We start from the raw sequence: 115,343 nt of genomic DNA on the forward strand, positions 1-115,343 counted from the left end.
GGCGATGCGCGCCTTGCCGATGATGACCTTGCCGGCAACAAAATCACGACTTGCCTCGACGTCGCCCTGGACGCCGTTGACGACGACTTGCTGGGGCGCGGCGGTAACCGGTGGTTCGGCCCTGGCCACGGCCGTCAGGCAGACAGCAAAACAAGTGAGTGCAAAACGCATCCGGTGACATTCGTGTGACAACCGAAGAAGCTTAGCAGCCCAGTCACGCCGAATTATCAAACAATGTCACGATTGCAAAAATCTCGAAGCACCGCATTGACAAGGTCCATGAACGCGTCTACTGTATTAACCAACTAATACACTAATACGCAATGACCACTTCACTGTTTTCGATCATCCCCGGCTCTTCCGATCCGATCTACCGGCAACTGGTCGATCAGGTGCGGCGCCTGGTTGCCGGTGGCCAGCTGGCGCCCGGCGCGGCGTTGCCCTCGGTGCGTGACGTGGCCCAGCAGTTGACGGTCAATCCGATGACGGTCTCCAAGGCGTATGGCCTGCTCGAACTCGAAGGCGTGCTCGATCGCCGGCGCGGTGTCGGCATGGTCGTGGCCGATCGCGCAGCCGGTGCCGGCGCTGGCGCTGCTGTCGCTGCCGCCGATCGCGCCGCGCTGCTGCGGCCCACGCTGGAACGCGCCGCGCGTGAAGCGCGCGAACTCGAACTCGATCCGGCCACCGTGCTCGCTCTTTTCACACTCATCCTCAAGGAATCACCGTGACACCATCCCCGATCCAGATGTGCGGCGTGGCCAAGCATTTCGGCAGCAAGGCCATTCTCGATAACCTCGACTGGGAAGTGCGGCCCGGCCAGGTGGTCGGCCTGCTCGGGCGCAATGGCGCCGGCAAGTCGACGTTGATGGAATGCCTGCTGGGCCTGCGCGAGACCGATGGCGGCAGCGTCCTGCTGTTCGGCGAACCGCTGCATGCGTTGACGGACGCGACGCGCGCCCGCATCGGCTACGTGCCGCAGAAATCGGATCTGTTCGAGTGGATGACGGCGCTGCAGATGCTGGATTACTTCAAGGCCATGTACCCGCGCTGGAACGACGCGAAAGTCGCGTCGCTGCTCGAACGCTGGGGCTTCGATGGCCTCATGCGCAACAAGCCGATCCGCAGGCTCTCGGGCGGCGAGCAGCAGCGCCTGTCGATCATCCGCGCACTGGCGCATGATCCCGACCTGCTGGTGCTCGACGAGCCCGCATCGGCGCTCGACCCGGCGGGCCGGCGCAGCTTCTTGTCCGAACTGGTCGATGGCGTGATCGAGCAGGGCACCACGGTGGTGTTCTCGACCCATATCCTGACCGATCTCGAGCGGGTGGCGCCCGATGTGGCGTTTCTCAAGAATGGTCGCATCGCGCTGCAGGGCGAACTCGACACCCTGCTCGATGGCGCACGCCGTGTGATCGGCCCGGCCAGCATGCTGGGCGCTGCCTTGCCGGGCGAGCTGCGCCGCAGCCAGGCGGGCGACGGGTCCGTCTGCGTCATCGTGCAGGGTGGGGCGCCGCTGGCCGACACGCCAGGCGTGCGCGTCGAGCCGCTCGGTCTGGAAGACCTGTTCATCGAGGTCACGCGGTGAGCGCGCGTCTGCGACAGTACCGCATGCTGTGGCAAGCCGCGCATGCGCACATCCATCCCCGTGCGCAAACGGTTTTATGGTCAGCCATCGTCATCCTGACCGTGGCCGTGGCGGCGCTCATGGGGACGGTGTATGGCGTATTGGCCGGGCTCGGCTGGGCCTTGTGCACCCCGGCGGGTCTGCTGCTGTTTGACTGGACCTTTGCCTTTGTTCCAGGCGCGCTCGGCGTGAACACGCCCGTCAATGCCCAGCTGGTGCCGGCCATGCGTGCTCGTCTGGTCGAACTGGTGCTGCTGGTCTGGTTGGCCGCAGTCGGCCTGCTGGCCGCAGGGCTGCAGTTGATCCCGGAGGCGCCGTACCTGCTGCTGCCATTTGCCATGGCCGGCACACTGGGCGCGGTGATGCTGGTTGCCGGTATCGGCGCTGGTGTGGTCCTGGTGCTGCCATTCTTCTTTTCATTCCTGAGCGACGAATGGCAGGGATGGCTGCACGACGCTGCCTTGCAACCCGGCGTCGTGCCACTGCTGGTAGCGGCCATGATCCTGCTCGCCGCCCGGGTGGTGTGGGCCCTGTTTCCTCGTGGCGGCGAGCGCCATTGGGCCATGCGCGAGCATTTGGCCCTCTTGTCAGGCGGCAGTGGCAGCAGCGCCTTGTGGGAAGGCACGCGCCGGTACTCGGTGCGCCGTTTCCTTGAGCAACATGGGACAGGGCTGCGTACGCCGGGTGCGCTGGTGCTGCGTGCACTTGGCCCGAACCTGTTCTACCTGATGGCGTCGACAACCCTGGGTGTGGCATTCGCCTTCGCTGCCATCACCTGGCATTTGCGCGGCACGCCAATCGCTCACGAGACTGTGCCCACGATGCTGATGATCGGCGGCGCCATGCTGTGCTTTCTGTTTCCTGCTGCTGCCGTGCCATTTTTGCTGGCGCGCACCCGCGGTGAGCAGGCACTGGTACGGCTGGCGCCGGTGTCGCCCATCGATCCGGCCCGCTTCAACGCGCTGCTGGCCCGGGCCATGCTGCGTCAGGGTCTGGCGATCTGGGCCTGGTGCTCGGCGGTTTCGCTGTTGCTGGCCCTTGCCAGCGGCGCGGGCGGGATCGAACTGGTGTGGCAGGCGTGCCTGTGCTGCGTTACCTTGCCGGCACTGGCACTCATGCTGCGCGATCATGCGCGTGCGCCGCGCTGGGGGATGGTGTTCTACGGACTGGCAGCGTTGGGGCTCAGTTTTATCAGCCCGATCGTGGCCGTATTCGGCGCCAGGTGGCTGGGCTGGCCAGTCTGGTCCATCGCAACGCCCATTGCGCTTGTCCTGACCGCCATGCTCGTACAGCGGCGTTGGGGGCGGATGTGTGGCGCACCAATGGCATTTCCGGTCGGTCGCCTCGACTGACAATCGGGCATGCAGCGATTCGGCGTGGCCTTCTCGCCAAGCTTGCCAACAAGATTGATCAGCAGACCACCCTTTGTTGCCAAGTGACAACTGCTCATTGGTATATTGAACGCCAGACTCTATTTTTTGACGAGAAGTAGTCACTTCCGGGATATCGTCTTTCTGTTCCGGAATTTACTCCGCGCAAGAAAACTTACCCAGGGTCTCTATGCTTTCCAAATTAACATTGCGCTTTCGACTGATCGCCACCTTGGCGGTCCTCGGCCTTCTCATTGCTGCTATTGGTGTGCTTGGCATCTACGGCATGCGTTCGAATCATGCTGCGCTCGAACAGGTGTACAGCAATCAGCTCGCTTCGAGCATCGCGATCAACAATTCCAAGAATTTCCTGAACCGCGCCCGCTTCGGCCTGGACCGAGGCGTGTTCCATCCGGATGCGCCCGACGTCGCCAAGACGATCGCGCGCGCCAAAGGCTTCATTGACGACGCCAACAAATCGTGGCAAACCTATCTGAGCATGCCGCGCAATGGTGAAGAGGCGGAACTGGCCAAGACGCTGGAAACCGAACGCACACGCTACATCAACGACGGCATGCTGGCACTGGCCACCGCCCTCGAGCAGGGTAATAGCGAGCGCATTGAAGCGCTGTCGATGAAAGAGATGACGGCGCTGTACGGTGTCTTCGACAAGGCGTCGGTGGCGCTGGATGACTACCAGTTGACCACCGCCCGTCATGGCTTCGAGGCCAGCCTGGCGCTGTTTACCACGTTGATGTGGGCGGCGGGCCTGAGCGTGGTCTTCGGCCTCGTGCTGGCGGTCGTGTCTTCGGTGCTGCTGCTGCGCGCAATCATGCGCCCGCTCGAACAGGCGATCAGCCACTTTGATGCGATGGCCCACGGGGATTTGTCGACGACGGTCGTCATCGATCGCCAGGATGAAATGGGCGCGCTGCTCAGAGGCCTGGCGACGATGCAGGAGCAGTTGTCCGGCACCGTGCGCAGCGTGCGTGACAGCAGCATGTCGATCGCCACCGCCAGCGCTGAAATCGCAGCAGGCAATATGAACCTGTCAGGCCGCACCGAGCAGCAGGCCAGCAGCCTGGAAGAAACCGCATCCTCGCTCGAAGAACTGACCAGTACCGTGCAGCACAATGCCGACAACGTCCGCCAGGCCAATAATGTGGCGCGCTCGGCGTCCGAAGTGGCGATCCGTGGCGGCAAGCTGGTAGGGGACGTGGTCGAGACCATGAGCGCCATTAACGCGTCTTCGAAGCGCATTGTCGACATCATTTCCGTCATTGACGGCATTGCATTCCAGACCAATATCCTGGCGCTCAACGCGGCCGTCGAAGCAGCGCGCGCCGGTGAGCAGGGCCGCGGCTTTGCGGTCGTGGCCAGCGAAGTGCGCAATCTGGCGCAGCGTTCGGCGGCGGCAGCGAAAGAAATCAAGGAACTGATCGGCACGTCGGTGACCAATGTCGAGGCGGGTACGGTCCTGGTCGACAGCACCGGCACCACGATGAACGAGATCGTCGCGAGCGTGAAGCGGGTCTCGGACATCATGGCCGAGATTCTGGCTGCCGGCGAAGAGCAGACGTCGGGCATCGGCCAGATCAATGAAGCAGTCAGCCTGATGGACCAGGCGACCCAGCAGAACGCGGCCCTGGTCGAAGAAGCAGCGGCCGCCACCGGTGCGCTGCAAGAGCAGGCCCAGGCGCTGCAGCAGATGGTGAGCGTGTTCAAGGTCGACGCGCAGCCAGCCGGGCAACCGCACGGGCGCGCGCTCGGGAGCAAGGCGCAGCAGCGCATCGCCATCGCAGCCTAGCGCAAGCGGGCGCACGGCCCATGCCATAATGCCGGGATCATGAGCGTGCGCACCCCATTCCCGCTGACAGCCGGCCCCGCAGCCTGTCGATCCCATGCGTGATCCAAACGCCTTTCCCATCGACGGCGGGGCGCTCGGCGCCGCGATTCGCGAGCATGACTGGGCCGCCACCCCGCTGGGGCCAATCGCCGGCTGGCCGGCAACGCTGCGCACTGGCGTGAGCATCGTGCTCGGTTCGGCGTTCCCCAGTTTTCTGGTCTGGGGCGCCGGGCAAACCCTTCTGTACAACGATTCCTACGCCGAGATCCTGTGCGACAAGCACCCGCGCGCACTGGGCGGCAGCTTCCAGGCCGCCTGGCCCGAAATCTGGGACGTGCTCGCGCCGCTGGTCGACCGCACGCTTGTGGGTGGCGAGTCGTACAAGATGCACGACCTGCCGCTCGTCATGCAGCGCAATGGCTATGCCGAGCACACCTGGTTCACGTTTTCGTACGGCCCGGTACGCGGCGACGATGGCGAGATTCTCGGCCTGTTATGCACCTGCATCGAAACCACCGACACCATTCTCACGCGGCGCCGCCAGGTGGCCGATGAGGCCGTGCTGCGCGAGCACGAAAGCAATTCGCGCATCGATGCCGAGCGGGTGCAGCTGGCGCTGTCCGCCGGCGCCATCATCGGTACCTGGTTCTGGGATTTGCCGACCGACCGGTTCACGGTCGACGAAGCTTTCGCGCGCGCCTTCGGCCTCGACCCGGCGCTCGGGCGCGTCGGCCTGAGCCTGGCCCAGATCGTTGCCACGGTCCACCCCGACGACCAGGCCGGCCTGGCGCAGGCGATCAACACGGTCATCGCACGCGGCGGCCACTACGCCCACCAGTACCGCGTCAAGCGCACCGACGGGCGCTACTACTGGATCGAGGCCAACGGCCGGGTCGACCTGGCACCGGACGGCACCGGGCTGCTGTTCCCGGGCGTGCTGATCGACGTCGAGGGCCGGCGCGCGGTCGAGGCCGAACGCGACCAGGCAATCCTGAAGCTGCGCGCCCTCAACGAGCAGCTCGAGCAGAAAGTCATTGCGCAGGCGCTGGCGCGTGGCCGCACCTGGCAGGTCAGCCCCGATATCCTGGGCGTGCTCAATGCCGACGGCGTTGTCGAGACGTCGAACCCTGCCTGGCAAACCACGCTGGGCTGGACCGAGGAGGAAATCGCCAGCACGTACTTCATGGAGTTCGTCCATCCGGACGACCGGGCGCTGACCCATGCCGTGTGGCGTGATGCACTCGAGCGCAACATTCCGGCGCTGCGATTCGAAAACCGCCACCGCCACAAGGCCGGCGGCTGGCGCTGGCTATCGTGGGTGGCGGTCCCGGACGACGGCAAGGTGTATTGCTCGGCGCGTGACGTGACCCTTGAAAAAGAAGCCCAGGCCGAGCGCGACCGCATGTGGGACACGTCGCCCGACCTGTTGCTTACCATTGATGCCAATGGCGTGTTCCGGCGCGTCAATCCGGCGTGGACCCATTTGCTCGGTTACACGCCCGACGAGCTCGTGGGCCATCACGCCACCGAATTCGTCGTGGCCGAGGACCACGCCCCGACAGTCGATGCCAACATCGCCGCGGCCGAAGGCGGGCAGCCGCGCCTGGTCAACCGCTATCGCCACAAGGATGGCTCGATACGCTGGATTTCGTGGGTCGCAGCGCCGGCGGGCAGCGTGACGTATGCGACCGGCCGCGACATCACGGTCGAACGCGAGCGCCAGGCCGAGCTCGAGCGCGCTCAGGAGCAGTTGCGCCACTCGCAGAAAATGGAAGCGGTCGGCCAGCTCACCGGCGGCCTGGCGCATGACTTCAACAATCTTCTGGCGGGCATCGCGGGCAGCCTGGACCTGGTCAAGATCCGCATCGCGCAAGACCGCGTGGGCGATGTCGACCGCTACCTCGGCGTGGCGCAGGGCGCGACCCGGCGCGCCGCAGCGCTGACCCATCGCCTGCTGGCATTCTCGCGCCGCCAGACGCTCGCGCCCACGGCCATCTGCGTCAACGCCATGATCGATGGCATGCTCGACATGATCCGGCGCACGGTCGGCCCCGGCGTGCAGGTGGAGCCGCGCGCCGAGCGCGCGCTGTGGGCGGCGCTGGTGGACCAGTCGCAGCTAGAAAATGCGTTGCTGAACCTGTGCATCAACGCGCGCGACGCCATGCCGGCCGGCGGCACCATCACCATCGAAACAGCGAATCGCCAGATCGACCCCGTTGCCGCCCGCGCGCTCGAACTGCCACCTGGCGACTACCTGACGCTGTCGGTGTTCGACGCCGGCACCGGCATGGCGCCGGACGTGGTGGCCAAGGCGTTCGACCCGTTCTTCACGACCAAGCCGATCGGGCAGGGCACGGGGCTGGGCCTGTCGATGATCTACGGCTTCGCCAAGCAGTCCGGCGGCCAGGTGCACATCGATTCGGCGGTAGGGCGGGGCACCACGGTAGGCATCTACCTGCCGCGCCACCGTGGCCAGGCCGAGGGCGTCGATGCCGCGCCACCCGTGGCGCTGGCGTCGCCGGACGGTCGTGGCGAGACGATCCTGGTGGTCGACGACGAGCCGAGCGTGCGCATGCTGGTAGTCGATCTGCTCGACGACTTGGGGTATCACGTGCTGGACGCCGAAGATGGCGCCAGCGGCTTGAAGGTGCTGCAATCGGCCGCGCGCATCGATCTCTTGATCACCGATGTCGGCTTGCCCGGCATGATGAACGGGCGGCAGATGGCCGATGCCGCGCGCGTGGCGCGGCCCGAACTGAAAGTGCTGTTCATCACCGGCTACGCCGAAACCGCCTTGCTCGACAACGGGCAACTGGGTCCCGACATGGCGATACTGACCAAACCGTTTTCAATCGACACCATGGCGCAGCGGGTGCGGGACATGGTGGCACGGCACGGATGATGGCCTTCACCACAGCCGGCGCCGAACAACAGCCGGGGTCACAGCCGGGGTCAGGTCTGACATTCGGACACGGCCTCTACATTCGCACAGCCAGCACAGCCGGGGTCAGGTCTGACATTCGGACACGGCCTCTACATTAGTCCGCCACTTCCCTCGCGCCGCATGTCACGGCTGTCTTCCGCACCATGGTTACTGCTGTGATCGTGTCCAAATGTCAGACCTGACCCCGGCTTTTGCTGATGTGATCGTGTCCGAATGTCAGACCTGACCCCGGCTTTTGCCTTAGTGCCCGCGCTGCTGCACCAGCGCTGTGCCTGCGCCATGGCGCTTGCTTTCGCTGACTGCGGTCACGGTGCCATCGGCATTGAATACCAGCGCGTTGGCGGCGCCGATTTCTTCTGGGGGTGATTCCCAGCGCTGGCCGAAGCGCGCCAGCGCCGTGGCCTGCGCGCTGCCTCCAAAGCCTGGCTCGACCGATGTATCGGGCGCGTTGCGCTGGCTGATGCGCGGGGCATCCACCGCCTGGTGCATCGGCATGCCGAAGTCGACGTAGTTGACGATCGTTTGAAGGACGGTCGTGATGATCGTCGCGCCGCCCGGGCTGCCTACTGAAAACGCTGGCTTGCCATTTTTTAGCGCAATCGTTGGTGCCATGCTCGAACGAGGGCGCTTGCCGGCTTCGGGCACGTTGGGGTGCGGGCCGGCGAAGTCGAAGTCGGTCATCTCGTTATTGAGCAGGAAGCCATAGCCTGGAACGACGATGCCGCTGCCGCCCCACGATTCGATCGTGAACGTGTACGCAACCACGTTGCCTTCTTTGTCTGACACCGTCAGATGTGTCGTGTGCAGGCTTTCCGGCGGAGGGCGGATGCTGGCACGCACCGGTGGCAGCAGCGGAACGCTGGGATCGTTCTGGAATGCATACGGATTGCCGGCCGCCACCGTGCCTGGCGCAGCCTGTTGCAGCGAGATCAGTGCGCGGCGCGTGGCGGCGAAGTCCTTCGACAGGAAGCCCGCCAGCGGCGCATCGATGTATTCGGGATCGGCCAGATACGCGTTGCGGTCGGCGAACGCGAAGCGGCTCGCTTCGATATACAGGTGCTCGGCCTGCGCGCGCGGCAGGGCTTTCAGGTCGTAGCCTTCGAGGATGTTGAGGGCATGCGCGACCGTCGCGCCGCCACTGCTGGGCAGCGGCATGCCATACAGCTCGTAGCCCCGGTAGGTGCTGCGCAGGGCAGGGCGGATGCGGGCTTCGTAGTTGGCCAGGTCGGCCAGCGTCATCGTACCGGCGCGGACCTGCACACCCTTGGTCATCGGCGGGCGGTTGACGGTGTCGACGATCGCGCGCGCCATCGGGCCTTCATAGAATGCCTTGACGCCGCCCGAGGCGATGGCGCGGTAGGCCCGCGCCATATCGGGATTGCGCAGCAGTGTGCCGGTGGGGATGGCCTTGCCGTCGTGCAGGTACAGCGCGCTGGTCGGCGTGAACTGGCGAAACTTGGCCAGGTTCTGGTCGACCAGGCCATTGAACGTGGCGTTGACCCGGAAGCCCGTGTCGGCCACCGCGATGGCCGGCGCCAGCACCTGCGCGAAGCGCATGCTGCCATAGCGTTCGAGCGCCTCGTGCCAGCCGCGCACCGTGCCCGGCACGCCCACTGCCGCACCGCTGGCCACCGCCGTCTCGAAGTCGACCGGCTTGCCATCGCGCTCGAACAGCGTGGGGCCGGCCTTGGCTGGCGCCGTCTCGCGATGGTCAATCGTGATCACCCGTTTGTCCCTGGCCAGGTAGATGACCATGAAGCCGCCGCCGCCAATGCCGCAGCTGAACGGATCGGTCACGCCCAGCGTGGCGGCTGCGGCGACGGCCGCATCGACTGCATTGCCGCCGTTGTTCAGGATGGTCAACGCCGCTTGTGATGCCTGCGCGCTGATGGTGGCAACGGCGCCGCCGTGACCCGTCGCAACGGGCGCGCCGGTGGCGGGCGCCATGACGATCGACAGGACCAGGCCGCAGGCCAGTGCGGCGGTGACCGGCGAGCGGGCCGGCACGATTATGTACCGTACATATTGAGCACCACCGGATACGACGCCGGCCTCGCCTCGATCATGCCGCGCGCCGGCGGCTCGAACGACCGGTCGAGCTCGACGCGCGCGCCGCGCAGCGCCGGCGATGTGAAGCCCGGTTTGCCCGGCACCAGCCAGAACGCCTGCGCCACGTTCTGGATGCGCAGCGTGAAGCGGTAAGCGACATGCCCGGCCACGATGCAGCGGGCATTGTCCGGGCAACGGGTGTCGTCGGCGCCTTCGTAGGTCAGGCTCAGGCGCTGCTCGGGCGCCAGCAGCAGGCTCTGGCTCTCGCTGAGATTGTATTGCGCGTCCGGCAGGCGCTCGGGCGCGGCGCAGCCGGACAACAGGCCAGCGCCGAGGCAGACGGCAGCGGTGCAGAAGACGCGGGCCGGACGGAAGATCGAGGGGCGCATGGTGTCATCCAGTGTTTGGCAGGGAAAACCTATGATAGCAAAAGCGCAAGCGCAGCGGCGCGGCATGATGCGCCCGGGCGTCATGAACGCGGCGATTGTGAAGTCATAAACAGGTCATATTCGCAGGCTATTCTTTGTCCCGTAGTGCAAAACATATCCCTCAACTAAGGAATAACAATGTTCAAAAAGATCCTCGCCGGCGCCGCTGCCGCACTCGTGATGACGACCTCGTTTGCCGCCGACATGACCGGTGCAGGCGCTACCTTCCCGTACCCGATCTACGCCAAGTGGGCCGAGGGTTACAAGGCAGCGACCGGCAATGGCCTGAACTACCAGTCGGTGGGTTCGGGCGCCGGTATCAAGCAGATCAAGGCCAAGACCGTCGACTTCGGCGCGTCGGACATGCCACTCAAGGCAGATGAGCTGGACAAGGAAGGCCTGATGCAGTTCCCGGCCATCATGGGCGGCGTGGTTGCCGTGGTCAACGTCGAGGGCGTGACCCCAGGCCAGCTGAAGATGACCGGTCCGGTCCTGGCCGACATCTACATGGGCAAGATCACCAAGTGGAATGCTGCACCGATCGCCGCGCTGAACCCGGGCGTCAAGCTGCCGGATACCGACATCACCGTCGTGCACCGCGCCGACAGCTCGGGCACCTCGTTCCTGTGGACCGACTTCCTGGCGAAAACCAGCCCGGCCTGGAAAGAGAGCATCGGCTCGGGCACCACCGTGAAGTGGGCCGTGGGCGTGGGCGGCAAGGGCAACGAAGGCGTCGCCGCCAACGTGCAGCGTATCAAGGGTTCGATCGGCTACGTCGAGTGGGCTTACGCGAAAAAGAACAAGCTGTCGCATACCCAGCTGCGCAATAAAGAAGGCGTCGACCTGCAGCCAAGCGACGACGTGTTCAAGGCAGCTGCCGCGAACGCCGAGTGGAACAAGACCCCAGGCTTCGGCGTGGTCCTGACCGACGGCGCCGGCAAGCAGAGCTGGCCGATCACCGGCGTGTCGTACATCCTGATGCACAAGGCACAGGCTGACGCCGAAAAGGGCAAGGAAGTCGTCAAGTTCTTCGACTGGGCCTTCAAGAACGGTGCACCAGCAGCGGCTGAACTGGACTACGTCCCGATGCCAGCAAGCGTCGTCAAGCAAGTGCAGGATGCCTGGAAAGCCAACCTGAAAGACGCTTCAGGCAAAGCGATCATGTAATCAGGCAGGTGAAGTAACGATCCGGCAGCGCGACTGCCGGATTTTTTTATCAGCACATCCAACCTCGGCATCTCACAGACTGGGTATCCCATGACAATGGCGAACACGATCGTCCTGGTGATTGACGACAAGCCGGCCATCGCCGAACTGCTCAAATTTTCACTGCACGAGGACGAGTGGGTCTGGCACAACGTGCCGAGCCTGGCGCAAGCCTGGGACTTCATCGGGCGCGAACGGCCCGAACTCCTGCTGCAGGAATCGATGCTGCGCAACGAAGGCGGCATGCGCCTGCTGGCCCGCCTGCGCGGCGACCGGCGCCTGCGCGAACAACCTGTGATCCTGCTGGCAGCCGAATGTGCCGAAGGCGAGCGTCCGCTGGCGTTGCCGGCGCCGGTCGCGCATCCCGAATTCATCCCGCAGGCGCCGATCGGCGAGGCGCGCGAACTGTCGCCCGAATCGCGCGTGCTGCGCTCGGGCCGCCTGGTGCTCGATCCGCTCAGCTGCAGCGTCAAGGTCGGCAACAGCCGCGTCGAAGTACGCCACGCCGAATATCGCCTGCTGCGTTTTTTGCTGTGCCATCCGGGCCAGGTCTTCTCGCGCTCACAATTACTTGAACAGCTCTGGGACGCGCACCAGTCGCTCGACCAGCGCACCGTCGACGTCCACGTGCTGCGCCTGCGCAAGGCGCTGGGCCGCGCCAAATCGCTGATCAAGACCGTGCGTGGCGCCGGTTACATGCTGGCACCGACCTGACATGCAGCGTTCGCTGGCAGCATGAGCCACCACCCCCGTATTGCCCCTTCCGTCACGCCTCACCGCAGCAAGCGCTACCTGGTGCTTGCATGGCCGCTGCTTGCGCTGCTGGCCTGCATCGCGCTGTGGGGCGCGACCCTGGTACGGGTGGACGCCGAACAGGAGCGCGTTGCCGGCCAGATCCGCAAGGACGCTGCCGCCTACGCCGAAGCCTACGAGCAGTACATCACGCGCTCGGTTGCGCAGATGGACCAGATCACGATGCAGCTCAAGTTCAGCTGGGAGAACTCGCGCAAGCCGGAACTTTTGCCTGACATGCGGCGTGACGGCATGTTCACGGACAGCGCTTTCCACGTGGTCGCCGTGCTCGATCGCCGTGGCATCGTGCGTTCCAGCACGCGGCCTGGCCTGATTGGCACCGACCTGGCGGACGGTCCGTATTTTTCCCGCCACCGCGACAACAATTCGACGGCGCTGCGGCTGGGCACCACGCCGGTGCAGTTCGGCGCGGCCGACGACGTCGTGCTGTTTACGCGCCGTCTCGACGACCGCGAAGACGAGTTCGACGGCGTGATCATGATGGCGGTCGATGCGCGCTACTTCACGTCGTTCGTCAGCCCGGCCACGCTCGGCGCAGGCGGCATCGTGGCGCTGGCCGGCAGCGAAGGACGCCTGCGTGTCGAACAGCGCAGCGACGGCGCCGCGTTCTTCGACACGGCCACGCTGCCGCGCCGCGGCGCTGCCTGGTCGGGCGAACAGGGCGTGCGCGAGCTCGATGGGGCCAATGGCTTTGCCGACGGCCAGTCGCGCGTGCTGGGCTGGCGCCAGTCGCCGGTCTATCCGCTGGTCGCGCTGGTCGGCCTGCCTCGCGCCGATACGCTGGCCGCAACCAATACCTACTGGACCGACAGCCGCGACCGCGCCATCGCCGTCACGCTGTGCCTGATGCTGCTCGGTGCGGTCGGCGCCGTGCTGGCGCAGCGCGCGCTGCAGCGCGGCACAGAACAGGACGATGTGCGGCGCGCCTACCGCACCGCCACCGAAAGCGGCAACGATGGCTTCTACATGGCGGCGGCCGTGCGCGGGCGCGATGGGCAGATCGTCGACTTTCGCATCGTCGACTGCAACGAACGGGGTGCCTTCTTCTACGGCATGACCCGCGACGACCTGGTCGGCGCGAGCCTGACCGAGATCGACGCCGGCCTGTTCGGCGAAGACTTGCTGGCCACCTACCGCAAGGCGATGGAGGCGGGCTTCCATGAAGACGACCGCAGAATGCCGAGCGACAATCGCCTGAACATCAGCTGGGGCCGGCGTCGCCTGGTGCGGGTCGGTCACGGCCTGGCCGTCACGCTGCAGGACATCAGCGAGCGCAAGGCCCACGAGTCGCAGCTCGAGCGCCTGGCCAACGTGGACTCGCTGACCGGCCTGGCCACCCGGCATGCGTTTTTGGAACGCATGCCGGCGATGCTGGCGCAGGCGCACAACACCGACATGGGGGCGGCGCTGCTGTTCATCGACCTGGACGAATTCAAGCACATTAACGATTCGCACGGGCACGCCACCGGCGACGGCGTGCTCAAGTGTGCGGCCCAGCGCCTGCTGTCGCTGCTGCGCCCGTCAGACCAGGTGGCCCGCTTTGGCGGTGACGAATTTGTTGTCCTGCTCACGCCCTGCGATGGTGAGCGCCAGGCAGCGTCGGTCGCGGCGCGCATCGTCGATGCGTTCGGGGTGCCGTTCCTGCTGGGTGACGAACTGCACGCGGTGGGCGCATCGATCGGCATTAGCATGTACCCGCGCGACGGCGCCGATGCCGAGACGCTGGTGCGCCACAGCGATATCGCCATGTATGTCGGCAAGAACGACGGCAAGGGCCAGTACCGCTTCTTCGATCCGTCGCTGTCGACGACGCTCAATTCGCGCGCGCGCCTCAAGCAGCACATCCTCGAGGCGCTCGAGGGCGACCAGTTCGTGCTGCACTACCAGCCACGCGTCGATGCCCGCAGCGGCGAGTTGCTGAGCATGGAGGCGCTGGTGCGCTGGCACCATCCGATGCTGGGCATCGTGGCGCCGGGCGACTTCATTCCGCTGGCCGAATCGACCGGCCTGATCGTGCGCATCGGCGAAGTCGTGATCGACAAGGCGTGCGCGCAACTGGCCGCCTGGCGCGAGGCCGGCGTGGCGCTGGTGCCCGTGTCGATCAATGTCTCGCCCAAGCAGTTCCTGCGCGGCGGCGTGCAGCGGCAGTTGCGCGCGGCGATGGTGCGCCACTGCGTGCCGGCCAGCCTGATCGAGGTGGAAATCACCGAGTCGGCGATGATGGGCGACCAGGACGACATCCTGGCCGAACTGGCGGCGCTGCGTGCGCTGGGCGTGAAGCTGCACGTGGACGACTTTGGCACGGGCTACTCGTCGCTGTCGCAGTTGCAGCGCCTGAAGATGGACGTGCTGAAGGTCGACCGCGCGTTCACGAACGAGCTGGCCAGGTCGAAAGAGGGCAAGGTCTTCTTCCAGGCGATCGTCTCGATGGCGCACGCGCTGGGCATGTCGGTCGTGGCCGAGGGCGTGGAAACCGCTGAACAACTGGCGATCCTGCGCGGCCTGGAATGCAATGAAGTGCAGGGTTACTTCATCGCGCGCCCGATGCCGGCGCACGAGATGGCGGTGCTGATGACGCAGCGCTACCTGCTCGAGGTCACGGCGTCGGCGTCGTGAGCGGGGCCTGGCAGCGAAGTTCCGTGGTGACGATTGAGCGGCATTGGTCCGGCGATGCAAGGTGGGGCCTAGAGTAGCTGCACCGGACATGCCCGGTGTGAAAGGATCCCATGCCGAACCTTCAGGATGTCGCCGACCAGATCAACGCGCGACTCGACCAGATCTCGACCAACACCTCGGCCACGGCGGACAACACGGCCGATGTCCGCAACGAACTGGTGCAGACCAACAGCCGCCTGGCGCAGATCGACGCCACGCTGACGACGGGTTTCGCCAACCTGTCACAGGGGGTGTTTGCGCTGATTCAGGTGCAGATCATTGCCGCCGGCCTGCTCGACCATAACCGCAAGCAGAACGACACCATCATCTGCGAGCTGGCCAACAGCAATACGCTGCTGTGTAATATCCTGCGCAAGCTGGCGCTGCAACTACGCATTGACGAGGCATTGCAAGCATCACTGGCACGCATCGAAGGCATCAGCGAGCGCGTCCATGCGCTCGAAGCCGGTGATGTCGACCGCCATCGCGAACTCCTCGGGCAGGTGCAGGCCTGCTGCCCACCCGATCCCCCGCCGCAAGAGCCCTGTCCCGCCGTATGCCCGCCACCGGTGTACCGCGAGCGCCAGCCGACGGGCCAGGACTGGAAGCCTTTGCCACCGCCGCAACGGCCGATCGGATAGCCGCCATGGCCACGTTCATCCTGCAGGATGCGACCGGCATCGGGTCGGACGACCTCGATCCGGCACAAGGCTTCATCGACATGTCGATCATCGCCAACGATACGGGGCTGGGCATTGCCGATCCGGCCGCCGGCAAGCAGCGCATGACCTACACCCGCACCGGCAACGGCCCGCCCCGGCTGCGTCTCGACGCCATGATCAACACGGCGTTTTCGCCAAATTATGGCAGCGGTGCGAACAACGTCGACACGATCGTCGTCGCCGGCCTCAGGTCGCTGGTGCTCGGCGATGGCTCGTTGATGGCCAACAATGCCACCGTCCTGGCCCCCAGGTCGAGCGGCTTGCCCGGCGCCAGCCTCAATCCCACCGAGCAATGCCTCATCATCTACGATACAAAGCTGACCGTTTGCGTGGCCAGAGCCGGCTCGGGCGGCTCGCTCGATTTGCCGGTATCCCCGCCTGTCGCGCTGTACCACGAGTTTTCCCATGCCTTTCGCGTCGTTACCAACAGCCTGCTGGCCGTGACCGGCATCTGCGACCCGTCGTCGCCGGAAGAACGCGCCGCGATCATCGACGAGAACGATCTGCGCACCGATCTGGCCAGCCGGCAGGGCGCCAGCGCAACGCTGCGCGACCCCGGTAACCATTGCGGCAAAACTGATTCGGACTGCGAAAGCTGCTGCATCATTGCCACGCTCGTGTCCAGGTCGCCCGGGTCACGGCAAGTGCAGATGCTACGCTGCGCGCGTGACCATTTCGTGCGCGGCACCGACGTCGGTCATGCGTTCTTCGAGCAGTTCTTTCACGACTATTATGCGTTTTCACCGCAAGCCTGCACGCTCATGGCGGGCGACCAGTCGCTGCGACGTCAGCTGCTCGAAGGCTTCGTCGACCCCTTGCTCGACTTCTGGAACGTCATGGTCGAGCGGGGTCACCGCTTGATGAGCAGCACGCAACTGGGCGCCGCCTTCATCGCGCTGCACCCCGATCGTCTTCATGCCGAAGGTCGCCACGCCGCCTTGCTCCGTACCAGCGCCTATTGGGACAGCGGGGCAGGGCAGTCCACCGGCGCGCCAGCACAGTTGCTGGCATTGCTGCGCGACCGTGCCTGGCCCAGCCCCTACATGCAGTGGGCGCTCGTCGCGCCAGTCAGGCTGATGCACGCGCTGCTGACCCGGTATCTGGCCGGCGCCGACGCCCCGGCGATCGGCCGTGCCTTCACCGAGGCGCTCGACGCATGGGCGCCCGAGGTACCGATCAGCACCTTGTGGGCGGCGTTGCCGGCCGCGCAGGTGCGGCGCGAGCTGGGGTTTTGCGAACGGGCGCTGCTGCAGACGACAAAGAGCAAAACCCGCTTCCGGCAACGATTGGGCGAGCGTTTTCCCGATATCACGGCCGTGGCTCGCGTGCTGGGCCGAGTGCAGGCATTGGACGAGGGGGATACATGGCGAGCGACGACAGCAAACCCGACGACCTGACCGCAGCCATCCAGTCGGTGGCGCCGGTGGACACGCATCTTCAGGTCGTCGTGCGGTTGCAAAACAAGGCAGCACGGGCGCTGCATTATGTGGCCGAAGTGCGCGCGACGCGCTACGACCCGGCCACGCGCACCCTGACACTGGCCCTGTCCGACGAAGGCCGCGAAGTCATCCCGGGCCTGGCGGGCAAACTGCCCGTGTTCCGGCATATCGATTCGGGCAGTCAGGCCGAGATCCACCTGAGCGTGCCCGACAAGATCGTCAAGCTGTCGCGCGCTGTTGGGTCTGGCGGGTCTGGCGAGCTGGCGTTCGAGACGCAGCAACTGTCTGATGTCCGCGAAGTCGTGGTCGAAGTGGCGTGGGCCGATGTGCCGTACTACCAGGACACGCGCACCAGCGCGCAGCAAGATGCGCGTCTGCCTGCTGCACGCTGGGAGCAGCACAAGGCGCGCGCGACGAAGCGTCAGGACAAGAAGCGCACGCCCAGATCATGAGGCAGGGCGTGTACGGTGGCTGAGCATGCAGCGGAGCATGCCCAGGGAAGGGCAGGGAGGTCAGTCGAGGTCGGCAGCGCTGTGGCGTTCCAGCACCTGGTCTTCCGCCGGTCCGAACGAGCGGTTGACCTTGCGTCCACGCACCACGGCGGGCCGCGCCGCGATCGCATCGGCCCAGCGTTTGACGTGCTTGTATTCGTGCACCGCCAAGAATGTGGCCGCGTCGTACAACTGACCGAGCACCATGCCGCCATACCATGGCCAGATGGCCATGTCGGCGATCGTGTAGTCGTCGCCGGCCATGTAGCGGTTGTCGGCCAGATGGCGGTCGAGCACGTCGAGCTGGCGCTTGGTTTCCATCGCGTAGCGGTCAATCGGGTATTGCAGCTTTTCCGGCGCATACGCATAGAAGTGGCCGAAGCCGCCGCCCATGAATGGCGCCGAACCCATCTGCCAGAACAGCCAGTTCATCGTTTCGGTGCGCGCCACGCCATCTTTCGGCAGGAACGCGCCGAACTTCTCGGCCAGGTACACGAGGATCGCACCCGATTCGAACACACGCACGGGCTCGGCGCCACTGCGGTCGACCAGAGCAGGAATCTTCGAATTCGGGTTGGCGTCGACAAAGCCGCTCGAGAACTGCATGCCTTCGTTAATGCGGATCAGCCAGGCATCGTACTCGGCACCGGCATGGCCGGCGGCCAGCAGTTCTTCGAGCATGATCGAGACCTTCACGCCATTGGGCGTGGCCAGCGAATACAGTTGCAGCGGATGCTCGCCCACCGGCAGCGCCTGGTCGTGCGTCGGTCCTGCGACCGGGCGATTGATATTGGCAAAGGCGCCGCCCGGGGTGGCGGGCGGGGTCCAGACGGCTGGTGGGACATACGGCGTTGAATCAGGCATGGCTTTTCCTTGAGCTGACGTGTCAGAAGAACCATTCTAGCCAATGGGCGGCAAACGTGTCGGCGGCGGCTACACGTGTTCAAGTTACCCCGGTCTTGTGGCGGCCACGTTTTGTTGAACGCGTGGACGGGAAACCCGTCCACCCTACAGAAAAAATACCGTAGGGTGGGCGGCTATGCCGCCCACGCGTTCAACGCAACAAAAATCTGCCGAGGCGACGTCGGAGAAAGCAAAGCCGCATAAGAAAAAACCCCGCCGAAGCGGGGTTTGGGAGATGGCAGGGCGGCTCAGACAAACGCCGTCAGCGCACCCTTCATCTTTTTGAGTGCAGCCGACTCGATCTGGCGAATACGCTCGGCCGACACGCTGAATTCTTCCGCCAGCGTGTGCAGCGTGGCGCCCGAACCGTCGTCGTTGGCCAGCCAGCGCGCTTCGATGATGCGGCGCGAACGCGGGTCCAGCTTGCCGAGCGCCGATTCCAGGCCTTCGGACTGCAGGCGCGTGACCTGCTGCGCTTCGATGACCTTGGTCGGCTCCTGCTGCTCCGACGACAGGTAGGCGATCGGCGAGAACTTGTCGTCTTCATCGTCGGTTGGCGACTCGAGCGCGATATCGCGACCCGACAGACGGGTTTCCATCTCGATCACTTCTTCGCGCTTCACGCCCAGCAGCTTGGCCAGATCATCGACCTGACCCGGCGACATCGCATCCAGGCCGGTCTTGTTGCTGCGCAGGTTGAAGAACAGCTTGCGCTGCGCCTTCGTCGTTGCGACTTTGACCAGACGCCAGTTTTTGAGAATGTACTCATGCATCTCGGCCTTGATCCAGTGCATCGCGTACGACACCAGGCGCACGCCCTGGTTCGGGTCGAAACGCTTGACTGCCTTCATCAGGCCGATATTGCCTTCCTGGATCAGGTCGGCGTGTGGCAGGCCGTAGCCCAGATAGCCACGCGCGATCGACACCACCAGGCGCAGGTGCGACAACACCATCTTTTGCGCTGCGTCGAGATCGTTATCGTCGCGCAGCCGCTTTGCCAGCGACATCTCTTCTTCGTGCGTCAGCATTGGCAGGCGGTTCACTGCCGAAATGTACGCATCGATATTGCCGAGATTGCCGGTGAAACCTAGTCCCAGAGCACGATTGCCGGTCGGGACCAATGCGGATTGTGCGGACATGTTTATTTCCCTTTTAATAATCTTGCTGCATCCTGACAGGCCTCGGCCTCATGCCGGTGACGCCATCCTGAAGCGAATATCGCTTCGTCATGCGGATACTTTTGCTTGAAATTTGATTGCCTTGGACCATATATTAGCACTCCCCCAGAGAGAGTGCCAGAACGTGGCCGGAACTTAAGACTGTCCAAAGTATTGCCTATAGGAATTAAATCCACAGGCAAACTTACTGTAGAACAGCACTTGAATATTCGTTTGATTCAGCTCAAAACTGAGCCGATAAACACTGGAAATCGCGTACAGGTTCAGAGTAAGGCGCAACAGGCAAGCTTTCTGTTGAATAGCGCACGTACGACTGGGGAGGCCTGTAGGAGTTCTACGCAAGACAGCGTAGGGAAGTGCGACGTGACCGTAGGAGTATGTGCGCACTGCGGCGCATTCCGACAGCCAGGTAATTGGGGAGGCAGCACAACAGCCGCCTCGCCCTGCTCTGGAAGTGGTGGCACTTCCGGCATTTTCAACACCCTGAATCAATCTTTTTTATTCAGCAATATTGTAGGAGTGCCGCTGCCGGCACCCCTGTGCCCGTCAGCGTCCCCGCGCCAGGTGACGCCGTACCGACAGCATGGCGCCGATCAGGCCCAGTCCGGCACTGACGGCCAGCAAGCCGGTAATTTCCAGCCCGCCCAGCGGCGCCAACTGGAATTGCGAACCGTACAGCCGTGCAAATTCAGCGATGGCGCCATTCAGCGGGTGCAAGGCCAATGCGACCACGCCAAGGGCTACGCCGCCGGCGCACAGGCCGAGCAGGGCGCCCGTGTAGAAGAATGGGCGGTGAATGAAGTCATTGGTCGCGCCGAGCAGTTGCGAGACAGAGATTTCTTCTTTCTGCGTCAGCACCTGCAGGCGGATGGTGTTGAATACCACAGCGATGACGACGATGCCGAGCGTACCGGCCAGCAGCAAGAGGGCCAGGCGCAGGATGCCGAGCAGCGCGGCCAGGCGCTTGACCCAGGCCGAGTCGACCTGCACCGTCTCGACGCCCGGCAGTGCCCGCAGGCGCTCGGTGATGGCGTCGACCTGCGCGGCGGCGCCGGCACTGGCAAAGCCGCCCAGCTTCATCACGTAACTGTCCGGCAGCGGGTTCTCGCCCAGCGTTTCCAGCACGCCGCCCAGGCTGCTGCGTGCCTTGAGCGATTCCAGGGCTTCCTCGCGCGGCACGAACATAACTTCGCCCTTGCCCTGCGCGACGATCTGGCGAATCTGCGGCAGCAAGGCCTGTGCATCGGGCCGGCTGACATCCTCGCGCATGAACAGGCTGATTTCGGGGTCGACCGACAATTGCTCGGACAGCGGCCGTACATTGTCGAGCAGGGTCAGGCCGGCGAACGGCAGCGTGAGCGCCAGCGCTACGACGAGCACGTTGAACAGGAAGCTGCCGGGCGACTTGCGCACGGTCGACAGCGCGGCCACCAGGGCGAAGCGGTGCTGGCGCAACCACGGGCTCATGCTGCACCTCCGACCAGTTGGCCATTTTCCAGGCGGATGACGCGCTCGGCGCGCTCCAGCACGTAATCGTCGTGGGTCGAGATGACGCACGTGACGCCCACCGCATGGAACGAGCGCAGCGCATCGAGCACCTTGTCGGCCGCGACGCGGTCGAGGTTGGCCGTGGGTTCGTCGGCCAGGATGATCTGCGGCCGGTTGACGATCGCACGGGCCACGGCCACGCGCTGCTGTTCGCCGCCGGACAGTTCCAGCGGCATCGCGCGGGCGCGGTCGAGCAGGCCGACCTTGTCGAGCGCCGCGCGGGCGCGCTGCTCGGCTTCGGCCGTGCGCGCACCGGTCACCAGCATCGGCAGCATCGTATTGGCCAGGATATTGCGGTCGTTGAGCAGGCGCTGCTGCTGGAAGATGATGCCGATATTGCGGCGCAGGAACGGGATCCCGGCTGGCTTGATGCGCCCGACGTCATGCCCGCTGACGATCACCTTGCCGCTGGTGGGCCGCTCGACGCCGGCGACCATTTTCATCAGGGTCGACTTGCCCGCGCCCGACGGGCCGGCCAGGTAGACCAGCTCGCCCTTGCCGATGGCGAGCGTGACGTCGTGCAGCGCGTAGCTGCCCTGCGCGTCGCCGTGCGTGTACTGCTTCGATACTGACTGGAATGCAATCATGGTGTCCTTGTTCGATCAGCCGCTCAGCCGAGCAGCGCGTCGACGAATTCTTCGGCATTGAATGGCTGCAGGTCTTCCAGCTTTTCGCCCACGCCGATGAAGTACACGGGAATCGGGCGGTTCTGGGCGATCGCGGCCAGCACGCCACCCTTGGCGGTACCGTCGAGCTTGGTAACGACCAGGCCCGTCAGGCCCAGTGCATCGTCAAACGCCTTGACCTGCGCCAGCGCGTTCTGGCCCGTGTTGCCATCGATGACGAGCAGGATTTCATGGGGTGCACCCGCCATGCCCTTGCCGATCACGCGCTTGATCTTCTTCAGTTCTTCCATCAGGTGCAGCTGGGTCGGCAGGCGGCCGGCCGTGTCGATCATGACGACGTCGGTACCGCGCGCCTTGCCCGACTGGACCGCATCAAACGCGACGGCGGCCGGATCGCCCGACTGCTGCGAAATCACGGTGACGTTATTGCGCTGGCCCCAGACCATCAATTGCTCGCGCGCGGCGGCGCGGAACGTGTCGCCCGCAGCCAGCAGCACCGACTGGTCGAAGCTTTGCATGTGCTTGGCCAGCTTGCCGATGGTGGTGGTCTTGCCGGCGCCATTGACGCCCGCGATCATCATCACCAACGGGTCGTGGCGGCCCAGTTCGAGCGGCTTTTGCAATGGCAGCAGCATCTCGATCATCAGGCTCTTGAGCGCCGTCTTGACGGCGGGTGCGTCGAGCAGCTTGTCTTCCTTGACCTTGCGGCGCAGTTCGGTAAGCAGATGTTCGGTGGCGCCGATGCCGGCGTCGGACATCAACAGCGCCGCTTCGAGTTCGTCGTACAGGTCTTCGTCGATGCGCGCACCGACGAACAGCAGCGACAGGTTGCTCGAGGTCTTGGACAGGCCGGCCTTCAGGCGCGCCATCCACGATTGCTTCTTTTCCAGCTCGGTGGTGGGGCGCTCGGCGGTTTCCGGGAACAGGTTGCCGCCTTCGTGCAGCACGCTGACCTCGGTCTTGACCTCGGGCTTGGCGTCCTTCTTGATGTCGGGCTTGGCCACGGCTGGCGCAGGTGGCGCCGGCCTGGTGACAGGCGCCGCGGGTGCAGCAGGTACAACAGGTTCCGGCGCCGGGGTATCGGGCGCTTTCTTTCTTTTGAAGAAGCTGAACATAGTGTCTGGTGGGGGACTTCGTGCGAACGCCGGCGGGGCCGGCGATGAAAAAACGTGCGAATATTTTACCAGAGCAGCAATACGTTCCCGCTTTGCGCGTTAGCGTGCTCCTTTTGCGGCCTCGGCCTGCGCACGCATCATCTCGAGCGTGGCGTTCGGCGTGATCAGATTGCCGTCGTAGCGCAGCTCGATCACGGCGGGCAGCCGTTCCTGCGCCGTGTAGGCCAGCGCGCGCGCCAGCGCCGGTGCAAAGTCGGCGGTCTGGTCGACCACCTCACCATGGCCGCCATAGGCGCGCGCCAGCGCCGCGAAATCCGGATTGTGCAGGTTGGTGCCCGACACGCGGCCCGGATAGGTGCGCTCTTGGTGCATGCGGATCGTGCCGAACATATTGTTGTTGAAGACCAGGATCACGACGCCGGCGCCGTACTGCACGGCGGTGGCCAGTTCCTGGCCCGTCATCATGAATTCACCGTCGCCGGCAAAGGTCACCACGGCGCGCTCGGGATGCACGATCTTGGCCGCGACGCCGCTTGGCACCGCATACCCCATCGCGCCATTGGTCGGGGCCAGTTGCGTGCGCATGCCGCCATACCGGTAGAAGCGGTGCGCCCACGAGGCGTAGTTGCCGGCCCCGTTGGTGATGATCGCGTCTGGTGGCAGCGCATCCTGCAGATCCTGCACCACTTGCCACAGGTCGAGCGGGACGCCTTCGCGCAGCAGGGCAGGCTGCGCCTGCCACGCAGCCAGATCGCCCCTGGCCTGCGTCACATTGGCCTGCCAGCTTGCGTCGACCGGGTCCATCGCGGCGAGCATGGCGCACGCCTGCGGCATGCCGGCCGCGATCATCAGTTCGCCCTGGTACACGCTACCCAGTTCTTCGGGATCGGGGTGGATGTGCACCAGGCGCTGGGCCGGCACGGGTGCAGAAAGCAAGGTGTAGCCGCCGGTCGTCATTTCACCCAGGCGCGGGCCGATGGCGATGACCAGGTCAGCGTCTTTCACGCGTGCGGCCAGCTTCGGATTGATGCCGATGCCCACGTCGCCAATGTAGTTCGGATGCGCGTTGTCGAGCAGGTCCTGGAAGCGGAACGTGCAGCCCACCGGCAGGTGATTGCGTTCGGCGAACTGCGCCAGGTCGGCGCAGGCCTGCGCGGTCCAGGTGCCGCCGCCCAGCAGCACGACCGGACGCTCGGCCTCGGCCAGCATCGTGCGCAGTTGCGCGATCTGCTCGGCGGATGGCGCCCCGTGCGCTGGCGTATAGGCGCGCGTGTCGGCGACCTCCGCCAGCGACACCAGCATGTCTTCGGGCAGCGCCAGCACCACCGGGCCCGGGCGGCCGCTGGTGGCGACCTGGAACGCGCGCGCCAGGTATTCGGGGATGCGGTCGGCGCGGTCGATCTGGGCCACCCACTTGGCCATCTGGCCGTACATGCGGCGGTAGTCGATTTCCTGGAACGCCTCGCGGTCGACGAAGTCGTTGCCTACCTGGCCGATGAACAGGATCATCGGCGTGGAATCCTGGTACGCCGTGTGCACGCCGATCGACGCATTGGTGGCGCCCGGCCCACGCGTGACAAAGCAGATGCCCGGCTTGCCGGTGAGTTTGCCATAGGCCTCGGCCATGAACGCCGCGCCCCCCTCCTGACGGTTGATCACGAACCGGATGTTCGAATCGTGCAGCGCGTCGAGCACGTCCAGGTAGCTTTCACCCGGGACACCGAAGGCGGTATCGACGCCGTGAATGGAGAGGGCATCGACCAGAATCTGGCCTCCGGTGCGGGAAGGGTGCGTCATGGGGGGATCATCCTTGATGTTTTGGCTTAGGTATTTTATGTGAGCGGTTGACACGCGGCTTTTGAAATGGCGACACGAATTATCAGAAAAGACAGGTGTGCCGGTTGTCCGCTGTCGGCATGTACGACGTCGGCGTGACCAACAGTGCAGATAATCGGTGCTCCGTAAAGTCATTGACATAGCCGATGTTGAGCGATAACCTTCCCATAAGGGCTGGAGACGCCCCGCTGGATCGTCGGCGCCGCCAACGCCGAGAGCAAGTCTCACGTATCGAAACATCGAACGACAATCATTGCGACACACGCCCATTAATCCATTTCACTTCCCACTGGCGGCCTCGGGGATGTTGGATGGAACCTATGGAGAACGCTGTGTCTAATCAAATCAAACCCCCGTCAACGCCTGGTTATTTGCTCCTGCGCGATGGCCACGCTGTTCCACTGCACGGAATCTCCCCTGACCATATCAAGGCAGGGGCCAAAGAACGTGTTTCAAACCTCGACATCGATTCCATAAGACATCGGCAGTGCTTGACAGCTATTGTTGATCGCCTTGGTTTTGCCGGTGACTTCGGCACTTTCCAGCAGCAAGGCTGGCCCGAATTCCAGCGCTTCCTCAATCGAAAAGGTTGTACTCGCCAGGCCGGACTTTTCCCATCGGAACATGGCGGCTGTATCGACTTGCACTTCGGTACATACGGAGGACCGAGGCCGCGCGAGCTTGCAGACCGCATTTTTGCAGATTCAGACACGATTCCAACTCGCGTGTTTCTTGGCTACGGCGTTAATTGGCAAGTTTGGGACAGTGGTAATGGCATCGTCGCGCCGGTCGAAGCCATTGCATCAATCGGCACCGATGCAAACACTGCAGCACAGTATGCGAAAGAACTATTCGGATATCGTCACGATCTGGCAGGTCAGTGGGGTTTCCTTGACGACAAACTGATCGATGGCCCGTTACTGACTGTCGTGGACAAAAGTTACTGGCCGCCCGGTTCTTCTAAAGAGGAACGGCATCGGCACCTGGAGAAGGTCACTGCTGCAGTCAAGGCGTTTCGAAAGGTATTCGACTCCCGGCGCAATGGATGGGTTGATGTCCTTCCCTACAATAATAATCTCGTCGTACTTCGTGCACACGATGGCTGTTGGAACGTCTTATGGCGAAACTACAGGGAAACAGAACCTCCACGAGCCATGCAGTCGGAAGATGATTCTGATCTGGACGTAGAAGATATGCCCTCGTGTCTGAGGAGTCGGGTAGCGCATCAGCGCGCGATCTATTTGCGGCAAGACCTCTGGGACGAGAGGGAAAAGCATGACGCCGAGCAGGCGTTCTACGATCGGGGCGGGAGCATTACTGAACGCCAGATGACTGACAACACGGCGGTCATGACAGTGTGGCTGCGTCAGCAGGGGAAACTCCCTGTACCCGAATTTGTTTCTCACGATCGAGATCTGCCGCCGGGCTTCAGCGTGGTAGCTCTCGGCGGACGTGTGGTTGCGGTGAGTGAGATGATCAGCGTCGGTGAATTTCGAAGCATGCTCCGTGATAGCGGTTACGGCGAGCGACAGCGAGAGCGAAGTGAACCGTGGAGCCGAGCCAACGAAGACGTTTCTAATGAAATGCCGGTAGGTGCTTCGTGGTTTGACGCACAGGCGTTCTGCGCTTGGAAGGAAAAGGAGCTCGGCGTCATGCTTAGACTTCCAACGCGAGATGAACTTCGTACGCTTCGTCCAGCCTTCTCGCCGCACTATGAGCGGCTTGCGATGCTTGATTTTCCATGGGAACACTACCCGCCGCGCCCCATTTTGGACGCTACGAGAGTAATGCAGGAGCATGAAGTACCCTCGGCCGTTGCCTGGTCCGAACCGCGGTTTTTGGGACATGGGAAGGACGTACCTGAGTTCCCTGAAGACAGCGGGTTGTCGCTCACGTCGCGCAAGCGCTGGATTACGGACTTTCCGCCCCGTGCTCCGTGGAAGAGTTCAATACCTATCGCGCAGTACCATGGACTTACGTTCATTGATGCATGGGATACCTGCGAGTGGTGTCAGGAAAAGGGTTGGGTAAGCGGTCGTTTCTGGGAAGGTGCGATTGGTGCAAGCTCTTGGGGAGGTTACAAGAACATGAAGACGACTTTCAGACTTGTTATGGATATTGAGGACCTAAACCGCAGGCCACCAAACTGAGCATTTTTTATATCAGGAGAAAATTATGAGCAAGAATAGCGGAAATGGACATGCGTCTCAGGGCGCAGGTAAAAGCTCGGGGTCAGGTAAAAGTTCAGGAGGCGGCGCTGGTGGCCGACCTGGCGCCGGCGCTGGAAAAGGTCCTGGCAATGCAGGTGGTTGGCCAAGCACAACAGGAGGGGTTTCTGGGGGAAATCGCAGCAATGGTAAAGCACGCTGACACCGGCTTGTTCAACCTACCGGGATGACACCGGGCATCTGACATAAATATTAGTCGGGTATTGGGAAGGCGAGGCCGGCACGAACACCTGTCGGCTATACCTGTAATTCGCTTGCAGCGTCGGCAAGGATTGCGGCGCTGCGCCCAGCCATCGGTTACAATGCCCCCGTGAAGCAGGCCAGGCAGTCGCTGGTCCACGCCGCAAGGTCGTGGACGGGAGGAAGGTCCGGACTCCATAGAGCAGGGTGACGGTTAACGGCCGTCCGCCGAAATCCGCTGGCGCAAGCCAGTGGTACAAGGCGAGGAATAGGGCCACAGAGACGAGCGTATTTAGTTACGGTGAAACGCGGTAACCTCCACTCGGAGCAATTCCAAATAGGCACGCGTTGATGTTGCTCGCGGAGCGTGCGGGTAGGAAGCTTGAGCGCTGGAGTAATTCAGCGCCTAGAGGAATGATTGTCCAAGTGTCGCCGCAAGGTGGCATTACACAGAATCCGGCCTATCGGCCTGCTTTACACATAATTCATGACGCGCACCGCTCGGTGCGCGTTTTCCCCGGTCGTTCCGGAGACCGCATTGACCCACTACATCCTCGCCCTCGACCAGGGCACCACCAGTTCGCGTGCGATCGTGTTCGACGACGCCGGTACGGCCGTGGCCAGCTGCCAGCGCGAATTTCCCCAGCATTTCCCGCAACCCGGCTGGGTCGAGCACGATCCGGCGGACATCTGGGCCAGCCAGCTTGCCTGCGCGCGCGCCGCACTGACCGACAGCGGCATCGACCCTGCGCGCATCGCCGCGATCGGCATCGCGAACCAGCGTGAGACGACGCTCCTGTGGGACCGCGTTACCGGCGAACCCGTGGCCAACGCCATCGTCTGGCAAGACCGGCGCACGGCCGGCGCCTGCGACCGGCTGCGCGAGGCGGGCAGGGCGGCCATGATCGCCGAACTGACGGGCCTGGAACTGGACGCGTATTTTTCCGCCACCAAACTGCAATGGTTGCTCGATCATGTCCCGGGAGCCCGCAAGCGGGCCGAGCGGGGCGAGCTGGCGTTTGGCACCGTCGACAGCTATCTGGTGCACCGCCTGTGCGGGCGTCACGTGACCGATACCAGCAACGCCGCGCGCACGATGCTGTTCAACATCCACACGCTGGCCTGGGATGACGCCTTGCTGGCGCTGTTCGACATCCCGCGCGCGGTGCTGCCCGAGATCGTGCCCAGCAGCGGCCTGGTGGGGCATGCCGCCGCTGAATGGTTCGGCCACGCGATTCCAATTGCCGGCATTGCCGGCGACCAGCAGGCAGCCACCTTCGGCCAGGCGTGTCACCGCAAGGGCATGGTCAAGAATACCTATGGCACCGGCTGCTTCATGCTGATGCATGCGGGCGCCACGCCACCGGTATCGCATCACCGATTGCTGTCGACCGTTGGCTGGACGCTCGACGGGCGCAGTGATTACCTGCTCGAAGGCAGCGTCTTCATGGGTGGGGCGACGGTGCAGTGGTTGCGCGATGGCCTGGGCATCATCCGCCAGTCGCGCGACGTCGAGGCGCTGTCCACGAGCGTGCCCGACAGCGGCGGCGTGATGCTGGTGCCGGCGTTCACCGGCCTGGGCGCGCCGCACTGGGATCCGTATGCCCGCGCCACCATCCTTGGCATGACGCGTGGCACGACCGCTGCCCACATCGCGCGCGCCGCGCTCGAGGCGATTGCCTACCAGAGCGCCGAACTGCTTACCGCGATGCAGAAGGACGCCGCCTGCGCCGTTACCGAACTGCGCGCCGATGGCGGGGCGGCGCGCAACGACTTGCTGATGCAATTCCAGGCCGACCTGCTCGGCATCCCCGTGGTGCGCCCGCGCGTGACCGAAACGACGGCGCTGGGCGCCGCCTGGCTTGCCGGCCTGGCGTGCGGCGTCTGGGAGTCGCCCGCCGCACTCGAACACCAGTGGCAGGTCGATACCTGTTTCGAGCCCCGCATGGAGGACGAGCGCCGTGCGGCACTGATGGCACGTTGGGCACGGGCCGTTGCACATGCACGGTCCTGGACCGAACCGATGGATTAAGTCATCCGCTGGATGACAATGATGCAACGAGTGTTGCAAAAAACTAGCAAAGTGCGCAGATTCGGCAGAATTGAAAAAAGCACTTTGATTCCACCCGGAAACACATGTATCATATTTTCTGAGTTGAGCAAGACGATGCGCGTCGCGGTGACAGCGCCGTTGAATCTGGAGAATATGATGATGAGCACTTCGAAACGTATCCGTGTCATGGCTGCTGTCCTGGCTGCTGTCATGCCTTTCACCACGGGCGCCGCGGTGTATTCCAAGAGCAAGACCAGCACCTTTGACGTCACGATGCGCGTCGTGGCCGACTGCACCATCGCTGCCAACGGCATCGACTTCGGCCAGACCGGCGTGATCACCTCGGCGATCACGGGTTCGTCGAACATCAATGTCACCTGCACCAACACCACCCCCTACAATGTGGGCCTGGACGCCGGCACCGGCGCCGGTTCGAACGGCACCACGCGCTTTTTGAGCGGTACCGGCGCGAACGCCGACACCGTCGCCGTCAACCTGTACCGCACTGCGGGCTCGAGCCTGTGGGGCAATACCCAGGGCACCGACACGCTGGCCGGCACCGGTACCGGCACTGCGCAGACGCTGACCGTGTACGGTGAAATCCCGGTCCAGAAGGCACCGACGCCGGACAACTACAAATCGACGATCACCGCGACCATCTACTTCTGATAGGAGTCGTGCATGCGGGGTTTCTTCTCCATCGCGCTGGCGGCGGCACTGTGTTCCGGTACGGCGGCGCATGGCGCCAACCTGCAGATTTCACCGGTGTCGATCAGCTTCCAGCCGGGCCAGAATGCGGCCGGCATCCAGTTGCAGAACAATGGCGACACGCCGCTGTATGGCCAGGTCCGGGTGTATGCCTGGGACCAGCGTGACGGCATCGACGCCTTGACCCCGACCACGCAGCTCGTGGCCAGCCCGCCGATCATCGAGATTGCAGGCAAGAGTTCCCAGACAATCCGCCTCGTGCGCCGCGCTGGCACCCCGGCAACTCCTGGCAGTGCAGAACAGACCTACCGCATCCTGATCGATGAACTGCCGCGTGGCGACCCCCAGCAGGGCAATGTCGCGATCCGCCTGCAGTATTCGGTCCCGGCCTTCGTGCTGCCGAGCGACACGCAAGCTGCCCCGCAGCTCGAATGGAGCACCTTCCAGCGCGCCGGCGCCTGGCACCTGCGCGCCCGCAATACCGGCGCGCTGCATGCGCAGATCGGCGCCACCAGCGTGACGGTCGGCAGCCGCGACGTCGTGCTCAGCAAAGGCTTGCTGGGCTACGCGCTGCCGGGCCGCACGCGCGAATGGGCCTTGCCTGCCGACGTCGCCGCTGCACTGCCGGCGCCGCTCGCCATCGACACCAACGTCAACGCCAAGCCGCAGTCCGCCAAGGCGGCCGTCGCGCGCGACTGACGACCGGGGCCGCCATGCACACGCGCCACCGGGCGTGGCGGGCCCTGAGGTCGTCGTCCCTGTCCACCTGCCTGCTGGCCTTGAGCGTCACCCCCATCGCGGCAGCGGCCGCCATGGTTGCCGCTGCGCCGGCGTCGGCGTCGCTGGCCGCGCTCGAGGCGCAGGCCGGCCTGGTTGCCGCCCAACCCACCGAACTGTATCTGGACGTCTCGATCGATGGTCAGCCCACGGGTCTGCTCGTCTCCGTGATCCAGCAGGACGCCAGCCTGCGCATGACGGTCGAGAGCCTGCGCGAACTGGGCCTGGACCCGGCGCGCTTCGGCGTGGCCGACCGCACGGATTTTCTGCTCGATGAGATCGACGGCATGACCTGGCGCTACGACAGCGCCGCCCAGACGCTGGCGCTGACCCTGTCGGATCGCCTGCGCGTCGCGCGCGTGATCAGCGCGCGCACGGTGCGCGCCAGCGGCGCCGGCCAGGCCAGCCGCGGCATGCTGCTGAACTACAACGTGTTCGCCCAGAGCAGCGGCGGCTCGGTGGCCAGCAATCTCGACCTGCGTTATTTCGATCCGCACGGCAGCTTGACCAGCACCGGCGCGGCCATCCTGCGCGGCGAAGAACGCGGCTACACCCGTTACGACACCACCTGGACTTACGCCAACCAGGACCGCTTGACCACCGTGCAACTGGGCGACACCGTCACCCCGGCGCTGAGCTGGTCGCGCGCGCTGCGCCTGGGCGGCATCGAGTGGCGCCGCAACTTCGAGCTGCGCCCGGACCTGGTGACCTATCCGGTGGCCTCGATTGCCGGTTCGGCCGTCGTCCCCACGAGCGTGGACCTGTTTGTCAACAACGTGCGCCAGTTCAGCACCAGCGTGCCCACCGGCCCGTTCGTGGTCGACCAGGTGGCGGGCCTGAACGGCGCCGGCCAGGCCACCGTCATCACGCGCGATGCGCTGGGACGCGAAGTGGCCACCACGCTGCCGCTGTACGTCGACACGCGCCTGCTGGCGCGCGGCCTGACCGATTTTGCCGTCTCCCTTGGCGCGCTGCGGCGCGATTATGGCGTGGCATCGTTCCGCTACGGCGGTCCGGCGGCGGTGGGTTCGATACGCCATGGCTGGACCGACCGCCTGACGCTGGAAGGACATGCCGAAGCGGGCAGTGGCCAGGTGCTGCTGGGCGGCGGCGTGCTCGCGCGCGTGCCGGGCGCCGGCGTGGCCAGTGGCGCACTGGCGGCCAGTGCCGGCCGTTACCGGGGCTGGCAAGCCACGCTTGGGTACCAGTATGTGTCGCCACGCTTCGCGCTCGACCTGCAATCGATCCGCGCGAGCGCCGGCTTCGGCGACCTGGGCACGCTCGAAGGCACGCCGGTGCCGCGCGCGCTCGACCGGGCCAGCATCAGCACCGCGTTCGGCGGCAACAGCTTCAGCATGAACCTGATTCAGCTGCGCACGCCACTGGTGGCGGGCGTCGCGCCGGTGCTCGATCCGTTCGGCAACCCGCTGAACAGGCTGGCCGCGCCGGTCCCAGCCTTGTCCGCGAGCCCGGCCCTGGCGACGCGTACCGTGTCGCTGGCCTGGTCGCGCAGCGTCGGCCTGCGCGGTTACTTCAGCCTGGGCGCGTTCCAGGATCTCGAGCGGCGTGCCGAACGGGGCATCACGGCTACCTTCAGCATGGCCTTCGATTCGCGCGTGGCGGTCAATGCCAATGCGGGGCGCCAGCGCGGTGAGCAGGTGGCGTCGGTGTCGATGGGGCGCGCACCGGACTTCGACGGTGGCCTCGGCTGGGCCGTCCAGGCAGGCAAGACCGGGGCGCAGCGCTACGACCAGGCCCAGGTGCAATACCTGGGCGCGCACGGCCGCGCGATCGTATCGACACAGCGCGTGGGCGAGAGCCGCAACACGAGCCTGGATGTCAGCGGCGCCGTCGTCGCGATGGATGGCGCCCTGATCACGGCGCGCAATGTCGGGCGCGGTTTCGCGCTCGTCTCGAGCGGCGCGCCCGATCTGCCGGTGCTGCAGGACAATCGTCCGATCGGCCGCACCGACCGCAATGGGCGCCTCCTGGTGCCCGACCTGCAACCATACGCCGCCAGCCGGATCGCGATCGACCCGTCGTCGCTGCCATCCGATACCCGCATCCCGCACACGGTCCTCGAGATCGTGCCGCGTCAGAATGCCGGCGTGGTGGCGCGCTTTGCGATCGAACGCTACGCGGCCGCAACGCTCACGCTGGTGCGCGCCGATGGCACGGTGCCCGACGTCGGCACGCTTGCGCGCCTGGATGGCAGCGAACTGACGGCGATGGTCGGGTACGATGGCGTGCTGTTCATCGAAGGGCTGCGCGCGCAGAACCGCGTGCGCGTCGGCAGCGGCAAGGCGGTGTGCGAAGTACGTTTCGACTACAAGCCGGTGGCGGGCGAACTGCCCGTGATCGGACCGCTGGTTTGCCAGCCCCTGCAAGGAGAATGACCAAATGACCGCAATCTGCCGCCTGATCCTGATGACCGTTACGCTGTGGTTGCTGGCCGCCACCGCGGCGCGCGCCGACAACTGCGTGGCCACGATGACCGATGTCGACTTCGGTGTCGTCAGCCCCATTGCGGGCAGCGACGTCACGGCCAGCGGCACGCTGACCGTCACCTGCTACTGGACCATCGGGACCAATCCGCTGCTGCTGCCGGCGGCGAACGTGTGCGTCAACCTGGGCGTGGGCCCGGGCGGCAGCACCGGCGCCCCGCGCTACCTGCTCAACGGCAGCAACCGCCTGGCCTTCAACCTCTACACCGACAGCTCGTACACGGCGGCCAAGATCTGGGGCAGTACCGCCAGCACCATTGGCGCCAGACCGATCAACGGGACGCTGGTGGGTTTGCTGGGCCTGGGCGGGGTGACGCAAAGCTTCACCGTGTACGGCAAGATTCCTGCGGCGAGCCTGGTGGGCGTGGCCACGGTCGGCAATGCCGATACGCTCTATGGCGCCAGCTTCGCCGGCCACGGCACCGTGCAGTACGGCTTTGGCAGCGTGCCGTGCACGGGCGGGGCCAGCGCGGCATTCTCGTTCCAGGCGCGCGCCACGGCGGTCAATAATTGCCTGATCAGCACCAGCAACCTGGCCTTTGCCAGCGGCAGCCCGATCACCGACCAGCGCATCAGCGCGCCGCTGAGCGTGGCCTGCACGGCCAACAGCACGTACCAGATCGCGCTGAACGGCGGCGTGTCGAACAATCCGGGTGCGCGCACGATGAAGAACAGCGTGACCGGGGAAACGCTGACCTACCGGATCTCGGCCACGCCCGACGGCCAGGCCTGGGGCGACGGGCAGGCCGGTACCACGGTCTACAGCGGCACCGGCACCGGCAGCGCGCAGAACGTCATGATGTACGGGATCGTGCCAAGCCAGCGCGCCCCGACGCCGGGCGACTACCGCGACACGGTGACGGTGTTGCTGATGTTCTGATGGTGTGACGGGAGGGCGGCTTCGAGTTGGCTGATCAGTTCGCCCAGCGGCATCGGGCGGGAGAACAGGAAGCCCTGCATGCAGGGTTTGCCGTGCGATGCGAGAAACTGCGCCTGCTCGCGGGTTTCGATGCCTTCGGCGACGACGCGCAGGCCAAGCTGGCCGGCCATGGCGAGAATGGACTTGACCAGTGCCGTGCCATTCACGTCGTGCGGCATGTCGCGCATGAAGCCCTTGTCGATCTTCAGTTCGTACAACGGCATTTTCTGCAGGTAGGCCAGGCTCGAGTAGCCAGTGCCGAAGTCGTCGATCGAGAACCGGATGCCCAGCTCGGCCAGCACATGCATCCGGGCGACGGTGGCCTCCATGTTCTCGACCAGCAGGCCCTCCGTCAGTTCGAAGATCAGCTGGGTGGCGGGCACGCCCGTTTCGGCAAGAATCGAGCGCACCACGTCGACGAAGTCGGCTTGCTGGAACTGGCGCGGGCTGACGTTGATCGACAGCGGCAGCGCGTGGCCGGCGCGGGACAGGTGCAGCCAGGACAGGCATGCCTGCCGCAGCACCCAGGTTCCCAGCGGTACGATCAAGCCGGTTTTTTCGGCGATCGGGATGAATATGTCGGGTGGCACCAGTACGCCATCGGCACGGCGCCAGCGCAACAGCGATTCCGCACCGATCGGTTGGCCATCGGGGCTGACCTGCAACTGCAGGTGCAGCGCGAACTCGTCGTTGTCGAGGGCATTGCCCAGGTCGCGTTCGAGCATCAGCGTATTTTCGGCGGCGGCCAGCATGGTCGTCTCGAACAGGGCGGCACCATTGCGCCCCGCAGCCTTGGCATGGTACATCGCCGTATCGGCTTCGCGCAGCAGGTCCTGGGCGGTCTGCTCGGGCCGGGTGGGCAGCGAAATGCCCACGCTCCCTGACGACTGGTAAACCTGGCCATCGATCTCGATGGGCCGGCGCAGGGCGGTGCCGACGCGCTCGGCCAACGCGACTGCAGCAGCGGTGGCAGCGGCGGCGTCGTCGCCCAGGTGCTCGGCCAGCACGACGAATTCGTCGCCGCCGAGGCGCGCCACGGTATCGCGCCGGTGGACGGTCTCGCGCAGGATGCCGGCCACGTGTTTCAGCAGGGCGTCCCCGGTCGCATGGCCGCGGGCATCGTTGACGCTTTTGAAGTTGTCGAGGTCGAGATACAGCACGGCCCCGATGCCGTCGCCACGCTGCGCCCTGTCGACCAGGGTACTGAGGCGCTCCATCAGCAGTCGCCGGTTCGGCAATTCGGTCAGCACGTCGTAGAACGCCAGCTTGCGGATCGATTCGGCGGACTGGCGCTTCTCGGTGATGTCGCGGCCGACGGCCACCCAGTGCGTGATCGGTCCGCCTTCGCCGGCGAACGGCACGATATCGACTTCCACCCAGCGGGGTTCGCCTGCTTTCGTGTAATTGATCAGTTGCGCCGACGCCGGTTCGTAGCGCGCCATTGCATCCGACAGGGCGGCGACGGTGTCGGTGCAGGTTTCCGGCCCATGCAGGGCATGCAGGCTTTGCCCGATGATTTCGTCGATGCGATATCCGCTGTGGCGCTCGAACGCGGCGTTCGCGAAGATGATCGGTTGATGCGAGGTTGTCCCGGGAATCGCCTGGACGATCAGCACCATGTCGTGCAGGCCCGCGAGTGCCGCCGAGGTCAGGCGCCATTCCTGGTTCACACGGCGCAGTGCGATTCGTTCCTGCTCGAGCGATTCGGACACGGCGTCAGCCTTGTTCAGCGAGCGTGACAAGCCTTTGAGCACGCTGCCCGCCGTCAGCGTCCCCAGCGTGCCGACGCACACATAGTTCAGGGTGAAAATCAGCGTGCCCACGGCCGAGTCACGCGCGAAGTTGCCGATGGTGAGCTCGCTGTGGCCGGCCATGCCAAGTCCCACCATCGAGAGCGCGCCGGCCGCGATCGTCACATACGCAGCGCGCTGGCCCAGCAGAATCACGGCGATGACGGGTGTGGCAAGAAGGTAGCAAAGGCCGACCGCGCCGACCATCACGATCGAACCGACGCCGACGAAAAACATCATGGCAAGGAAGCTGATCACCCTGGTCGTGTGCGGCAGGCGGTCGAGACGCCAGATCGCCAGGATCCATACCAGTGCGAGGGTGTCCATCAAGGCGACCTGCGGGTAACCCTGATAGGCGGCGACCAGCGCGTTTGGCACGGCAACGACCAGTGCCAGTACCAGCACGGCCGACATCAGCGTGGCGAAGGCGCGTACGCGCCACCTCAGCAGGTCCTGATTGATTCTATGGGGCATTCAGGCTATCCAATAATCCAACGATTGTCATTTTAATTTCATCTGGGAAACATTCTATCACTTTGTATCCTGATTCCCGGGTGGCACACGGCGCTTGTTTCCATCGTGTTGCGCATTTGCGACCAGCGCTGTCAAGCCCATGCTCGTCGTTATTGCATGCGTCTTAAGCCATGAACAGAGCACGAGTTTACGTTCTTCTCGGCAATACATTCCTCACGATAACTATTAAGCTGTCGGGAAATAATCTCACTTGCCGTACTGCACCTGCCCATGCCACCCACCGCCAATCCAGATGTGCTTCGCCTGCAACGCCTCGACGAGCGGCGCAGACCGCTGGTCGTGCGCTCGATCATTTTGATGGCAGGCTTTTGCCTGTTGCTGATTGGCCTGCATGCGTGGAGCTTGTGGGCATCGCGCCAGGGCGAACTGGACCAGACGGCGATCAGCACCGAGAACATGGCGCGTGCCCTGGCGTCCCACGCCGAGCGCTCGCTGACGGTCGCCGACTCGGTCCTGGCGGAGATGGTCGAACGGGTCGAGCTGTCAGCGACCACGCCGCTCGACCTCGCGCGCCTGCATGCGCGGATGGCGCGCATCACCCGCACCAGCGAAGAGGTGCGGGAGGTGTTCATCTACGACGCCGAGGGCAAGCGCCTGGCGACCTCGCTGCCATCGGTATTGCCGGGCAACATTCTGGACCGCGAGTATTTTCGGTATCACATGATCCATACTGACCTGGGCACGCGCATCGGCAAGCCGATCTTCAGCCGTTCCACGGGTATCCAGACCATTCCCGTGTCGCGCCGGATCAATCGCCCTGATGGCAGTTTCGGCGGCGTCGCGATGGCCTCGCTCAATCTCGATTTCTTCGGCAAGTTCTACGACAGTTTCGATGTCGGCCGCACCGGTACGATCATCCTGGCCATTGACGACGGCACCTTGCTGTACCGCCGTCCGTTCAATGCCGCGATGGTGGGGACGAGCATCAGCAACGGCCCCGTGTTCCAGACCTATGCCAAATCGGGGCCGGTCGGCACCGGGATGATGAGGTCCAGAATCGATGGCGTCGAGCGCCTGTACAGCTACCGCCACCTGGACGGCTTTCCGCTGCTGGTGGCGACCGCCCAGGCGAAGGACGAAATCCTGGACGGCTGGTGGATGGCGGTGATCAAGATGAGCTGCGTCGTCGTGTTCGCCGTGTGCATGCTCGGCTGGGGCGGGCACCGCATGATCAGCCAGTTGCGCCTGCGCGAGGCGCTGGAGTCCGAATTGCGCGCGGCGCGCAGTGCGCTCGAACTGCACAATGTATCGCTGCGCCACCTGGCCGACGTCGACGCCCTGACCGGGCTGGCCAACCGGCGCCGCTTCGATGAAGTGCTGGCCCTGGAATACGAGCGCGGGCGGCGCAGCGGGCTGCCGTTTTCGCTGATCCTGCTCGATGTCGACCATTTCAAGAAATTCAATGACCGCTATGGCCACGTCGCCGGCGACGCGTGCCTGCGCCGGGTTGCCGAGGCGATCGCGTCAGGGCCGCGGCGCCCGACCGACCTGACGGCGCGCTATGGCGGCGAAGAGTTCGCGATCATCCTGCCGGATACTGACAACGACGGCGCCCGCGCGGTGGCCGAGAACATCCGCTGCGCCGTGCAGGCGCTCGGCCTGGCGCACGAGGGAAGTGCCTACGGCCACGTTTCCATCAGTCTCGGGGTCCATACCTGCAACCAGGCCGATGGCACGTGCGCGGGGCCGCTGGCCGCCATCGAAGCCGCTGACCGCCTGTTGTACCAGGCGAAGATGGGCGGGCGCAATCGCCTGGTCGCCGGTCCGTAGCAGCGGCCGGCAGCGTGGGGCTGGACGATTGCCTCACATTGTCGGGACATCGGCCGGACATGCCGCAACGCCACGCTGGTTGCTCGTCTATACTGTATTGATGATGCCAACAACCAGCAGGACCCCTCCAAAGCGATTTACCGGAAGCCAGACTGTGCAATGACCAAGACAGACAATGCTGCCAAAAAAGTCATCCTGGTGGTCGAAGACCTTCCGTTTGACGCTGAATTCACACTGCAGGCGCTGGAAAAATTCGAAGGCAGATTCGATGTCGATGTCGCGCGCGACGGTTGGGATGCGCTGGTCCTGATGAAGCAACGTCATTTCGACCTCATCCTGATGGACCTGAAGATGCCCCGGATGGATGGGTTCGAAACGATGATCCTGATGCGGGGCTACCAGTTACAGCACGAGGTGCCGTTGATCATCCTGACCAACTCGGATCTCGACGCCGACCGCGAGCGTGCCCGCACGCTTGGCGCCGCCGACTATGTCCACAAGTCGGGCGACCTGGCCGGGTTCAGATCCGCGCTGCAGGCCGCCGTTGAAAAGCACATGCGCTCCTGAATTGCCCGTGCGCGCCGCGCGCCGTGCGGTATTCAGGGCCGCTTCGACCGGCCGATGATGCTCGCGACCTTGGTGGTGATCATGTCGACCGCCGGGCCGTTTGCGCCATGGGGCAGGATCACGTCGGCATTGCGCTTGGTGGGTTCGATGAACTGCTTGTGCATCGGCCGCACCGTGTCCAGGTACTGGCTGACGATGCTCTCCAATGAACGGCCGCGTTCGGCAATATCGCGCTGCATGCGGCGGATGAAGCGCACGTCGGACGCCGTATCGACAAAGATCTTCAGCGACATCATGTCGCGCAGATCGGCGTCGTACAGCGCGAACAGCCCTTCGACGACGATCACGGGTGCCGGCTTGACGGGAATGGTCTTGTCCGAGCGGTTGTCGATCGTGAAATCGTACTCGGGCATTGCGATCGCCTCGCCATTGCGCAGCGCCTGGACGTGCTGGATCAGCAACGGCCAGTCGAACGCGTGCGGATGATCGTAGTTCTGCTTGCGGCGCACTTCAGGGGGCAGGTCGGACTGGTCGCGGTAGTAATCGTCCTGCATCACGATCGAGACCATGTCGGCACCGAACGACGCCAGTACCTGCTGGGAGACCGTGGACTTGCCACTGCCGCTGCCACCGGCGACCCCGATGACGAACGGCATAAAAGGAATGGAATTCATCCCTGCATGATACCGGAGAGGCGTGCAGGCCGACAGGGCAGGCCTGGTAATGACCAGGCAATGACCTGGCTCGATTGTCAGTGCGTCAGAAGTAGACGGTGACGCGGCCGGCGTCCGGGCCGGCGCTGCGCAGCGATGGCGCCGCCGGGGCGTCCAGAAGATACGGTGTGGCCGGGCTGGCGCACTGCACCTGCACGGCGGCGCCGGCATTGATCGAACAGGTGGCCACGATCGTCAGGCGCGCTTCGAAGCTTGCCGACACCACGCGTGCATCCGCGCCAACCGGCAAGGTCAGGGTGGCGGTGGCCAGCAGAGCAGCAAGGAAACGGAGGGAGCGCGACATGCTTTGTGTTCGGGGCAAATAGCCGGTAGATGATCGATAAAGACCATCATAGCCACTTTGGCAGCGGCGTGCGCGAGCGCAGTGCGGGGCAGTGCGAGCAGGGGATGTAGCGGTATTTCGGGATTGACGGTATTTACTAGCTGGTTCGACCGGATGTGTCGCGCAGGTCGCGCACTGGACGCCTGAAAATTGCGATAAAGATAAACACAGTTGTCGATTTTGCGGTTTTATAGCGAATTAGAGAATAGTCTCTAAAAGCAATATTAGTTTCAAAAAAGAAATATCAGAGCGTGTTTTCAGGCAAATTCGCCAGCAATCCCGATACCGCGTCGACCAGTTCGATCGGGCTGAACGGCTTGACGATGTACAGATCGGCGCCAGCCGCCATGCCGGCTGCGACGTCGCTTTGCTGGCCGCAGGCCGACAGCAGCACGATCTTGACGCCGGCATTGGCGGGATCCTGCCGCAGGCGCGCGCAGACGTCCAGGCCGCTCTCGCCGGGGCCGAGCCAGATATCGAGCATGACGACGTCGGGCCGCTCGGCCGAAAACCTCGCGAGCGCCTGTTCGGCGTTGGCCGCTTCGACGATGCGGCCCAGAGCCTGCAGGCTCAGTGAAATCAGCAGGCGCAGTTCGTCCTGGTCATCGACGACAAGAATGGTATTAGCGGGCATCGCCGTGCTCCTGCCGTGGGTAGGGGCCGATGATGCCGGCCGGGTCGAACCGCAGTGTCGACGGGAGGGGCAGGATCGGCAGGAAGGCCAGGGTGGCGGTCATGGATGGGCTGGCATCGAAGGCGCGTCGGTGCGCCGAGCATAGCAGTTCAGTTGCTGATCAAGCGCGCGCCAGACCGTGTTCGACAGCGGCGCGCAGTTCGCCAAACGGCACCGGCTTCGGGAACACCGGGATATCGGCCGGCAAGCCCATGGCCTTGATCGTTGCACGGTCCAGGCCGCTCACCACGATCATGCTCATGCCAGCGCTGCCGCTGTCTTCGCGTAGCGTGCGGATCATGCGGAACCCGTCCATGCCCGGCATGTTGAGGTCGCTCACCAGCAGGTCGGGCCGCTCTTCGCCGATGCGGATCAGGGCCTCGAAGCCGTTGTTGGCCTTGACGACGTTCAGGTCCATGCCCCAGCCGGCCATCTCGAGTTCGTACAGGCGCAGCATCAGGGGATCATCGTCCACCACGAGTACGCGGCGCGTCGATGACGCCGAGGCGACCGGCGTGGCCGGTGGCGGCGCGTGCGCGGCAATGGCAATACGGCGCCCTTCGACCAGGCGGTTGACCGATTCCAGCGTGATGCGGCGATGGCCGCCAGCGGTGCGCCACGCCTGCAGCGTGCCGCTCTCGACCCACAGTTGCACCGTGCGATGCGACACGCCAAGGACCGCTGCCGCCTCCTTGGTTGAGCAATAGTCGGCGGCGTTGTACGGTGCGGCCGGCTGCAGGTCGGGTGAATTTTTCATATTTACTGATGTTACGTTTTAAGTTTCCCAAAGTCAAAATAGTTAACCGGAAAAATGAATGATTCATTAAACCAAAAGTCGTTATCCGGTGCTGCAAAGCGGAGCATAGCGCATTGGCAAGTTCTTGGGTTACATCAGAGTGCTGGATGCCCGTACAGTGGTTTCAAACACACGCTGGTTGTTACTTTACGTCAATTTTATTCTTTGCCTTGCGCTTGCACAAACGTAAATATGTGGTTGCAGAATGAGGCCGGACCTTCACTGTAACGGCTAAGTCCCTAATTTAAAGGAATATTTTGAATTGTCGAGTACCCCAAACATACACCTAAGTCATTGGTTTCATTGGCAAAATTAGGAAAGCACGGTTGGGATTTCGCTTGACCGTCAACATTGCTTCCACTAAAGTGGGAAACAGTGTGAAAAAGTGTCGATTTGTGGGAAGAAATCCAGATCCCGGCGCCAGACAACAACGACCAACCGAATTCTCCAAGCTAGGCATTTACGTGTTCCAGGGCGCGTCAGCGATCAACCTCGATGCAAAAGGGCGGATGTCCATTCCAGCCAAGCATCGTGACGCCCTGACACTTCAGTGTGAAGGTCGCGTCACGCTGACCAAGCACCCACAGGGCTGCCTGTTGTTCTTTCCGCGCCCGGTGTGGGAAGAGCATCGCAAGCAGATCGCTGCCTGGCCGATGTCGGCCCGTTCGTGGCAGCGTATTTTCCTTGGCAATGCCGTCGATGTCGAGCTCGACAGCGCCGGACGGATCCTGATCTCCCCCGAGCTGCGCGCTGCAGTCGGGCTCGAGAAGGAAGTGATGATGCTCGGTATGGGCAGCCACTTCGAAATCTGGAACGCCGCCAAACTGGCCGAGGACGAGGCCGCAGCTGTGGCTGGCGGCATGCCGGATGTACTTTCCAATTTTTCTTTCTGAGGCGCCGATGACGGATTCTTTGACGGTGCCTGATTATCAGCATCGCACGGTGCTACTTGACGAAGCAGTCGATGCGCTCGAGCTGAGCGGCGCACGTGCTTCCGGTACGTATATAGACGGGACCTTCGGTCGCGGCGGTCACAGCCGCCTGCTGCTGTCGCGCCTGGCCCCCGAGGGGCGCCTGATCGCGTTCGACAAGGACCCGCAAGCCATTGCAACCGCGGAGCAGATCGACGATCCGCGTTTCAGCATTGTTCACGACAGCTTTGCCACGATGGCCGACGCGCTTGCCGCGCGCGGCATTCATCAGGTCGACGGCATCCTGCTTGACCTGGGCATTTCCTCGCCCCAGGTCGACGACGCCAGCCGCGGCTTCAGCTTCCGCCAGGACGGCCCCCTCGACATGCGCATGGACACCACGCGCGGCATGTCGGCGGCCGAATGGGTCGCGACGGCAGAGCAAAACCATTTGGAAAAGGTGATACGCAATTATGGAGAAGAGCGGTTTGCTTTTCAGATTGCAAAGGCGATTGTTGCTCGCCGCGCAGTCGAACCAATTTCAAGCACACGACAGCTTGCCGCAATCGTGGCAAGCACGGTCAAAAGCAGGGAGAAAGGCAAGGATCCGGCAACCAGGACCTTTCAGGCTATCCGGATTTTCATCAATCAAGAGCTTGAAGACCTCGAAGCGGGGTTGACCGCTGCCTACAGCATGCTCGCGCCTGGCGCCCGCATGTCGGTGATCAGTTTTCACTCGCTGGAAGACCGCATGGTCAAGCAATTCTTCGCATCCAAAGCCAATGTCGAACAGCCCGACCGGCGCCTGCCGATCCGCGCCGTCGATCTGCCGCAGCCGTTGATGAAGCTGATCACGAAGATCAAGCCATCGGATGCCGAAGTGTCGGACAACCCGCGCTCGCGCTCCGCCGTGCTGCGCGTCGCCGAACGCCTGGGAACGCCGACATGAGCGTGAAGGTCAACGTGTTTCTTACCACGCTGCTGGTCGGCTGCGCGCTGTCGGTCGTCAACGCCCGCTACCAGGCGCGCCATTTGCTGATCGAACTCGAACGCCTGCAGCAGCACGCGCGCCAGCTCGACGTCGACTGGGACCAGCTCCAGCTCGACCAGTCGCGCCTGGCCAAGAACGATCGCATCGAGCAGATTGCCCGTTCCGAACTGAATATGGCGCCGCTCACGCCCGCCCGTACCCAATACCTGACCGAAGGCGCCCCATGACGCGCGGTGCTTCCAAATCCGGCGCACGCGTTGCTGCCTCGAAGGGCGTTGCATTCACCAAGAGCCCGGTGCTTGCCGTGCGCCTGCCCGACTGGCGCTCGCGCATGGTGCTGTTCGTCCTGTTCGCGTCGTTTGCCGCGCTGGCCGTGCGCGCCGTCTGGCTGCAGGGCGTGTCGAACCAGTTCCTGCAAAGCCAGGGCAAGAGCCGCTACGAGCGCACGCTTGAACTGCCGGCTACCCGTGGCCGCATCCTCGACCGCAACGGCGCCGTGCTGGCCACGTCGCTGCCGGTACGCGCCGTGTGGGCGATCCCCGAAGACGTGCTGGCCTCGCCGCCGGAAAAAATCACTGCACTGGCCAAGCTGCTGGGCATGCCCGAAGCCGACATCCGCAAGAAGCTCGACTCGGACCGCACCTTCGTCTACCTGAAACGCCAGGTCGAAATGCCGGTGATCGCCGAAATCGAGAAGCTCAAGATCAATGGCCTCGACACGCGCAAGGAATACAAGCGCTTCTACCCGCAGGGCGAAGTCGTCACCCACCTGGTCGGTTTCACCAATGTGGAAGACAAGGGCCAGGAAGGCATGGAGCTGCAACACCAGAAAACGCTGATGGGCGTGCCTGGCAGCCGCCGCGTGATCAAGGACCGCCTGGGCCACATCGCCGAAGATCTGGGCATGTTCCGTGAACCGCACCAGGGGCGCGACCTGACGCTGTCGGTCGACAGCAAGCTGCAATACATTGCGTTTACCAGTATCAAGAACGCGGTCGAGAAGTTCAATGCAAAGGCCGGCGCCGCCGTGGTGCTCGACGTGCACACCGGCGAAGTGCTGGCGCTGGCGAACTACCCGACCTACAACCCGAACGACCGCTCCAAGCTGACCGGCGAGCAGCTGCGCAACCGCGTCATTACCGACACGTTCGAGCCGGGTTCGACGATCAAGCCGATCACCATCGGCCTGGGCCTGGACACGGGCCGCATCACGCCCGACACGGTGTTCGACAATAACCCGGGCTGGATGACGATCACCGGCAAGCGCATTCGCGACACGCACAACTACGGCGTGCAGACGGTCAGCGGCATCATCCAGAAGTCGTCGAATATCGGCGCCGTCAAGGTGTCGCAGCGCATCCCGCCGCAGGAAATGTGGGAGATGTACACCAAGGTCGGCTACGGCCAGGCGCCGCGCTTCGGCTTCCCGGGCGCGACCGCCGGCCGCGTGCGGCCATGGAAATCGTGGCGTCCGATCGAGTACGCGAACATGGCCTTCGGCCACGGCCTGTCAGTGTCGCTGCTGCAGATGGCGCGCTCGTACATGATCTTCGCGCGCAATGGCGACATCATTCCGCTGTCGTTCGTGAAGGTCAACGAAGAGCCGGTCGGCCAGCAGGTGATTTCGCCCAAGACCGCAGCGCAGGTGCGCACGATGCTCGAATCGGTGGTCGGCCCGCAGGGCACGGCGTCCAAAGCGCAGGTCGCCGGCTACCGCATCGGCGGCAAGACCGGTACGGCCGAAAAGCTCGTCAACGGCCGCTACTCGCGCACCAACAATATCGGCTATTTCGCCGGCATCGGGCCGATGTCCAAGCCGCGCTTCATCATCGCCGTGATGGTCGACGATCCGAGCGGCGCCCTGCGCACCGGCGGCAGCGTCGCCGCACCGACGGCTGCCGACCTGTTTGCCAGCGCGCTGCGCGCAGCCAACGTGCCGCCCGATTCCTCCATCACGGACATCATCATTCCTGAAGTCCCATTAGAGGAGAGCATGTGATGAGCCCAAGCCTGAACGACATCCGCAACTGGATCGCTGCCGCCGCACCGGGCGGCCGTCTCGTTTCCGACTCGCGCCGCGTGCAGCCGGGCGACGTGTTCTTTGCCTATCCGGGCGATGCGCAGGATGGCCGCCGCTTCATCGGCGCGGCTGCCGACGCGGGCGCCGCCGCCATCGTGTATGACGACCAGGACTTCACCTGGCCTGATACAGTCACGACGCCGCACCTGGCCGTGGCAGGCCTCAAGCAACTGGCCGGCCCGATCGCGCACGCGGTGCTGGACCAGCCGGACAGCGCGATGTTTACCGTCGCCGTCACTGGCACCAACGGCAAGACCTCGTGCGCGCTGTGGACCGCGCAAGCGCTGGCGCGCCTGGGCGAGACCGCGGGTGTGATCGGCACGCTGGGCGTGGGCGTCATCGCGCCCAAGGCAAAGACCGAAGCGCAGTTCGACGTCACCGGCTACACGACGCCGGACGCGGTGCTGCTGGCGCAGACGCTGGCGGAGTTGAACGGCAAGGGCGTCACGGCGCTGGCAATCGAAGCCTCGTCGATCGGCCTGGTGCAGCAGCGCACGGCCGGCATGCATGTCGACGTGGCGATCTTCACGAACCTGACGCGCGACCACCTCGACTTCCATGGCGACATGGCCAGCTACGAGGCGGCCAAGGTCAAGCTGTTCGAGTGGCCGGGCCTGAAGCACGCGATCGTGAACCTCGACGACGCGGCCGGGCAGCGCCTGGTGGCGCATCTGCGCGCCAACTTCCCGGCGCTGGCCGTCACCGGCTATACGCTGGACGCCACTGCTGCTGTGCCGGATGGCGTGGCCGTCCTGCGCGCCAGCGGCATGCGCAGCAAGAACGCCGGCACCGAATGCCAGGTCGAGACGCCTGCGGGCAGCGCGACCATCCGCAGCCGTCTGGTGGGCAACTACAACGTGAGCAATACGCTGGCGGTGCTGGGCGCCTTGCTGGCGCGCGGCGTAGCGCTCAAAAGCGCGGTCGAGGCGATCGAAGCGCTGGTCCCGGCGCCGGGCCGCATGCAGCAGATGGGCGGGCAGGATGCGCCGATGGTCGTGATCGACTACGCACACACGCCGGACGCGCTGGAAAAAACCCTGGGCGCGCTGCGCCAGGTGGCGGCTGACCGCGGCGGCCAGTTGTGGTGCGTGTTTGGCTGCGGTGGCGATCGCGATCCGGGCAAGCGCCCGCAAATGGGCCGCATCGCGCAGGCCGCCGACCAGGTGCTCGTCACCAGCGACAACCCGCGCAGCGAAGAGCCGGTGGCCATCATCGCCCAGATCGTGGCGGGGATGGACGCCAACGCACCAGGCTCGCGCCTGCAGACGGTGGAAGACCGCGCGTCGGCCATTCTGCTGGCCGTGAAACAGGCCGCCAGGCAGGACGTGATCCTGCTGGCCGGGAAGGGCCATGAGCCTTACCAGGAAATCAAGGGACGCAAGATGCCGTTTTCGGATACGGACCACGCTTCGCTCGCATTGACGGCGCGGCTTACCATGTTGAGGACGCATTGATGCGCGGTACCCTGGCACAACTCGTGGCGGCCATTCCCGGCGCGCGCCTCGTCGGCGCGGATGTCGCCTTTGGCGGCGTGTCGACCGATAGCCGCAAGGTCGACGCCGGCGCGCTGTTCGTCGCGCTGCGTGGCAAGTCGTTCGACGCGCACGATTTCCTCGACCAGGTCGCCGCGCGCGACGTCGCGGCGGTGGTCGTGTCGGCGCTGCCCGAAGGCTGGACACTGCCGGCGATCGTCGTGCCCGACACCTTGGCTGCGCTGGGCCGCATCGCGCATGCCTGGCGCACGGGATTCGATCTGCCCGTCATCGGCGTCACCGGCAGCAACGGCAAGACGACGGTCAAGGAAATGATCGCATCGATCCTGGCGGCGGCAGTGGGCGAAGAAGCGCGCCTGGCCACGCAGGGTAATCTGAACAACGAGATCGGTGTGCCCCTCACGCTGTTCCGCCTGACGGCTTCCCATCGCGCCGCGGTGGTGGAACTGGGCATGAACCATCCGGGCGAGATCGCCCGCCTGGCCGCCATCGCCGCACCGACGGTCGCACTGGTGAACAATGCGCAGCGCGAGCACCAGGAATTCATGCACACCGTGGAAGCGGTGGCGCGCGAAAATGGCGCGGTGCTGCAAGCGCTGGCGCTGGTACCAAATGGCGTGGCCGTGTTCCCGGGCGACGACATCTACACGGATCTGTGGCGCGGCCTGGCCGCCTGCGACGTCATCACGTTTGGCCTGACTGACGCCTGCGACGTGCGCGCCGACTACACGAGCAATGGTTTCGGCAGCGATCTGCAGGTGAGCGCACGCGGCGCGCAGTTCGCCATCAAGCTGGCCGCGGCCGGCGAACACAATGTGCGCAACGCGCTGGCCGCGATTGCCTGTGCTCTCGGCGCCGGCATCGACCAGAACGCCATCGTGCGTGGCCTCGAAGCCTTCGCACCAGTCGGCGGGCGCCTGCAGCGCAAGCAGGCCGCCGGCGGCGCGACCGTCATCGACGACACCTACAACGCCAATCCCGATTCGATGCGCGCTGCCATCGACGTGCTGGCCGCGTATCCCGCGCCGCGCATCCTCGTGGTGGGCGACATGGGCGAGGTCGGCGCGCAGGGCAAAGAATTTCACGAAGAAATCGGGGCTTACGCACATACGCGTGGCATCGACACCGTGCTCGCGACAGGCGAGCTGGCGCGCCATCTGGCCGCGTCGGGAGCACAGCATTACGAGCAGTTCGACGAGTTATTGGCAGCACTGGACAAAAAACTGGGCAGCAATACGGACGCGACTGTGCTGGTGAAGGGCTCGCGTTTCATGAAAATGGAACGCGTGGTCCAGCACCTGACCGGATCAACCCCCCTTGGCAAGGACGCCCACTAATATGCTTCTCTGGCTCGCACAATACTTTCAGGACTATCTCGGTCCGCTGCGCGTGTTTAACTACCTCACGTTCCGCGCGGTGTTCGCCACCATCACGGCCATCACCATTGGCCTGGTGGCCGGCCCGATCGTCATCCGCAAATTGACCGAACTGAAAGTCGGCCAGGCCGTGCGTACCTACGGTCCGCAAAGCCACCTGACCAAGCACGGCACCCCGACGATGGGCGGCGTGCTGGTCCTGATCGCGATCGGCATCTCTACGCTGCTGTGGTGCGACCTGTCGAACCGCCTGATCTGGCCAGTGCTGGTCGTGACGATGGGCTTTGGCGCCGTCGGCTGGGTCGACGATTACCGCAAGGTGGTCTACAAGGACCCGGAAGGCATGCGCTCGCGCGAAAAATACTTCTGGATGTCGCTCATAGGTATCGCATCTGCTCTTTATTTGGCGTTCTCGGTCTCGGCCGCCAATCCATGGGAAGTCGCGCAACTGTTCTACGCCTGGGTGCAGTCGGGCTTCTCGATGAGCCTCCCGCCGAAGGCCGACCTGATCGTCCCGTTCTTCAAGACCATCAGCTATCCGCTGGGCGTCTGGGGCTTCATTGCGCTGACCTATTGCGTGATCGTGGGCGCATCCAACGCCGTGAACTTCACCGACGGCCTCGATGGCCTGGCGATCATGCCGACCGTGATGGTCGGCGCGGCCCTGGGCCTGTTCGCGTATCTCACCGGCAGCGTGACGTTCTCGAAATACCTGTTGATTCCGTACATCCCGGGCGCTGGCGAACTGCTGATCTTCTGTGGCGCGATGGCCGGCGCGGGCCTGGCCTTCTTGTGGTTCAACGCGCACCCGGCCCAGATGTTCATGGGCGACGTCGGCGCGCTGGCCCTCGGCGGCGCGCTCGGCACGATCGCCGTCATCGTGCGCCAGGAAATCGTCCTGTTCATCATGGGCGGCGTGTTCGTGGCCGAAACGCTGTCCGTGATCATCCAGGTGACCTGGTTCAAGTACACGAAGAAGCGCTATGGCACCGGCCGCCGCGTGTTTCTGATGGCGCCGCTGCACCACCACTTTGAACAAAAAGGCTGGAACGAAACCAAGGTCGTGGTCCGCTTCTGGATCGTGACCATCGTGCTGATCCTGGTCGGTCTCTCTACACTGAAACTGCGTTAATGAACTACGACGGCAAACTCGCACTGGTACTGGGCCTCGGTGAATCGGGGCTCGCGATGGCGCACTGGCTCGCGCGGGGCGGCGCACGCGTGCGCGTGGCCGATACGCGCGCTGAACCGCAACGCCTGCCGGCGCTGCGCGCGGCCGCGCCGGATGCGCAGTTCGTCGCCGGCGAATTTGGCGCCGACCTGCTCGATGGCGTCGATTTCGTTGCCGTCAGCCCGGGCCTGGCCCCGGAGCGCGAACTGGCCGCGATCATGCCTGCCGCTGCTACCCGCGATATCCCCGTCTGGGGCGAGATCGAACTCTTTGCCCAGGCGCTGGCGCACCTGCGCGAGAGCAGCGGCTATGCGCCGAAGGTCATCGCGATCACGGGCACCAACGGCAAGACGACGGTGACGAGCCTGACCGGCCTGCTGTGCCGCCGCGCGGGGTTGACCACGCGCGTGGCCGGCAATATCAGCCCGGCGGCGCTGGACGTGCTGCGCGAGTCGATCGATGCGAACGAGCTGCCGCAAGCCTGGGTGCTGGAATTGTCCAGCTTCCAGCTGCATACAACGTTCAGTCTCAAGGCCGACGCTGCGACGGTGCTGAACCTGACCCAGGATCACCTCGACTGGCACGGCACGATGGATGCCTACGCAGCCGACAAGGCGCGCATATTTGGCCCGGATACCGTTCGCGTCCTGAATCGCGACGATGCGCGCGTGATGCGCATGGCGGTCGATGCGCCGCTGTTCACCTTCGGTACCGACGAGCCGGTCGACGCTGACAGCTTCGGCCTGATCGACGAGCGCGGCGTGCTGTGGCTGGCCAACGCCGTGGCGGGCGAGGCGAGCGACAAGAAACTCAAACGCGGCGAAATCCGCGAACAGGTCGACGCGATCGTGGGCCGCCTGATGCCGGCCGATGCGCTGAAGATTCGCGGCCTGCACAATGCCGCCAACGCGCTGGCCGCGCTGGCCCTGTGCCGCGCCTGCGGCCTGCCGCTGGCGCCGCTGCTGCATGGCCTGCGCGAGTACGCGGGCGAACCGCACCGCGTCGAGCTGGTGGCCACCATCGACGGCGTCGACTATTACGACGACAGCAAGGGCACCAATGTCGGCGCCACCGTCGCTGCGCTGCAGGGCCTGGGCAAGGCCTTTGCCGGCGCCGACCAGCAGATCCTGTTGATCGCCGGTGGCGACGGCAAGGGGCAGGACTTTTCGCCGCTGGCCCAGCCCGTGGCGGCGTATGCCCGCGCCGTGCTGCTGATCGGCCGCGATGCGCCGGCCGTGCGCGCCGCGATCGATGCGACCGGCGTGCCGGCGTTCGACCTCGACGACTTGCCGCAGGCAGTGCGCCGCGCGGCCGGTCTGGCGCGTGCCGGGGACGCGGTATTGCTGTCCCCAGCGTGCGCCAGCCTGGACATGTTCACGAACTACGCGCACCGCGCGCAGGTGTTCGTCGAGACCGTGCGCGACATCGCACTCGATAAAGGGCAGGAGATCTGATGGCCTTCCAGCTGCCCTTCAAGTTTTCCGGCAACGCCGTCGACGCCACTGTCGACGGGCGCAGCCGGCCGTCGAAAATGATGGATTACGACCAGCCGCTGGTCTGGGTCACGCTGCTCCTGATGCTGTTCGGGATGGTGATGGTGTACTCGGCGTCGATCGCGCTGCCCGATTCGCCGAAATTCCGCTATCTGCAGGACCGCAACGAATACTTCCTGTACCGCCAGGCGGTCTACATTCTCGTCTCGATGGTGGCGGCGGCCGTCGTGTTCCGCGTGCCGATCGCCGTCTGGCAGCGCCATGCACCGATGATCTTCATCGGCACGCTAGTGCTGCTGGTGCTGGTCCTGATTCCGGGCCTGGGCGTGTCGGTCAACGGCGCGCGCCGCTGGCTGTCGCTCAAGGTATTCATGGTGCAGCCGTCCGAAATCATGAAGATCGCCGTTGTGCTGTACGCGGCCGACTTCACGGTGCGCAAGCAAGAGTACATGCACAAGCTGACCAAGGGCTTCGTGCCGATGGTCGTGGCCATTGGCCTGGTGGGGGGCCTCTTGCTGATGGAGCCGGATCTGGGCGCCTTCGGCGTGATCGTCTGCATCGCGATGGGCATCCTGTTCCTGGGCGGCATCAACATCATCTGGTTCGGCGGCATCGGCGCGCTGCTGGTCGTGATCTTCAGCGCGATCATCGCGCTCTCGCCATTCCGCCGTGCGCGCATGTTCGCTTACCTGAACCCGTGGGAAGAGGGCAATGCGCTGGACAAGGCGTATCAGCTGACGCACTCGCTGATCGCGTTCGGTCGCGGCGAATTCTTTGGCGTGGGCCTGGGCGGCTCGGTCGAAAAGCTGTTCTACCTGCCCGAAGCGCACACCGACTTCATCATGGCGGTCATCGGCGAAGAACTGGGCCTGGTCGGCGTGCTGGTCGTGGTGGCGATGTTCTACTGGCTCGTCAAGCGCGCCTTCGACATCGGCCGCCAGGCGATCGCGCTCGAACAGGTGTTCGCTGGCCTGGCTGCGAAAGGCATCGGCATCTGGATCGGCGTGCAGACCTTCATCAATATGGGCGTAAACCTGGGCCTGTTGCCCACCAAGGGCCTGACCTTGCCGCTGATGAGCTTTGGCGGTTCGGGCGTGCTGTTCAACTGCGTTGGCCTGGCGATCCTGCTGCGCATCGATTACGAGAATCGCGTGCGCATGCGCGGAGGCCGCACATGACCAAAAAGCTGATGATCATGGCCGCCGGCACCGGTGGCCACATCTTCCCCGGTATCGCAATCGCGCAGACGATGCGCGCGCGCGGCTGGGAAGTGAGCTGGCTGGGCACCGCCCACGGCATGGAAACCGATCTGGTGCCGAAAGCCGGCATCGCGATGGACACGATCGACTTCGCCGGCCTGCGCGGCAAGGGCCTGGCGCACACCATCAAGGGCGCGTTCAAGATGGCGGCCGCGTTTGCGACCTGCCGGCGCTACCTGGCTGCGCGCCGGCCGGACGTCGTGCTGGGCATGGGCGGTTACGTGACGGTACCGGGCGGCATGATGGCGCGCGCCGCCGGCGTTCCGCTGGCCCTGATCAATGCCGATGCCGCGCTGCTGCTGTCGAACAAGACCCTGACGCCGCTGGCGCAGCGCGTGCTGTTTGGCTTCCCGGCCGATTTCGGCAAGGCAGCCGGCAAGGCGGTTGTCACCGGCAACCCGGTGCGCCAGCAGATCCTCGATCTGCCAGCGCCCGCCGAACGCTTCGCCGACCGCACCGGCGTGCTGCGCGTGCTGGTCGTTGGCGGCAGCCTGGGCGCCAAGGTGCTCAACGATGGCGTGCCGGCGGCCCTGGCCCTGATCGACCCGGCGGAACGGCCGATCGTCACGCACCAGTCGGGCAAGAAGAATATCGATGCGCTGCGCGCCGCGTATGCACAGGCTGGCGTGCAGGCCAATGTGGTCGACTTCATCGACAATATGGCGGCGGCGTACGCCGATGCCGATCTGGTGATCTGCCGCGCCGGTGCGATCACGGTGTCCGAACTGACGGCAGCCGGCGTGGCCAGCGTGCTGGTGCCGTTCGTGGCCAGCACCACCAGCCACCAGCGCGACAACGCGATCTGGATGGATGCTCAAGGTGCGGCCGTGCACCTGCCGCAGGGCGAACTGAATCCGCAGCGACTGAAAAGTCTGCTGCAAACGACGCGCGAGCAGTGCCTGGCCATGGCGCAGGCAGCAGCGCGCGTCGGCCAGCGCGACGCCAACGAAGCGATCGCGCGCGAACTCGAACAACTGGCAGCAAGGGTAAAAGCAGCATGAAACACAAGATCAAGAACATCCACTTCGTGGGCATCGGCGGCAGCGGCATGAGCGGCATCGCCGAAGTGCTGCTCAATCTCGGCTACCAGGTGTCGGGCTCGGACCTGGGCAGCAATGCCGCTAGCCAGCGCCTGGCCGACCTGGGCGCGACCGTGCACCTGGGCCACCACGAAGACAATGTGGCGGGCGCCGACGTCGTCGTGACCTCGACCGCCGTGAACGAAGCCAACCCGGAAGTGGTGGCGGCGCGCGCAAATAAAGTGCCGGTGGTGCCGCGCGCGATCATGCTGGGCGAACTGATGCGCCTGAAGCGCGGCATCGCGATTGCGGGCACGCACGGCAAGACGACGACCACCAGCCTGGTCGCATCGGTCCTGGCGCAAGGCGGGCTCGATCCGACCTTCGTCATCGGTGGCCGCCTGACCGCCGCCGGCGCCAATGCGGCGCTGGGCAGCGGTGACTACATCGTGGCAGAAGCCGATGAATCGGATGCGTCGTTCCTGAACCTGTCGCCGATGATCGAAGTGATCACGAACATCGACGCCGATCACATGGAAACCTACGAGCACGACTTCGAGAAACTCAAGAGCGCGTTTGTCAATTTCACGCACCGCCTGCCGTTCTACGGCCGCGTGATGCTGTGCATCGACGACAAGCACGTGCGCGAGATCCTGCCGCAGGTGACCAAGCCGGTTACCACCTACGGCTTTTCGGAAGAAGCCGAAGTACGCGCGCTGGATGCGTACGCCGATGGCACGCACATGCACTTCACCGTGCGCCAGGAAGGCTATGCCGACACCAAGTTCGTGTTGAACCAGCCCGGCATGCACAATGTGCTCAATGCCTGCTCGGCGATTGCCATCGCGCGCGAAATCGGCATCGACGATGCTGCCACCGCCCAGGGCCTGCTGGAGTTCCGCGGCGTGGGCCGCCGCTTCACGCGCTACGGCGACGTGGCTTTGGCGTCCGGCGGCAGCTTCACGCTGGTCGACGATTTCGGCCACCACCCGGTGGAAACCGAAGTCACGCTGGCCGCGGCGCGCGCCGCCTACCCGGGCCGGCGCCTCGTGCTGGCCTTCCAGCCACACCGCTACAGCCGCACGCGCGACCTGTTCGAAGACTTCGTCAAGGTGCTGGCCACGCCGGACGTGCTGCTGCTGGCCGACGTGTATCCGGCCGGCGAAGCGCCGATCGTGGCCGCTGACGGCCGCGCGCTGGCGCGTGCACTGCGCACGTCCAGCAAGATCGAGCCGATCTTTGTCGAGTCCATTGCCGACATGCGGGACGCCATCCTGAATGTGGCGCGCGACGGCGACGTCGTGCTGACGATGGGCGCCGGCTCGATCAGCGGCATTCCGCAACAACTGACCACAGCGAAAGGCTGAGCATGACGACGACCATTCAACTTCTCGATGCGACCGTCTTCGGCAAGGTCGGCGTCCTGTTCGGCGGCCGCTCGGCCGAGCGCGAAATCTCGCTCATTTCCGGCAACGGCGTGCTGCAGGCCCTGAAAAGCCGCGGCATCGATGCGCACCCGTTCGATCCGGGCACGCACAGCCTGGCCGATCTGGCTGCGCAGGGTTTTGACCGCGTGTTCATCGCGCTGCACGGCCGCTACGGCGAAGACGGCAGCCTGCAGGGCGCGCTCGAGCAACTGGGCATTCCGTACACCGGCAGCGGCGTGATGGCTTCGAGTGTCGGCATGGACAAGATCACCACCAAGAAGCTGTGGCTGATGGAAGGCGTGCCAACGCCAAAATACGCGACGGTCGACGCCGATACCGATCTGGATGCGCTGGTCGCCGAACTGGGCCTGCCGCTGATCGTCAAGCCGCCGCTCGAAGGCTCGAGCATCGGCATCACCAAGGTCCTTGAGCGTGACCAGCTGGCCGACGCGATCGCGCTCGTGGCCAGCATGGACGACGCGGTGCTGGCCGAGCAGTTCGTGACCGGCCGTGAATTCACGGTCGCCGTGCTGGGGCAGGGCGCCGCCGCCCGCGCGCTGCCGATCGTCGAGATCGTCGCGCCCGAAGGCAAGTACGACTACCAGAACAAGTACTTCACCGACGACACGCAATACCACTGCCCGGCGCCGCTGCCCGACGAACTGACGCAGGAGATCCAGCGTCATGCGGTGAACGCCTACCGCGCGATCGGTTGCGAAGGCTGGGGCCGCGTGGACGTGCTGGTGCGCGAGAGCGACATGCGTCCGTTCCTGCTCGAGGTGAACACGTCCCCGGGCATGACGACGCACTCGCTGGTGCCGATGGCGGCGCGCGCGGTGGGCATCGGCTACGAAGACCTGTGCGTCGAGATCCTGCGTTCGGCGCGGCTCAAGATGGGCAACCGGGGTGCGAAACCCGAAGCGAAGGACTGAGCGCAATGTGGCATGACGTCCGCTCCCTCAATGCAACTGCCAGCTTCCTGACGGCGCTGACGGTGCTCGCCGCGCTGGTGACCGGCGTCTGGTGGCTGTCGCAGCGCCCGATGTTCGCACTGGGCTCGGTGACGGTGGAGAGCATGTACGGGATCGACCTGAAACACGTGAACGAACTGACCGTGCGCAACGGCGTGGTCGGTAAAATTCGCGGCAACTTCTTTACCGCGGACCTGGAACAGGTGCGCGCGACGTTCGAGACCGTGCCCTGGGTACGCCGCGCCACGGTGCGCCGCGAATGGCCCAACGCGCTGGTGGTCGAAGTCGAAGAGCACGAGGCGCTCGGCACCTGGGGCGACGAAGGCCGCCTGCTGTCGGTGAAGGGCGACGTGTTTACGGCCAATATCGCCGAAGCCGACGATGAACAGACGCTGCCGGAGTTCGATGGACCGGTGGGCAGCGAGAAGGATGTGCTGGCGCGCTTCAATGAATTGCGCACGGCGTTTGCCAAGGTGGCGCTGGTGCCGCACGCGTTGTCGCTATCGAATCGCTATGCATGGACCGTGAAGCTGGATAATGGCATGAGCGTCGAACTGGGACGCGAACAGGATCGCAACACGTTGAACAAGCGCGTCGCGCGCCTGGTCGGCGTGTACCCGCAGCTGGTGGCCCGGCTGCAGGAGGGCCGTATCGATACGATCGATATGCGCTATCCGAACGGACTGGCCTTGTCGTCGGCGGCGCTGAACGTGCCGCTGGATGCGACGAAGCCGGTCAAGGCAGCCAAGAAACCCAAAGCCGCACCGAATACAAAAACCAATACAACAACCAAGCAAATCTGAGCAGGCTACAGCAATGACAAAAGACGCGAAAAACCTGATCGTCGGTCTCGACATCGGCACCTCCAAGGTGGTGGCCGTGGTCGCCGAAGTGATGTCCGACGGACGCCACGAGGTGATCGGGCTGGGTCAGCACGAGTCCAGGGGATTGAAGAAAGGCGTGGTCGTCAACATCGAGGCCACCGTCGAATCGATCCAGCGCGCGCTGGAAGAGGCCGAGCTGATGGCGGATTGCAAGATCCGCAACGTCTACGCCGGCATCGCCGGCAGCCATATCCGTTCGTTCAATTCGAGCGGGATGGTGGCGATCAAGGAGAAAGAAGTCACGGCGACCGACGTGGCGCGCGTGATCGAGACGGCCAAGGCGGTGAACATCCCGACCGACCAGCAATTGCTGCACACGGTGCCGCAGGAATTCATCGTCGACAACCAGGAAGACGTGCGCGAGCCGATCGGCATGAGCGGCATCCGCCTCGAAGTGCGGGTGCACATTGTCACCGGTGCGGTCTCTGCGGTACAAAACATTGTAAAGTGCGTGCGCCGCTGCGGTCTCGAGGTCTCGGACCTGATCCTGCAGCCGATGGCGTCCGCCGACGCGGTGCTGACGGTCGACGAGAAAGAACTGGGCGTGGTGCTGATCGACATCGGCGGCGGCACCACCGACATCGCGGTGTTCTCGGATGGCGCGATCCGCCACACGGCCGTGATCCCGATCGCGGGTGACCAGATCACCAGCGACATCGCGATGGCCTTGCGCACGCCGACCGGCGAAGCCGAAGATATCAAGATCCGCTACGGCGTGGCCAAGCAGGTGCTGGCCGACCCGGGCGAGACACTCGAAGTGCCAGGTCTCGGTGACCGCGGCCCGCGCGCCTTGTCGCGCCAGGCTTTGGCGGCCGTGATCGAGCCCCGGGTGGAGGAGCTGTTCGCGATGGTGCACCAGGCCGTGCGCGAATCGGGCTACGAAGGCGTGCTGTCGTCCGGCATCGTCCTGACTGGCGGCAGCGCAATCATGCCCGGCATGATCGAAATGGCGGAAGACATCTTCCTCAAACCGGCACGCCTCGGCACGCCGGACTACCGCGGGCAATTGGCCGATGTGGTGCGCAGCCCCCGCTACGCCACCGTGCTTGGCTTGCTGCTCGAAGCAAAGAAACAGTACCTGCGCGGACACATCGTCACGCGCCAGGATGGTTCGGTGAAGGCAGTCTGGCAGCGTATGAAGGAGTGGATCGCGGGGAACTTCTGACGCACATGCAATCGCACTAGCACTTGGTAACAAATTAGGTAGCGAAATTTCATCACGAATTACAGTTTTTTACATACAATCGCAGATACCGGTTTGAGGCGGCGAACCAGATACGCACAGGCCTCGTTCCCGTAACTGCACTTTGAAAATTAGGGAGCACATCATGGAGTTCGATATGGTCGATAACGCAGCACTGGGGACCGTGATCAAGGTCGTGGGCGTCGGTGGCGCCGGCGGCAACGCGGTTCAGCACATGATCAATAAAGGTGTATCCGGTGTCGAGTTCATCGCCGCGAACACGGATGCGCAAGCGCTGGCCGTATCGAGCGCCGGCAACATCATCCAGATCGGTGATTCGGGCCTGGGCGCAGGGATGCGTCCCGAAGTCGGTCGCCAGCTCGCCGAACAATCGCGCTCGCGCATCGAAGACGCACTGCGCGGCGCGCACATGGTCTTCATCGCGGCCGGCATGGGCGGCGGCACCGGTACCGGCGCCGCACCGATCGTGGCCGAAGTGGCCAAGTCGATGGGCGCCCTGACCGTCGCTGTCGTCTCCAAGCCGTTCTCGTACGAAGGCCAGAAGTGCATGGACGTGGCCGAAGCGGGCCTCGAAGAACTGACCAAGCACGTCGACTCCCTGATCGTCATCCTGAACGAAAAGCTCGAAGACATCTACGAAGACGAAAGCATGCTCGACTGGATGCAGCACGCCGACGATGTGCTCAACAACGCGGTTGCCGGTATCGCCGAGATCATCAACGTGCCGGGCCATATCAACGTCGACTTCAACGACGTCAAGACGATCATGGGCGAGCAGGGCAAGGCCATGATGGGCACCGCGACCGCCGCTGGCGTCGACCGGGCGCGCATCGCTGCCGAGCAGGCTGTCGCTTCGCCGCTGCTCGACGGTATCGACCTGTCGGGCGCCAAGGGCGTGCTGGTCAACGTGACCGCAAGCCGTGGCCTGAAAGGTAAAGAGATCAAGGAAGTCATGGCCGCCGTGCGCGCCTTCGCCGCGCCGGACGCGTCGATCGCACAGGGTATCGCTTACGACGACTCGATGGGCGACGAGATTCGTGTGACCGTGGTCGCGACGGGCCTGGGCAAGAACAAGAAGTCGATCCAGCTGGTCCAGCCGCAGCAAGTGATGCGCACCGGTACCTACGACGCGCCAGTGATGCAGGGCGCCGCAGCGGTGGCCGGTGGCCTGACCGCCGGCAAGGCCAGCGCTGACGCGCTGGGCGGCATGAAGCAGCCGGCCGTGTGGCGCCGCGAGCAGGCATCCGAGCAGGTGCAGGCAATGCAGCGCAATGGCGTCGAGACCTACGACATTCCGGCGTTCCTGCGCAAGCAGGCGGACTGAGTTTTGGCATGACGGCTGGCGCGAGCCAGCCGCCGTCGAAAGGGCCGGCGCGAGCTGGCCCTTTTTACGTCCGGGGCCCGGATCGGCGATAATGGCCGGATTCACACAACCTTCACAGGAGCGAACATGAGCATCCAGATTGGCGAACGCCTGCCCGACGGCACGCTGGCCGAATTCATCGAGAACGAAACCGCAGGCTGCAGCCTGGGCCCGAACACGTTCCAGGTCGCCGATCTGGTCAAGGGCAAGAAGATCGTCATCTTCGGCCTGCCAGGCGCGTTCACGCCGGGTTGCTCGGTGCAGCACGTGCCGGGCTATGTCAAGCATGCTGACGCGCTGAAAGCCAAGGGCGTCGATGAAATCTGGTGCATCTCGGTCAACGACGCGTTCGTGATGGGCGCCTGGGGCCGCGACCAGAAAGCCACCGGCATCGTGCGCATGATGGCCGACGGTAACGCCACGTTCACCAAGGCGCTGGGCCTGGACAACGACTACTCGGCCCACGGCATGGGCGTGCGCTCGAAGCGCTACGCGATGCTGGTGGAAGACGGCGTGGTCAAGACGCTGGACCTCGACGCCAAGGGCGTCGAAGCGTCGAGCGCCGAAGCGATGCTGGAAAAGCTGGGCTGATTTTTGTTGCAACGACCGGCGCGGCATCCAGCTGGCCGTAGGGTGGATGGCCGTGCCATCCACCCGTTCAGATCAAGCTGATTTTGTGGCGCGTTGAGGTTCGTTGGACGCGTGGACGGGAAAACCCGTCCACCCTACGCCCCCCCATGACAAACGGCGCCACGGCGCCGTTTTTTTTTCACTGCCAACAAGGAACGCCGCACCGTGAAGCGCCCATCGGGAAACCTGTACAGCATCTACGCGATGCTGCTTGCCGTCTTCATGTTCGCGCTGATGGACACGGCCATGAAGCTGCTGTCGGCGCGCTATCCGGCGCTGCAGGTCGCCGCCTTGCGCGCCATCTGCTCGCTGCCCCTGATTGCCCTGTACGTGGCCTGGCGCGGCGCATTTGCCGGCATCCTGCGCGTGCGCTGGCCGATGCACCTGCTGCGCGCCGGACTGGGCATCCTGATGCTGGCGCTGTTCGCCTTCGGCCTGCAGAAGCTGTCGCTGGCCGAAGCCTATTCGATTTTCTTCATTGCGCCGGCCCTGATCACGGCCTTGTCGGTCCTGCTGCTGCGCGAGCGCGTCGACCTGGCGCGCTGGGTCGCCATTGGCGTCGGGCTGATTGGCGTACTGGTCGTGCTGCGCCCCAGCGGTGCGGGCTTCCTGACGGTGGGCGGCCTGGCGGTGCTGGGGTCGGCCGCCTGCTACGCCGTCTCGGCGATCACGGTGCGGGTGCTGTCACGGACCGACCGCAGCGAACACACGGTGTTCTGGCTGATGGTGCTGATCGCCATTGGCGCCGGCGCCCTGGCGGCGCCCGACTGGGTGGCGCTGTCGGCCCGTGAAATCCCGATCCTGTGCGGGCTGGCGGTGTCGGGTTTCATCGGCCAGCTGGCGATCACCGAAGCGTTTTCGCGCGGTGAAGCGTCGAGCGTGGCGCCATTCGAATATTCGGCCCTGGCCTGGGGCGTGGGCCTGGACTGGCTGCTGTGGCGCGCGCTGCCCGACAGCTACACGCTGCTGGGCGCAGCGATCATCATCGGCAGCGGCCTGTATCTGATCCGCCATGAGAAAGAGCACGTCGAAGCCGAGCATCCTTGACGAGCAGGGGAGGGGCGCAGCAGCGCCGGAGACGCTGGGCTATAATCGATCCATGCTGAAACAACGAACCATCAAGGAACTGGTCCGCGCCACGGGCGTCGGACTGCACTCGGGCCGCAAGGTCGAACTCACGCTGCGCCCGGCCGGTCCGGACACGGGCATCGTGTTTCGCCGGGTCGATCTCGACCCGATCGTGTCCATTCCCAGCTCCGCGCACGTTGTGGGCGACACGCGCATGGCGTCGGTCCTGATCAAGGACGATGCGCGCGTCTCGACCGTCGAACACGTGATGTCGGCCTGCGCCGGCCTGGGCATCGACAACCTCGTCATCGACGTGACGGCCGAGGAAATCCCGATCATGGACGGTTCGGCGTCGTCGTTCGTGTTCCTGCTGCAGCAGGCCGGTGTGCAAGAGCAGTCGTCGGCCCGCAAGTTCATCCGTGTGCTGAAGGACGTCGAAGTGCGCCAGGGCAGCGGCGCGAACGAAAAGTGGGCGCGCCTGTCGCCGCACAATGGCTACAAGCTCGACTTCTTCATCGAATTCAATCATCCGGCGGTCGATGGCACGATGCAGCGCGCGAGCGTGGACTTCGGCGACATCACCTATGTGCGCGACGTGGCGCGTGCGCGTACGTTCGGCTTCATGCAGGACGTGGAGAGCCTGCGCGGCATGGGCCTGGCGCGCGGCGGCTCGTTCGAGAACGCGATCGTGATGGATGAATACCGCATCCTGAATGCCGACGGCCTGCGCTACGAGGATGAATTCGTGCGCCACAAGATCCTCGACGCGATCGGCGACCTGTACCTGGTCGGCCATCCGCTGCTGGCCAGCTACACGGCCCACAAGTCGGGCCATGCGCTCAACAACGACCTGCTGCGCGCCTTGCTGGCGCAGCCGGATTCGTACGAGATCGTCAGCTTCGATGCGCTCGATACAGCGCCGCCGTCGTACGTCAAGCAGATGACGCGGGAGTGGGCGCAGAGCTGATCCCGGCGCTGCCGTCTATCTTCTCTTTGCCGCCAGCGCCCTGAGCGCTGCCACCAGATCGTGATTGTGCTTGTCGTCCGGCAGTGACGCAGCCAGTTCCTCGAACGCGCGCACCGCCGTCGGCGGCAGCTCCAGCGTGCGCATCTCGGGTTTGTCGGGCAGTGCGCGCGTGACCTGCACCTTGATGCGGGTGGACTCCACCTGCCAGCCGCGCCCGATGAGCGTGCTCTGCAGCTTGGGGAGCATCTGCTTGAGCCGCGCCGCCAGCGCCGAGCTGGGCACGGCCAGAATCAATACCCCTTCCTGGAACGACAGCACATCGCAGTTGTGAAACACGGCCGGCAGCGCTGCGGCGCAGTCGGCCTGCAGGCGCGCCATGCGCGTGATGGCCGGCATCAGGCTGGCCAGGCGGTCGTTCGAGCGCAGGAATTCGGTGGCGGCGTGCGAGGTCTGCCGGTTCTTGGTGCCGAAGATATGGACCGGGCGCTTTGGGGGAGGTTGCTGCATGCTCGGAACATACCACAGCGCGCGGCAGATGGGGAAACCCCGGCGCAGCGTCGGCTCCCGGGCAATGCAGGGTGGGATTTTGCACGCCATACGAGGCAGTCTGATAACGTTTCTGTCCCTGCGGGACTTGTTATCCTGCCCACGATCCCCAAGTGTGGCCGAATCGCATGATAAAATCAGTGGTTATTTGCCTAACGCGGTCTTTGGTGAAATCTGTTTGATATCATCTTGGCTCCCTCATTGGCGTCTATTGCGGCGTATTTAATACTAGAAACCAAGCATGTCATTCCTGACCCAGATTTTCGGCAGTCGCAACCAGCGACTGCTCAAGCAATATCAAAAGACCGTGCGTGTCATCAACGCGCTCGAGCCACAGATGGAGCAGCTCTCGGACGCGGAACTGCAAGCCAAGACGCCTGAATTCAAGGACCGGCTGGCCAAGGGCACGACCCTCGACGAGATCCTGCCAGAAGCATTCGCCGTCTGCCGTGAAGCGGCCAAGCGCGTCATGAAGATGCGCCACTTCGACGTGCAGCTGATCGGCGGCATGGTCCTGCACCAAGGCAAGATCGCGGAGATGGGCACGGGCGAGGGCAAGACCCTGATGGCCACGCTGCCGGTCTACCTGAACGGCTTGTCGGGCAAGGGCGTGCACGTCATTACCGTCAACGATTACCTGGCCCAGCGCGATGCTGACCAGATGGGCCAGCTGTACGGCTGGCTGGGCTTGAGCACCGGTGTCAACCTGTCGCAGCTCGACCACGACAGCAAGCAGAAAGCCTACAGCTCGGACATCACGTACGGCACCAACAACGAATTCGGCTTCGACTACCTGCGCGACAACATGGTCTACGACCTGCGCGAGCGCGTCCAGCGCGGCCTGAATTTCTCGGTGGTCGATGAAGTCGACTCGATCCTGATCGATGAAGCGCGCACGCCGCTCATCATCTCGGGCCAGGCCGAGAACCACACCGACCTGTACATCCGCCTGAACGCGGTCCCGCCGCAGCTGGTCCAGCAGATCGGCGAAGAAACCCCGGACGGCAAGGGCAAGATCGAAGTCCCGGGCGACTACCTGAAGGACGAAAAAGCGCACACCGTGCTGCTGACCGAATCGGGCCACGAGCACGCCGAAGCGATCCTGACCGAGATGGGCCTGCTGCCTGAAGGCGCGTCGCTGTACGACGCCGGCAACATCACGCTGATCCACCACCTGTACGCGGCGTTGCGCGCCCACGTTCTGTATCACAAGGACCAGCACTACGTGGTGCAGAACAACGAAGTCGTGATCGTCGACGAATTCACCGGCCGCCTGATGACGGGCCGCCGCTGGTCGGACGGCCTGCACCAGGCCGTCGAAGCGAAAGAGGGCGTGCGCATCCAGAACGAGAACCAGACGCTGGCCTCGATCACGTTCCAGAACTACTTCCGTATGTACGGCAAGCTGGCCGGCATGACCGGTACCGCCGACACCGAAGCCTTCGAATTCCAGGAAATCTACGGTCTCGAAACCGTCGTCGTCCCGCCGAACCGGCTGTCGCAGCGCAAGGACCGCCAGGATCAGGTCTACAAGACGTCCGACGAAAAGTACAACGCGATGGTCATGGACATCCGTGACTGCTACGAGCGCGGCCAGCCGGTCCTGGTGGGCACCACCTCGATCGAGAACTCCGAACTCCTGTCGGGCATCCTGACCAAAGCCAACCTGCCACACAACGTCCTGAACGCGAAGCAGCACGCACGCGAAGCGGAAATCGTGGCGCAGGCGGGCCGTCCCAAGATGATCACCATCGCCACCAATATGGCCGGCCGTGGTACCGACATCGTCCTGGGTGGCAATATGGGCAAGCAGATCCAGCTCATCGAAGCCGATGGCAACCTGACCCCCGAGCAAAAAGCGGCCCAGTCGCAGACGCTGCGCGACGAGTGGCAATCGCTGCATGACCACGTGGTCAATGCCGGCGGCCTGCACATCATCGGCACCGAGCGCCACGAATCGCGCCGCGTCGACAACCAGCTGCGCGGCCGTTCGGGCCGTCAGGGCGATCCGGGTTCGTCCCGCTTCTACCTGTGCCTGGACGACGCGCTGCTGCGCATCTTCGCGGGCGATCGCGTGCGTGCGATCATGGACCGCCTCAAAATGCCAGAAGGCGAACCGATCGAAGCTGGCATCGTCTCGCGCTCGATCGAGTCGGCCCAGCGCAAGGTCGAGGCCCGCAACTTCGACGTGCGTAAGCAATTGCTCGAGTACGACGACGTCGCCAACGACCAGCGCAAGGTGATCTACACCCAGCGTAACGAACTGCTCGAAGCAACCGACATCAGCGAGATGATCAATTCGCTGCGCGTGGGCGTGTTCACCGACCAGGTGCGCCTCCATGTACCGGCCGAATCGGTCGAAGAACAGTGGGACGTCAAGACGCTGGAAACGACGCTGGCGGGCGAGTGGAGCCTGAACGTGCCGCTGCAGCAGATGCTGCAGGACGAGCCGAACCTGAACGACGACGACCTGCTCGAGCGCGTGCTGACGGCGGCGGAAACGTCGTACAACAGCAAGGTCGGCATCGTGGGCCGCGAATCGTTCGGTGGTTTCGAGCGCAACGTCATGCTGCAGAGCGTCGACACCCACTGGCGTGAACACCTCGCAGCGCTGGATCACCTGCGCCAGGGTATCCACCTGCGCGGCTACGCACAGAAGAACCCGAAGCAGGAATACAAGCGCGAAGCGTTCGAGCTGTTTTCGAACATGCTGGATCTGATCAAGAACGAAGTGATTCGCACCGTCATGACGGTGCACATCCAGTCGCGCGAAGAAGTCGAAGCAGCCGAAGCGGCAATGGCGGCGCAGGCGGCCCAGCTCGAGAACGTCAACTACCAGCACGCCGACTACAACCCATCGGCCGCGCCGGAAGAGCTGTTCAATCCGAACCCGAACAAGGGTGGCGAAGGCGACGCGGTCTCGGCCGAAGACCACAGCAGCTACATGGGCGTGAAGGTCGGCCGTAACGATCCATGCCCTTGCGGCAGCGGCAAGAAGTTCAAGCAGTGCCACGGCAAGCTGGCGTAAGCGCAGATTGCAAGTAGCAGGTAGAGGCGGCCGGGGAAACCCGGCCGTTTTTCATTGGGGGCGCTGATATTCCGGCGGTCTGGCTGGCGTAGGGTGGACGGCTATGCCGTCCACGCGGTGATCGTTATCGGTTGCTACCACGAACGGCCCTTCGTTTTATTGCCGGATGACCGGGCGGCCAACCATCACCGCGTGGACGGGAAGACCCGTCCACCCTACGTAGCATCGGGAAACGTGGGAAGCGCGGCCGGTTTATTTTGACCCGCAATTTCGTACCGGAGGATCGTGCCGTTACAATAAGAGATTCGCAATTTTTCCAACGAGATCACCATGGCCGTCAATTCCCCCCTGCCAGTCGCAGCCGACCTGAAACCCGTCAACGGCATCGAGATCGGTTTCGCCGAAGCCGGCATCAAGAAGCCCAACCGCAAGGACATCCTCGTCATGCGCGTGGCCGAAGGCGCCACTGTTTCCGGCGTGTTCACGCTCAATCGCTTCTGCGCCGCGCCGGTCCAGGTCAGCAAAGCCAATCTGGCCGCCGTCAAGAATGGCGGCGCGCCGATTCGCGCGCTGGTGGTCAATACCGGCAATGCCAATGCGGGCACGGGCGAAGAGGGCCTGGCCAATGCACAAGCCACCTGCGCCGAGCTGGCCAAGCTGCTCGATATCGAGCCGGGCCAGGTGCTGCCGTTTTCGACCGGCGTGATCCTGGAACAGCTGCCGCTGCAGAAGGTCGTCGCCGGCCTGCCGGCCGCGGTGTCGAACCTGAAGGCCGACAACTGGTACAACGCCGCCGAGGCGATCATGACCACCGACACGCAGCCGAAGGCCGCGTCGCGCACCGTCACCATCGGCGGGCACACCGTCACGATGAGCGGCATCAGCAAGGGCGCCGGCATGATCAAGCCGAACATGGCCACGATGCTGGGCTACCTGGCGTTCGACGCCAAGGTCGCGCAGCCGGTGCTCGATGAACTGGTCAAGCATGCGGCCGACCATTCGTTCAATGCGATCACGATCGATGGCGACACGTCGACCAACGACTCGTTCATCATTGTCGCCACCGGCGCCGGTTCGCTCGTGATCGACAAGGCCGAAGGTGCGGATTACGAAGCGTTGAAAGACGCCGTCACCGACATTTCGCGCAACCTGGCGCAGCAGATCATCCGCGACGGCGAAGGCGCGACCAAGTTCATGACGATCACCGTCGACGAAGGCGCCGACGTGGCCGAGTGCCGCAAGATCGCCTACGCGATCGCGCATTCGCCGCTGGTGAAGACCGCGTTCTTCGCATCCGACCCGAACCTGGGCCGTATCCTAGCGGCCGTCGGTTACGCCGGTGTGGACGATCTGGATGTGACGAAGCTCGACCTGTACCTGGACGATGTCTGGGTCGCCAAGGCGGGCGGGCGCAATCCCGACTACAGGGAAGAAGACGGCCAGCGCATCATGAAGCAGTCCGAGATCACGGTACGCGTCAAGCTCGCGCGCGGCGATGCCACGGCCACGGTCTGGACCTGCGACCTGTCGCACGACTACGTCACGATCAACGCCGACTACCGGTCCTGATCGTGACGTCGCCACTGGACCAGTTCCTGCGCCGCGCCGAAGGGCTGCTGGAGCGCCTCGAGGCCGTGCTGCCGACCGCGCATGCCCGCGAGCCGGACTGGAAGCGCAGCACGGCCTTCCGCTGGCGCCGGCGCGCTGGCGGCGCCGGCAACTATCTGCAGCCGGTGCTGCACGCGTCGACCATCAACCTGGACGACCTGCACCATGTCGCCGCGCAAAAGCGCCAGATCGAGCAGAACACGCGCCAGTTCGTCGCGCGCCGCCCAGCCAACAACGTGCTGCTGACCGGCGCGCGCGGCACCGGCAAATCGTCGCTCATTAAAGCGTGCCTGAATGGCTACGCCGACCAGGGCCTGCGCCTGATCGAAGTCGACAAGGCCGACCTGGCCGACTTGCCCGACATTGTCGACCTGGTGGCGGGCCGGCCCGAGCGCTTCGTGATCTTTTGCGACGACCTGTCGTTCGAAGAGGGCGAGGCCGGCTACAAGGCGCTGAAGGTGGCGCTCGATGGCAGCATCTCGGCGCAGTCCGACAATGTGCTGATCTACGCGACGTCCAACCGGCGTCACCTGATGCCCGAGAAAATGTCGGACAACGCCGGCTACCAGCATGGCGCCGATGGTGACCTGCATCCGGGCGAGACGGTCGAAGAGAAAATCTCGCTGTCGGAGCGGTTTGGTTTGTGGCTGTCGTTCTATCCATTCCGTCAGGATGATTACCTGGGCATCGTCGGCCACTGGCTTGCCAGCTTCGGCTGCACGCCGGAGCAGATCACGGCGGCGCGACCCGAAGCGCTGCAGTGGGCCTTGCAGCGCGGCTCGCGCTCGGGCCGCGTAGCGTGGCAGTTCGCGAAGGACCATGCGGGCAAGTTGCCGGATCAAGACGCATGAGTAATGTGAAAGCCAAACCCGTCGATGTCGCCGTCGGCGTGCTGATGCGCCCGAATGGCGACGTACTGCTCGGCCAGCGCCCGGACGGCAAGCCCTACGCCGGCTACTGGGAATTCCCGGGCGGGAAAGTCGAAGCCGGCGAAGACATCTTCGCGGCGCTGCAGCGCGAGTTCATGGAAGAACTCGGGGTCCAGGTCGTGAGCGGACAAGCATGGTGCTGCGTCGAACACGTCTACGAGCACGCCCATGTGCGCCTGTATTTCTACCTCTGCCGCGAGTGGACCGGCGAGCCGCAAAGCCTGGAAGGGCAGGCGTTTGCCTGGCAGGGCGCGTACGGCGTCAGCCCGCTGCTGCCGGCGACGATCCCGTTGCTCGAATGGCTCGACCGCGTCCGCTATCCGGACTCTATAACGTAAAGTTCATCGCATGAAGATCATCATTCTCGGCAGTGGCGTCATCGGAACCGCATCGGCGTATTTCCTGGCCCAGGCCGGGCATGATGTGACCGTCATCGATCGCCAGCCCGGTTCGGGGCTGGAAACGAGCTTCGGCAACGCCGGCGAAATCTCGCCCGGCTACGCCACGCCATGGGCCGGGCCGGGCGTGCCGGCCAAGGCGCTCAAGTGGCTGACGATGCAGCACAGCCCCCTGGTGATCCGGCCGAAGCTGGATGTGCACCAGTGGCGCTGGATCCTGCAGATGCTTGCCAACTGCAATACCCACAGCTACCAGATCAACAAGACGCGCATGGTGCGCCTGGCCGAATACAGCCGCGACGTTCTGGTGCAGCTGCGGCGTGACACCGGCATCGCCTACGATGAACGCAGCCAGGGCACGCTGCAGCTGTTTCGCACCCAGAAGCAGCTCGACGGCGCGCACACGGACACCGAGGTGCTGCGCCAGTCAGGCGTGGCGTATGAATTGCTCGACCCGGCTGGCTGCACGCGCTACGAGCCGGCGCTGGCACGGGTGCCCGGCAAGTATGTCGGTGGCCTGCTGCTGTCGAATGACGAGACGGGTGACTGCTTCAAGTTCACGCAGGGCCTGGCCAGACTGGCAGAGGGCCTGGGCGTCAAGTTTCGCTATGGCCTCAGGATTGAACGCCTGACGACGGAAGGCGACCGCGTGACCGGCGTCGTCACCGACCAGGGCACATTGACCTCGGATGCCTTCGTCATGGCGCTGGGAAGCTACTCGCCGCAGTTGCTGCGCCAGATCGGTATCCACGTCCCCGTCTATCCGGTCAAGGGCTACTCGATCACGGTGCCGATCACGGATGCCTCGGGCGCGCCCGAATCGACGGTGATGGACGAGACCTACAAGGTGGCGATCACGCGCCTGGGTGACCGCATCCGCGTGGGCGGCACGGCCGAGATTGCAGGCTACGACCTGCGCCTGCACCAGGCGCGCCGCGATACGCTCGAACACTCGGTCACCGATCTGTTCCCGGATGGCGGCGACGTGGGCAAGGCATCTTTCTGGTGCGGCCTGCGGCCAATGACGCCGGACGGCACGCCGGTGATCGGGCCGACACCGTATCGCAACCTGTTCCTCAACACGGGCCACGGCACGCTGGGCTGGACGATGGCATGTGGTTCGGGACGCGTGCTGGCCGACATGCTGTCGGGAAGGCAGCCGGAGATCGGCCTGGAAGGCCTGTTCATGGACCGCTACGGGCGGCGCAACAAGCCGGTGGTGGTGCCGCAGGGGATCCGCAGCGGGACCTAGCCGCGCATCCGGCGGTCAGCGCTGTGGTGGCTGTGGCGGTGGCGGTTCGTCGAACGGATCGAGCGGATCGGCCGGCACGGCGCCGGGAATGACGAATTTTTCTTCGGCCCAGGCGCCCAGGTCGATTTGCTTGCAACGCTCGGAGCAGAACGGGCGATACTTGTTCGCCTCGATCCATTCGACTTTCTTGCTGCAGGTAGGGCAGGAGACAACGGTCATCGTACGGTCAATCAGTTAAAAATTACAGAGCGTCAGGTCGAACGGCACATCGGCTTCGAGTGGCTTGGGCTTGCAGTCGCCGTCCTGGCTGGTGAAGCGCACCCACAGCATGTACTTGTTGGCCGAGATCTCGGGGATCGCGCCGGTGGTTTCGTCGAGCGTCAGGCGCAGCATCTGGTAGATTTTACCCTGCAACATCTGCTGGTAGCTGCCAGCAGCCGCGAACATCTTGACCGACGCGCCGGAGTTGCGCAGCAGGCGCAGGACCAGCGATAGCGCCTCGAGCAGCGGCGAGAGCGGGCCGAACCAGCCCATGATGTCGTCAAAACGCTTGTCGAACGGGCGCTTTTGCCAGGCGAAGTACGACGGCAGGTCGAACTCGCAGGCGCCGCCCGGGATGATCGTGCGGCCCCGAATGCTCATGAGCCACTCGTTCTCGCGCACGTTCTGCCCGGTCTTGCCCTGGCTCGCGACCAGCGCGCTGCTGGCTGCATCGAGTTCGGCGAGCACGGCGTCGAGGGTTTCGGCCACGACGGCCGGATTGCTGCGGTAGGCCAGCAGCGATTGCTTCTGGCGCTCGAGCTCCTGCAGCAGATCGGATTTCAGATCGGCGCGGCCGGCCACTTCCAGCATGTCGAAGATCGTCGCGAGCGCGACATGGTGCTGCATCGGGTGTTCCTGATGCACGAAGAACTTGAATTTCTCGTACAGGTCTTCCAGCCGCAACAACGTGCGAATCCGCTCATTGAAAGGGTATTCGTAGACGATCAAAATGACATTCCTCTGAATGTAGGCTGGAAGGCAACTGCGTGATTCTGAACCATGCGGCCCGAAATTACAAACCCTGCATCACTATTGTTACAGACTTAACGCGAGATACCGTTCATGCAATGCCTGCACCTGCGCCCGCAGGGCCTCCAGACCGGCGTCGTTGTCGACGACGTCGTCGGCTTCGGCCAGGCGCCGGGCGCGCGTGACCTGGGTTGCCATGATCGCGCGTACCTCGTCAGCGGAGAGATGGCTGCGCTGCATGACGCGCGCCACCTGCGTGTCCTCGCTGCAGTCGATGGCCAGCACGCGCGTGACGCGTTCGCGCCAGCTGCCCGATTCGATCAGGAGTGGCACGACATAGATGACGTAGGCGCCCGTGGCCGTCTGGCCGGCGGCCTCGGTTGCGGCGCGGATGCGTGGGTGCAGGATGGCTTCCAGCCGCGCGCGCGCGGTGGCATCTGAAAACACGAGAGTGCGCATGCGGGCGCGGTCGAGCGCGCCGTCCGGCTGCGCGAAGTCGGGCCCGAACTCGGCCACGATGGCCGGCATCGCCGCGCCCTGCGGTGCGGTCAGCGCATGGGCGATGACGTCGGTGTCGACGATCGTTGCGCCCAGCGCGGCAAACAGGTCGGCGACCGTGCTCTTGCCGCAGCCGATGCCGCCGGTGAGTCCCACGGAAAACGCCGGCGTCATCCGAACAGGCCCGCCGTGAAGCCGCCCAACTGCGCGCCATACAGCATCGTCAGCAGGCCCGCCGCCGCCAGGTAAGGGCCGAACGGGATAGCCTTGTCGCGTGCGCGCTTGGCGAACACGATCAGGCTGATGCCGACGAGCGCGCCAACGACCGACGACAGCAGGATGATCGTCGGCAGCGCGGTCCAGCCCAGCCACGCGCCCAGGCCGGCGAGCAGCTTGAAGTCGCCGTAGCCCATGCCTTCCTTGCCGGTGGCAAGCTTGAACAGCCAGTACACGGACCACAGCACGAGGTAACCGGCGGCGGCGCCGATGACGGCGTCCTGCAGCGGCACGAAGGTGCCGTTCAGGTTGATGAGCAGGCCCGCCCACAGCAGCGGGTAGGTCAGGTCGTCCGGCAGCAACTGCGTGTCGTAGTCGATGAAGGTCATGGCGATCAGCAGCCACGCAAACAGCAGACTGGCCATGCCCATCGCGCCGCTGCCGAAGGTCCAGACCAGCAAGCCCGAGACGATGGCGGTGAACAGTTCGACAGCCGGATAGCGCGGTGAGATCGGCGTCTTGCACTTGCGGCACTTGCCACCAAGGACCAGGTAGCTGATGACCGGGATGTTTTCCATCGCCGTGATCCGGTGCCCGCAGCACGGGCAGGCGGAGCGGGGCACGGTCAGGTTGAAGCGGTCCGTATGCGGTGGCGGCTGGCCGCTTTCTTGCGCAACATAGTTGTCGGACTCGCGCTGCATCATCTTCGGGATGCGGTAGATGACGACGTTCAGGAAGCTGCCGACCAACAGGCCCAGCAGGGCCGCCACCAGCGTGGTTGCGAGCTGCGCAGGGAGCGCAAACAGAAGGGATTCCAGGGGCATGTCGGTCGTTTCGGGTCGGGTGGCGTGCAGTACGGGCAAGCTGCACGGTAGATTCTGTAGAACAACCTTATTGTAGGGCGTTTCCCCCGTTTGGCGAAGTGCTTTGCCGGTTCCCGCACACGATTGCGACGCCTCACGCGTCGTGCGTGGCCACGCACCAGACTCGATCGTATTGACGTCCCGTGCCATCGCCGCCGTGCCATCACCCCTATGCCAAGCCCGACATTCACATTCCTGAACCACGCCAGCTGGTTGCTGCGCACCGACCATGCGCTGTTGCTGGTCGACCCGTGGCTCGAAGGCACCGTGCACAACAATGCCTGTCGCCTGATTGACGACACTACCCGCGACGCGCACGTGATCGATGCACTCAACGCAAGCAGTTTGCCGGTGTTTGTCTGGTGCTCGAGTAGCCGGCCCGAGCACCTGTCGCACTCCTTCGTGCAGCGATTTCGCGCCGAGTTTCGCGGCATCGCCACCTTTCTGTGCCGCGAGGGCGACTCACGCCTGGCCGACAGATTGCGGCGTCACTGCCTGGCCATTGCGACATGCCCCGTCGGCGCGCCGCGCGCGCTGGCCCCCGGCCTGCGCCTGACGGCCCATGCCACCGACGAGGACGAGTCCTATTGCCTGATCACATGCGGGCACCACACGCTGCTGCACCTGGGCGAACGGGCGCTGGCCACCGCTTCTGCGTGCCGCTGCGCCGCCGCGCAACTGCGCGCGCGTCACGTGCGTGTCGATGTACTGCTGACCAGCTTTGCCGCCCATGCGCCGCAGGACGAAGCAGCGGCCGGGCGCGGCATCGGGCGCATGGCGTGCCAGATCGACGCATTCCGGCCACGGCTGGTCGTGCCGGTTGCCTCATTCGCGCACTTCAGCCGCATCGACAATGCGTGGCGTAATCACGGCCGTCCCACGCCGCTGGACGTGCTCGAGGCGCCAGGGCTGGCTGCGCTGCGTGGCGTCATCCGGTTCATGCAGCCCGGCGCGCAGTTCGATCTGCCAGCTGCAACACCGGCCGCCTTGTGCGCGCAGCACGACGAAGCGCTGACGTACTGGATGGCGCGCTGGCGCCAGCAACCTGCGCCATTGCCCCGTCCGGGCCAGGCCACGCTGGCCGAGCTGAAAGAGGCGTTCGCTGGTTATCGCGACCGCGTCGGCGTGCAGTTGCACGGCCTGGCCAGGCTGCTGGAATGGCTCGGCATACTGCGCCCGCTGCATCTCGAATTGCCCGACCTGCACCGGACGATCGTGCTGTCGTACCGGCATGGGCTGAGCTCACTGGCGCGCGATGCCCGGGCCGATATCGCAATGTGTTCGGGGACGGCGCTGTACCTGCTGCGCGCTGGGGATGGGTTCGACGCGACCGTTGCCGGCGGTTGTTTCCAGAGCATGCGTGCGCAAGGCGTGTCGATGTTCAGGCGTTTCTTCTTGCCCCAGCGTGTATGCCAGCGTGTGCTGGAACAGCAACGACCATGGGTAATGGGCGCCGCGTTGCTGCGTGAAACATTAATCTGGGCATGGCGTGCAATACGTACACAATTGTCGTAAATGCAGTGCCGGGATTTGCTGCTCCCAGCCAATGACTATTCGAATTCGATGGTGGCGTGATGCCATACCGGTGATTTATTTCCGTCTCATCATATTCAGTGATGGGAGTATTGAAAATGTGCATGGGCTTGTAATTACATCTCAGCCATATACCACTGGCCAGAAATATGAAAACATTATTGGCTTGATATTATTATCAATTCTTTTCGTCGGACGTGGTCAGGCAGAGCGGCATGAGAGGGTGTTTGCCTGTATTAAAAACGACTGTTACAGTGTTTCATTTATGCAACGTGTGAAGTTTTTTGTTGTCACACCCTGAACGCATGTCGGCGTGCCGGCAGACGTTGCCAAAGTAGCGTTTGTCTTCCTCGCGTGCTGATCGCGACGCCTTCTACGCCCACACGTTTCCGCGGGTCATCCCCAAACTCTGCCCATCGAGACACATTCGTATTGACGACCATTCCGGTGTATCCGTGCGCCAATTACGTCATGCACCACGGTATCCGCACAGGTGCGTAATCCATCCATTGAATTGAAACTCTTGAAATTTCTGAATATTCGAATGTTTCATTTGTAAATATATTAATGATACTGGCGCTGATTTCCGTATGCGGAAATGAACGCGAAAGGATCACAGCGAAACTGCGTCAATTAACGGCGCCAAATAAATAACACCAATTCCCGCGCCGGGATTTCCAATAGCATAGCAAGGTCAGCGTTGTTATCATGCGAGATGCCTGATGCATATATATCCAACGTCAATATGGAGCAAAGACATTATGTCCGATGACCAGCAATCTCCTTCCCGGCGCCGCACGCTCATCAAGACCCTGGTCTTCGTGCCGATGGGTGCGGGCGCGGCAGCGGCGATCCAGCAGAACTTGCCCAACGCGACGGCCGCAGCGCCGGCCGAAGGCAAGCCTGACGCCTACACCCCCAAATTCTTCACCGCGACCGAATGGAAATTCGTCATCGCCGCCGTCGATCGGCTGATCCCGCATGACCAGCACGGCCCTGGCGCCGTCGAACTGGGCGTGCCGGAATTCCTCGACCGCCATATGCAGACACCATACGCCGCCGGCGCGATCTGGTACATGCAGGGGCCATTCCTCGAAGCGACGTCCGAATTCGGCTACCAGGGCAAGCTGGCGCTCAAGGACATCATCCGCGTGGGCATCAAGGCTGTCGACGCGCATTGCGCCAGCAGCTTCTCGGGCAAGGCGTTTGCCGACCTCGACCTGCGCATGCAGGAGGCGGTGCTGAAGGACCTCGAAGAAGGCAAGATCAAGCTGGCCGACATTTCGTCCAAGCTGTTCTTCGCTGACTTCCTCGCCGAAGTGCGCGCCGGCTACTTTGCCGACCCGAGCCACGGCGGCAACAAGAACATGGGCGCATGGAAGATGATCGGCTACCCCGGCATGCGGGGCGATTATCTCGAATGGGTCAAGATTCGCGACAAACCGTATCCGCTCGGACCGGTCGATCTGGCGGGACGGAGAGGATAAGCATGGCAATCGTAAAACCAAAAACAGACGCAGTGATCGTTGGCATGGGCTGGGTTGGCGCCATCATTGCCAAGGAATTGACGGACGCCGGCATGAACGTCGTCGTGCTCGAGCGCGGTCCTGACCGCGACACGCAGCCCGACTTCGCCTATCCGCGCGTAATCGACGAGCTCGAAGGCTCGGTGCACCGCAAGTACCTGCAGTCGCTGGCGCAGGAAACCATCGCCATCCGCCACAACGGCACCACGTCGGCCGTGCCGATGCGCCGCATGGGCTCGTTCAAGCCGGGTACGGGCGTCGGTGGCGCCGGTTCGCACTGGTCGGGCTGCCACTTCCGCGCGCTGCCAGAGGACTTCAAGATCCGCAGCATCATGGAACAGAAGTACGGCAAGAAGATCCTGCCGGCCGGCATGTCGATCCAGGATTTCCCGATCACGTATGAAGATCTGGAACCGCACTTCGACCACTTCGAATACGTGTGCGGCACCTCGGGCAAGGGCGGCATCATCAATGGCGCGCAAGTTGCCGGCGGTAACCCGTACGAAGGTTCGCGCTCGCGCGAATTCCCGCTGGGGCCGAACCCGGACTACCTGGGCGCCGAATACTTCTACAAGGCCGCCAACGCGATGGGTTACCACCCATACCCGATTCCGGCCTCGAACGCGTCGGGCACTTACGTCAACCCGTACGGTTGCCAGATGGGACCGTGCAACTTCTGCGGTTTCTGCTCCGACTATGGCTGCCTGAACTACTCAAAGGCGAGCCCGAACGCGAACATCCTGCCGGTGCTGCGTGGCCGCAAAGGGTTCGATCTGCGCACGATGGCGCAAGTGATGAAGGTCAATCTGACGCCGGACGGCAAGATGGCCACCGGCGTGAACTACCTCGACGCCCAGGGCCGCGAGACCGAGCAGCCGGCAGACATTGTCATCCTGGCCGCGTTCTCGCTCTACAACGTGCACTTGATGCTGCTCTCGGGCATTGGCCCGGCTTACGATCCCGTCACCAAGACCGGTACCGTCGGCAAGAACTACTCGTACCAGAACCTGAACCGCGTCTCGCTGTTCTTCGACGAGACCGTGCACGCCAACCAGTTCATGGGCATTGGCGGCGGCGGCGCGACGTTCGATGACCTGAACGGCAACCGCAACGATCCGACCAAGACCGGCTTCATCGGCGGCGGCATCATCTGGGCGCGCCAGCCGGGCGGCGGTCCGGTGCGCGGCATTGCGACCGCACCGGGCGTGCCGGGCTGGGGCAGCGACTGGAAGAAGGGCGCCAAGGACGCGATGCGCCATTCGTTCTACTTCGAAGTGCAGGGCTCCTGCATGTCGTACGACGATGCCTATCTCGACCTCGATCCGAACTACAAGGATGGTTTCGGCCGCCCGCTGCTGCGCATGACGTTCGACTGGCACGAGAACGAAATCATCGCGTCGCAATACCTGGTCGGCAAGGCGCAGGACATGTGCCAGGTGCTCAATCCATTGGCCATCAAGGGCGATGCGAAAAAGGCGGGCAGCCACTACAACATCAACCAGTACCAGAGCACGCACACGGTCGGCGGCGCCATCATGGGCGACAACCCGAAGACGTCGGCCCTGAACAAGTATCTGCAATCGTGGGATGTGCCGAACGTGTTCGCGCCGGGTGCCAACGCGTTCCCGCAGAACAATGGCTACAAGCCGACCGGCATGGTCGGCGCGCTGGCCTACTGGTGTGCCAAGGCGATCCGTGAGCAGTACGTCAAGAACCCAGGCCCACTGGTCCAGGCATAAGAGGACGAACAGATGACGACGAAAAAACCTGTGAAAAAAGTCCTCCTGACCCTTGGCATCGTTGGCGCGCTGGTGGTTGCCGGCATGTACGGCTACGCCGTCGCGCCGACCGAGACGCGCAAGATCGAACCCGGCCCGCAGCTTGCAGCGGGCGCCAAGCCTGATGCTGGCCTGATCGAGAAGGGGCGCTATGTCGCCACCGCCTCGGACTGTATCGCCTGCCACACAGCACCAAGCGGCAAAGCCTTCGCGGGCGGCCGCGTGATCCAGTCGCCGATCGGCAATATGTACTCGACGAACATCACGCCCGACAAGACGACCGGTATCGGCAACTACACGCTGGACGATTTCGATCGTGCGATCCGCCACGGCATCACGCCGGCCGGTGGCACGCTGTATCCGGCGATGCCGTTCCCGTCGTATGCCCGCATGAGCGACGACGACCTGCGCGCGCTGTACGCCTACTTCATGCACGGCGTGGCGCCGGCAAGCGCCGCGAACCGCGCGGCCGACATCCGCTGGCCGCTGTCGATCCGCTGGCCGCTGGGCATCTGGCGCAAGACCTTCGTGCCGGTGCAGGGCCCGATGGACCTGTCGAAGTACGCCGACCAGCGCATCGCACGCGGCGCCTACCTGGTCCAGAGCCTGGGTCACTGCGGCACCTGCCACACCCCGCGCGCCGCCACGCTCAACGAGCTGGCGCTGGACGAGTCCGGTCCCGAGTACCTGGCTGGCGGTCCGCTGATCGACGGCTGGCTCGCGGTGAACCTGCGTGGCGACAAGGTCGATGGCATGGGCAACTGGAGCGAGAAGGATATCGTCGATACCCTCAAGACCGGTCGCAACAGCCATTCCGGCGTGCTCGGCGAGCCGATGCAGGATGTCGTCCTGCACAGCACGCAGAACATGACGGATGACGACCTGAGCGCCATGGCCGGCTACCTCAAGACGCTGCCGGCCACGGGCAACAAGAAAGTCAGCTTCACGGCCAGCACGGCGACGGTCGACGCCATCATGAGCGGCGACGACAGCCAGCGCGGTGTCCAGCTGTACCTGGACAATTGCTCGGCCTGCCACCGTGTCGATGGCAAGGCCTCGGGCAATGTGTTCCCTGCGCTGCCGGGCAACCCGACCGTGCTGCAGCAGGACCCGAGCTCGCTGATTCGCGTGATCCTGGCCGGCGCACGCCTGCCATCGACCAGGACGGCGCCATCGGAGCTGGGCATGCCGGGCTTCGCATGGCGTCTGTCGGACGAAGAGACGGCGCACCTGACCACCTTCGTGCGCAATGCCTGGGGTAACAAGGCCGCGCCAGTCGGTGCAGCCGATGTGGCCAAGGTGCGCAAGGCACTGAAGGACCACGAGATCCATGAGATGGACAAGGGCGATACCAAGCACTAAGCGTGCAGTGGTAGCGTGACGGCGGCGCCGTCAGTACACGGTCATTGAATGGTCGGGTGCTGGCGGCGCCGCTTTTTTTCACGGGTAGGGTGGGCGGGTTTCCCGCCCACGCGTTCAACGCACCTTCGCACATCACCGAGCGACGTCAGGCGTGTGTCCATCCTGCCCGACCTTCCTGTACAGTTTATGCTGTGAGACTAAGAGCCCCCGTGACGACGGCAGGTTCGACATCGGCACGCGTCGTGTTTCGCTTGAAGGTGTGCACGTCAACAACCACCACGCCAGCGGCGCCAAGCGCTGACAACCGAGTTCAGCCTGACGAGGCTGCCAGACTATCCATGACGATCGAACTTATTCTGGTGGCAGCCAGGAGCTTCCTGTTTGTATTGGTAACGATGTTGCCAATCCTTAATCCGGCCGCCACTGCGCCGATTTTCCTGAGCCTGACCGAAGGCGCATCGCCGCCGATCCGGACGCTGCTGGCACGCCGTATCGCCCGCAACATGTTCTGGCTGATGGCCGGTTCGATGCTGATCGGCTCGTATGTCCTCGATTTTTTCGGCATCTCGCTGCCCATCGTGCGCATTGGCGGTGGCCTGATCCTGGCGTCCGTCGCCTGGCGCCTGCTCGGGGCGACGCCTGCCACGCCTGACAGCCGCGCCTCCCTGGCCGAAACCTTCACGCCGGAACACGCCCAGCGGCAAGCCTTTTATCCGCTGACCTTTCCGATCAGCTGCGGGCCGGCCTCGATCGCCGTCGCCATCACGGTCGGTGTTGCCCTGCATGATGTCAAGGTCGTGTTTTCACTGGCGCGCATGGGCGGCGCCTTGCTCGCCCTGGGCCTGATTGGCGTGCTGCTGTACTTGGCGTTCCGCTACGGCGAACATTTCCTGCGCCTGATCGGCGAAGCCGGCACCGCTGTCTTCCTGCGCCTGACCGCGTTCATCCTGTTGTGTCTGGGCGTGCAGATCGTCTGGGACGGGGTGCGTGAACTGGTGCTCAGTCTGATGCCGGTGGCCACCCATCTTGCTGTTTTAATGTGACCTTATGGTCCTGACCTCTGGAGACCATCGATGACTTTCCTTACCGCCACACCTGCCCGCATGGCGTTTGCATTATCGGGCTATCTCTGCTGCAGCGCCGCGTGCGCGCAGGACACGCCGGAGCTCGACTTCTACGGCTCGCTGCGCACCCAAGTCGAATCGGTCCACCCCGACCGTGCCGACTCCTATACCGGCCTGCGCGACGCGTATTCGCGCGTGGGCGTCAGCGGCCAATACCCGATCAATGCGGGCCTGGCGCTCGTCGGCCAGGTCGAGCTGCCGGTCGATGTCGCCAATGCCAGACTGCGCGACCCCTACGACCAGGATGAAAACATCCGCATCGCCAGCGTCGGCGTGAAGGGCACGCTCGGCGCGCTCACCTACGGCCAGCAGTGGATGCCTTACTACAACGCCGTGGCGGCGCCGGTGGACATGTTCAGTACGTACTACAGCGGCTATGCGACCTACACCGTGTTCCGGGTAGCCAAGACGCTGGCGTACACGACCCCGACCTACAACGGCCTGTCGTTTGGCGCAGGCTATGCGCCCAGCAGCGGCAACCGCCGCTCGACCTCACGCATCGATGACCGGCGCTGGCAGGCAGTGGCGACATATGTCCGCGGCGACACCCGCCTGGCGGCAGGCGTTGATGACCGCGGCGACGCGGGCTATGGCAAGAACCGCATCTACGGCGTCACGCTGAGCCACCAGGCCGATGCCCTGTATCTCGCAGTGAAGTACGAGGCATTCGAGACAGGCAACCGCCAGCCAGGCGGCTTCTCGACCGATGGCAACCGCGCCATCAATCTGTATGGCCACTATGCGCTGGGCAAGAGCACGATCAAGCTGATGCTTGCGAAGGTGGATAACTACGGTGACGAGATCATCCACCTCGGCATTGATTACGCACTGTCGCGTGACGCCAGGCTGTTTGCCGAGCTGTATCGGGAAGCCGAAACGGCGGCGCTGACGACGCGCCGTGGCGGCCTGGCGGACGTGGATGCGGGTGTGCGTGGCGGTCGTGCGCTGGCGGTGGGGCTGCGTTACGATTTTTGAGAGGCGGGAGAGGGCGGGCGTTGTTATAAGCGGCCAATGGCTATAGGGATGCGTGTTTGCGATGTAGCCTTGGTCTGTCTACAGACGAAAACAGCGATAATTGGACGTCAGGTTGTTCTCGTTACTCGGGGCCAAAATAATAGTGTGGTGCAGAAACGACCGGGAAGCCGACCAGCCTTACGGCATGGTAGAGGTTGCTGGTATCCTCGCGGATTACGACCCCTCCCGATTTTCCACCGTGACATTGCTTGATCCTGCAACCATCGTTCTTACGTCGACCATGATGGCGGCGGCGATGACCATCGTGTTGTTTTCCGCGTACCGTAGCTTTCCTGTCGAAGTGCGAGGGTTGGGCCATCAGTCGCTCGGCATGTTGTCGCTGACGGTGAGCGGCTTGCTATTCTGCGCGGGGCCATTGATTCCGGAAGGGCTGTTGCTGTTCGTGGCCAATAGCACCATGCTGGGCGCTGCCGGTCTGATGCTGATCGGCACCCAGTTATTCTATGGCCGTAAGCCGAGCTGGTGGTGGTTGGCGCTGGCGTGGGTGGCCGGCATGGGCTGTCTGGTCGGCTGGTATGTGATCACCCAGGACTACGCGTTGCGGGTAGCGGTGTTTTCATTGTTGACGCTATCGTTCTACGTGGCGCAACTGGTGCTGCTGGTGCGCCATGGTGAACGCCACTTCTCCAGCTGGTTCTTCGGCTCGCTGTTGCTGGTGCAGTCCATGGTACTGCTGTTGCGGTTCGTCGCGGCGCTCAATGGCGCGGTTGGCACCAGCAACGCCAGCAACAGCACGGTACAGGGCATTTTCCTGTTAACCGCCAACTTCATGACGCTGATGATGGCGGTGGGTTTTATGACCGTCGCCACCCGGCGCCTGCAGGTTGTGATGGAGCACCGCTCCTGCACGGACCCGCTGACCGGGGTGCTGAACCGACGCGGTTTTGCCGCCGCTTACCGCCGCGAGGTGGCGCTCATGAAACGCCACAGCGCGCCCATCTCCCTGCTCAGCATCGACCTCGATTACTTCAAGGCCATTAACGACCAGCACGGCCACGCAGTCGGCGATCAGGTACTGGTGCATGCGGCGCGCACCGCCATCTCGGCCCTGCGTGAGATCGATCACGTGGCGCGCTTTGGCGGTGAGGAATTCATCGTGCTGCTATCGAGAACCACGGCCGAGCGGGCGAAAGCGATGGCGCAACGCATCCATGCGTCGCTGTTCGCAGCGCGCGGCGGCGACGTGCCAGACTACACGGTCAGCATCGGCATCGCCAGCCAGCAGGCACCAGACGAGAGCCTGGAAGCCCTGATGGCGCGCGCTGACGCCGCTCTCTACCGCGCCAAGGCGGCCGGCCGCGACCGCAGCGAGGCGGGCTGAGCATGCTTAAGCCGTCCATATGTTCCCAAACTGAAAAACGAACTTGACGTGCGGGCACGTCTGGCGCGCGCACCGACCGGTTGAATTCAAGGTCGATAATGGACATACACGAACATGGTCTTGGCACTCATTGCTTGCACGAACAGGGTCACACGCGAACAGGGTCAGGTCTGGCGTTCGGACACGAGTTCAACGCACGGAGAGGATAAGGTCTGGCATTCACACACGAGCTTAACAAAAGTCTATTTATGAGAGCCTTGTCACCGGATTAAGGAAGAGTCCGTGTCCAAATGTCAGACCTGACCCTGGCTACTATGGCGGAGAGATTCAGTGAGATTAGTTGCCATTGTGATTTGGTAGACTCGGCTGGAAAAGGAGTCGAATGAATGAAAAGTTTTACCTGCTGTACGGCGCTGCTAATCCTTCTCTGCCTTCCTGACCCTGGTTTCGCTGCTGAGACAACCAAGCCTCGTCGCACCATTATCTCGTTGCTCGCCGACGGCAAGGAGATCGCTGGCTTGGTTCTGCTGCCTGGCCAGGGGCAGCGCCAGATCAACGTCGATGCGATCAAGCAGGATTGGACGGCTGAGGGTTTCCATGCCAGTGGTCACGTGCAGCTGACCATGATTATGGAGAATGCTACCCCGATCACTTTATATGGCGACGATCTCATCCTACGTTCGGAGGAGCTTGACGCTGAAGAGGCGCACGCGCTGGAGGACTTGAGGGCGATGGGAGCGTCGGACCAGTCGATTCGCGCCGACCCGGCGCACTTGGACAAGGACGCCTGGGCGCGCCAAGAAGCAATCGACAAGGCCAACATGAACCGCCTGGCATCCATCATAAAGCGCTATGGTTGGCCAGGCATGCGCTTCGCCGGCGCTGCCTATGCGAAGAATGCTTTCATGGTCCTGCAGCACGCTGACTCAGCGAGCCAGCGTACTTACCTGCCATTGTTGCGCAAGGCAGTCTCGCGCGGTGAGATGCCGGCATCCGATCTCGCGATGCTGGAAGACCGTGTGCTAAAGAGTGATGGTAAAGCACAGTTGTACGGTACTCAGTATGAGTCGGTCGCGCCTCTTAAGCTCTACCTGGTTGCGGACCCTGCCCGGCTGGACGAGCGCCGCCGTACCATGGGTTTGCCGCCAATGGAGACCCAACTACAGCAGATGCAGCAGATGTACGAATCGAATTAAGACGGACCGGCACTGCGCACTGCACTGCCTACGGCTTTGTTCGATAGCTGTTATTTGTGCTCGGTGGGACGGCAACTTGCGGAGTTTGCCGCTACCCAATCAGCAGCGCTGGCAACCCGATCAACTGAACTCTCCCCCGGGTGAATCTGGCGCATCGGTTCGATCCCTCCACGAATCACCGGCCCGTCTCCAATCGCATACCGGGATTGCGTCAACACCAGGGTCGAGCCATCCGGCAAAGGATAGGTCGCATTGGCAGTCGTCATCCCTGATGAGGTGCTGCCGAAGGTCTGCACTCTGGCCTCGCCCAGCAGAGCAATCAACAACATTTCCCCCGCACTCGACGTGCGTTTGTCGGTAATGACCGCCAGCGGTCCCTGGTCGAAGCGGCTTAACGGATTGGCACGGCCTTCACCCGTCCTCTGGCGCATGTCTTCCAGGCCGGCACGATTCATCAGCGCCGTGCGCTTGCCGTCCCGGTCGACCCACATCGCGTTGTTGGCACCGCTGAACAATGGCGACATTGCCACCAGGGGCGGCCAGGCATTCCCACCAGTCTGCTCGCTCAGGTCGACCACCAGGGCGCAGGCGTCGGCGATGTCGGGCGTTGTCTCCGCCTCGTCATGAAAGCGTGTCAGGTAGGGGCCAAGTGCCGTCATGGTGCTATTGACGACAGGCGGCGGTGTCCAGCGCAGTACTTTGCCTTTGCTTGTTTGCAGCACCTGGAAAGTCGCTGGTGGAAGATCGGTTGACGTTGATTGCGTGCGCAGTGTGGTCAACTCATGGCGTGCAGGGATCAGGAAACTATGCCCGTTCGTGTCGAGGGTCGCCAGAAGACCGGTGATGCGTGTGTACAGCTCTGTTCGCTCGATGTCCGACGGCTGATCTTCGAGTATGGCCAGCAGTGCCATCCTGGCCCGGTCGTATTCCGCCTGCTGGCGTGGGTACAGGCCACGGCTTTCGACAAGCGCGACCGTCTTGCCGGCGACTTCACGTGCCAACGAAACAGATATGGTTTGGGCAGGCGCTTCAGCACCGACGGCGGGCGTGAAAAACATGGCGGCCAGGACTGCGATGCCAAATGCTCGATGCATATGAGATCCGCTTCCAGATGAGGGGAGGATCAAAAGTTTGGCACACTCAAAGCGGTGAAGATGCGCACATTTTCACAAGCAAGGAAAGGCAGACGGACTCAGGCTGTAGCTTTACCCGGGACAGAGGTAGAGCGGCTGCGGCCTAGTTGAGATCCACGCCGCGTTTACCGCGAAGTTATCCAAAAACCTGCAGACCTCGCTTACACCACCGAACCCAGCTTGAAGATCGGCAAATACATCGCCACCACCAGTCCGCCGATCAGCACGCCGAGAATCACCATGATCAACGGCTCCATCAACGACGACAGCGCCGCGACAGCCTCGTCGACCTCTTCCTCGAAGAAGTCCGCGACCTTGCCCAGCATGGCGTCGAGCGAACCGGATTCTTCGCCGATCTGCACCATCTGGATCACCAGGTTCGGGAACACGTCGACATTCTGCATCGACGCTGTCAGGCTGGTGCCGGTGCTGACCTCGTTCTGGATCTTGCGCGTCGCCTCCAGGTAGACGGCATTGCCCGATGCGCCGCCGACCGAGTCGAGCGCTTCCACCAGCGGCACGCCGGCGGCGAACATGGTGGCCAGCGTGCGCGTCCAGCGCGCGATGGTGGCCTTGCGGATCACGGGGCCGAAGATGGGCAGGCGCAGCAGCAGGCGGTCCATCGCCTGCTGCATCTTCAGCGAGCGGCGCCAGGCCTGGAAGAAGAAGTAGCCGGTGGCGAACATCGAGCCGAAGATCAGGTACCACCAGGTGACGAAGAAGTCCGAGATCGCCATCACCACCAGCGTTGGCGTGGGCAGGTCGGCGCCAAAGCTTTCGAACACCTGCTTGAAGGCCGGCACCACCCAGATCATGATCACGGCGGTGACGATGAAGGCGATGGCCAGGATGGCGATCGGGTAGGTCAGCGCCGATTTGATCTTGCCCTTGAGCGCGAGCGTTTTCTCTTTGTAGATCGCCAGGCGCGTGAGCAGGTCTTCCAGGATACCGGCCTGTTCGCCGGCCCCGACCAGATTGCAGAACAGCGGATCAAAGTACAGCGGAAACTTGCGGAACGCGCGGTTCAGGCTCGTGCCGGTCTCGACGTCGTTGCGCAGATCCTGGATCAGCTTGGCCATCGACGGGTTGCCGTGGCCCTTGCCGACGATGTCGAACGATTGCAGCAGCGGTACGCCGGCCTTCATCATCGTCGCGAGCTGGCGCGTGAACATGGTCAGGTCCTTGTCGGTGATCTTCTTGCCGCTGCGGTAGACCTTCTTCTTGACCTTGGTGACCATGATGCCCTGGCGGCGCAGCGTCACGTTGACGATCGCTTCGCCGCCGGCGCGCACTTCGCCGCGCACGGTCCGTCCGGTCTTGTCCTTGCCTTCCCACGCGTACACGTTCTCCTTGACCTGTGCGCCGCGGCTCTTGGGGGATAGGGAAGTTGCCATGGGGGTTCCTGTTCAGGGTCTTATTCGTTGGTGCAGCCGAGGACTTCTTCGACGCTGGTCAGGCCTTGCTTGACTTTCATCAGGCCCGAGCGGCGCAGCGAGTTCACGCCTTCCTTCTCGGCCTGGGCCGCGATTTCCATCGCGTTGCCGTTGGCCAGGATCAGTGCTTCGATCGCGGGCGAGATCGGCATGATCTGGTAGATGCCGACCCGGCCCTTGTAGCCCGAGCCCAGGCAGCGGTCGCAGCCGACCGGGCCGTAAGGCTGCCACGAGTCGTCGATGTCGGTCTCACGGTAGCCGGCGGCAAGCAGCGCTTCGTGGCTCGTCGCCAGCGGTTGCTTGCAGGTGCACAGGCGGCGCGCGAGGCGCTGGGCCGTGATCAGGATGACGGACGAGGCGATGTTGAACGGCGCCACGCCCATGTTCATCAGGCGCGTCAGTGTCGACGGCGCATCGTTCGTGTGCAGCGTCGAAAACACCATGTGGCCCGTCTGCGCAGCCTTGATCGCAATGTCGGCTGTTTCCAGGTCGCGGATCTCGCCGACCATGATGATGTCGGGATCCTGGCGCAGGAAGGACTTCAAAGCAACGGGGAAAGTCAGGCCGGCTTTTTCGTTGACGTTGACCTGGTTCACGCCGGGCAGGTTGATCTCGGCCGGGTCTTCTGCGGTCGAGATATTGATGCCCGGCTTGTTGAGCAGGTTCAGGCAGCTGTACAACGAAACGGTCTTGCCGGAGCCGGTCGGACCGGTCACGAGCACCATGCCGTAGGGGCGGGCGATGGCGTCGAGCAGCAGCGCCTTCTGGTCGGGATCGTAGCCGAGCGCGTCGATGCCCATCTGGGCCTGGGTCGCGTCCAGGATACGCATGACGGTCTTTTCACCGAACAGCGTGGGCAGCGTACTGACACGAAAATCGATCGTGCGCGTGGCCGACATGATCAGGCGCATGCGGCCGTCCTGCGGCACGCGCTTTTCGGCGATGTCCAGGCGCGCCAGCACCTTGATGCGCGAGACCAGCTTTTCGCGGATCGCCAGTGGCGGCGAGGCGTGGTCGCGCAGCACGCCGTCCACGCGCAGGCGAATGCGGTAAAACTTTTCGAAGGGCTCGAAGTGGATGTCCGATGCGCCCATCGTCACCGCGTCGATCAGGATCTTGTTCAGGAAGCGCACGATCGGCGCGTCCTCGACATCATTGGCCGCCTCGGGCGGCGCGGCTTCCTTGTCGTCGTCGGCGAACTCGATCGCCGCTTCTTCGCCGGCCAGGTCGCTCAGGTCCTGCTCGGCGCCCTTGGCGATGGCTGCCAGCAGCGCCAGCAGGGCGTCGTGCGGCACGATCACCGGTTCGACCGTGGCCTCGCTCTGAAACTTGATCTGGTCCAGCGCTTGGCTGTTGGTGGGGTCGGACAGCGCGACCGACAGCTTGTTGCCGCGCTTGGCCAGCGCGATCACGCGCTGGGCCTGCATCAGCTTGGCGTCGATGGCGCTGGCGGGCAGCACGCCCACCGAAAAGGCCGACAGGTCGAGCAGCGGATAGCCGAACGTCTCGGCGCAAAAGGCGGCCAGCGTACGCGCCTCGATCACGCCACTGGCCAATAGCGCATCGATGAACGCGATCTTTTCCTGCGCGGCCTTCTTGTGCAGCATGTCCGCCTGCACGGCGCTCAGGCGGTTGGCCTGGACGAGCGCGCGCGCAAGGCCCGACAACGGTGTGCCGGTGGTCGGATGAGGGAGGACTGCTGCCATATGAGCCGGGTGTGGGTACCTCAGGAAAGTGACCAGGACGCCAGAGTCACCGGCGGATCAAGGGATGATGCCTATGGGCACTAATTTTGTAAAGGATTTGGTGTGACGTGCAGCAAGACGGGCATGTGGACAATCTGGCATGGATGCCGGATCGTCCACATGGCGCTGCGCGCATTGGCCGCGCTACAGAGTGAGCCGCCTTGGCGGCGATGAAACACTCTTGGTAAAGCCATTACGGTTGTGGTCGCCTTGCAAAGCTGGGTTTTCGCAACACTTCAGCCCGTCAATACTGCATGCGTTCTAGTGTGCGAGCGCCAGGCGCTTGGCGGCGGCCGAGCCCGTCACGCCAGGCGCATGCGCGAGCTTGAACACGGCCAGCGCATCGGTCAGGTGGCCGGTCTGACCTGTCAGCGATTCGGCCGCAGCTGCCGCTTCCTCGACCAGCGCCGCATTTTGCTGGGTCATCGCGTCGATGCTGCCGATGGCCAGGCCAATGTCTTCGATGCCCGCGTTCTGGCGTGTACCGGCGTCGCGGATTTCGAGCATGATGGTTTGCACTTTACCCACGGCCTCGACGATCTGCGCCATCGTCACGCCGGCCTGGTCCACCAGCGCGCTACCGGCGCCGACCTTGGCGACCGAGTCGCCGATCAATTCCTTGATCTCCTTGGCAGCTGATGCCGAGCGATGCGCCAGCGTGCGCACTTCGCTGGCCACCACGGCAAAGCCGCGGCCCTGCTCGCCTGCGCGGGCTGCTTCGACGGCCGCGTTCAGGGCCAGGATATTGGTCTGGAACGCGATGCCGTCAATGGTGGCGATGATGTCGACGATCTTTTTCGACGAGGCGCTGATGTCGCCCATTGTCGTCACCACGCCGCCGACGACGTCGCCGCCGCGTGAGGCGATCTCGTTGGCCGTGACCACCAGCGCACTGGCTTCGCTGGCGTTGGCGGCGTTCTGGCGCACTTCGCCCGTCAGCTCTGCCATCGCGCGCGTGGTGCGATCGACATTGGATGCCTGCGATTCGGTGCGGCTGGCCAGGTCGGCATTGCCGCTGGCGATCTCGCTGCTGGCACTGGCGATGGCGTCGGCCGACGCCTTGATGTCGCCCACCAGCGTCGACAGGCGCGTGCGCATCTCTTTCAGCGCGGCCAGCAGGCTGCTGTTGTCGCCCGCGTCGGTGTGGATCTCCATCGACAGGTCGCCGGCGGCCACCGCCTGCGCGATCGTGCGCGCGTAGGCCGGCTCGCCGCCCAGCTGCTGCCAGATCGTGCGAACCATGAACCACGAAATCGCCACCAGCACCGCGATCACGATCAGGGCCGACAGCACCATCGCGATCACGGTCTGGCGCACGCTGTTCTGGCTGGCCTCGATGCCGGCGGCGAACTGGCGCTGGGCCAGGTCGGCCGTCTTGGCCAGGTCGGCATTGAGCGCAGCCAGCGCTTTCTGCATGGCGCCGACGGTGGCTTGCGGGTCGCCTTGCTCCAGTTCGAGCATGATGCGGGCCGACGACAGTGCCGGCGTGTAGTACGCGTTGAATTCGGTGTTCAAACGTGCGCTCGTGGCTTGCTGGCCGGGGATCTTGGCGAGCTCGCCCAGTGCGGTGCGCACCTTGGCGGCCTGGTTATTGGCCTGGTCGACGAGCGCCTTGTCATTCTCGGTGACGGCATCGGTCAGCATGACGGTGACGGCCCCGATGTCGAGCGACAGGACCTTGACCGCGTCCATCAGCGGATAGTCCACCGACTCGGTGGTGGTGATCGACTTCAGGGCGCCGTTTGCGATGGTCGCGCTGATGCCGGCCCCCAGGCCGAAGATGATGGCGGAAATGATGGGCAATGCCCAGATCCTGCGCTTGATGCTCATGCTTGTCTCCAGATACAACGCCCGCCACGCGGCGCAGAGCCGGTGGCGGGCGTGGTTAGTACTTGCTTATGGGGTGAGGACGACCTTGACGCTGGCATCGACGGCGCTCTTGTCGATGTAGCCGATGGCCTTCGGGTTGGCGGCGACGGCGGCCTTGACGGCGGCGTGGTCGGCGACTTCCTTCGGCATCGTGGCCTTGCCGGTAAACACCAGCTTGGACCACAGGGCCTTGGCCTGGGCCGCGTCCTTGTCCGCGACCTTCTTGTAGAACTCGGCGCGCACCGGGGCGCTGTCGGGCTGGTCGATCGGCGTCATCGACGTCGATTTACCCAAAAAGAACTGGGCGACCTGGTCTTTGGTCAGCGCGCTCTCGGCGGCCTTCGGATTGACGACGACGACGACTTCGGCGAGGGCCGGCAGTGCAGTGAAAGCGGTGCTCAGGCAGGCGGCGATGAGGAATTTTTTCATGGGCGCTCCTTAGAACACGAAGTCGAGCGCGACGGCGCCGACGGTCACAGGACCGGAGAAGCCCGGCTTGACATTGATGAACAGGCCGTTGCCGGTTGGCTTGATGCGGTCGATCTGCACCTTCAGTGCGGCCGACTTGTAGAAGTCCCAGCGCACGCCGATCGTGTCGGTGGTTTGCTCGCCCTGGCCAACGCCCGAGACGGCAATGCGGCTCACGCCGGCGCGCAGCGCCTGCAGGGTCGGGGTGCAGGCGGCCGGGAAGCCGGCCGGGCAGGCGGTCGGCACGGTGTTGTTGATGGTGCTGTCGATCTTCAGTTCCGAGCGCGTGTAGTACGGCAGGAACTTGCCGATGCGGTAGCCGCCCATCACGTACCACGACGTCGTGTCGTTGATGTAGGTCTCGGTCTTGCGCTTGGCAAATTCGCTTTGCAGCACGAAGTTGTTCCAGTCGGCGGTCAGGCCGATCGAATTGAACGTGCCCTTGTCGCCCTTGGCTTCCACTTCGCTTGCCAGCGCGGTCAGCTGGGGCAGGCGGTAGCCGGCGCCAGCGGCGCGCAGCGAGCCGACCAGCGTATTGAGCGATGGCAGGTCGTCCAGCGTGACCTTGGTGCGGGCGTGGCCCACGCGCAGCGTGAACGGGCCATTCTCGGCCACCAGGTTCAGCGCCAGGATGTCCTTGCCGCGCACGTGGAAGCTCGTCACCGGCGCCTTGGTGCTGCCGGCTGCGAACTGCGTGGTCAGGCTGGTGTTGCCGAACTCGTGGCGCCAGGTGATGTCGGCGCCGTCGACGCTGTTGAACGGCACTTGCGAATACACTTCCGACGGTGGGCGCAGCATGGTGTTGGCATACCCGACGTTGCGGTAGTCCGAGATCATGAAGATCGGCAGACCGACGCGGCCCACGCGCACGCTCAGTTCATCTGAGATGCGGAATTTGGCGAAGGCCCAGCTCAATTCAGCGCCATAGCCTTCTTCGGCATCCTTGCGCACCAGACCCTGGGCGGTCAGCGACAGCCAGTCGTTGACGGTGTAGTCGGCTTGCAGGCCGAGGTTCGAGTCGATGCCGGTGCGGAAATCACCCGCGCTGCCACTGGCTTGATTCGGGCGGGCAAATTCGGCGCGGTCGTCATCCGCATAGGTGGCGGCAGCGGTGCCGAAACCGCTGATTTTGACGGCGTTCTCCTGTGCTTGTGCGACCGACGCGCACAGAGGCAGCGCCAGCAGACTGGCGATCATTGTTTTTTTCATAATATGGATGTGCGGTAACGTAAGCTGCTGGAAACGACGGCGCTGACAAGGGCAGCAGGCAGGAGCGCCGGTACATACTGGAATTTATTCTATCCAGACGGCAATATTCACAGCAACAGTTTTATGACATCCCGAGAGTATTGGAGATATTTCCGGTTGGAATGTGGCCTGACTGACACACAAGGTGGTCAGAACACATTCCTTTATTGCAAGTTAATCGACAGGCTTGACGGATGGCGCAGTGCAATCCAGATGACCGGGATCGTTTTGCAGGGGGATGCGGCGGCCATCGATCTCCAGATCCGCCAGCACCGGCGGCGCAGCGCGCAAGCGGCCAGCACGCATGGCGTTGAACAGCGGCGTGCAATCGCCAAGCATGACGGGCAGGCCGGCAGCCAGTCCCCACGCGCCGCGTGCGTCCTGCTGCAAGACGGCGCCGCCATCTGCATCGCCATTGCCATCAGCGTCGACCACCACGACCTCGGGCCGGGCGTCGCCGCCCAGATCGAGCACGAATGCGTCGCACACCGCGTTCTGACTGCGCATGCATTGCGGCAGGCGCGCCCATTGGGGCGTGCGGCGCCAGTCGGTCTGCGCGAAGCCGGCCGGCAACGTGGCGCCCGTCGGCCATACGCGCAGTTGCTCGGCCGGGTTCATGACGCCGGTGTCCTGGGCAGGCTGGCGCAGGCGCGCCAGTTCGGTCCGCAGCCAGGCAGCATCCGGGCCGGTCGTGCTGCCCTGCAGGCGGGCCAGTGCAGCGCGGCCGTAGCGCGCGCCGTGCTGCCAAAGATAGGCCACGTCCAGTTGCCGTAACGTGATCTGGCCGGCATCCAGGCGCGCCAGTTGGCTTGCCACGGCAATGCGGCCCGGATCGCCGGGCGGCGAGAGCAGCAGCGCCAGCACGCCGAGCACCGCGAAGGCAGCGGCGATGTTCACGCCGGCCAGCGTGGGCAGCCAGCCGCGCCGCAGGGCCGCTGCCGCATAGCCGCCGGCATAGCAGGCCGCCACCAGCAGGCAGGCGGCGGCGATCACACGGTCAAGCGACCAGCCATGATCGAGCACGCGCAGCGCGAGGGCGTAGGCGGCGAGCAGCGTCAGCGGCACCAGCAGCAGGCTCGCCACGCGCGCCGAGACGGCGATGACGCGCGCCGGGCGCTCGCTGCCATCCTGCCAGGCCGCATTGATCAGCACCACGAAACTGGCCGCCGCCGACAGCAGCATCCCGGCGGCGCTGCGCGTGGCCCACAGCGGCTCGAGCCCGGTAAACGGCAGGCTGGCCAGGAAGCCGCCCACCAGCAGCGTGAGCACCGGCAAGGTCCAGGACAGCAGCACGTGCACCAGATTGCGGATGCCGCGCACGATGGCCGGCTTGACGTCGGTCAGGTGCAGTGCGCAGGCGAAGGCGAACGCGGTGACGGGAATGGAGAACCAGGCCTTGCGCATGGCCTGGCTCAGGAAGTCGAGCCGGATCAGGTCGAACAGTGATGCGCCCAGTTGCAGCACGAGCCAGGTCGCGCCGACGAACAGGGCGCTGAAGGCGAGCTGCAGGCCGAAAGTCCAGGCCACGTCAAAGTACGTGGCATATGCTGCGATGCGCCGGCGCTCGCGCGCGCCGGCAAGCACCAGCGCATGGGCGATGAAGCAGCCGGTCGCCAGGCACACCGTCAAGGGGCCGGATGGGGTCGGGCGCAGCACGTCGACGCCGCCCAGCCGGCGCCAGATGTCATGCACCGCCAGCAGCGCGATCGCGCTGGCCGCGCTGGCGCCCCAGCCTGCCAGCGTCCGGCGCGGCAGATGCCCGAGGCCGGTGATCAGGATCACCGGCAGCAGCACGCCGAGCATCACCAGTGGCGCGAACAGCAGGGGAACCGTCGCGGGCCAAAGCGTATCCTGCAGCGCCGTGTAGAGCAGGTACAGCAGCACGCCCTGGGCCAGGCCGATGCCGATGCGGGCGGGGCCGAGCTGGTGCGGCGCCAAGCTAACTGCCCCGGTAGGTCGAGTACGACCAGGGCGTCATCACCAGCGGCACGTGGTAATTCTGGTCCGTGGCCGCGATGCCGAAGCCCAGCGTGATGCGGTCCAGAAAGCGCGGGGTGGACAAGGCCACGCCGCGCGCCGCGTAATAATCCCCGGCATGAAACACCAGCTCGTACTGGCCGGGCTGCATCGTTGCTGCCTCGAGTAGTGGCATGGTGCAGCGGCCATCGTCGTTCGTCACATCGGCCTTGAGCAGCGTGCGGCCTGCCGCGTCGATTGCGTACAGTTCGACGGTGATGCCGGCGCCGGGGCAGCCGTGCGCGGTGTCGAGTACGTGGGTGGTGAGTTTGCCCATGCGTGTCCTCCCTTTCTAGTGATAGCTCATCATAACGCGCACGAAGTCGGTGACGAAACCTGTAGTTCCACCAAGGCGCGCCGGCCGCCTGCACAGCGCAGCAATACCGCGTGCCGGCATGAATGCTGGAGTTGATGCCTGGCAAGCCGGTGTATCATGAGGAATGACAGGTAAATGGCACGTATTAATCGTAGACGACGAGCTGGATTTGCTCGAGAGCGTCGCATGGCTGCTCGAAACTGAAGGCTTCCGGGTGTCAACGCACGACGACCCGCGGCAAGCCGTGGCCGCCATCTGTGACGGGTTGAGCCCGGATCTGGTCATGCTCGACTATCGCATGCCTTGGTTGAACGGCTCGCAGACGCTCAGGCAGATGCGGGAATGCGGGTTGACGGCGCCTGCAGTACTGGTGTCGGCCATGGCGAGCCTGGCCGCTGAATCGGCCGCCGCCGGCTTTAATGAGGCGTTGCCCAAGCCATTCGAGTTCGACCAGATGGTCCGCCTGATGCGAAGCCTGCTGCCAGGCGGGCGCGCGCCGAGTGCAGGAATGGCCTGATGCATTTTCTGTCCAACGTCAGGCATCCCGATGTCGAGCAGGTGCGCGCCGTGTGGGAACGCTACGTGCAGCACCAGGAGCTGGCGCCGGACACGCTGCGGCCGTACGTGCTCAGGGCGTGGGACCGCGCACGCGCCAGTGGGTGCAATCCTCGCCTCGGCCGCGCCGATCTGCTGGGGGAGCACGACACACAGCAGCTGCTCGCAGAGCGTCATGAGCTCATCACGGCAACAGCGCCGTTTCTCGGGGCCTTGTCCAGAGCGGCAGGTGAGAGCCGGCACGCGGCGATGCTGGCGGACACCGACGGCCGGCTGCTGTGCGTGGCTGGCGACGCTGAAACCATGGCCGATGAAAACTTCCCGCGGCCGGGCTCCCTGCTCGATGAGGCGCATGCCGGCGCCAACGGCGTTGGCACCGCCATCGCCGAGAACGGCTATGTGGAGCTGGTCGGCCCCGAACATTTCATCGAGGGCTTTCATGCCTTCACGTGCCAGGGTGTACCGATCACCGGGCCGCAAGGGCCGATGGGCGTGCTGAGCATGTCGGTGCGGACGCTGGCCACGGCCGATCGCGTGCGTGACATCCTGTTCTGCGCCACCGAAGCGGTGGAATGCGATTTGCTGGCCAAGTGGCTCTACGGCATGAGCGGCCAGCAGATGGCGCACACGCTGGAACGCCTGCGGCAAGACATGCTGCAACGCCTGACGAGCGCCCGCCTGCGCATGGAGGTCGCGGCGCGCCGGATCGCCGCCGGCGCCGACGTCACCACCATGGTGCAGACCTCCAAGGCGATGAGCGCGCAGTTTGCCCGTCAGGCGTGTACCTGGCGTGTGCTGGCGCTCGAGCGCACTGGCCCGGCCCAGCCCGAGCCCTTGGCGCTTGCAGACATCGTGCAGGACCTGCTGGATCTGCTGGCCACCGAAGCGCGGGTGGTCGGCGTGCAGTTCGAGTGGGGCGCCGCCGACCGTGTGACGGTACTGGACGATCACCAGGCGCTGACGCGCCGCCTGCTCGGTGGCTTCCTGTCGGCCCTGCAGAAGGCAGCGCCTGGCTCGACGCTGGTCGTCGAGGTCGGGGCGGTTGCGGGGCTCGGGCGCACTGCGCTCAAGGAACGCTTCATCGACGGCCGGGTGCGCCCGGGACCGGTGGTTGAATCGTTGCGAATGACGTAAACAACGACGCACCGGCCATTCACACTGGACTGCTGCACGCATGGCATGGCACGATGTGAGTGGACCAACTCCCTCTGGAATGCGCATGCCGACCTCCTACCCGCGCGACCTGGCCGGCTACGGCCGCACGCCGCCTCATCCGCAGTGGCCGGGCAGGGCGCGCATTGCGCTGCAGTTCGTGCTCAACTACGAAGAAGGCGCCGAGAACAACGTGCTGCATGGCGATGCGGCGTCCGAAACGTTCCTGTCCGAGATCGTCGGCGCCAGTGCCTTCCCCGCGCGCCACATGAGCATGGAGTCGCTCTACGAATACGGCTCGCGCGCCGGCCTGTGGCGCCTGTTGCGCCTGTTCGAGGACCGCAAGCTGCCGCTGACCGTGTTCGGCGTGGCGCAGGCCCTGGCGCGCCATCCCGACGCGGTGGCCGCGTTCCAGGAACTGGGCCATGAGATCGCCTGCCACGGGCTGCGCTGGATCTCGTACCAGAACGTCGACGAAGCGACCGAGCGCGCACACCTGCACGAAGCCGTCGCGATTTTCCGCGACCTGACGGGGGCGGCGCCGCAGGGCTGGTACACGGGGCGCGATTCGCCCAACACGCGCCGCCTCGTGGTCGAGCATGGTGGCTTTGCCTACGACGCCGACCATTACGGCGACGACCTGCCGTTCTGGCAGCAGGTTGACGCGGCTGGCCCGGATGGGGCGGTGCGCCGCACGCCGCACCTGGTGGTGCCGTACACGCTCGACACCAACGACATGCGCTTCGCCTCGGCCGGCGGCTTCAATTCGGGCACGCAGTTCTTCGATTACCTGAAGGACGCGTTCGACGTGCTGTACGCCGAGGGCGACCCGGATGGCCTGAATCAGCCCAAGATGCTGTCGGTCGGCCTGCATTGCCGCCTGGCGGGGCGCCCGGGCCGCACGGCGGCGCTGGCACGCTTTCTCGATTACGTGGGCCGGCACGACAAGGTCTGGGTCACGCGGCGCATCGATATCGCCAATCATTGGAAAATGGTGCATCCTTGCCCCATGTGATGGCGTTGCATTATATGTTTCATGATATGAGCTATATCATCCATTGATTATGGGTTGGTGGACCGTGAATGGTAGCCTTCCGCCTTTGGCGTCCAGTAATCCACTCACCAAAGACAGGCATGTCAGAACCGATCCGATTCCTCTACCAGGGCCAGGTGCGCGAACTGCGCGACGTGAAGCCCACGCAAACCATCCTGCAGCATCTGCGGGAGGACTTGCGCTGCACCGGCACCAAGGAAGGTTGCGCCGAAGGCGACTGCGGCGCCTGCACCGTCGTGATCGGTTCGCTGGAAGAGGGCGAACTGGCGCTGCGCGCGGTGAACGCCTGCATCCAGTTCACGCCGACGCTCGACGGCAAGGCGCTGTTCACGGTCGAAGACCTGGCGCAGCCCGACGGCGCGCCCCATCCCGTGCAGCAGGCGCTGGTCGAATGCCACGGCTCGCAATGCGGCTTTTGCACGCCGGGATTCGCGATGTCGCTGTTTGGCATGTACCTGAAGCAGGAAGGGCGCACGCCATCGCGCTGCCAGATCAACGATGCGTTGTCCGGCAACCTGTGCCGCTGCACCGGCTACCGCCCGATCATCGACGCCGCGCGCCGCATGGTCGAACTGCCGCCCGTCGCCTTCGACCGCGCTGCACTGGCCGAGCGCCTGCGCGCGCTGCAGCGCAGTCACGGCTTCACCTACGCCGCGCATGGCCAGCACTTCCATGTGCCGCGCACCGTGGCCGAACTGGCGGCGCTGCGCGCTGACCATCCGGCCGCCGTGCTGCTGGCCGGTTCGACCGACGTCGGGCTGTGGGTGACCAAGCACCTGCGCGAACTGGGCGACGTGATCTATCTTGGCCAGGTCGCCGAGCTCAAGACAATGCGCGAACAAGACGGCATGCTGGAGATCGGCGCCGGCGTCTCGCTACAGGACGCCTACGAGGCACTGGCTGCGCGCTACCCAGCTGAATTGACGGAACTCTGGCAGCGCTTTGCGTCGCTGCCGATCCGCCACGCCGGCACGCTGGGCGGCAACGTGGCCAACGGCTCGCCGATCGGCGACTCGATGCCGTGGATGATTGCGCTGGGCAGCCAGGTGGTTCTGACCAGCAGCGCCGGGACGCGCGTGCTGGCGCTGGACGACTTTTACCTGGGCTACCAGAAGAAGGATCTGCAGCCCGGTGAATTCGTCCAGGCCGTGCGTGTGCCACTGCCGCAATCGCGGCCGGGCCTGCGCTTTCGCACCTACAAACTGGCCAAGCGTTTCGACCAGGACATCTCGGCCGTGTGCGCGGCGTTTGCCATCGTGCTCGACGGTGAGACGATCGTCGACGCCCGCATCGCGTTTGGCGGCATGGCCGCAACGCCACAGCGCGCCGCGCAGGCCGAAGCCACGCTGGTGGGCCAGCCGTGGAGCGAAGACGTCTTGAGCGCTGCAATGGCGGCGCTGGGTCGCGACTATGCGCCGCTCACTGACGCGAGGGCTTCCAGCAGCTACCGGATGCGCACCGCGCAGAACCTGCTGCGCCGCTTCTGGCTCGAGACGCGCCTGCACGACCCGCTGCCCGCGCAGGCAGTCAATGCTTTTGCCAGCGCCTGAGGAGACGACCATGAACGACGGCGGCATCAAGAACCTGGACGTCTGGGCCGAAGTGGGCCGCGCGCGCAAGCACGAGTCGAGCGAACTGCACGTGCGCGGGGGCGCGACCTTCACCGACGATATCGCCGAGCTGGCCGGCACGCTGCATGCGGCGCTGGGCCTCTCCGCCCGCGCGCATGCGCACATCACCGCCATCGACCTGGCGCCGGTCCGTGCCAGCGCCGGCGTGGTCGCCGTGCTGACCGTGGCCGACATCCCGGGCCTGAACGATTGCGGTCCGATCATCCACGACGACCCGATCCTGGCCGATGGCCTCGTGCAGTACGTGGGCCAGCCGATCTTCATCGTCGTTGCCGACAGCCACGACAACGCACGCCGTGCAGCGCGCCTGGCGCAGGTGACGTACGAAGACCTGCCGGCGATCCTGACGCCGCAGGCAGCGCGCGCTGCGCAATCGTATGTGCTCCCGCCCATGCGCCTGACACGCGGCGATGCCGAAGCAGCGTTCGCGCGCGCGCCGCACACCGTCAAGGGTCAGCTGTACGTTGGCGGGCAGGAGCAGTTCTATCTCGAAGGCCAGATCGCCTATGCGATTCCCGGCGAAGACCGCGGCATGCACGTGTACTCGTCGACCCAGCACCCGAGCGAGATGCAGCACGTGATCGCCCATGCGCTCGGCCTGCACTCGCACCACGTGACGGTCGAGTGCCGCCGCATGGGCGGGGGCTTTGGCGGCAAGGAATCGCAGTCGGCACTGTGGGCCGCCGCGGCCGCCATCGCTGCCGTGCGTACGGGCCGCCCCGTCAAGCTGCGCGCCGACCGCGACGACGACATGCTCGTCACCGGCAAGCGCCACTGCTTCCATTACGACTACGAAGTCGGCTACGACGACGCGGGCCGCATCCTAGCCGCGCGGGTCGACATGGTCACGCGCGCCGGGTACTCGGCCGATCTGTCGGGTCCCGTCGCCACGCGCGCTGTCTGCCACTTCGACAATGCCTATTACCTGTCCGATGTCGACATCCGCGCCGCCTGCGGCAAGACCAACACGCAATCGAACACCGCGTTTCGGGGCTTCGGCGGTCCGCAGGGCGCCATTGCCATCGAATACGTGCTGGATGAGATCGCGCGCAACCTTGGGCGCGATGCGCTCGATATCCGGCGCCTGAATTTCTACGGCACGCAGGATCGCAACGTGACGCCGTACGGCCAGACCATCGTCGACAACGTCATTCCCGAACTGGTGGCCGAGCTGGAAGCGGGCAGCGATTACCGCGCGCGCCGGGTGGCCGTGGACGACTACAACCGCACCAGCCCCGTGCTCAAGAAGGGCCTGGCGCTGACGCCGCTCAAGTTCGGCATCGCCTTCAACGTCACGCACCTGAACCAGGCCGGCGCGCTGGTGCACGTCTATGTGGACGGCTCCATCCTCGTCAACCACGGCGGTACCGAGATGGGGCAGGGCATCAACACGAAGGTGATGCAGGTCGTGGCGCACGAGCTGGGCGTGGAGCTGGGACGCGTGCGCGCCACGGCGACCAACACCAGCAAGGTCTCGAACACGTCGGCCACCGCCGCCTCGACCGGCGCAGACCTGAACGGCAAGGCCGCGCAGGATGCGGCCGGCAAGATCCGCGCGCGCCTGGCGCAATTCGCGGCGCAGCAGTACGGGGGCGCGGCCAGCGAGGTGCGCTTCGCCGCCGGCACCGTGTTCGTCGCCGGCCTGGCGCTGCCGTTCGAGGAACTCGTCGCCAAAGCTTACCTGGCGCGCGTGCAGTTGTGGTCCGATGGCTTCTATGCCACACCCGGCCTGCACTGGGACCCGAAGACGATGACGGGCCGACCGTTCTCGTACTTCGCGTACGGCGCGGCGGTGTCCGAAGTGGTGGTCGACACGCTCACCGGCGAATGGAAGCTACTGCGTGTCGACGCGCTGTACGATGCTGGCCGCTCGCTCAATCCGGCGATCGACATCGGCCAGGTCGAAGGCGCGTTCATCCAGGGCATGGGATGGCTGACCACCGAGGAACTGTGGTGGAACCCTGCCGGCAAGCTGATGACGCATGCGCCGTCGACCTATAAAATTCCGGCGGTCTCGGACTGCCCGGAGGATTTCCGCATCGCGTTGTTCGACAACGCCAACGTCGAAGACAGCATCCACCGCTCCAAGGCCGTGGGCGAGCCGCCGCTGCTGTTGCCGTTCTCGGTGTTCTTTGCACTGCGCGACGCCATCTCGAGCGTGGGCGGGCACCGGGTCAATCCACCACTGAATGCCCCTGCGACGAGCGAAGCCATTCTGGATGCGGTCGCGTTCGTCGAAGCCGCCGCCGGGGCGCGCGCTTGACGATGGACTGGTTGCGCGCTCAAGGCGATGTGCCGTCCGTGCTGGTCACGGTGGCCGCCGTGAAGGGCTCGGCGCCGCGTGAGCCGGGCGCGAAGATGCTGGTGCGCACACACGATTTTGACGACACCATCGGCGGCGGCCATCTCGAACACCGCGCGCTGGAGATTGCGCGCACGATGCTGCAGCTTGGCGAAGCGCGTCGCTTCGAGCGCTTTGCGCTCGGCCCGAGCCTGGGCCAGTGCTGCGGCGGCGTCGCCTGGCTGGCGTTCGAACGCGTCGATGCCGCGCAGGTCGAGATTCTTCGCGCACGCCCCAACGTCGACACCTGGCGCCTCGTCGCCCTCGACGGCGCGTTCGAGTGGGCCTTGTTCGACGATGCAGCGCTGCTCGCGGGCACGCCGGCCGCACCGGCATTTGAACGCGTACCCGAGGCCCGGGTGCTGGAAGGCGAGGGCGGTCGCCGCTGGCTGCTCGACCCGGTCCTGGCGCCGCGCGCGCACCTGATGCTGTTCGGCGCCGGCCACGTCGGCGCCGCCATCGTGCGCGCGCTGGCCGAGTTGCCATGCCGCGTGACGTGGGTCGACGAACGCGACGCCATGTTCCCGGCCTCCATTCCCCCGAACGTGACGATCGAGGCGACCGATACGCCCGAGGCGCTGGTAGAACACGCCGCGCCCGGCACGAGCTTTCTCGTCATGACCCACAGCCACGCGCTCGACCTGCGCCTGTGCCATGCAATCCTGGCGCGCCCCGCGCATCCGGCCACGCCCGACTGGTTCGGCCTGATTGGATCAGGCACCAAGCGCAGCCAGTTCGAAGCGCGCCTGCGCGAGCGCGGCATCGACGATGCGCGCCTGGCCAATATGGTCTGCCCGATCGGCCTGCCCGGGATTGCCGGCAAGGCCCCGGCCGTGATCGCAGCGTCGAGTGTGGCGCAATTGCTGGCCGTGTGGGAAGCTGCACATCACCCCGAACCTCAACCGGAATTCCTGTAATGCCCACTGCATCACCCAATGTGCAGGCCTATCGCGCCAGCCTGCTGCACTTTCGCGCCGATCCGGCGTTCGACGACGGCGCCGCGCTGTTGTACGAAGACGGCCTGCTGATCGTCGAGGATGGCCGCATCCAGGCCGCTGGCGACTACGCCGCGCTCGCGCCCACGCTGCCTGCGGGCCTCGAACCCGTCGACTACCGCGGCAAGCTGATCGTCCCCGGCTTCATCGACACGCACCTGCATTATCCGCAGACCGACATGATTGCCTCGCCGGCCCCGGGCCTGCTGCCGTGGCTCGAGACCTATACGTTCCCGACCGAGCGCCGCTACGAAGATCATGCAGATGGGCGCTCGACGGCCGACTTCTTCCTCGACGAACTGCTGCGCTGCGGGACCACCACGGCAATGGTCTACTGCACCGTGCACCCGCAATCGGTCGACGCGTTCTTTGCCGCAAGCGAAGCGCGCAACCTGCGCATGGTGGCCGGCAAGGTGCTCATGGACCGCAACTGCCCGGACTTTTTACGCGACCTCGAAGGCGAATTGGGCGAGAGCGAAGCGCTGATCAAGCGCTGGCACAAGCGCGGCCGCGCGCTGTATGCGATCACGCCGCGCTTTGCGCCGACGTCGACCGAGGCCCAGCTGCGCCTGACGGGCGAGCTGGCGGCGGCGTATCCGGACACCTTCATCCAGACCCATGTGGCCGAGAACCTCGACGAGTGCACCTGGGTGGGCGAGCTGTTCCCGCAGGCGCGCAGTTATCTCGACGTGTACGACAGCTATGGCCTGATGCGCCCGCGCGCGATGTTTGGCCACTGCATCTGGCTCGACGACGAGGACATGGCGCGCATGGCGGCCACCGGCTCGGCCGCCGCCGTGTGCCCCACGTCGAATCTGTTCCTGGGTAGTGGCCTGTTCGATTTCGAGCGCGCCGACAAGGCCGGCATGCTGCTGTCGCTGGGTACGGACGTGGGCGCCGGCACGTCGTTCTCGCTGCTGCAGACGATGAACGAGGCGTACAAGGTCGCGCGCATGAAGGGCAGCTACCTGACGGCGCTGCGCATGTTTTACCTGGCCACGCTGGGCGCCGCGCGCGCGATGGGGCTGGACGACACGATCGGCAGTTTCGCGCCCGGCCTCGAAGCGGACTTCGTGGTGCTGGACCGCGAGGCGACGCCGCTGATGGCGCGCCGCACGAGTCACAGCCACTCGCTCGAAGAGTTGCTGTTCGCGCTGGCGTTGCTGGGGGATGACCGCACGGTGGCCGCGACGTATTCGTATGGTCGCCTCGTCCACGAAAGGTAGGGTTGGCAATATTGCCAACCCCGCACGAAGGCGTTAGAGTTGGGCGCTTGTCATTTATCCGCCATCCATCCTGAAAGTCTCACCATGCACAAGTATTTGCCCGGCAGTGCGCTGCTGGCGCTGGCCGTCGTCGCTTCGCCCGTCCTGGCCCGGGCGCCATCGGTCACCGCCAACGAAGCGGCCACCGCGCGCCACTACGCCAGCCTGATCGAGGGCAGCACGCCGCGCCTGTCCGAGCTGACGATGTTCTTCACGCAGATGCCCAAGGGTGGCGATTTGCACCACCATTATTCGGGCGCGATCTATGCCGAGACCTATGTCGATTTCGTCGACAAGCAGGGCTTCTGCATCGACAAGAACACCTACCGCATCGAGACCGACAAGGCGACCATCGCCGCGCAGCGCGCCAAACCGGCGGCCGAACGCACCTGCCTGTCGGGCGCACAGGTCAATGCCGACGAAAACACCTGGCGCGAGCTGGTCAAGCGCTGGTCGAACAAGGATTTCAGCAACCACGTCGCGATCCAGCCGGCGCCGGACCGCCTGTTCTTCGGCACCTTCGGCTACTTCGGCCCGGTGGCCAATGACAACCTGCGCGAAGGCCTGCAAGAGATCAAGGCGCGCGCCATCGCCGAAAATGTCGGCTACATCGAAACGATGTTCCTGCTCTCGCCATTCGTGGCCAACGCCGCCTTCGACACCAGCACCCGCGCCAGCGTGAACGACGACGCGGCGCTGGGCGCCCAGTTGCGCGCCGAGCTGGCGGCGCTGGACGCGAACACCGCCTACAACACGTCGATCGACAGCTTCGTCGCGCAGATCAACGCGGCCTCGGAAGGCATCGACGACGAGCGCTTCACGATGCGCTACCAGAACTACACGCTGCGCCTCCTGGCGCCGTCGCAGGTGTTCTCGGCGATGGTGTCGAGCTTCAAGGCTGCCGCCAAGGGCGGGCGCATCGTCGGCGTGAACATCGTCGGCCAGGAAAGCCTGCACGTGTCGATGCGCGACTACCTGCTGCACATGAAGATGTTCCGCTTCCTCAAGACCGTGTACCCGGACGTCAAGGTGGCGATGCATGCGGGCGAGCTGGCGCTGGGCGAAGTACCGCCGGAAGGCCTGAAGTTCCACATCGACAGTGCCCTGGGCATTGCCGGCGCCGACCGCATCGGCCATGGCCTGGACCTGGCGCATGAAGCCAACGCACCGGCCATCATCAAGACCATGCGCGAGAAGGATATTCCGGTCGAGATCAACCTGACCTCGAACGCATTCATCAGCGGCGTGACCGGCGCGGATCATCCGATCCACCTATACCGCAAGTATGGCGTGCCGTACGTGATTTCGACCGACGACGCTGGCGTGACCCGCCACACGCTGTCGCACGAGTACGTGCAATTTGCCAGCCAGTTCAAGCCTTCTTACGCGGAAATCAAGAAGGCGTCGTACAACAGCATCCGCTACGCCTTCCTGCCCGTTGCAGAAAAACAACGCTTAACGAAACAGCTCGATGGGCGCTACGCCCGATTCGAGGCGCAAGTCGCTGCCATGGCGCCTGAGGCAGCACGCGCGAAATAAAGTGTGTCATCCCCGATCCGGCGCTCGCCGGATCGCCTGCCTGTCATAAACGACCTTCGACTTTTCGGCACTTAGTTAATTCAGAAGTAAGGTTTGTCGTCTTCTCGCTACACAATTCTGTGTTGCACCGCTGGTTCTACTGATTTTTTGCCGAAAAAATTTCACCGTGGAATGCCACGCATATAATTCCGCCATGTCATAAAGCGCGCCAAATGACACGATTTCTGTCGCGTAAGGACAACGCCGACGGGATGATTTATACGAGAAAGCTCTGAATAGCCAAGCCAAATTGAATTTGTCGGGCTGAAAACGCTGATGCATATTGGCGCAATTCTGCTGTAAATCAAACCACACATCGTGTCATTTTGTTGAAACATTGTACCGATACAATCGCAGCCGCTTGCCGGCTGAATCACTGGCGCAGCACGACGAATACAACAAGCAGTAAAGCAGGGGAGGACGTCCGTCGGGCGTCCAACAAACAACTTTGAAGTTCTTTTTGGGGTAATCAATGATCACTCAGCAGCAGATCCGGCTCACCAAGTTGGCGCTGGCTTTGTCAGTTGCGTTGGCGGCGTCGCCGTCGTTCGCACAGAACACCACTTCGGCCGTCGGTGGCCGTATCTCGAACGTCTCGGGTCAGCCGGCTGCCGGCGCGCAAGTGCAGATCCTGCACACCGAGTCGGGTTCTGTCAGCAATGTCGTAACCGACGCTGAAGGCCGCTACGTTGCACGTGGCCTGCGCGTGGGTGGTCCTTACACCATCACTATCACCAAAGACGGCATTACCCAAACCCGCAACAACGTCTTCCTCGATCTGGCGCAGACCGCCGAAGTCGACGCCACCCTGGGCGTGCAGACCGTGACCATCGCCGGTACCGCATCGCGTTCGGAAGTCTTCACGAGCAACAACATGGGTGCGGGCACTGCCATCAGCAACACCCAGCTCCAGACCCAGGCATCGATCCAGCGTAACCTGCAAGACTATGCGCGTGCCGACCCGCGTGTGTCGCAGACCGACAAGGACCGTGGCGAAATCTCGGTCGCCGGCCAGAACTCGCGCTACAACTCGACCACCATCGACGGCGTTGCGATCAACGACACGTTCGGCCTGGAAGCCAATGGCAGCCCGACCGCGCGTCAGCCGATCTCGATCGAAGCGATCCAGTCGGTGCAGGTCAACGTCGCCAACTACGACGTCACCCAGAAGGGCTACACCGGCGCGAACATCAACGCCGTGACCAAGTCGGGTACCAACACCTACAAGGGTGGCGTGTACTACGTGTACCGCAACGACAATCTGTCGGGCGACCGTTACAACCCGATTACCGACGTCTACACCGACGCGCCGAAATCGAAGGAAACCACCAAGGGTGTCTGGGCATCGGGTCCGCTGATTCAGGACAAGCTGTTCATCTACGCTCTGGCCGAAAACTTTGAAAGCTCGCGTTCGAGCCCTGAGTTCGGCGCCATCGGCAGCGGCGCCGGCACCACCGTCGGCATCAGCCAGTCGGCCATCTCGGAAGCCCAGCGCATCGCCCAGCAGACCTACGGTGTCGACATCGGCAGCACTGCCGTGCCAACCGGCTCGATGCTGACCTCGAAAGAGCGCCTGGTGAAGTTCGACTGGAACATCACCGACGAACACCGCGCCAACCTGCGTTACGCCAAGACCGAACAGGGCGAGCCGTTCTACCCGGGCTTCTCGGCCACCGGTGTCGGCCTGTCGTCGAGCTTCTACAACCAGGGCAAGTCGATCGAGACCACCGTCGCCCAGTTGTTCTCGGACTGGACCCCGAACTTCTCGACCGAGCTCAAGTTCTCGAACCGCGATTACGATTCGGTCCCGGTCAACGCGACCCGCACGCCATCGATGGCCCTGCAGTTCAGCGGCGCGCTGCCGGCTGACGCACCAAGCGGCCTGTCGACCGCCAACCGTAACATCAACTTCGGTACCGAGTTCAGCCGTCACAACAACGTGCTGCGCAACAAGACCAAGGACCTGTACGCCGGCGCCAACTGGATCGTGGGCGACCATGAAATGAAGTTCGGTGCCGACTACACCAAGAACGATGTCTACAACGCGTTCCTGCAGGGTATCAACGGCTCGTACACCTACGCCTGCCTGGATTCGGCAGACGCGAACTTCTACAGCTTCGGCGCACTGCCAAGCTGCGCACGCGCAACCAATGCACAAGTGCAGCAAGCCGTGCTGGAGAACTTCCAGAAGGGTCGCCCACTGAGCTACAGCCAGCAGCGCGCGCTGCCAGGCGCGTCGCTGAACGATGCGGTTGCCGAGTTCAGCACCAAGAACACCGGCCTGTTCCTGCAAGACACCTGGACCGTCAACGACCAGCTGACCCTGACCTACGGCGTGCGCTACGACCGTAACGATGTCGGCGGCCGTCCATTGGCCAATATTGCTGCTGCCCAGCCACTGGTGGCCGGCAACCCAGCCACCGGCGTGCGCCAGTCCGGCGGCTTCGGTCTGGACAACACCCGCACCATCGATGGTACCGACCTGATCCAGCCACGCTTCGGCTTTAACTACCGCTTCGACAAGTCGCCACGTCCGACCCAGATCCGCGGCGGCTTCGGCCTGTTCCAGGGCGCGGCAGCCACGGTGTGGATGTCGAACCCGTTCTCGGGCACCGGCGTGGCCACCGCCACGATCAGCTGCTCGGGCACCGGCGCAACCCGCTGCCCGACCACCGGCGGCCTGACCAGCTTCAATCCTGACGCCCAGCCTGCCATTGCCGGCGCGATTCCGGCCGCGGACGTCAACTTCCTGGATCCAAGCTTCCGTCAGCCATCGATCTGGAAAACCAACCTGGCGTTCGACACCGAACTGCCATGGTACGGTCTGGTCTTCGGCGCCGAAGCGCTGTACACCAAGAACAAGAACGGCATCTACTACGAACACCTGAACCTGGGCGCAGCAACGCGCAACGGTTCGGATGGCCGTCCGCTGTTCTGGAATGCAGCCGGCCTGAGCACGGCGTGCTACGGCGTGTCGAACAACACGGCGAACATCATCACCAGCTGCGGCGCTGTCAACCGTTCGCTGAACAACCGCAGCTTCAACAACGTGCTGGTGGCGCGTGATACCGACAAGGGCGACGCGAAAGTGCTGACCATGTCGCTGTCGCAGCCGATGACCAAGGGCTTTGGCTGGTCGGTGGCGTACACCTACACCGATGCGACCGAAGTCTCGCCGCTGACGTCGTCGGTGGCCAACTCGAACTTCAACGGCCGTTCGTCGTTCAACCCGAACGAAGAAGTCGCCGCGACCTCGAGCTACGCCATCAAGAACCGCGTCAATGCGCTGATGAACTTCCAGAAGAAATTCTTCGAAGGCTACAACACGCGTCTGGGCGTCTTCTACGAAGGTCGTGAAGGCCGTCCGTACAGCTGGACGTTCAACAACGACATGAACGGTGACAATCTGGCCGGTAACGACCTGATGTACATCCCGACCGCCTTCGGTTCGAACGAAGTCGCGTTTGCAGGTGACACCGCAACGAACCGCGCCAACGAGCAGCGCTTCTGGGACGTCGTCAATGCGAACAAGGGCCTGAGCAAGGCTGCCGGTGGTGTCGTGAGCCGTAACAACTCGACCGCTGAATGGGTCAACACCTTCGACGTGCGCATCAGCCAGGAAATCCCGGGCATCTTCGCACGCAACAAGGCGACCTTCTCGCTCGACTTCATGAACTTCGGCAACCTGCTGAACAAGAAATGGGGCCGTACCGAAGAGATCAGCTTCCAGGGCTCCGGTGGTCAGGCACGCAGCTTCGTCGATGTCGCCGGTATCGATGCACAAGGTCGTTATGTCTACGTCGTGCGTAACGATGTCGAGCGTCAGGACCTGAAGCAAGCCAAGGGCGAGTCGCAGTGGGCAATCCAGGCAACCCTGCGTTACGAATTCTAAGCAGCGTCAATTCGTAGCATGAGGTAGTCAAAACGGCCGGTGGAAACACCGGCCGTTTTTTCATCAAAAAAGTCATGAGCCCTGCTGCTGTAAGGATTTCCTGCGCACAGGCGGCATGGGATAATGCTTGCTGTTGCGCTTATCCAAGCCCCGTTTTTCGGATGCCGGCGACCCCGGCCCGATTCCATAAAAGGTGTTTTTCATGATCGTCTCGCGTCGCGCAAGCGCTCGTCTTTCCACACTCACCGTCGTGCTGCTGCTGGCCGGCTGCGTGACCGCCCCACAGGGCCCGGTCACCATCAATCTGGTATCGCTCAATGACTTCCACGGCAATCTGGAACCAAGCCGCTACGTGCTCAAGGGCGCCGACGGCAAGGACCAGGTCATGCGCGCCGGCGGCGCCGAAGCCGTGGCAGCGGCCCTGCAGGCCTGGCGCAAGGAAGACAAGGAGTTGCTGCTCGTGTCGACCGGCGATATCGTCGGCGCCAGCCCGGCGCTGTCGTCGTTGTGGGCCGACGAGCCGACGATCGAAGTGATGAACATGCTGAACCTGCGCGCGAGCGCGGTAGGCAACCATGAATTCGACGGCGGCCGCAAGGAGCTGCTGCGCCAGCAGAACGGCGGCTGTGATTCGCCACACCCAACCAAGGCCTGCAAGTTCACGCCGAACTTTGGTGGCGCCAAATTCACGTACCTGGGCGCGAACGTGATCGACAAGGTCACCGGCAAGCCGATCATCCCGGGCTTCACCATCGAAACCGTCAAGGGCATCAAGGTCGGCCTGGTCGGTGTGGTGCTGCGTGATACGCCGAACATGGTTGTCGCGTCGGGCATCGCGGGCTTGCGCTTCGGTGACGAAGCCGAAGCGATCAACAATGCGCTGCCGGCCATGCGCGCGGCCGGCGCCCAGGTCATCGTGGCCCTCGTGCACCAGGGCGGCCGCACGGTCGAGTCGCCGTTGCAAACCGGTTGCAGCAAGCTGACGGGCGATATCGTCCCGGTCGTCCAGAAGATCGACCCGTCGGTCAAGCTGGTGCTGACCGGGCATTCGCATCAAGGTTATCTGTGCGATGTCGATGGCCGGGTCGTGACCCAGGCCGATACGGCCGGCCACCTGCTCACGCGTGTGTCGATGCAGGTCGAGCCAACCACCGGCGCGGTGTCGAACCTGACCGTTGCCAACGTGGTCATGAAGCCGGGCGAGTATCCGGCCGATCCAAAGATGGTCGCATACGTCGCGCAAGTGAAAGAGCGCAGCGAGGCTGCTCTGACGCGTCCGATCGCCAAGATCGCCGTCGCGCCGCTGCTGCGCAAGAATAACGATGCGGGGGAATCGCCTCTTGGAAACCTGGTTGCCGATGCGGCGCTGGACTCTGCGCGCAGCCTGGGCGCGCAGTTCGCCTTCATGAACAACGGCGGCATCCGGCGCGATCTCGAAGCAGGCGCCGACAAGACCGTCAACTTCGGCCAGGCGCAGGCCGTGCTCCCGTTCGGGAACACGACCGTCGTGATGAATCTGACCGGCGCGCAGATCCGCAACCTGCTCGAGCGCCAGTGGCCCGACGGCCCGAACGTGACGTCCAGCGTCCTGCAAGTCTCGCAAGGCTTCACCTACACGTGGGACGCGAAGCGGCCGGCCGGCAACCGGCTGGTGCCGGGCAGCGTCAAGCTCGATGGCAAGCCGCTCGACGACGGTGCAACCTACCGCCTGGCGCTGAATAACTTCCTGGCCGAAGGCAGCGACGGCTATCCGGAATTCGCGCTCGGCACGCAGCGCATCGATACCGGCCTGCGTGACCTGGACGGCTTCATCGCCTACCTGAAAAAACTCGAAGGGCAGGGCGCCGCGCTGGCCCCGGCTACCCCGCGCATCGTGCGCCTCAATTAAGACCATCAGGACCATCATGAAAAAACTCGCATGCGTGCTGGCGCTGACCGGCGCTTTTGGATTACTGGGCGCATCGGACGCCGCCGCCTGGGGCCGCGACGGCCACCGCGCTGTCGGCTCGATCGCCGACAAGCTGCTCAAGGGGACCAACGCGCAAAAGCAGATCGCGCTGCTGCTGCAGCCGGGTGAATCGCTGGCGTCGGTCGCCAACTGGGCCGACTGCGTCAAGGGCACGTACTGCGGCCCGCAGACGCCCGAGATGGTGGAATACGTCGAAGGCAACCCGCGCCACAGCGAATACCACTACACCAACGTGCCGTTCCAGCTCGATCACTACCATGAGCATGGCGTGGGCACGAGCGACGTCGACATCGTGCAGACGCTGGAGCAGTGCATCGCCGTCTTGCAGGGCAAGACCGATCCGGCGCTGAACCCGCACAAGTTCACCAAGCGCCAGGCCCTGATCCTGCTGGCACACTTTGCCGGCGACATCCATCAGCCACTGCACGTGGGTTCGGCGTTCGTGAGCAAGGACGGCAAGTTCATCGTGCCGAAATCGCGCGCCGAAATCGACGACGCGCTCGTGTTCGATTCGCGCGGTGGCAATAACCTGCTGCTCGATGACGAGAAACTGGCAGCGCTGTCGAAAGGGGTGATTCCGCCCGGTGAGCCAGTCGTCATCAAGGAAGGCGTGCCAAAGGCGCTGACCAAGCCGTTCCACTCGTACTGGGACAGCACGACGGTCGACTACGCATTCCGCCGCATCAAGACGCGCACGCCGGAGCAGTTCGCGGACGTGGCGATCGCCAGCGCGCCGCTGGTCGCGAAAGCCAAAGGCGACGTGGCCACCTGGCCCGTGCAGTGGGTGGAAGACGGCCTGAAGTCGGCCAAGCTGGCATATGCCGACGTGGTGCCGGGCAAGCTGACGCCGCAGACGGGCAAGAAGGGCGAAACCTACTACACCTTCGCGCTCGAAGTGCCGGCCAACTATCCGGTGCCGAGCTCGGAAATCGCCAAGACCCAGCTGATCAAGGGCGGGTACAACCTGGCCGCGATGCTGCAGGCGATCTGGCCGTAAGCCCACGGCCTGCAGCGCGCGGATTGTTCGCGCGCGCGGTGCACTTTTGGCACGGCCTCGGATAGAATCCGGTCATCCCCCGACCAGACTCCCGAGGCCCCATGCACGTTCCATTGAAGGCTGCCATCGCGGCAGCCTGCCTGTTCCCCGCACTCCACGCCCACGCACAAACCCCGGCCGGCGCCAGCCTGCCGCTGTGGGAGTTTGGCCTTGGCGCTGCGGCCCTGAGCACGCCTGCTTATCCCGGCGCCGACGATCGCACCAATCGCATCCTGCCCATCCCGTTCCTGCTCTATCGCGGGGAAGTGCTGCGCGCTGACCAGTCGGGTATCGGTGCGCGTCTGTTCCGCTCCGATCGGCTAGAGTTCGATGTTGGCCTGTCCGGGGCGTTGCCGTCTGATTCCGATGACGTCGAGGCGCGTGCCGGCATGCCGGACCTGGGTGCGCTGTTCGAATTTGGCCCGCGCCTGAAAATCCGCGTGGCTGACATTGACGCGACGAGTCGATTGCGTGCCGAACTGCCAGTGCGCGCCGTGATCGAAGCACGCGGTGGCCTGCGGCGCCAGGGCTGGACGTTCGAGCCAAAGCTGGCCTACGAAACGCGCGGCGAACGCGGTCTGTGGTCGTTCGAAGCCAATACGTCGGTGGTGTTCGGCGACAAGCGTATCAACCGCTACTTCTATGAGGTCGCGCCGCAGTATGCAACCGCGAGCCGCGATGCGTACAGCGCCGACGCCGGCCTGGTCCTCGCGCGCGTGGGATTGTTCGCCACGCGCCAGCTCAATCCTGACGTGCGTTTGTTCGGCTACGTGCGTTACGAGTCGTACGCTGGCAGCGCCAACCGCGACAGCCCGCTGCACCTGAAGAATTCGGGCACGTCGGCGGGCATCGGCTTCGCCTGGACACTGGCACGCTCGAGCCGCCGAGCGGCGGGCTTCGAGCCGGTCGATCCCGTCACGCCGTGACATAACGCGGGCATCGTCGGGGTTTGACGACAGTCAGCTTCGCTGCTCGTTAATGACACCATCAGAAATCGGCAAGCAAAAGAGCGGCATGTAAAAAGAGCGGGATATCCGCCGCTCTTTTTACATGCCGCTCTTTCTTGAATCAGGCCGTCACGACGCAGTATCAGCGTCGCTCGGCGCTGTTTCAGGGAGTTACTTCTGCTTGTAAGAAACCCGACCCGATAAGCCAATCGTACCGGCGCCGTTCGACAAGTCTTCGGTGCCGCTCAGGGAGCCGCCGCCGGTTGCGTGAAAATAGGTGCCGGAGCCGCCGGTGATGGTGAAGGTGCCACCGTTCATGACGTAGGCAGTGCCTGCGCCGGTAGGAACGAACTGGCCACTGTAGTCGGCGAAAATCTGGTCGCCGTTTGGATACAGCAGGATGAACTTGCCCTTGCTGAAGGTGAACGTCGTGCCAGACTGGGCGAAGCAATCACCGCCCACGAACGCGACCGGCGTTCCTTCAGCCGTCTCACCGTGGCCGGCGAGCTTGCCGCCAAGGGTGGACGCACATTGCGGCGCAGGCCCCACTTTTTCATTGAATACGCCTTTGACTTCAAGCGCTCTGACGACGTTCGGACCGGCAGAGGCCGAGAACGAAGCGGCCATCAAGACCAGGCTGGACAGGAGGCGTACGGAGACAGTCTTCATTACAAAATTTCCTTGGCTGTTAAAAAAATGATATGGCACATACTAAGATAAGAGCAGAAATCTGGTTGTGCGCACGATTCCATTTTTTTACATTGTTGCAGGTCTCCCACATGCTGGGCAGGCTCAGCACGAACAGGGGCAAGGATACGGCAGGGGCACACGGCGGGGTCACACACGGCGGGGTCAGGTCTGACATTCAGACACGGACTCAACACACACGGCGGGGTCAGGTCTGACATTCAGACACGGACTCAACACACACACGGCAGGGTCAGGTCTGACATTCAGACACGGACTCAACACACGGCGGGGTCAGGTCTGACATTCAGACACGGGCTCAACAAAAGTCTATTGATGAAAGCCCTTATGAACGGACTAAGGCAGAGCCCGTGTCCAAATGTCAGACCTGACCCCGGCTGTTCTTGACCCCGGCTGTTCTTCAAAGCCCTTCTGAACGGGATAGGGCAGAGCCCGTGTCCAAATGTCAGACCTGACCCTGGCTGCTTTTGACGCTGCCAGGGCGGCAGCGTCATTGTTCAGGCACCGGCCGGCACTGGCCGGCGGAGGATCAACGCGACTTGACGAACGGCTTGCCCAGCGCCTTGGGCGCCACCGACTTGGCCATCAGGCCTGCCAGCACGACCACCGTGACGATGTACGGAATCATCTGGATCAGCGAACCCGGAATGCGGCCCACGACCGGCAGGTCGACGCCTTCGATCTGGATCTGTACTGCGGCAAAGAAGCCGAACATCATGCAACCCAGCACCGTGTGCACGGGGCGCCAGTTGCCGAACACCAGCGCCGTCAGCGCCAGGTAGCCGGCGCCAGCCGACATGTCGCGCAGGAAGAAGCCGCTCTGGACGATCGACAGGTAGGCGCCCGAGAACGAGCACAGCACGCCGGCGATGATCATCGCCGTGTAGCGGGTGCGCTGGACCGAGATGCCGGCCGCGTCGGCCGCGTGCGGGTTTTCGCCGCAGGCGCGCAGACGCAGGCCGAAGCGGCTGTAGAACAGCACCCAGTGCACGATCGGGAGCAGGGCAAAGGCCAGGTACACCAGCACTGAGTGCCCGCCAATCAGGCTGCCGTAAACCCAGCCCAATACCGGCACGTCGGCCACCAGTTCGGTCCCGGGCAGGATGACGCTCGCGAGGCGCGCCTCGCCGAGGTCCGGCGTGCGCCCGCCCTGCTGGAAGAAATACTGGGCGACGACGAACGTCAGCCCGCTCATCGCGATATTGATCGCAATGCCGGCCACGAGCTGGTTGCCCTTTTGCGTGATCGAGACGAAGGCCTGGATCAGCGCCAGCACGACGGAGGCGACGATGCCGGCCGCGATGCCCAGCCACGGATCCTGGTAGGTGTAGGCAACGCCGGCCGAGACGAAAGCCGACGCGAGGATCTTGCCTTCGAGGCCGATGTCGACCACGCCGCTGCGCTCGGCGAACAGGCCGGCCATGGCCGCGAACATCAGCACCGGCGCGTTGCGGATGGTGGAGACGACGATACTGGCGAACTGGAAGTCTTCCATGGCTTATCCCTTGCTTGCGCCGTTGTTGGAGCGTGTTGCGTTGATCAGTTTGAGTACCGCTGGCGCGTACATGTTTTCCATGGCGCCGCAGAACAGGATGATCAGGCCCTGAATGAAAATGAAGGTCTCTTGCGGGATGTTCGGTTTTTCCAGCGACAAGTCAAAACCGCCCTGGATCAGCGCGCCGAACAGAATCGACGAGAGCAGGATGCCCACCGGATGCTGGCGGCCCATCAGCGCAATCGCGATGCCGATGAAGCCCGCGCCGGCCGGGAAGTTCAGGCTCAGGTAGTGGGTCGAGCCGAGGATCGAGTTCACTGCCGCCAGGCCCGCCAGGGCGCCCGAGATCAGCATCGCAATGATGATCGTGCGGCTGATGCGCACGCCCGCATAGTGCGCGGCGTGGGCGTTCAGGCCCGTCGCCTGCAGGCGGTAGCCCCAGCTCGAACGCGACACGGCCACCCAGTAGACGACCAGCGCGACCAGGGCCAGGAGGAAGGCCAGATTCAGCGGCGTGCTCTCGCCGAAGAATGGCAGCCAGTTCGACAGCAGCGGGATCGCGGCAGCGTCGGTAAAGGTGCGGCTGGCCGGGTTCTGGTCACCCTCGGGGATCATGTACTTGACGATGATGAAGTTCATCAGGCCAGCGGCGATGAAGTTGAACATGATGGTCGTGACCACGACGTGGCTGCCGCGCTTGGCCTGCAGATAGCCGGGCAGGAAGGCCCAGGCGGCACCGAAGACGGCGCTGGCCACGATCGCCAGCGGGATCAGGAGCCACGGCGAGAGCGTCGCGTCGAACGCCAGCATCGCCAGCGTCAGGCCCAGGCCACCCAGATACATCTGGCCTTCGGCGCCGATGTTGAACAGGCCTGCCTTCATGGCGATCGACACGGCCAGGCCGGTAAACACGAAGGTCGACGCATAGAACAGCGTGTACGACAGGCCTTCCGGATTGATGACGGCGCTGTTGACGAGGATCTGCAGCGACTCGACCGGGCTTTCGCCCAACAGATGGATCACGAGCGCCGCGACCAGCAGGGCAGAGAGCAGATTCAGGACCGGCAGGACGAAGCCCGAGGCCCAGCGTGGGAGTTCAGTGGTTTTCATGATTTGTGCATCCCGCCCATCAACAGGCCAATGCGGGTCGTGTCGAATTCGTCGATCGGCAATTCGCCGGTAATGCGCCCGCCCGACATCACGATGATGCGGTCAGCCAGCGCGCGCACTTCTTCCAGCTCGGTCGAGACCAGCAGGATCGCGACGCCCTCGTCGCGCAGGCGCAGCAGTTGCGTGTGGATGCTCTCGATGGTGCCGATGTCCACGCCGCGCGTGGGCTGGCCCACCAGCAGCAGTTTCGGCGAGCCCGACACTTCGCGCGCGATGACGACCTTCTGCTGGTTGCCGCCCGAGAGCAGGCCGATGCGCACGTTGGGGTCTTTCGGGCGCACATCAAAAGCTTCAAGCAAATGGGCGCAGCGCTTGGCGATCGCGTCGAAATCGAACAGGCCCATGCCCTTGGTAACGCGCTCCTGGTAGCCGAACACGGTGTTCTGCATGACCGAGAAATCCTTGATCACGCCGTCGCGCAGGCGGTCTTCCGGCACGTGGCCGATAC

At 64.2% G+C, this 115,343-nt stretch carries 94 protein-coding genes and 1 other RNA gene (2 of these 95 running past the window's edge); 64 read left to right on the forward strand and 31 right to left on the reverse strand.

Annotated elements, in window-relative coordinates; all coding sequences use genetic code 11:
* A protein-coding gene (locus tag AC56LW_RS06885; RefSeq protein WP_499633080.1) for a TonB-dependent receptor plug domain-containing protein crosses the window boundary here: on the reverse strand, positions 1 to 171 show its beginning. Its footprint begins 1,998 nt before the window's first position; the window shows 171 of its 2,169 coding nt (coding positions 1–171); the start codon lies at positions 169 to 171; the stop codon falls past the left edge of the window.
* Positions 172 to 323: 152 nt separating this feature from the next.
* Between AC56LW_RS06885 and AC56LW_RS06890 the strand changes: the two genes are divergently transcribed.
* The 5 genes from AC56LW_RS06890 (at position 324) to AC56LW_RS06910 (ending at position 7,742) form a co-directional block, all read left to right on the forward strand.
* Complete coding sequence (locus AC56LW_RS06890) at positions 324 to 728, forward strand: GntR family transcriptional regulator (RefSeq protein ID WP_332533034.1); 405 nt, start codon at positions 324 to 326, stop codon at positions 726 to 728.
* Positions 725 to 1,585 (forward strand): ABC transporter ATP-binding protein, encoded by an 861-nt coding sequence (locus AC56LW_RS06895; protein WP_499633082.1) that lies wholly within the window; start codon positions 725 to 727, stop codon positions 1,583 to 1,585. Before AC56LW_RS06890 ends, AC56LW_RS06895 begins: the two co-directional genes overlap by 4 nt.
* Entirely contained in the window at positions 1,582 to 2,976 is a 1,395-nt protein-coding gene (locus AC56LW_RS06900; RefSeq protein WP_499633084.1) for a hypothetical protein, read from the forward strand. Before AC56LW_RS06895 ends, AC56LW_RS06900 begins: the two co-directional genes overlap by 4 nt.
* A gap of 208 nt (positions 2,977 to 3,184) precedes the next feature.
* Entirely contained in the window at positions 3,185 to 4,801 is a 1,617-nt protein-coding gene (locus AC56LW_RS06905; protein WP_332533037.1) for a methyl-accepting chemotaxis protein, read from the forward strand.
* Positions 4,802 to 4,895: 94 nt separating this feature from the next.
* Entirely contained in the window at positions 4,896 to 7,742 is a 2,847-nt protein-coding gene (locus AC56LW_RS06910) for a PAS domain-containing protein (RefSeq protein ID WP_499633086.1), read from the forward strand.
* A gap of 282 nt (positions 7,743 to 8,024) precedes the next feature.
* Here AC56LW_RS06910 and ggt read toward each other — a convergent pair whose 3' ends face one another.
* Both ggt and AC56LW_RS06920 read right to left on the reverse strand, forming a co-directional pair.
* The gene (gene ggt, locus AC56LW_RS06915) at positions 8,025 to 9,791 is read right to left on the reverse strand and encodes a gamma-glutamyltransferase (RefSeq protein WP_499633088.1); all 1,767 of its coding nucleotides are present in this window, start codon (positions 9,789 to 9,791) and stop codon (positions 8,025 to 8,027) included.
* A gap of 2 nt (positions 9,792 to 9,793) precedes the next feature.
* A complete protein-coding gene (locus tag AC56LW_RS06920) occupies positions 9,794 to 10,222 on the reverse strand; it encodes a hypothetical protein (RefSeq protein ID WP_499633090.1) in 429 nt (142 codons plus the stop codon).
* Positions 10,223 to 10,399: 177 nt separating this feature from the next.
* On the opposite strand from AC56LW_RS06920, the gene pstS reads away from it, so the two are divergent.
* The 6 genes from pstS (at position 10,400) to AC56LW_RS06950 (ending at position 17,548) form a co-directional block, all read left to right on the forward strand.
* On the forward strand, positions 10,400 to 11,428 hold the full coding sequence (gene pstS, locus AC56LW_RS06925) for a phosphate ABC transporter substrate-binding protein PstS (protein ID WP_499500982.1): 1,029 nt from the start codon (positions 10,400 to 10,402) through the stop codon (positions 11,426 to 11,428).
* A 90-nt stretch (positions 11,429 to 11,518) separates the two neighbouring features.
* Positions 11,519 to 12,181, forward strand: a complete 663-nt coding sequence (locus AC56LW_RS06930) for a winged helix-turn-helix transcriptional regulator (protein WP_332533041.1) — start codon at positions 11,519 to 11,521, stop codon at positions 12,179 to 12,181.
* Between the two features lie 21 nt (positions 12,182 to 12,202).
* Entirely contained in the window at positions 12,203 to 14,896 is a 2,694-nt protein-coding gene (locus tag AC56LW_RS06935) for a bifunctional diguanylate cyclase/phosphodiesterase (RefSeq protein WP_499633093.1), read from the forward strand.
* Between the two features lie 110 nt (positions 14,897 to 15,006).
* Positions 15,007 to 15,576, forward strand: a complete 570-nt coding sequence (locus AC56LW_RS06940) for a hypothetical protein (protein ID WP_332533043.1) — start codon at positions 15,007 to 15,009, stop codon at positions 15,574 to 15,576.
* A gap of 5 nt (positions 15,577 to 15,581) precedes the next feature.
* The gene (locus tag AC56LW_RS06945) at positions 15,582 to 17,054 is read left to right on the forward strand and encodes a hypothetical protein (protein WP_499633095.1); all 1,473 of its coding nucleotides are present in this window, start codon (positions 15,582 to 15,584) and stop codon (positions 17,052 to 17,054) included.
* A complete protein-coding gene (locus AC56LW_RS06950; protein WP_499633097.1) occupies positions 17,021 to 17,548 on the forward strand; it encodes a hypothetical protein in 528 nt (175 codons plus the stop codon). The genes AC56LW_RS06945 and AC56LW_RS06950 overlap by 34 nt, the downstream gene beginning before the upstream one ends.
* 60 nt (positions 17,549 to 17,608) lie before the next feature.
* Here AC56LW_RS06950 and yghU read toward each other — a convergent pair whose 3' ends face one another.
* From yghU to AC56LW_RS06980, 6 genes are all read right to left on the reverse strand, one after another.
* Entirely contained in the window at positions 17,609 to 18,451 is an 843-nt protein-coding gene (gene yghU / locus AC56LW_RS06955; protein WP_332533046.1) for a glutathione-dependent disulfide-bond oxidoreductase, read from the reverse strand.
* A 287-nt stretch (positions 18,452 to 18,738) separates the two neighbouring features.
* On the reverse strand, positions 18,739 to 19,629 hold the full coding sequence (rpoH, locus tag AC56LW_RS06960; protein ID WP_332533047.1) for an RNA polymerase sigma factor RpoH: 891 nt from the start codon (positions 19,627 to 19,629) through the stop codon (positions 18,739 to 18,741).
* 585 nt (positions 19,630 to 20,214) lie between these two features.
* Positions 20,215 to 21,135 carry a permease-like cell division protein FtsX gene (gene ftsX, locus AC56LW_RS06965; RefSeq protein WP_499633100.1) on the reverse strand — a complete coding sequence of 307 codons (921 nt, stop codon included), beginning with the start codon at positions 21,133 to 21,135 and terminating at the stop codon, positions 20,215 to 20,217.
* Positions 21,132 to 21,803, reverse strand: a complete 672-nt coding sequence (locus tag AC56LW_RS06970) for a cell division ATP-binding protein FtsE (protein WP_183557109.1) — start codon at positions 21,801 to 21,803, stop codon at positions 21,132 to 21,134. Before AC56LW_RS06970 ends, ftsX begins: the two co-directional genes overlap by 4 nt.
* A gap of 23 nt (positions 21,804 to 21,826) precedes the next feature.
* Positions 21,827 to 22,957 carry a signal recognition particle-docking protein FtsY gene (ftsY, locus tag AC56LW_RS06975; RefSeq protein ID WP_499633102.1) on the reverse strand — a complete coding sequence of 377 codons (1,131 nt, stop codon included), beginning with the start codon at positions 22,955 to 22,957 and terminating at the stop codon, positions 21,827 to 21,829.
* Positions 22,958 to 23,056: 99 nt separating this feature from the next.
* Entirely contained in the window at positions 23,057 to 24,754 is a 1,698-nt protein-coding gene (locus tag AC56LW_RS06980; RefSeq protein ID WP_499633104.1) for a thiamine pyrophosphate-binding protein, read from the reverse strand.
* Between the two features lie 350 nt (positions 24,755 to 25,104).
* Between AC56LW_RS06980 and AC56LW_RS06985 the strand changes: the two genes are divergently transcribed.
* The 8 genes from AC56LW_RS06985 (at position 25,105) to AC56LW_RS07020 (ending at position 34,123) form a co-directional block, all read left to right on the forward strand.
* A complete protein-coding gene (locus tag AC56LW_RS06985) occupies positions 25,105 to 26,943 on the forward strand; it encodes a hypothetical protein (RefSeq protein WP_499633106.1) in 1,839 nt (612 codons plus the stop codon).
* 44 nt (positions 26,944 to 26,987) lie between these two features.
* Positions 26,988 to 27,191 (forward strand): hypothetical protein, encoded by a 204-nt coding sequence (locus AC56LW_RS06990; RefSeq protein WP_499633108.1) that lies wholly within the window; start codon positions 26,988 to 26,990, stop codon positions 27,189 to 27,191.
* Between the two features lie 142 nt (positions 27,192 to 27,333).
* Positions 27,334 to 27,681, forward strand: an RNA gene (rnpB, locus tag AC56LW_RS06995) — RNase P RNA component class A.
* A gap of 58 nt (positions 27,682 to 27,739) precedes the next feature.
* A complete protein-coding gene (gene glpK / locus AC56LW_RS07000) occupies positions 27,740 to 29,233 on the forward strand; it encodes a glycerol kinase GlpK (RefSeq protein ID WP_499633110.1) in 1,494 nt (497 codons plus the stop codon).
* 180 nt (positions 29,234 to 29,413) lie between these two features.
* The gene (locus AC56LW_RS07005; protein WP_332533054.1) at positions 29,414 to 29,923 is read left to right on the forward strand and encodes a Csu type fimbrial protein; all 510 of its coding nucleotides are present in this window, start codon (positions 29,414 to 29,416) and stop codon (positions 29,921 to 29,923) included.
* A gap of 12 nt (positions 29,924 to 29,935) precedes the next feature.
* On the forward strand, positions 29,936 to 30,661 hold the full coding sequence (locus AC56LW_RS07010; RefSeq protein WP_332533055.1) for a fimbrial biogenesis chaperone: 726 nt from the start codon (positions 29,936 to 29,938) through the stop codon (positions 30,659 to 30,661).
* A 14-nt stretch (positions 30,662 to 30,675) separates the two neighbouring features.
* A complete protein-coding gene (locus tag AC56LW_RS07015; protein WP_499633113.1) occupies positions 30,676 to 33,135 on the forward strand; it encodes a fimbria/pilus outer membrane usher protein in 2,460 nt (819 codons plus the stop codon).
* 4 nt (positions 33,136 to 33,139) lie between these two features.
* The gene (locus AC56LW_RS07020) at positions 33,140 to 34,123 is read left to right on the forward strand and encodes a Csu type fimbrial protein (protein WP_332533057.1); all 984 of its coding nucleotides are present in this window, start codon (positions 33,140 to 33,142) and stop codon (positions 34,121 to 34,123) included.
* On the opposite strand, the gene AC56LW_RS07025 is transcribed toward AC56LW_RS07020, so the two are convergent.
* On the reverse strand, positions 34,087 to 36,426 hold the full coding sequence (locus AC56LW_RS07025) for a putative bifunctional diguanylate cyclase/phosphodiesterase (protein WP_499633115.1): 2,340 nt from the start codon (positions 36,424 to 36,426) through the stop codon (positions 34,087 to 34,089). The two genes, AC56LW_RS07020 and AC56LW_RS07025, sit on opposite strands and share 37 nt — an antisense overlap.
* Before the next feature lie 270 nt (positions 36,427 to 36,696).
* Between AC56LW_RS07025 and AC56LW_RS07030 the strand changes: the two genes are divergently transcribed.
* Positions 36,697 to 38,256, forward strand: coding sequence for a sensor domain-containing diguanylate cyclase (locus AC56LW_RS07030; protein ID WP_499633117.1), 1,560 nt, complete (start codon positions 36,697 to 36,699; stop codon positions 38,254 to 38,256).
* Positions 38,257 to 38,415: 159 nt separating this feature from the next.
* On the forward strand, positions 38,416 to 38,823 hold the full coding sequence (locus AC56LW_RS07035; RefSeq protein WP_499633119.1) for a response regulator: 408 nt from the start codon (positions 38,416 to 38,418) through the stop codon (positions 38,821 to 38,823).
* A gap of 32 nt (positions 38,824 to 38,855) precedes the next feature.
* On the opposite strand, the gene udk is transcribed toward AC56LW_RS07035, so the two are convergent.
* From udk to AC56LW_RS07055, 4 genes are all read right to left on the reverse strand, one after another.
* Positions 38,856 to 39,497, reverse strand: a complete 642-nt coding sequence (udk, locus tag AC56LW_RS07040) for a uridine kinase (protein ID WP_499501002.1) — start codon at positions 39,495 to 39,497, stop codon at positions 38,856 to 38,858.
* 85 nt (positions 39,498 to 39,582) lie between these two features.
* Positions 39,583 to 39,840, reverse strand: a complete 258-nt coding sequence (locus tag AC56LW_RS07045; protein ID WP_499633121.1) for a hypothetical protein — start codon at positions 39,838 to 39,840, stop codon at positions 39,583 to 39,585.
* A 283-nt stretch (positions 39,841 to 40,123) separates the two neighbouring features.
* Positions 40,124 to 40,513 (reverse strand): response regulator transcription factor, encoded by a 390-nt coding sequence (locus AC56LW_RS07050; RefSeq protein WP_499633123.1) that lies wholly within the window; start codon positions 40,511 to 40,513, stop codon positions 40,124 to 40,126.
* Between the two features lie 160 nt (positions 40,514 to 40,673).
* On the reverse strand, positions 40,674 to 41,309 hold the full coding sequence (locus AC56LW_RS07055; protein WP_499633125.1) for a response regulator: 636 nt from the start codon (positions 41,307 to 41,309) through the stop codon (positions 40,674 to 40,676).
* Between the two features lie 503 nt (positions 41,310 to 41,812).
* Between AC56LW_RS07055 and mraZ the strand changes: the two genes are divergently transcribed.
* The 18 genes from mraZ to lpxC all read left to right on the forward strand — a co-directional run bounded on the left by mraZ (position 41,813) and on the right by lpxC (position 61,655).
* Complete coding sequence (gene mraZ, locus AC56LW_RS07060; RefSeq protein WP_183557569.1) at positions 41,813 to 42,241, forward strand: division/cell wall cluster transcriptional repressor MraZ; 429 nt, start codon at positions 41,813 to 41,815, stop codon at positions 42,239 to 42,241.
* A gap of 7 nt (positions 42,242 to 42,248) precedes the next feature.
* Positions 42,249 to 43,208, forward strand: coding sequence for a 16S rRNA (cytosine(1402)-N(4))-methyltransferase RsmH (gene rsmH, locus AC56LW_RS07065; protein WP_499633127.1), 960 nt, complete (start codon positions 42,249 to 42,251; stop codon positions 43,206 to 43,208).
* Entirely contained in the window at positions 43,205 to 43,477 is a 273-nt protein-coding gene (gene ftsL, locus AC56LW_RS07070) for a cell division protein FtsL (RefSeq protein WP_183557193.1), read from the forward strand. Before rsmH ends, ftsL begins: the two co-directional genes overlap by 4 nt.
* Positions 43,474 to 45,249, forward strand: coding sequence for a peptidoglycan D,D-transpeptidase FtsI family protein (locus tag AC56LW_RS07075; protein WP_332533066.1), 1,776 nt, complete (start codon positions 43,474 to 43,476; stop codon positions 45,247 to 45,249). The genes ftsL and AC56LW_RS07075 overlap by 4 nt, the downstream gene beginning before the upstream one ends.
* Positions 45,249 to 46,784: a UDP-N-acetylmuramoyl-L-alanyl-D-glutamate--2,6-diaminopimelate ligase gene (locus AC56LW_RS07080; RefSeq protein WP_499633129.1), complete on the forward strand. Its 1,536-nt coding sequence runs from the start codon at positions 45,249 to 45,251 to the stop codon at positions 46,782 to 46,784. The genes AC56LW_RS07075 and AC56LW_RS07080 overlap by 1 nt, the downstream gene beginning before the upstream one ends.
* Positions 46,784 to 48,160 (forward strand): UDP-N-acetylmuramoyl-tripeptide--D-alanyl-D-alanine ligase, encoded by a 1,377-nt coding sequence (locus AC56LW_RS07085; protein WP_499633131.1) that lies wholly within the window; start codon positions 46,784 to 46,786, stop codon positions 48,158 to 48,160. Before AC56LW_RS07080 ends, AC56LW_RS07085 begins: the two co-directional genes overlap by 1 nt.
* A 1-nt stretch (position 48,161) precedes the next feature.
* A complete protein-coding gene (gene mraY / locus AC56LW_RS07090; RefSeq protein ID WP_183557206.1) occupies positions 48,162 to 49,331 on the forward strand; it encodes a phospho-N-acetylmuramoyl-pentapeptide-transferase in 1,170 nt (389 codons plus the stop codon).
* A complete protein-coding gene (gene murD, locus AC56LW_RS07095; RefSeq protein ID WP_332533069.1) occupies positions 49,331 to 50,824 on the forward strand; it encodes a UDP-N-acetylmuramoyl-L-alanine--D-glutamate ligase in 1,494 nt (497 codons plus the stop codon). The genes mraY and murD overlap by 1 nt, the downstream gene beginning before the upstream one ends.
* Positions 50,824 to 52,041, forward strand: a complete 1,218-nt coding sequence (gene ftsW, locus AC56LW_RS07100) for a putative lipid II flippase FtsW (RefSeq protein ID WP_332533070.1) — start codon at positions 50,824 to 50,826, stop codon at positions 52,039 to 52,041. Before murD ends, ftsW begins: the two co-directional genes overlap by 1 nt.
* Complete coding sequence (murG, locus tag AC56LW_RS07105) at positions 52,038 to 53,123, forward strand: undecaprenyldiphospho-muramoylpentapeptide beta-N-acetylglucosaminyltransferase (protein WP_499633133.1); 1,086 nt, start codon at positions 52,038 to 52,040, stop codon at positions 53,121 to 53,123. The genes ftsW and murG overlap by 4 nt, the downstream gene beginning before the upstream one ends.
* Positions 53,120 to 54,508: a UDP-N-acetylmuramate--L-alanine ligase gene (gene murC, locus AC56LW_RS07110; RefSeq protein ID WP_332533072.1), complete on the forward strand. Its 1,389-nt coding sequence runs from the start codon at positions 53,120 to 53,122 to the stop codon at positions 54,506 to 54,508. Before murG ends, murC begins: the two co-directional genes overlap by 4 nt.
* A gap of 2 nt (positions 54,509 to 54,510) precedes the next feature.
* On the forward strand, positions 54,511 to 55,500 hold the full coding sequence (locus AC56LW_RS07115) for a D-alanine--D-alanine ligase (RefSeq protein ID WP_332533073.1): 990 nt from the start codon (positions 54,511 to 54,513) through the stop codon (positions 55,498 to 55,500).
* 5 nt (positions 55,501 to 55,505) lie between these two features.
* Positions 55,506 to 56,342, forward strand: coding sequence for a cell division protein FtsQ/DivIB (locus AC56LW_RS07120; RefSeq protein ID WP_183557221.1), 837 nt, complete (start codon positions 55,506 to 55,508; stop codon positions 56,340 to 56,342).
* A 13-nt stretch (positions 56,343 to 56,355) separates the two neighbouring features.
* A complete protein-coding gene (gene ftsA, locus AC56LW_RS07125) occupies positions 56,356 to 57,588 on the forward strand; it encodes a cell division protein FtsA (protein ID WP_183557224.1) in 1,233 nt (410 codons plus the stop codon).
* A gap of 163 nt (positions 57,589 to 57,751) precedes the next feature.
* Positions 57,752 to 58,951 (forward strand): cell division protein FtsZ, encoded by a 1,200-nt coding sequence (gene ftsZ, locus AC56LW_RS07130; RefSeq protein WP_332533074.1) that lies wholly within the window; start codon positions 57,752 to 57,754, stop codon positions 58,949 to 58,951.
* A 126-nt stretch (positions 58,952 to 59,077) separates the two neighbouring features.
* Positions 59,078 to 59,581, forward strand: coding sequence for a peroxiredoxin (locus AC56LW_RS07135; protein WP_332533075.1), 504 nt, complete (start codon positions 59,078 to 59,080; stop codon positions 59,579 to 59,581).
* A 243-nt stretch (positions 59,582 to 59,824) separates the two neighbouring features.
* Positions 59,825 to 60,667 (forward strand): DMT family transporter, encoded by an 843-nt coding sequence (locus AC56LW_RS07140; RefSeq protein WP_499633669.1) that lies wholly within the window; start codon positions 59,825 to 59,827, stop codon positions 60,665 to 60,667.
* Between the two features lie 52 nt (positions 60,668 to 60,719).
* Positions 60,720 to 61,655, forward strand: coding sequence for a UDP-3-O-acyl-N-acetylglucosamine deacetylase (lpxC, locus tag AC56LW_RS07145; protein ID WP_332533076.1), 936 nt, complete (start codon positions 60,720 to 60,722; stop codon positions 61,653 to 61,655).
* A 15-nt stretch (positions 61,656 to 61,670) separates the two neighbouring features.
* On the opposite strand, the gene AC56LW_RS07150 is transcribed toward lpxC, so the two are convergent.
* Positions 61,671 to 62,162: a DciA family protein gene (locus AC56LW_RS07150; RefSeq protein ID WP_499633136.1), complete on the reverse strand. Its 492-nt coding sequence runs from the start codon at positions 62,160 to 62,162 to the stop codon at positions 61,671 to 61,673.
* Positions 62,163 to 62,442: 280 nt separating this feature from the next.
* Between AC56LW_RS07150 and secA the strand changes: the two genes are divergently transcribed.
* From secA to AC56LW_RS07175, 5 genes are all read left to right on the forward strand, one after another.
* Positions 62,443 to 65,229 (forward strand): preprotein translocase subunit SecA, encoded by a 2,787-nt coding sequence (secA, locus tag AC56LW_RS07155; RefSeq protein WP_499633138.1) that lies wholly within the window; start codon positions 62,443 to 62,445, stop codon positions 65,227 to 65,229.
* A gap of 330 nt (positions 65,230 to 65,559) precedes the next feature.
* Positions 65,560 to 66,798 (forward strand): bifunctional glutamate N-acetyltransferase/amino-acid acetyltransferase ArgJ, encoded by a 1,239-nt coding sequence (gene argJ, locus AC56LW_RS07160; RefSeq protein ID WP_332533080.1) that lies wholly within the window; start codon positions 65,560 to 65,562, stop codon positions 66,796 to 66,798.
* Positions 66,799 to 66,800: 2 nt separating this feature from the next.
* The gene (locus AC56LW_RS07165; protein WP_499633139.1) at positions 66,801 to 67,688 is read left to right on the forward strand and encodes an ATP-binding protein; all 888 of its coding nucleotides are present in this window, start codon (positions 66,801 to 66,803) and stop codon (positions 67,686 to 67,688) included.
* Positions 67,685 to 68,104, forward strand: coding sequence for an NUDIX domain-containing protein (locus AC56LW_RS07170; protein WP_499633141.1), 420 nt, complete (start codon positions 67,685 to 67,687; stop codon positions 68,102 to 68,104). The genes AC56LW_RS07165 and AC56LW_RS07170 overlap by 4 nt, the downstream gene beginning before the upstream one ends.
* 10 nt (positions 68,105 to 68,114) lie before the next feature.
* Positions 68,115 to 69,416: a D-amino acid dehydrogenase gene (locus tag AC56LW_RS07175; protein WP_499633143.1), complete on the forward strand. Its 1,302-nt coding sequence runs from the start codon at positions 68,115 to 68,117 to the stop codon at positions 69,414 to 69,416.
* A 15-nt stretch (positions 69,417 to 69,431) separates the two neighbouring features.
* Here the strand turns inward: AC56LW_RS07175 and AC56LW_RS07180 are convergent, their stop codons facing one another.
* From AC56LW_RS07180 to AC56LW_RS07195, 4 genes are all read right to left on the reverse strand, one after another.
* Complete coding sequence (locus AC56LW_RS07180; protein ID WP_332533084.1) at positions 69,432 to 69,635, reverse strand: DNA gyrase inhibitor YacG; 204 nt, start codon at positions 69,633 to 69,635, stop codon at positions 69,432 to 69,434.
* A 15-nt stretch (positions 69,636 to 69,650) separates the two neighbouring features.
* Positions 69,651 to 70,406, reverse strand: coding sequence for a cell division protein ZapD (gene zapD / locus AC56LW_RS07185; RefSeq protein ID WP_258836503.1), 756 nt, complete (start codon positions 70,404 to 70,406; stop codon positions 69,651 to 69,653).
* An 87-nt stretch (positions 70,407 to 70,493) separates the two neighbouring features.
* Positions 70,494 to 71,099: a dephospho-CoA kinase gene (gene coaE / locus AC56LW_RS07190; RefSeq protein WP_499633144.1), complete on the reverse strand. Its 606-nt coding sequence runs from the start codon at positions 71,097 to 71,099 to the stop codon at positions 70,494 to 70,496.
* The gene (locus AC56LW_RS07195) at positions 71,096 to 71,965 is read right to left on the reverse strand and encodes a prepilin peptidase (RefSeq protein ID WP_499633146.1); all 870 of its coding nucleotides are present in this window, start codon (positions 71,963 to 71,965) and stop codon (positions 71,096 to 71,098) included. Before AC56LW_RS07195 ends, coaE begins: the two co-directional genes overlap by 4 nt.
* 210 nt (positions 71,966 to 72,175) lie before the next feature.
* Here AC56LW_RS07195 and AC56LW_RS07200 point away from each other — a divergent pair, with 210 nt between their 5' ends.
* The 8 genes from AC56LW_RS07200 (at position 72,176) to AC56LW_RS07235 (ending at position 82,879) form a co-directional block, all read left to right on the forward strand.
* Positions 72,176 to 73,519 (forward strand): MBL fold metallo-hydrolase, encoded by a 1,344-nt coding sequence (locus AC56LW_RS07200; protein ID WP_499633147.1) that lies wholly within the window; start codon positions 72,176 to 72,178, stop codon positions 73,517 to 73,519.
* A 779-nt stretch (positions 73,520 to 74,298) separates the two neighbouring features.
* A complete protein-coding gene (locus AC56LW_RS07205) occupies positions 74,299 to 75,024 on the forward strand; it encodes a gluconate 2-dehydrogenase subunit 3 family protein (RefSeq protein WP_499560066.1) in 726 nt (241 codons plus the stop codon).
* Between the two features lie 2 nt (positions 75,025 to 75,026).
* On the forward strand, positions 75,027 to 76,802 hold the full coding sequence (locus AC56LW_RS07210; protein WP_499633148.1) for a GMC family oxidoreductase: 1,776 nt from the start codon (positions 75,027 to 75,029) through the stop codon (positions 76,800 to 76,802).
* A 12-nt stretch (positions 76,803 to 76,814) separates the two neighbouring features.
* The gene (locus AC56LW_RS07215) at positions 76,815 to 78,203 is read left to right on the forward strand and encodes a c-type cytochrome (RefSeq protein ID WP_499633150.1); all 1,389 of its coding nucleotides are present in this window, start codon (positions 76,815 to 76,817) and stop codon (positions 78,201 to 78,203) included.
* Positions 78,204 to 78,541: 338 nt separating this feature from the next.
* Positions 78,542 to 79,246, forward strand: a complete 705-nt coding sequence (locus tag AC56LW_RS07220) for a MarC family protein (protein ID WP_499633152.1) — start codon at positions 78,542 to 78,544, stop codon at positions 79,244 to 79,246.
* Positions 79,247 to 79,276: 30 nt separating this feature from the next.
* Entirely contained in the window at positions 79,277 to 80,302 is a 1,026-nt protein-coding gene (locus AC56LW_RS07225; protein WP_499633154.1) for a porin, read from the forward strand.
* A gap of 112 nt (positions 80,303 to 80,414) precedes the next feature.
* A complete protein-coding gene (locus AC56LW_RS07230; protein WP_499633156.1) occupies positions 80,415 to 81,683 on the forward strand; it encodes a GGDEF domain-containing protein in 1,269 nt (422 codons plus the stop codon).
* Between the two features lie 386 nt (positions 81,684 to 82,069).
* Entirely contained in the window at positions 82,070 to 82,879 is an 810-nt protein-coding gene (locus AC56LW_RS07235) for a DUF6624 domain-containing protein (RefSeq protein WP_499633158.1), read from the forward strand.
* A gap of 50 nt (positions 82,880 to 82,929) precedes the next feature.
* On the opposite strand, the gene AC56LW_RS07240 is transcribed toward AC56LW_RS07235, so the two are convergent.
* The 8 genes from AC56LW_RS07240 to uraH all read right to left on the reverse strand — a co-directional run bounded on the left by AC56LW_RS07240 (position 82,930) and on the right by uraH (position 93,068).
* Positions 82,930 to 83,973 carry a S41 family peptidase gene (locus AC56LW_RS07240; protein WP_499633160.1) on the reverse strand — a complete coding sequence of 348 codons (1,044 nt, stop codon included), beginning with the start codon at positions 83,971 to 83,973 and terminating at the stop codon, positions 82,930 to 82,932.
* Between the two features lie 200 nt (positions 83,974 to 84,173).
* Positions 84,174 to 85,406 (reverse strand): type II secretion system F family protein, encoded by a 1,233-nt coding sequence (locus AC56LW_RS07245; RefSeq protein ID WP_183557297.1) that lies wholly within the window; start codon positions 85,404 to 85,406, stop codon positions 84,174 to 84,176.
* Positions 85,407 to 85,426: 20 nt separating this feature from the next.
* A complete protein-coding gene (gene pilB, locus AC56LW_RS07250) occupies positions 85,427 to 87,151 on the reverse strand; it encodes a type IV-A pilus assembly ATPase PilB (RefSeq protein WP_499633162.1) in 1,725 nt (574 codons plus the stop codon).
* 300 nt (positions 87,152 to 87,451) lie between these two features.
* Entirely contained in the window at positions 87,452 to 89,020 is a 1,569-nt protein-coding gene (locus AC56LW_RS07255) for a methyl-accepting chemotaxis protein (RefSeq protein ID WP_499633164.1), read from the reverse strand.
* A gap of 66 nt (positions 89,021 to 89,086) precedes the next feature.
* On the reverse strand, positions 89,087 to 89,488 hold the full coding sequence (locus AC56LW_RS07260; protein ID WP_332533615.1) for a hypothetical protein: 402 nt from the start codon (positions 89,486 to 89,488) through the stop codon (positions 89,087 to 89,089).
* 9 nt (positions 89,489 to 89,497) lie between these two features.
* Entirely contained in the window at positions 89,498 to 90,724 is a 1,227-nt protein-coding gene (locus AC56LW_RS07265) for a porin (RefSeq protein ID WP_332533614.1), read from the reverse strand.
* Between the two features lie 225 nt (positions 90,725 to 90,949).
* Entirely contained in the window at positions 90,950 to 92,713 is a 1,764-nt protein-coding gene (locus AC56LW_RS07270) for a DUF4153 domain-containing protein (RefSeq protein ID WP_499633167.1), read from the reverse strand.
* A 1-nt stretch (position 92,714) separates the two neighbouring features.
* On the reverse strand, positions 92,715 to 93,068 hold the full coding sequence (gene uraH, locus AC56LW_RS07275; RefSeq protein WP_332533612.1) for a hydroxyisourate hydrolase: 354 nt from the start codon (positions 93,066 to 93,068) through the stop codon (positions 92,715 to 92,717).
* 163 nt (positions 93,069 to 93,231) lie between these two features.
* On the opposite strand from uraH, the gene AC56LW_RS07280 reads away from it, so the two are divergent.
* The 12 genes from AC56LW_RS07280 to AC56LW_RS07335 all read left to right on the forward strand — a co-directional run bounded on the left by AC56LW_RS07280 (position 93,232) and on the right by AC56LW_RS07335 (position 111,501).
* Entirely contained in the window at positions 93,232 to 93,624 is a 393-nt protein-coding gene (locus AC56LW_RS07280; protein WP_499633169.1) for a response regulator, read from the forward strand.
* Positions 93,624 to 94,796, forward strand: coding sequence for a hypothetical protein (locus AC56LW_RS07285; protein WP_499633171.1), 1,173 nt, complete (start codon positions 93,624 to 93,626; stop codon positions 94,794 to 94,796). Before AC56LW_RS07280 ends, AC56LW_RS07285 begins: the two co-directional genes overlap by 1 nt.
* An 85-nt stretch (positions 94,797 to 94,881) precedes the next feature.
* On the forward strand, positions 94,882 to 95,829 hold the full coding sequence (puuE, locus tag AC56LW_RS07290; protein ID WP_499633173.1) for an allantoinase PuuE: 948 nt from the start codon (positions 94,882 to 94,884) through the stop codon (positions 95,827 to 95,829).
* Between the two features lie 119 nt (positions 95,830 to 95,948).
* On the forward strand, positions 95,949 to 97,418 hold the full coding sequence (xdhA, locus tag AC56LW_RS07295) for a xanthine dehydrogenase small subunit (protein ID WP_499633175.1): 1,470 nt from the start codon (positions 95,949 to 95,951) through the stop codon (positions 97,416 to 97,418).
* A gap of 10 nt (positions 97,419 to 97,428) precedes the next feature.
* Positions 97,429 to 99,762: a xanthine dehydrogenase molybdopterin binding subunit gene (xdhB, locus tag AC56LW_RS07300; RefSeq protein WP_499633177.1), complete on the forward strand. Its 2,334-nt coding sequence runs from the start codon at positions 97,429 to 97,431 to the stop codon at positions 99,760 to 99,762.
* Positions 99,763 to 99,764: 2 nt separating this feature from the next.
* Positions 99,765 to 100,757 (forward strand): xanthine dehydrogenase accessory protein XdhC, encoded by a 993-nt coding sequence (xdhC, locus tag AC56LW_RS07305; RefSeq protein WP_499633671.1) that lies wholly within the window; start codon positions 99,765 to 99,767, stop codon positions 100,755 to 100,757.
* The gene (gene guaD, locus AC56LW_RS07310; RefSeq protein WP_499633179.1) at positions 100,757 to 102,061 is read left to right on the forward strand and encodes a guanine deaminase; all 1,305 of its coding nucleotides are present in this window, start codon (positions 100,757 to 100,759) and stop codon (positions 102,059 to 102,061) included. Before xdhC ends, guaD begins: the two co-directional genes overlap by 1 nt.
* Before the next feature lie 84 nt (positions 102,062 to 102,145).
* Positions 102,146 to 103,639 carry an adenosine deaminase gene (locus tag AC56LW_RS07315; protein WP_499633181.1) on the forward strand — a complete coding sequence of 498 codons (1,494 nt, stop codon included), beginning with the start codon at positions 102,146 to 102,148 and terminating at the stop codon, positions 103,637 to 103,639.
* A gap of 511 nt (positions 103,640 to 104,150) precedes the next feature.
* Entirely contained in the window at positions 104,151 to 107,570 is a 3,420-nt protein-coding gene (locus AC56LW_RS07320) for a TonB-dependent receptor (protein WP_332533604.1), read from the forward strand.
* Between the two features lie 202 nt (positions 107,571 to 107,772).
* The gene (locus AC56LW_RS07325; RefSeq protein ID WP_499633182.1) at positions 107,773 to 109,458 is read left to right on the forward strand and encodes a bifunctional metallophosphatase/5'-nucleotidase; all 1,686 of its coding nucleotides are present in this window, start codon (positions 107,773 to 107,775) and stop codon (positions 109,456 to 109,458) included.
* A 16-nt stretch (positions 109,459 to 109,474) separates the two neighbouring features.
* On the forward strand, positions 109,475 to 110,536 hold the full coding sequence (locus tag AC56LW_RS07330) for a S1/P1 nuclease (protein WP_332533602.1): 1,062 nt from the start codon (positions 109,475 to 109,477) through the stop codon (positions 110,534 to 110,536).
* 101 nt (positions 110,537 to 110,637) lie between these two features.
* On the forward strand, positions 110,638 to 111,501 hold the full coding sequence (locus AC56LW_RS07335; RefSeq protein WP_332533601.1) for a MipA/OmpV family protein: 864 nt from the start codon (positions 110,638 to 110,640) through the stop codon (positions 111,499 to 111,501).
* Between the two features lie 192 nt (positions 111,502 to 111,693).
* Here the strand turns inward: AC56LW_RS07335 and AC56LW_RS07340 are convergent, their stop codons facing one another.
* The 4 genes from AC56LW_RS07340 to AC56LW_RS07355 all read right to left on the reverse strand — a co-directional run.
* The gene (locus AC56LW_RS07340) at positions 111,694 to 112,191 is read right to left on the reverse strand and encodes a hypothetical protein (protein WP_332533600.1); all 498 of its coding nucleotides are present in this window, start codon (positions 112,189 to 112,191) and stop codon (positions 111,694 to 111,696) included.
* A gap of 568 nt (positions 112,192 to 112,759) precedes the next feature.
* On the reverse strand, positions 112,760 to 113,725 hold the full coding sequence (locus AC56LW_RS07345) for an ABC transporter permease (protein ID WP_183557370.1): 966 nt from the start codon (positions 113,723 to 113,725) through the stop codon (positions 112,760 to 112,762).
* 3 nt (positions 113,726 to 113,728) lie between these two features.
* Entirely contained in the window at positions 113,729 to 114,835 is a 1,107-nt protein-coding gene (locus tag AC56LW_RS07350) for an ABC transporter permease (RefSeq protein ID WP_258836469.1), read from the reverse strand.
* On the reverse strand, positions 114,832 to 115,343 hold the end of the coding sequence (locus AC56LW_RS07355; protein WP_499633186.1) for an ABC transporter ATP-binding protein. It continues 1,018 nt past the right edge of the window; only the last 512 of its 1,530 coding nucleotides appear in the window; its start codon lies beyond the right edge, outside the window; it ends in the stop codon at positions 114,832 to 114,834. Before AC56LW_RS07355 ends, AC56LW_RS07350 begins: the two co-directional genes overlap by 4 nt.

This window comes from Telluria sp. LT2P80 (genome assembly GCF_059685955.1).

Coding starts and splice junctions, on each gene's coding strand:
- AC56LW_RS07245 (WP_183557297.1), bottom strand. CDS start 85,406: ATGGCAACTTCCCTATCCCCCAAGAGCCGCGGCGCACAGGTCAAGGAG.
- AC56LW_RS07140 (WP_499633669.1), top strand. CDS start 59,825: ATGCTGCTTGCCGTCTTCATGTTCGCGCTGATGGACACGGCCATGAAG.
- AC56LW_RS06950 (WP_499633097.1), top strand. CDS start 17,021: ATGGCGAGCGACGACAGCAAACCCGACGACCTGACCGCAGCCATCCAG.
- AC56LW_RS06890 (WP_332533034.1), top strand. CDS start 324: ATGACCACTTCACTGTTTTCGATCATCCCCGGCTCTTCCGATCCGATC.
- AC56LW_RS07020 (WP_332533057.1), top strand. CDS start 33,140: ATGACCGCAATCTGCCGCCTGATCCTGATGACCGTTACGCTGTGGTTG.
- ftsL (WP_183557193.1), top strand. CDS start 43,205: ATGAGCGTGAAGGTCAACGTGTTTCTTACCACGCTGCTGGTCGGCTGC.
- rsmH (WP_499633127.1), top strand. CDS start 42,249: ATGACGGATTCTTTGACGGTGCCTGATTATCAGCATCGCACGGTGCTA.
- AC56LW_RS06970 (WP_183557109.1), bottom strand. CDS start 21,803: ATGATTGCATTCCAGTCAGTATCGAAGCAGTACACGCACGGCGACGCG.
- AC56LW_RS07210 (WP_499633148.1), top strand. CDS start 75,027: ATGGCAATCGTAAAACCAAAAACAGACGCAGTGATCGTTGGCATGGGC.
- AC56LW_RS07075 (WP_332533066.1), top strand. CDS start 43,474: ATGACGCGCGGTGCTTCCAAATCCGGCGCACGCGTTGCTGCCTCGAAG.
- AC56LW_RS07015 (WP_499633113.1), top strand. CDS start 30,676: ATGCACACGCGCCACCGGGCGTGGCGGGCCCTGAGGTCGTCGTCCCTG.
- yghU (WP_332533046.1), bottom strand. CDS start 18,451: ATGCCTGATTCAACGCCGTATGTCCCACCAGCCGTCTGGACCCCGCCC.
- AC56LW_RS06930 (WP_332533041.1), top strand. CDS start 11,519: ATGACAATGGCGAACACGATCGTCCTGGTGATTGACGACAAGCCGGCC.
- murG (WP_499633133.1), top strand. CDS start 52,038: ATGACCAAAAAGCTGATGATCATGGCCGCCGGCACCGGTGGCCACATC.
- AC56LW_RS07120 (WP_183557221.1), top strand. CDS start 55,506: ATGTGGCATGACGTCCGCTCCCTCAATGCAACTGCCAGCTTCCTGACG.
- AC56LW_RS07025 (WP_499633115.1), bottom strand. CDS start 36,426: ATGCCCCATAGAATCAATCAGGACCTGCTGAGGTGGCGCGTACGCGCC.
- murD (WP_332533069.1), top strand. CDS start 49,331: ATGAACTACGACGGCAAACTCGCACTGGTACTGGGCCTCGGTGAATCG.
- AC56LW_RS07335 (WP_332533601.1), top strand. CDS start 110,638: ATGCACGTTCCATTGAAGGCTGCCATCGCGGCAGCCTGCCTGTTCCCC.
- AC56LW_RS07345 (WP_183557370.1), bottom strand. CDS start 113,725: ATGGAAGACTTCCAGTTCGCCAGTATCGTCGTCTCCACCATCCGCAAC.
- AC56LW_RS06920 (WP_499633090.1), bottom strand. CDS start 10,222: ATGCGCCCCTCGATCTTCCGTCCGGCCCGCGTCTTCTGCACCGCTGCC.
- AC56LW_RS07085 (WP_499633131.1), top strand. CDS start 46,784: ATGCGCGGTACCCTGGCACAACTCGTGGCGGCCATTCCCGGCGCGCGC.
- AC56LW_RS07055 (WP_499633125.1), bottom strand. CDS start 41,309: ATGAAAAATTCACCCGACCTGCAGCCGGCCGCACCGTACAACGCCGCC.
- ftsY (WP_499633102.1), bottom strand. CDS start 22,957: ATGTTCAGCTTCTTCAAAAGAAAGAAAGCGCCCGATACCCCGGCGCCG.
- coaE (WP_499633144.1), bottom strand. CDS start 71,099: ATGACGCCGGCGTTTTCCGTGGGACTCACCGGCGGCATCGGCTGCGGC.
- xdhB (WP_499633177.1), top strand. CDS start 97,429: ATGAACGACGGCGGCATCAAGAACCTGGACGTCTGGGCCGAAGTGGGC.
- AC56LW_RS07010 (WP_332533055.1), top strand. CDS start 29,936: ATGCGGGGTTTCTTCTCCATCGCGCTGGCGGCGGCACTGTGTTCCGGT.
- AC56LW_RS06980 (WP_499633104.1), bottom strand. CDS start 24,754: ATGACGCACCCTTCCCGCACCGGAGGCCAGATTCTGGTCGATGCCCTC.
- AC56LW_RS07240 (WP_499633160.1), bottom strand. CDS start 83,973: ATGCATCGAGCATTTGGCATCGCAGTCCTGGCCGCCATGTTTTTCACG.
- AC56LW_RS07260 (WP_332533615.1), bottom strand. CDS start 89,488: ATGAAAAAATTCCTCATCGCCGCCTGCCTGAGCACCGCTTTCACTGCA.
- AC56LW_RS07255 (WP_499633164.1), bottom strand. CDS start 89,020: ATGAGCATCAAGCGCAGGATCTGGGCATTGCCCATCATTTCCGCCATC.
- AC56LW_RS07285 (WP_499633171.1), top strand. CDS start 93,624: ATGCATTTTCTGTCCAACGTCAGGCATCCCGATGTCGAGCAGGTGCGC.
- rpoH (WP_332533047.1), bottom strand. CDS start 19,629: ATGTCCGCACAATCCGCATTGGTCCCGACCGGCAATCGTGCTCTGGGA.
- mraY (WP_183557206.1), top strand. CDS start 48,162: ATGCTTCTCTGGCTCGCACAATACTTTCAGGACTATCTCGGTCCGCTG.
- puuE (WP_499633173.1), top strand. CDS start 94,882: ATGCCGACCTCCTACCCGCGCGACCTGGCCGGCTACGGCCGCACGCCG.
- AC56LW_RS07080 (WP_499633129.1), top strand. CDS start 45,249: ATGAGCCCAAGCCTGAACGACATCCGCAACTGGATCGCTGCCGCCGCA.
- AC56LW_RS06935 (WP_499633093.1), top strand. CDS start 12,203: ATGAGCCACCACCCCCGTATTGCCCCTTCCGTCACGCCTCACCGCAGC.
- ftsX (WP_499633100.1), bottom strand. CDS start 21,135: ATGAGCCCGTGGTTGCGCCAGCACCGCTTCGCCCTGGTGGCCGCGCTG.
- AC56LW_RS06940 (WP_332533043.1), top strand. CDS start 15,007: ATGCCGAACCTTCAGGATGTCGCCGACCAGATCAACGCGCGACTCGAC.
- pilB (WP_499633162.1), bottom strand. CDS start 87,151: ATGGCAGCAGTCCTCCCTCATCCGACCACCGGCACACCGTTGTCGGGC.
- AC56LW_RS07350 (WP_258836469.1), bottom strand. CDS start 114,835: ATGAAAACCACTGAACTCCCACGCTGGGCCTCGGGCTTCGTCCTGCCG.
- AC56LW_RS07200 (WP_499633147.1), top strand. CDS start 72,176: ATGCCAAGCCCGACATTCACATTCCTGAACCACGCCAGCTGGTTGCTG.
- AC56LW_RS07170 (WP_499633141.1), top strand. CDS start 67,685: ATGAGTAATGTGAAAGCCAAACCCGTCGATGTCGCCGTCGGCGTGCTG.
- lpxC (WP_332533076.1), top strand. CDS start 60,720: ATGCTGAAACAACGAACCATCAAGGAACTGGTCCGCGCCACGGGCGTC.
- AC56LW_RS07180 (WP_332533084.1), bottom strand. CDS start 69,635: ATGACCGTTGTCTCCTGCCCTACCTGCAGCAAGAAAGTCGAATGGATC.
- AC56LW_RS06910 (WP_499633086.1), top strand. CDS start 4,896: ATGCGTGATCCAAACGCCTTTCCCATCGACGGCGGGGCGCTCGGCGCC.
- AC56LW_RS07215 (WP_499633150.1), top strand. CDS start 76,815: ATGACGACGAAAAAACCTGTGAAAAAAGTCCTCCTGACCCTTGGCATC.
- ftsZ (WP_332533074.1), top strand. CDS start 57,752: ATGGAGTTCGATATGGTCGATAACGCAGCACTGGGGACCGTGATCAAG.
- AC56LW_RS07195 (WP_499633146.1), bottom strand. CDS start 71,965: ATGCCCCTGGAATCCCTTCTGTTTGCGCTCCCTGCGCAGCTCGCAACC.
- udk (WP_499501002.1), bottom strand. CDS start 39,497: ATGAATTCCATTCCTTTTATGCCGTTCGTCATCGGGGTCGCCGGTGGC.
- AC56LW_RS07050 (WP_499633123.1), bottom strand. CDS start 40,513: ATGCCCGCTAATACCATTCTTGTCGTCGATGACCAGGACGAACTGCGC.
- AC56LW_RS07205 (WP_499560066.1), top strand. CDS start 74,299: ATGTCCGATGACCAGCAATCTCCTTCCCGGCGCCGCACGCTCATCAAG.
- AC56LW_RS07340 (WP_332533600.1), bottom strand. CDS start 112,191: ATGAAGACTGTCTCCGTACGCCTCCTGTCCAGCCTGGTCTTGATGGCC.
- uraH (WP_332533612.1), bottom strand. CDS start 93,068: ATGGGCAAACTCACCACCCACGTACTCGACACCGCGCACGGCTGCCCC.
- AC56LW_RS07220 (WP_499633152.1), top strand. CDS start 78,542: ATGACGATCGAACTTATTCTGGTGGCAGCCAGGAGCTTCCTGTTTGTA.
- murC (WP_332533072.1), top strand. CDS start 53,120: ATGAAACACAAGATCAAGAACATCCACTTCGTGGGCATCGGCGGCAGC.
- AC56LW_RS07325 (WP_499633182.1), top strand. CDS start 107,773: ATGATCGTCTCGCGTCGCGCAAGCGCTCGTCTTTCCACACTCACCGTC.
- AC56LW_RS07330 (WP_332533602.1), top strand. CDS start 109,475: ATGAAAAAACTCGCATGCGTGCTGGCGCTGACCGGCGCTTTTGGATTA.
- xdhC (WP_499633671.1), top strand. CDS start 99,765: ATGGACTGGTTGCGCGCTCAAGGCGATGTGCCGTCCGTGCTGGTCACG.
- AC56LW_RS07265 (WP_332533614.1), bottom strand. CDS start 90,724: ATGATCGCCAGTCTGCTGGCGCTGCCTCTGTGCGCGTCGGTCGCACAA.
- AC56LW_RS06945 (WP_499633095.1), top strand. CDS start 15,582: ATGGCCACGTTCATCCTGCAGGATGCGACCGGCATCGGGTCGGACGAC.
- AC56LW_RS07045 (WP_499633121.1), bottom strand. CDS start 39,840: ATGTCGCGCTCCCTCCGTTTCCTTGCTGCTCTGCTGGCCACCGCCACC.
- ftsW (WP_332533070.1), top strand. CDS start 50,824: ATGGCCTTCCAGCTGCCCTTCAAGTTTTCCGGCAACGCCGTCGACGCC.
- AC56LW_RS07280 (WP_499633169.1), top strand. CDS start 93,232: ATGACAGGTAAATGGCACGTATTAATCGTAGACGACGAGCTGGATTTG.
- AC56LW_RS06905 (WP_332533037.1), top strand. CDS start 3,185: ATGCTTTCCAAATTAACATTGCGCTTTCGACTGATCGCCACCTTGGCG.
- AC56LW_RS07135 (WP_332533075.1), top strand. CDS start 59,078: ATGAGCATCCAGATTGGCGAACGCCTGCCCGACGGCACGCTGGCCGAA.
- AC56LW_RS06990 (WP_499633108.1), top strand. CDS start 26,988: ATGGACATGCGTCTCAGGGCGCAGGTAAAAGCTCGGGGTCAGGTAAAA.
- AC56LW_RS07320 (WP_332533604.1), top strand. CDS start 104,151: ATGATCACTCAGCAGCAGATCCGGCTCACCAAGTTGGCGCTGGCTTTG.
- AC56LW_RS07115 (WP_332533073.1), top strand. CDS start 54,511: ATGACGACGACCATTCAACTTCTCGATGCGACCGTCTTCGGCAAGGTC.
- xdhA (WP_499633175.1), top strand. CDS start 95,949: ATGTCAGAACCGATCCGATTCCTCTACCAGGGCCAGGTGCGCGAACTG.
- AC56LW_RS07030 (WP_499633117.1), top strand. CDS start 36,697: ATGCCACCCACCGCCAATCCAGATGTGCTTCGCCTGCAACGCCTCGAC.
- AC56LW_RS07175 (WP_499633143.1), top strand. CDS start 68,115: ATGAAGATCATCATTCTCGGCAGTGGCGTCATCGGAACCGCATCGGCG.
- AC56LW_RS07235 (WP_499633158.1), top strand. CDS start 82,070: ATGAAAAGTTTTACCTGCTGTACGGCGCTGCTAATCCTTCTCTGCCTT.
- secA (WP_499633138.1), top strand. CDS start 62,443: ATGTCATTCCTGACCCAGATTTTCGGCAGTCGCAACCAGCGACTGCTC.
- AC56LW_RS07150 (WP_499633136.1), bottom strand. CDS start 62,162: ATGCAGCAACCTCCCCCAAAGCGCCCGGTCCATATCTTCGGCACCAAG.
- guaD (WP_499633179.1), top strand. CDS start 100,757: ATGCCCACTGCATCACCCAATGTGCAGGCCTATCGCGCCAGCCTGCTG.
- AC56LW_RS07005 (WP_332533054.1), top strand. CDS start 29,414: ATGAGCACTTCGAAACGTATCCGTGTCATGGCTGCTGTCCTGGCTGCT.
- AC56LW_RS07035 (WP_499633119.1), top strand. CDS start 38,416: ATGACCAAGACAGACAATGCTGCCAAAAAAGTCATCCTGGTGGTCGAA.
- AC56LW_RS07315 (WP_499633181.1), top strand. CDS start 102,146: ATGCACAAGTATTTGCCCGGCAGTGCGCTGCTGGCGCTGGCCGTCGTC.
- AC56LW_RS06985 (WP_499633106.1), top strand. CDS start 25,105: ATGGAACCTATGGAGAACGCTGTGTCTAATCAAATCAAACCCCCGTCA.
- argJ (WP_332533080.1), top strand. CDS start 65,560: ATGGCCGTCAATTCCCCCCTGCCAGTCGCAGCCGACCTGAAACCCGTC.
- pstS (WP_499500982.1), top strand. CDS start 10,400: ATGTTCAAAAAGATCCTCGCCGGCGCCGCTGCCGCACTCGTGATGACG.
- AC56LW_RS07225 (WP_499633154.1), top strand. CDS start 79,277: ATGACTTTCCTTACCGCCACACCTGCCCGCATGGCGTTTGCATTATCG.
- ftsA (WP_183557224.1), top strand. CDS start 56,356: ATGACAAAAGACGCGAAAAACCTGATCGTCGGTCTCGACATCGGCACC.